The organism is Stenotrophomonas sp. GD03680 (genome assembly GCF_029844625.1).
Taxonomy (GTDB): Bacteria; Pseudomonadota; Gammaproteobacteria; order Xanthomonadales; family Xanthomonadaceae; genus Stenotrophomonas; species Stenotrophomonas maltophilia_P.
In genome coordinates this window covers 1-114,961 of sequence record NZ_JAOCKC010000006.1, presented here as the reverse complement: position 1 = coordinate 114,961, position 114,961 = coordinate 1, and the positions used below count along the sequence as shown (strand labels likewise).

Below are 114,961 nucleotides of genomic sequence, written 5' to 3'. Positions count from 1 at the left end.
CGACCCGCCCTGCAGGCGCTGTACTTGCCCAGCGACGATGAGCCGGCACCGCCACAGGACGTGCTGGCCTTCGCCGCGCAGCTGGGAGGCTTTGCGATGCCACCGGCAATGGCGTGGGACGACCCGGCGCTGAGCCCGGCCCTGCGCCGCTTCTACGAAGGCAGCAAGCGCATCGACAGCCGCGGTACGCGCGAAGCGCTGGGGTGGGCGCCGCAGTTTCCGACGTATCGGGAAGGGCTGACGGATCTTGCCGCTTCGCTCGCCGGGCATGGCCGAGCGTTACCGGATCCGGGCATTCACGGCTGACGTGTAGTGTCGGCGTCGGGCAGCCGGAAGAAGGCACGGGCCGCCGCCGTTGCATGGGCTGCGGTCAGCACGACGTCCTCGCCACGATCACGGGCCAACTCCTCGACGATGTGCGAAAGGAACATCGGTTCGTTGCGGCGATCCTTCGGCATCGGCTTGAGCGTGCGCGGCAGCAGGTACGGCGCATCGGTCTCGATCATCAGGCGATCGGCTGGAATGCTCTTCACCAGCTCGCGCAGGTGCGCCCCGCGACGCTCGTCGCAGAGCCAGCCGGTGATGCCGATGTACCAGTCCTGGTCGAGGTAATCAAACAACTCCTCCCGTTCACCGGTGAAGCAGTGCACCACCGCCGGCCCGAGGCGACCCTCGAAGTTCTTCATCTGCGCCATGAAGTCGGCGTGCGCGTCGCGCTGGTGCAGGAACAGCGGCTTGCCGTTCTCCGCCGCCAGCTGCAGCTGGCGCTCGAACGCACGGTGCTGGGCAGGTCGCGGCGAGAAGTCACGGAAGTAGTCCAGTCCGCACTCGCCGACCGCCACCACTTCCGGGTGGGCATGCAGGGCGCGCATCTCTGCATCGCATTCTTCGGTGTACTCCACCGCATGATGCGGGTGTACGCCGGCCGTCGCATACAGGAATCCCGGATGCTGCTGGGCCAGCTGCAGCGCCAGCGGAGAGTGCTCGCGGCTGGCCCCCGTGACCACCATCTGCACCACCCCGGCCTGGCGGGCACGCTGCAGCACGGCGTCGCGGTCGCGGTCGAAGGAGTCGTGGGTCAGATTGGCGCCGATATCGATCAGGTGCATGGTCATCGCGGAGGAAATGTGCCTGCGCATTGTACCCGCGCCCAGCGTGGCCCCTTATCCTTTGCGCATGAACGCCCCGCACTTCCCCATTTCTCCGCTGCTGCCGCAGATCCAGCAGCATCTGGCCGCACAGCCACGGCTCGTGCTGGAGGCACCACCGGGCGCCGGCAAGACCACCCAGGTACCGCTGGCGCTGCTCGATGCACCGTGGCTGCAGGGCCGCAGGATCATCCTGCTGGAGCCGCGCCGGGTGGCCGCGCGCAGCGCAGCGATGTTCATGGCAAGGCAGCTCGGCGAGGAGGTCGGCGATACCGTCGGCTACCGCATCCGCTTCGAGAACCGGGTGTCCGCGCGCACCCGCATCGAGGTGGTGACCGAAGGCATCCTGACCCGCATGCTGCAGGACGACCCGTTGCTGGAACAGGTGGGCGCGATCCTGTTCGACGAGTTCCATGAGCGCCACCTCAGCGGCGACCTGGGATTGGCACTGGCGCTGGACGTACAGGCACAGCTGCGCCACGACCTGCGGCTGGTGGTCATGTCGGCGACCCTGGATGGCGAGCGGCTGGCACGCTTCCTCGACGCACCCCGCTTGAGCAGCGAGGGCCGCAGCTACCCCGTGACCGTCAGCCACTTCCCGGCGCGTCGCGAAGAATCGCTGGAACTGCAGGTCCGCCGCGCAGTGCAGCAGGCGCTGGTCGAGCACCCGGGCGACGTGCTGGTGTTCCTGCCTGGCCAGCGGGAGATCGCCCGCGTGCAGGCCGGTCTGCAGGAATCGATCGGCGGCAACACCGAGGTCCTGGCACTGCATGGCGAACTGCCGGTGGAACAGCAGGCGCGCGTGCTGCAACCCGCAGATGAGGGCCGCCGCCGCGTGGTGCTGGCCACCAACGTGGCCGAATCCTCGGTGACCCTGCCCGGCGTGCGCGTGGTGATCGACAGCGGCCTGGCACGCGAGCCCCGCTATGACCCGAACAGCGGCTTCACCCGCCTGGACGTGCTGGCCATTGCGCAGGCCTCGGCCGACCAGCGTGCCGGTCGTGCCGGCCGCGTGGCCGAGGGCGTGGCCTGGCGCCTGTGGCCGCAGTCGCAGCGGCTGGAGCCTCAGCGGCGTGCCGAGATCGACCAGGTCGAACTGGCAGGACTGGCGCTGGAGCTGGCGGCGTGGGGCAGCAGCGACCTGCGCTTTCTCGATCCGCCCCCAAGCGGACCGATGGGTGCGGCGCGCGAGCTGCTGCACCGCCTGGGCGCGTTGTCGGAGTCGGGCGCGATCACCGCCTTGGGCCGACGCGTGCTGGCGCTGGGTACCCATCCACGCATGGCCGCGATGCTGCTCGCCGCCCCTGACCCGCACGCACAGGCGCTGGCGGCCGATCTGGCGGCGCTGCTGGAAGCACGCGACCCCCTGCGCCAGGGCGGCGATGCACTGGCGGCACGCTGGCGCGCGCTGGCCGCGTTCCGTGCTGGCCGCGCGCCGGCCGATGCCAGTCGTGGTGGACTGGCTGCCATTGATGCCGCCGCGCGCCAGTGGCGGCGTCGGCTGCGCTGCGATGCCGCGCCCCCTGCCAGCATCGAAGCGCACGCGCTGGGCGATCTGCTGGCGCACGCTTTTCCCGATCGCATCGGCTTCCAGCATCCGGGCGATCCGCTGCGCTACCTGCTCGCCAACGGGCGCAGCGCGCGCCTGCATGAACTGAGCGATCTGCGTGGCGAACCGTGGCTGGTCGCCAGCGAACTGCGTTTCGAGGCCCGCGATGCGCTTCTGCTGCGCGCCGCGCCGGTCGATGAGGACCATCTGCGCAGGATCTACCCGCAGCGCTTCGTCACCACCGACACGGTGCGCTGGGACGGCGAACGGCGTGCGCTGGTCGCACTGCGCGAAACCCGCTTCGATCGCATCGTGCTGGACAGTCGCTCGGCGGGCCGGGTCGACCCGGAACACGCGGCCGGCGCCTTGACCGAGGCTGTTGCCGAGCTCGGCCTGCAGGCACTGCCGTGGACTGAGGCCCTGCGCCAATGGCAGGCACGGGTGGAGTCGCTGCGTCGCTGGATGCCCGAGCTGGAGCTGCCCGACTGCAGCGATGCCACGCTGCTCGCCACCCGCGCGCAGTGGCTGCAGCCTGCGTTTGCCGGCAAGAGCCGCCTCGATGCGCTGGACGAAGCCAGCTTCGCAGAAGCGCTGAAGTCGCCCCTGGCATGGTCACAGCGGCAGCTCGTGGAGCGGCATGCGCCAAGCCGCATCACTGTGCCCTCCGGGCTGGAGCGGCCCATCACCTATGCACTGGACAGCGAGTCCGGCGAACCGCTGCCACCGGTGCTGGCCGTGAAGCTGCAGGAGTTGTTCGGACTGGCAGACACTCCCCGCATCGCCGATGGGCGCGTGCCACTGACCCTGCACCTGCTGTCACCCGGCGGTCGTCCGCTGCAGGTCACCCAGGACCTGCGCAACTTCTGGGAAAACACCTATGCCGAGGTGAAGAAAGAGATGAAGGGCCGCTATCCCCGCCATCCCTGGCCGGACGACCCGTGGACGGCCACCGCCACCCACCGGGCCAAACCACGGGGAACATAGCAATCCTGCCTGATCCTGAATGGAGCGCGTAGAGTCACGCCGTGTGACTGCCCGACTGACATACCGTTTACGGGCAACGCGCCACACTGGACTTCGACCCGAGGCAAAGGACCCCCGCATGAGCAGACTGACCGTGATTACCGACCGCGCCCTGGAGCGCGCCCTGGACCTGGCCCACACCGCGGGCGACGGCCTGAAGAGTGCCGGCGGCAGCCTGCGCCATCTGGGTCCGCAGGCCAGCGACTGGATCAAGACGGGAGCCGCACTGGGCGCAGTGAAGACCGGTGGCAAGGTTGCCACCAAGTTCGCCCGCCGCAATCCGGCAGTGACCATCGCCGCCGCGGCAGTGGGTGTGGGTCTGCTCGGCTATGCCCTGTATCGCAAGCAGCAGAAGAAGAAGGCGGCCAATGGTCAGGTCGTTGATGGCCAGGCGCAGCGCATCAGTGCCCGCGACCGCCGCAACGACACCGTGGTCGACGAGCACAGCGATATCGGCAGCGACGCCTGAGGCAGGCGGCTGCATCCGGGCCGGAGATCGCCTGTGGGTGATCTCCGGCCCGTTTCGTTTCAGCCGATCTGCCGCCACTGTCCGGGGCGCAGATCATCCAGCCGGTAAGGACCCATTGCCACCCGCACCAGGCGCAGGGTGGGCAGGTTCACGGCGGCGGTCATCCGCCGTACCTGGCGGTTGCGCCCTTCGCGGATCGTGATCGCCAGCCAGGTATCGGCAACGGTCTTGCGGAAACGCACGGGCGGATCGCGCGTCCACAGCTCCGGCGCGGGATCGAGCCGTTCGACCTTCGCCGGCAGGGTCGGCCCATCATTGAGGATCACGCCGCTGCGCAGGCGCTGCAGCTGTTCCTCGCCAGGCGTGCCTTCCACCTGCACCCAGTAGGTCTTGTCGGCCTTGTGCTTCGGGTCGGTCAACCTGTGCGCCAAGGGACCGTTGTCGGTCAGCAGCAGCAGGCCTTCGCTGTCATGATCCAGCCGGCCGGCCGCATAGACACGCGGCGGCAGGCCGAACCCCGCCAGGGTCGGGCGCGGCGGGACGCTGCGATCGGTGAACTGGCACAGCACATTGAACGGCTTGTTGAAGGCAATCAGCATCGCAGGCACGGCAGGCGGTGGATGCGGCATTGTCCCATCCCGGCGCTGCCATCGCGATCACGGGCGCCTCAGCCGAAGACCTTCCACTTCAGCAGGAACGAAACAAGCACCAGCGCAATGCCACAGGCCGATGCGATCGCCGCCCGCCGCCGCTGAGACGCCAATGGCGGGCTCGCACGGCGCGCGCGTTCATCCTGCAGGATGCCGATCAACAGCACCGCGAACCCCACCGCGCCCAGCAGGTCATAGGTATTGCCGCCATGGAAGGTGAAGTCGAACAGGCGTACCAGCACCAGTACTGCGATCACGATGTACAGGATCTTCTTCAACCGCTCACTCCTTTGACTGTCGCGCCGGGCCAGGCCCGGCGGATACACGTGTGTCCATTGCCGCTTGCGGCTGCGAGGCTTCGCCTCAGGGCTTGATGAAGCGCAGGGTCATGCGATCGCTTTCGCCGATGGCCTGGTACTTCGCGGCGTCGGCCTTGTCATGCTGGTTGGTCGGCGGCAGGGTCCACACGCCGTTGGGATGATCCTTGGTGTCGCGCGGGTTGGCATTGATCTCGCTGCGCGCATCCAACCTGAAGCCGGCGGCCTCGGCCAAGGCGATCACCTGCTGCTGGCCGACATAACCAGTGTCATCATCGTCGGCCACATCGGCCTTGGCGCGGTGCTCCACCACGCCCAGCACGCCGCCCGGCTTGAGCACGTTGAAGAAGCCTTGGAACATGCCCTGCGCCTGGCCGGCCTTGCGCCAGTTGTGCACGTTGCGGAAGGTCAGCACCACATCGGCCGAGTTGGCCGGTCCGAACACCGGCTTGGCCGGATCGTAGGCGATCACGACTGCTTTGCCGAACTGTGCCGGCGCACCGGCGAACTTCTTTTCCAGGCCATCGCGGCTGCGCTGCTGGTAGTCGCGGCCACGACCTTCTGCCACCGCCATCGGGTCGACCACGGCTGCCACGTACCGGCCCTTGTCATGCAGCAGCGGCGCGAGGATTTCCGAATACCAACCATTGCCCGGAGTGATTTCGATGACGGTCTTCTCCGGTGCCACCGAGAAGAAGGCCAGCGACTGTGCCGGATGACGGTAGCCATCACGCTTGACGTTGGCCGGATCACGGGTCGAAGCCTTCACCGCAGCGTCGATGGCGGGCGATACCTGGATCTGCGCCGGCGCCACCAAGGTCGGCGCAGCGTACGCGGGCACGGCAGCAAGCAGGGCGGAAGCAAGCAACAGGCGGCAACCACGCAGGGACGAAGCAGGCATCATCGGGGCGACTCCAGCGGAATGATGCGGCGAGACTAGCAGTCACCGCGCGCCAGGTGTTCACAAATCGTTAGCCGCGCGCCCGTCGCGGAACACTGTTTTGTGGTCAGCGCCGCAGCGCGGTAACACAACGCGTTCTATTCTGGAGCACTTCCCCCAAGGAGACCGTGCCCATGACGGCAACCCGTGAACTGGGCCGTTCCGGCCTGCATGTACGTCCGCTCGCCTTCGGAGGCAACGTGTTCGGCTGGAGCGCCGACGAGAAGGCCAGCTTCGCCCTGCTCGATGCCTTCGTCGACGCCGGCTTCAACCTGGTCGACACCGCCGACGTGTACTCGGCCTGGGTGCCCGGCAATGTGGGCGGCGAATCGGAAACGCTGATCGGCAGGTGGTTCGCCCGCAGCGGCAAGCGCGAGAAGGTGGTGCTGGCGACCAAGGTCGGCAAATGGGCCGAACGCCCTGGGCTGACCCCGGACAACATCAATGCGGCGGTGGAAGACTCGCTGCGTCGCCTGCAGACCGATGTGATCGATCTGTACCAGGCCCACGAGGATGATGAGTCGACACCGCTGGAAGCCACGCTGGCCGCGTTCGGTCGCCTGATCGAAGCCGGCAAGGTGCGCGCCATCGGTGCCTCCAACTACAGCGCCACCCGCCTGGCCGATGCGCTGAAGGTATCCACCGATTACAAGCTGCCGCGTTACGAAACCCTGCAGCCGGAGTACAACCTCTACGACCGCGCCGGCTACGAGACCGCGCTGGAACCGCTGGTGCAGCGCGAGCAGATCGGCGTGATCGGCTATTACGCACTGGCCAGCGGCTTCCTCAGCGGCAAGTACCGCACGGCAGCCGATGCGGGCAAAAGCCCGGCGCGGGGCGAGAACGTGGTGAAGCGTTATCTCAACCCGCGCGGCCTGCGCATCCTGGAAGCGCTGGATGACGTGGCCAGCAAGCACACTGCCAGCCCGGCACAGATCGCACTGGCATGGCAGATCGCACGGCCGTCGATCACCGCGCCGATCGTCAGCGCCACCAGCGTCGAACAGCTGCACGACCTGCTGGCCGCGGCGAATGTATCGCTGAGCGTGCAGGATGTCGCGCAGCTGGACGCGGCAAGCGCGGAAGGCTGAGATTGGCCGGGGCCGGTCGCCGGCCGGCTCCGGCATCGGGCAGAAGAAAATAATTCAACAAAATGGTTGCGCACGACTAAATCGTGGTTTATCGTGCGCACCTCGTTTCAACACCCGCCTGGATGTTTCCCTTGAACGCGCATTTCTCCGCCATCGCCACACTGCTGCCATGCCTGCGCATGGATGTGCTGGCGCGCGCGTCCGGCAAGGAAGCACTGCCCACAACGGCCTGATACCCGCCCTGCGGAGATCGGCCACCCCGATCTCCGAGGCTTGACGACGCCCTCGGAACGCATGTCCCGGGGGCGTTTTCGTTTGCGTCGGCACAAGGACCCGCGATGCCAGAACTGCACCCCGCGCGGCATTCCGCCGCCCACTGATCGGCCATTACCCGCACGCCGGAGTTTATCTTCGCGCGGGCGGCCGTGCCCGGACATTATCTGCATCGCCTCACAACATTATCGCCCGCCGATAATGTCGATGGCCTGCACCCTCGATTTTCCAACGGTCCCGCTTCAATGGCGGGCTGGTGCGCGCGGCGCTGCCGTAGCGTATGCCGGAGGTCGCGGACATGCCCTCGCCTGGATCGCCTGCTGGTCGCAGGCGCCGGTTCGCCGGCACGCGGTTCGATTCCGCGCGGTTCCCAACTGGATAGCTCAGCCTGGTCAGAGCAACGGATCCTGAGTCCGTCTGTCGTGGGTTCAATTCCCACTCCAAACCACATGACCTGTCACGTCATGACTTGAAGCAACACCCGGGACGCACGTCCCAGCGGCCATCGTCGCCATCCACGGACATCGCCTTCGGGCGGAGAAGTGGAAGCAACGGACCGCACGCCGGGCCCCGGTCCGCCGTCACTGCCCGCCCTGGTCCACCCCGGTGCTGCCTGCCGGCGGCGCCCATGGCGGTACTGCCGGCGCACCGAAGGCTCCGCGCGCGGACCGTCCACCGGTGGCCGCCCTCTTCCGCGGCCTGCACGGGTGTGCAGGCCGCCTCGCCACGACCTGATCGGCCCGGGTCACGGCGACGGATTTCCATCGGGTCGAACCACCAGAGCCATACAAGGAGAGACTCCCATGTTCTGGACCATCAAGGTCGTGATCGGCGACGGCGAGCGCGGCCTGGTGTATCGCAACCGTCGTTTCCAGCAGGTGCTGCTGCCGGGCGTGCACCGCCTGTCGCGGTTCGGCGGCTCGCCGCAGGTGACCGTGCACAACGCATCGAAGGGCAGCGCCTACAACGGCAGCGACCAGGACAGCCTGATCGACGCGCTGGGAGCACAGCTGCACGAACACTTCGTGCTGGCCGATATCGGCGCTGCACAGGTGGGTCTGCTGCTGCGCAATGGCCGTATCGACGATGTCCTGCCGCCCGGCAGCCGCCATCTTTACTGGCGGGGTTCGGTCGACACCGAGGTGCGCGTGATGGCCCTGGGTGACGAACCGCGCGTGCCGGCCGACGTGCAGCAGCGCCTGGGGCAGCTGGGCGTACTGCCGCGCGTGGCGGTGATCAGCACCGTGCCGAGCGAATCGGTCGGCCTGCTGTTCGTCGACGGTACGCTGCGACAGACCCTGGATGCCGGACTGCACGCGTTCTGGAATTTCAACGGCAACGTGTCGGTGGAGCGCGTCGAACTGCGCGCGCGTTCGCTCGACGTGTCCGGCCAGGAGCTGCTCAGCCGCGACAAGGTGACCCTGCGGGTGAACCTGGCCGCGACCGTGCAGGTGGTCGACCCGGTGCGTGCACACCGCACGCTCAGCAACGCCGACGAGTTCATCTACCGGCAGCTGCAGCTCGGCCTGCGCCAGGCGATCGCCACGCGCAGCCTGGATGAGCTGCTGGGCGAGAAGGCGGCGCTGGACGGTGAGATCGCCGCGCACGTGCGGGCCGCGATCGAGGGCCACGGTGTGCAGCTGCTGGGTGTCGGCATCAAGGACGTGATCCTGCCGGGCGAGATGAAGGAGATCCTCAACGGCGTGGTGCTGGCCGAGAAGCAGGCGCAGGCCAGCGTGATCCGCCGCCGCGAGGAGGCCAACGCCACCCGCTCGCAGCTCAATACCGCCAGGCTGATCGAGGACAACCCGGTGCTGATGCGGCTGAAGGAGCTGGAAGCGCTGGAGAAGGTCACCGAGAAGATCGACAAGCTCACCGTGTTCGGCGGCCTGGATGGCGTGCTGAAGCAGCTGGTGACGATGAAGTAGGGGGCTGGGGCGGCGCAGGGACGCGCCGCCGGCCCATCAAGGAGATGGATTGCAACATGGATACTCAACACACCTATCAATGGCTGCATGCCGAGGGCACCACGCCGATCAAGGGCTGGGTGAACGGCGTGCCGCTGGAAGCGCAGGCCCATGAGCAGCTGCGCAACATCGCCGCCATTCCATTCGTCGGGCCCTGGGTGGCCGTGATGCCGGACGTGCACCTGGGAAAGGGCGCGACCGTCGGCTCGGTGATCCCGACCCGCGGGGCGATCATTCCGGCGGCGGTGGGCGTGGACATCGGCTGCGGCATGGCCGCGGTGCGCACGACGCTGCAGGCCAACGACCTGCCCGATGACCTGCGGCAGCTGCGCAACAGCATCGAGCGCAGCATCCCGGTCGGCAACGGTCGCGGTGGCGAGCATCAGCGCATGCCCGACAGCATCCACACGCGGCTGGTGCAGTCCGGCCTGGCCGCTGGCCTGGAGAAGATCAAGGACAGGCATCGCCGGATCCGCACCGACAAGCTCGATCGCCAGCTGGGCACGCTGGGAGGTGGCAACCACTTCATCGAGCTGTGCCTGGATGAAACGGATGCCGTGTGGGTAATGCTGCACAGCGGCTCGCGTGGCACCGGCAACCTGATCGGCACGTACTTCATCGAGCAGGCGCGTCGCGAGCTGGAGCGCCGCGTGCTCGGCTTCCATCTGCCTGACAAGGACCTGGCCTTCTTCATGGAAGGCGAGCCGCTGTTCGACGACTACGTGGAAGCGGTGTCCTGGGCGCAGGACTATGCGCGGCACAATCGCGAGGCGATGATGGCGCGCGTGCTGGCCGAGATGCGGCATCGGCTGCCGCCGTTCCGGCTGGCGGCGATGGCCGTCAACTGCCACCACAACTACGTGCAGAAGGAAACGCACGCCGGGCAGGAACTGCTGGTCACCCGCAAGGGTGCGGTCAGTGCACGCCAGGGCGAGCTGGGCATCATCCCCGGCAGCATGGGCACGCGCAGCTACATCGTGCGTGGCAAGGGCAATGCAGACAGTTTCCACAGCTGCAGCCACGGCGCAGGCCGGGTGATGAGCCGCGGCACGGCACGCGAGCGGATCACCCTGGCCCAGCACCGCGAGGCGACCGCGCATGTGGAATGCCGCAAGGACAGCGGCGTGCTGGATGAATCGCCGGCGGCGTACAAGTCGATCGAAGACGTGATGGCCGCCCAGCTCGACCTGGTGGACGTGGTCCACACACTGCGCCAGGTGCTGTGCGTCAAAGGCTGATGGGGCGGGCCGGGTGTCGTTCAAGAGAGCGGAATCCGGCCCTTTCCATCACCCGATGCTGTCTTCGCTGACCAGCGCGTGATGTACGCCGATCCCGGCACGCACCCCTTCGGCGGCGGCCAGGGTGATATTGCCAACCGTGGTCGCGTCGCCTGCGGCGTACACGTTCGGCACCGAGGTCTGCTTCATCGCGTCCACCTCGATCAGCACGCCGAGCGGGCTTTCGACCAGCGCGCAGCCCAGCTGCTGCACCAGCGGCGTGGCCATCGCCTGGGTAGCCGGAACGAACAGCGCGCGCTGGGCGATGCGGCGGCCATCGGCCAGTTCCACTTCCAGCCAGGTCGGCTGGTCGCCCTGCACGGCAATCACCGGCGAGATCTCGATCTGCACGCCACGCTGCTGCATGGCCGCGCGTTCCTCCTCACTGATCTCCCCCGCCTGGCTGAAGAAGGTGACATTGCCCCAGTCGGCGAACAGCGGTGCCTTGCCGGCCGACATCGGATGGCCGCCGAGCACGCCGATCGCTCCGCCGCCGACTTCGTAGCCATGGCAGTAGGGACAATGCAGCACGGTGCTGCCCCAGCGCTCGGCCAGGCCGGGCAGGTCCGGCAGCTGGTCACTGATGCCACTGGCCAGCAGCAGCTTGCGTGCGGCCAGCACCTGGCCATCCGCGGTGCGGACCTCGACACCGTCGGGGCTGGCGGTGGCGTGCGCGGCCTCGGCATGGATCCAGCGCACGCTGGGATAGTCCAGCAGCTGCTGGCGCGCCGTCTTCAACAGCTCGGCACCACTGATGCCGTCCAGGCCAAGGACGCCATGCGAATGGCTGGCCGCACGGTTGCGGGGCAGGCCGGCGTCGATGACGGTGACCGCGCGGCGTGCGCGGGCCAGGATCAGGCCCGCGGCGATGCCGGCGTAACTGCCGCCGACGATGATCACTTCAGGATTCATGGTGTCCTTCCAGGGAGCGGTGATGGGCGAGGTGGCGCGCGAACTCCACGCCGAGCTGGTCGAGCGTGGTGGACTGCAGGCGGTGTTCCAGCAATCGCTGCGCTTCGCGGGCGCCATCGAGCAGCGCCGAATCGACCAGTTGCTGGATCGGGCAGCCACGACCTGCGCCGCGTGTGCCGATCTGCACCAGCGGCGGTGCGCCGACCGCCAGGTAGATGTCGTGCAGCGTGATGCGGGTCGCATCGCGCGCCAGCTGGCTGCCACCGCCGTGCCCGCGTGTGCTGCGCACCAACCCGGCCTTGCGCATCTGTGCCAGCATCCGGCGGATCACCACCGGATGGGTCGGCAGGCACATGGCCAGCTGTTCGGAGGTGCGCGGCCCCTGCTGGCCCACGAGATGGGCCATCACGTGCAGCGCGTCGGAAAGCGGGTTCGAGGATTTCATGTAACAACAATAGTTACATTTATATCCCCTGTCGAGCGTCCTGTTTCGTTCCATATGGACACATTTGTCCTATGAAACATTTCCTTCACCTCGTTGAACGAAACGATAATGTGATCCTTATCGCACTTCAGAGCACGCGAGATCAGGTCGATACCGCATCGCCCCCCTTCCGAGATCTCGCCCCATGAATGCCTCTCCCCATGCGCCGCGACTGCAGACGAAGCTGCTCGGCGCCGTATCCCTTGGCCTCGCCGTCATCCTGCTGTGTGCCTTGGCCGGCCTGGCGTCGGCCTGGCTGAAGCTGTCTGCCGAGGTGCCTGCCGAAGTCGCCCATGGCCGCGATGCCGAACGCCTGCAGCGCGAGTTCCGTGGCCAGGTGCAGGAATGGAAGAACGTGCTGCTGCGGGGCCACGATCCGGTCCTGCGCCAGCGTCATCTGGATGCATTCGACAGCGAAGGCAGAATCGTCGATGGACTGGCACGCGGGCTGGCCAGCAGCCCCGATTCGCGTACGCGCGAGCTCGCCCTCGCCTTCGCTGGCCTGCATGCGCAGCTGCAGAAGGACTATCACGCTGCCCTGCAGGCGTTTGCTGCGGCCGGCTACGATGCCACTGCCGGCGATACCCTGGTGCGGGGCAAGGACCGCGCGGTGGCCGCATCGCTGGACGCGCTGAGCACGCAGGCCGCCCGGGTGGCCGAGGCCGCGGTGGCCACGCGCGCGCAGCAGGCAAGGCAGATGCTGCTGCTGTGCGCGGTGCTGACCGTGGTCGCCGCTGCGCTGCTGCTGATGGGCCTGGCCTGGTGGCTGCGCCGCGCGGTGGTGCAACCGGTGCTGGCGGTGGAGGCGGCTGCGCGCGCCGTGGCCGCTGGCGACCTGCAGCACGTCGTGCAGGTTCGCAGCCGCGATGAAGTGGGCCGGCTGGCGCAGGCCATGCAGGCCGTGCAGGCCACGGTGGGCGGCGTGCTCGAGGCGCAGGCGGCAATGGCGAAGGCGCATGACGCCGGCTCGATCAGCTATCGCATGGATGCCAGCGCCTTCCCTGGCGCATTCGGAACCATGGTGGCCGACAGCAACGCGCTGGTCGACGCGCACATCCGGGTGAAGATGCGCGCGATCACGATCATGGGCCGCTATGCGGTGGGCGATCTCAGCGAGGACATGGAGCGCCTGCCAGGCGAGAAGGCCGTCATCACCGAAGCGCTGGATACTGCCAAGGCCAACCTTGGCACCATCAACGGCGAGATCCGCCGCCTTGCCGCCGCCGCTGCGGCCGGCGATTTCAGCCAGCGCGGTGACAGCGCGCGCTTCGAGCATGACTTCCGCGCGATGGTGGAGGGCCTGAACCAGCTCATGCACACCACCGAGCAGAATCTCGGCGAGGTCTCAACGATGCTGCGCGCGATTGCCGATGGCCGGCTTGGCGCGCGCATGCACGGCAGCTTCCAGGGCGTGTTCGCCCGCATCGCTGGCGATGCCAACACGACTGCGGCGCAGCTGGCCACCATCGTCACCGACATCAAGCACACTTCGGGCAGCATCCATGCCGCGGCTGCCGAGATCGCCGCCGGCAACAACGACCTGTCGCGCCGCACCGAGCAGCAGGCTGCCAACCTGGAGGAGACGGCAGCATCGATGGAGGAACTGACCTCCACCGTGCGCCAGAACGCCGAGCACGCACGCCAGGCCAACCAGCTTGCGATCGGCGCGCACGAGGTTGCCTCGCAGGGGGGCGAGGTGGTCACGCAGGTGGTGGCGACGATGGGGGCGATCGAGGCCTCTTCGCGGCAGATCGCCGACATCATCAGCGTGATCGATGGCATCGCCTTCCAGACCAACATCCTGGCATTGAACGCAGCGGTGGAGGCTGCGCGTGCCGGTGAGCAGGGCCGGGGCTTCGCCGTGGTGGCCAGTGAGGTGCGTACGCTGGCGCAGCGTTCAGCCAATGCGGCCAAGGAGATCAAGACGCTGATCGATACCTCGGTGGACAAGGTAGCCGATGGCGCACAACGCGTGCGCCAGGCGGGCATGACCATGGCCGAGATCGTCGCCTCGGTGCAGCGCGTGACCGACATCATGGCCGAGATCTCCGCCGCGTCGCAGGAACAGAGTGCAGGCATCGAACAGGTCAACCAGACCGTGGTGCAGATGGACGGCGCGACCCAGCAGAATGCCGCGCTGGTGGAAGAGGCCAGCGCCGCCGCGCGCAGCCTGGAGCAGCAGGCGGACCGGTTGATGGACGCGGTGGATGTGTTCGATCTGTCGCCCCCCGCGGCGAGCGGCGATGCGCTGGCGCGCGCGGCCTGAAGGACTGCATGGACCCTGTGCAGCCGAGCATGGGTCCGGCTCTGCGGAACGCGCAGGTAACGCCGGGCCATGCCCGGCGAGCGCGGCATGCCTCAGCGCAGGTAATCCGACTGCACCATCGCGTCACCGAGATGGTCCAGGAACGAGCTGATCCGCGCCGAGACCGCCGTGTTGCGGTAGTACACGGCGTGGATCGGCTGGTAGACATCCAGCGTCTGTGCAGCCAGTACCGGCACCAGCGTGCCGGCAGCACGGTCGCGTTCGGTGACGAAGTCCGACAGGCAGGTGATGCCCACCCCTTCCACCGCCAACCGGCGCAGGGTCTCGCCGCTGGATACGGCGATGTCCGGCCGTACCAGCAGCTGGCCGTCGGCGTCGCCCGGCACGGGCCAGCGGTTCAGCGATTCGGGTTCATTGAATCCCAGCAGCGTGTGCTGACCCAGCGCCGCCACGCTGGCCGGTTCACCGTGCTCGGCCAGGTAGCCCGGGCTGGCCAGCAGCTGCAGCCGGCAGCGGCCCAGCGAGCGCGCGTGCAGCGTTGAGTCGGCCAGTGGGCCGATGCGGATGGCCACGTCGGTGCGTCGTTCCAGCAGGTCGATGTAGCGTTCGGAACTGTTCAACTCCAGCTGCACCTCCGGGTATCGCGCGCGGTAGCCCGCCACCAGGGGGACGATCACGTGCAGCACGAACGGCATGGCCGCATCCACCCGCAGGCGTCCAGCCGGGCGCTCGCGGCGCGCCGCCATCTGCTCTTCGGCCGACTCCACCGCGTCGATGATCGCCCGTGCATGGCGCAGGTAGGCCTCGCCTTCGGCGGTCAGGTGCAGCCGGCGCGTGGTACGGGTCAGCAGGGTGGTGCCCAGCTTGTCCTCCAGCCGCCCCAGCGCCCGGCTCACCCCGGAAGGGGTCTGACCCAGCTGCTCGGCGGCGGCACTGATCGAACCGCTGTCGATCACGGCCAGAAAGGCCTGCATTTCATCGAGGGTGGTCTTCATGGCGCCATTATTGACCACCAGGCAAGAGTGATTGGCGTGAAGACCGGTTTTTCGGCAAAGGTGGGCCGCGCACACTGCGCGCCTTCCTTCCTCCGGAGCCCGCCATGATCCGCGGCATTCCTCTCGCCCTGCTGGCGCTGACCCTGGGCGCCTTCGCCATCGGCACCACCGAATTCGTCATCGTCGGCCTGATTCCGACCATCGCCGCCGACCTGCAGGTCAGCCTGCCTTCGGCCGGCCTGCTGGTCTCGCTGTACGCCCTGGGCGTAGCCATCGGCGCGCCGGTGCTGACCGCGCTGACCGGCCGCGTGCCGCGCAAGACCCTGCTGGTGGCACTGATGGCGCTGTTCACGCTGGGCAACGTCATCGCCTGGATGGCACCGGGCTACGCCTCGCTGATTGTCGCCCGCATCCTGACCGGCCTCGCCCATGGCGTGTTCTTCTCGATCGGCTCGATCATCGCCACGGCGGTGGTGCCGAAAGAAAAGGCCGCCAGCGCGATCGCGATCATGTTCACCGGGCTGACCGTCGCACTGGTGACCGGCGTGCCGCTGGGCACCTTCATCGGCCAGCACCTGGGCTGGCGCGCGACCTTCCTGGCCGTGGCCAGCCTGGGCGTAATCGCCCTGGTCGGCGCGGCGCTGTTCGTGCCGCGCACTGTGCCGCAGAGCGCGCCCGCCCGCTTCCGCCAGCAGCTGGCCGTGCTGGCCCAGCCGCGCCTGCTGCTGGTCTACGCGATGACGGCACTGGGCTACGGCGGCACGTTCCTGGCCTTCACCTACCTGGCGCCCATCCTGCAGGACGTCACCGGCTTCTCGGCCAACGCGGTCAGCCTGGTACTGCTGGTGTATGGCGTGTCGGTGGCGATCGGCAATCTGTGGGGCGGCCGCATGGCCGACCGCATGGGTCCGGTTCCGGCGCTCAGGCGCATCTTCGCCCTGCTGGCCATGGTCCTGTTGGCGCTCACCTTCACCGCCTACAACACGGTGTTGATGTTGCTGACGGTGCTGGCCCTGGGTGCGGTGGCCTTCGGCAACGTGCCCGGACTGCAGGTCTATGTGGTCAAGCAGGCGCAGCGCCATGCGCCGCAGGCCACCGACGTGGCATCCGGACTGAACATCGCTGCATTCAACATCGGCATCGCCCTGGGCGCATCGCTGGGCGGCCTGGTGGTGGAGAACGTCGGCCTGATGCATACGCCGTGGCTGGGCGCGCTGGTGGTGGTGGGTGCCTATGCATTGACCGTGCTCAGCGGCCGCCTGGACCGTCGGGACGGCATCGACGACCGCGCCGAGGGCACCGCGATCACCGCACACTGATACGACGCCGCTCACTACCGACGCATCTCCACGCCTGCGCAATGCACCGTTGCCGGCATGCATGCAGGCCCTGCCCTACCCTTGTGCGGATCTACCGCGCCCTTCCCCCCATTAGTTGGAGTTCCCCCATGACTGTCCCCGCTTTCGGTCTCGGCACCTTCCGCCTGAAAGGCCAGACTGTGATCGACTCGGTACGCAACGCACTGGACGTCGGTTACCGCGCCATCGATACCGCGCAGATCTACGACAACGAGGCCGAGGTCGGCGAGGCCATCGCCGAATCCGGCGTGCCGCGTGACGAGATCTACCTGACCACCAAGGTCTGGATCACCGAGTTCAAGCGCGATGCGCTGCTGGCCAGCCTGCACGACAGCCTGAAGAAGCTGCGCACCGACCATGTCGACCTGGCGCTGATCCACTGGCCCTCACCGAACGACAAGGTCGACGTGCCGATGGAGGAGTACCTGCCGGCGCTGGCCGAAGCCAGGGCGCAGGGCCTCACCAGGGAGATCGGCATCTCCAACTTCACCATCGCGCAGACGCGCAAGGCAATCGGCATCCTCGGCGCCGACGCCATCGCCACCAATCAGGTCGAGATCCATCCCTACCTGCAGAATCGCCTGCTGGTGAAGTTCCTGCAGGAAAACGGCATCCCTGTCACCGCGTACATGAGCCTGGCCTATGGCGAAGTCATCAAGGATCCGGTGATCCAGGCCATCGCCGGCCGCCACCAGGCCACGCCGGCACAGATCGCACTGGCATGGGCACTGCAGCAGGGCTTTGCGGTGATTCCGTCCTCGACCCGGCGCGAGAACCTGGCCTCCAATCTGGAAGCGGCGGCCATCCGTTTGACCGAGGAGGACATGGCACAGATTGCCAGGCTCGACCGCGGGCATCGGCTGGCCAATCCGGAAGGCATCGCGCCGGCCTGGGACTGAGCCGAAGCCGCCGGGCACGGCCCGGCGCTACCGGACGATGACGATGGGGGCCGCCGGGCGCGCTCCGGCGCTACCGGATCGCCACAGGTAGCGCCGGGCCATGCCCGGCGGGCCCTTCAGTCCTGCAGCAGCCACCCGCGCATCGCCGCACTGACCTCATCCGGCTTCTCCATCGGCGCCAGGTGCCCGCAGTCGGGCACCACCACCAGCTGCGAGTGCGGTACCAGCGCGTGCATCTCATCGCTCACCGCCAATGGCGTGATGCGGTCGTTGGCACCGCACACGATCAGCAGCGGATCGCGATATCCGGCCAGCACATCGTGGCCGTCACGACGTTCCAGCGCGCTCTGCCGCAGGAACACCTCCGCGCCAAGACGCGCCGTCATGTCGCGCACGCGCTGCACCAGTACATAGTCGTCCAGCCGCGAGGCATCGATGTAGCTGCGCATCAGGGCGTCACCGAATCCATGGAACTTCCCGGGCAGGCGCACGCTGGCGCGCTGGCTGCGACGCTGCTCGGCACGCTCCGGCGAATCGGCGTGGATCGAGGTATCGATCAGCGCCAGCCGCAGCACCCGCTCCGGTGCCACGCGCAGGATCTGCTGGGCAACGAAGCCTCCCAGCGAGAACCCGGCCAGCGCGAAGCGTGCAGGTGCCTGCGCCAGCACATCCTCGGCCACCGCCAGCAGGGTCGCGCCGCGGGTCTGGTCGCCCACGCTGCACTCGGCGATATCGGCCAGGTCGGCCAGCTGCGCGCGCCACAGCTCGGCATCGTTGAGCAGGCCGGGGAGCAGCAGCAAGGGGATGCGGTCAGTCATGGCCCGCATTGTCGCAACCGCACGGACGGTATGCCACGATCACTGCTGCATTACGACGCCGCCGATGGGATGACCGGCCGGACCGGAGTGCTGTGCTACCGCACGGCGGTGGTGGAGCGATTGCGTGGGGGACCGCCGGGCACGGCCCGGCGCTACCGATGAGGAACCCTCACGCCACCGGCGGTACCTCGGGAACGTCCACCTGCTGCACCGGCAGGGTCACCACCATCACCGTCGGGTCGTCCGGGTCCAGCCGGGTCTTGAAGCCCAGGCTCTGGCACATCGCCAGCATGGTGCTGTTCTCGCGCAGCACCTGTCCCTCGACCACGTGCAGCCCCAGCCACTTCGCATACTCGATCATGATCGCCATCAGGCGCCAGCCGATGCCATGGCCCTTCAGGTCGGAGCGGATCAGGATGCCGTACTCGCCGCGGTGATAATCCGCATCCGCGTGCAGGCGCACGGCGCCGAGCATCTCGCCGCTGCGCGGTTCGATGGCCACCAGCGCGATCGAGCGCGCATAGTCGAGCTGGGTCAGACGGGCGATGAACTCGTGGCTGAAGTGCTTCACCGACTGGAAGAAGCGCAGGCGCAGATCCTCGTCGCTGACCCGGGCAAAGAACGCGCGGAACAGCGCGTCGTCCTCGGGGCGCACCGGGCGCACGAAGGCGCGACCGCCATCGGACAGCTCGATGGTGCGCTCCCACTCCTTCGGATACGGGAACACCGAGAAGCGCGGATGGCCGCGACCCTTGTGCAGGATGCGCGAAGGCGCGATGGCGACGCGTGCATCGAGAGCGAGAATGCCCTTGCCATCGACCAGCAGCGGATTGATATCCAGCGTGCGCACTTCCGGAATGTCGGCGGCCAGCTGCGCCAGTTTCACCAGCGCCAGGGCCAGTGCGCGCTCATCGGCAGCGGGAACATCGCCATAGGCCTTGAGGATCCGCGACGCACGGGTACGCCCGATCAGCTCGTGGGCCAGGCGCAGATCCAGCGGCGGCAAGGCCAGTGCCTTGTCGTTGATCACCTCCACCGCCGTGCCGCCGCGACCGACCACGATCACCGGGCCGAAGGTCGCGTCATCGGCGATGCCCACGATCAGTTCACGCGCTTTCGGGCGGACGATGGTCGGCTGCACCAGCAGACCGTCGATGCGTGCATCCGGGCGCAGCTGGCGTGCACGCGACAGGATCGCCTTGGCCGCAGCCTGCACCGCCGGCAGCGTCGACAGGTTCAGGCGCACGCCGTCCACTTCGGACTTGTGCGGGATGTCCGGTGACAGGATCTTCAAGGCGACGGTCGCACCCCGCTCCAGCAGCGGCTGCGCCAGATCCATGGCCTCGTGCGCGTCGCGCGCATGCATCACCGGCGCGGAGGGAATGCCATAGGCCTTCAGCAGCTCGTGCGTGGCCAACGGGTCCAGCCACTGCTGGCCGTTGGCCAGCGCGGCCTCGACCAGCGTGCGCGCCGCGGCCGCATCCACGCTGAAGTCCTGCGGCAGGCTCGGCGGGGTTTCCATCAGTGCGTTCTGCGCTTCCCGATAGCGCACCAGATGCTGGAAGCCACGTACCGCTTCGGCTTCGGTGGGATAGGTCGGCACGCGCGCCGCATTGAGCGTGGCGGTGGCCTGGTCATCGTTGCCCAGCCACACGGCGAACACCGGCTTGTCACGATGGTGGCGCGGGCGCAGGCCGAGGGTGCGGGTCAGCGCCTGCGCGGCGTCGGCCGAGGAGGTGAACGCCGTCGGTACGTTGACCACCATCACCGCATCGTTCTCGTTGTCGGCCAGCAGGGCCTCGATGGCCGCGGCATAGCGATCACCATCGGCATCCACCACGATATCCACTGGATTGCTGCGCGACCAGCCCTGCGGCAGCACCGCATCGAGCTTTTCGACCGTGCTGTCGGACAGGTTCGCCAGGGTTCCGCGCAGCGCGGCCAGCTGGTCCACGGCCAGCCGGCCGACGCCGCCCCCATTGCTGAGGATGGCCAGCCGACGGCCCGGGAAGGTACCCAGCCGGCCCAGGGTCTCTGCGGCGGTGAACAGCTCGTCCAGGGCACCCACGCGCAGCAGGCCGGCGCGGTTGAACGCGGCGCCGTAGACATCGTCGGCTCGTGCAAGCGCCTGCACATGGGTATCGCGGCTGCCAGGCTGCACGCGCTCGCTGCGGCCGGACTTCACCACCACCACGGGCTTGGCGCGCGCGGCCGCACGCGCCGCCGACATGAATTTGCGCGCGTCCTTGATCTGTTCGACGTAGAGCAGGATGGCGCGCGTGCGGTAATCGGTGGCGAAATAGTCCAGCAGATCGCCGAAGTCGACGTCCAGCGTATCGCCCAGGGAGACCACGGCGGAGAAACCCACCGAACGCGCCACGCCCCATTCCACCAGCGCCGCGGCAATCGCCGAGGATTCGGATATCAACGCAAGATCGCCAGCCTGCGGGAAGTGTGCGGCGATGCTGGCGTTGAGCCGTGCGTGCGGCGCGATCACACCCAGGCAATGCGGGCCCAGGATGCGCAGACCGTGCCGGCGGGCCACGGCCTCCACCTGCGCCGACAGTGAACCCGGGCCATCCCCCAGATGCGCGGTGAGGATGATCGCCGCCTGCACGCCCCGCTCGGCCGCGGTACGCACCACCTGCGGCACGATGGCGGCTGGCGCGGTGATCACCACGAGATCCGGCACCCAGTCCAGATCCTTCAGCCGCTTCACCGTGCGGATGCCATCGATTTCGGCATGGCGCGGGTTGATCCACGCCACCTTGCCGGGGAAGCCCGTACCGCGCAGGTTGCGCATCACCGCGCGGCCGGCCGAGCGCTCGCGCGGACTGCCGCCGATCACTGCGACCGACTGCGGACGGAACACTGACTGCAGGTGGTAGGTACTCATGCGCCTACGGTACACGCACCCGCGCAACAGGCGCATGATCCAGCGCAACAAAGCAGGCGGGGGATGCGGCGCCCCGCCGCATGCGGGGCGACAGGGCCCTACAGCAGCGTGCCGCGCAGGATCATCGCGGCGATGCTGAAATAGATCACCAGCCCGGTCACGTCGACCAGCGTGGCCACGAACGGGGCGGATGCGCTGGCCGGGTCGAATCCCAGCCGCTTGAGCACGAACGGCAGCATCGAACCCGACAATGACCCGAAGGTGACGATGCCCACCAGCGCCGCACCGATCGTGATCGCCAGCAGCACCCAGTGCTCGCCGTAGTCGTGCAGGCCACCCAGCTGCCAGATGACGATGCGGACGATCGCCAGGGCACCGAGAATGGCACCCAGCACCATGCCGGTCGGAATCTCGCGCAGGGCCACCTTCCACCAGTCGCGCAGGCGCAGCTCGCGCAGCGCCAGGCTGCGGATCAGCAGCGAGGTGGCCTGCGAGCCGGAGTTGCCGCCGGAACTCATGATCAACGGGATGAACAGCGTCAGCACCACCGCGCGTGCCAGTTCGTCCTCGTAGTGCTGCATGGCGCTGGCCGTCAGCATCTCGCCCAGGAACAGCACGCTCAGCCAGCCGGCGCGCTTGCGCAGCATCTCCAGGAAGCCGATCTGCATGTACGGCTTGTCCAGCGCTTCCATGCCGCCGAACTTGTGCGCGTCTTCGGTGGATTCCTCGATCAGCGCATCAAGCACGTCGTCCACGGTGACGATGCCCAGCATCCGCTGGCTGGCATCGACCACCGGAATGGCCAGCAGGTCGTGGCGACGGATCAGCCGCGCCACCTCTTCCTGGTCCATCAACGCGTCCACGGTTACTGGCGGATTGACCTGGGCCACCTCGAGGATCGACTCCTCGGGCAGGCCGGTGATCAGGCGGCGCATGGTCACCACCTGCTGCAGACGCTGGCTGACCGGGTCCAGGACGTAGATCGCGTACACGGTCTCGCGCGTGCGCTCGACCTGGCGGATGTGCTGCAGCGTCTGCGCCACCGTCCAGCTGGCCGGCACGGCGACGTACTCGGTGGTCATCAGCGCACCGGCCGTGTTTGGCGGGTAGCCGAGCAGCGTCTGGATGGCCTGGCGGGCATCGGCGCCCAGCAACGGGATCAGCCGCGCGCGCTCGTCCTCATCCAGTTCGTGAACGATGTCGGTGGCGCGGTCGTCGGCCATCAGCCCGAGCAGCGCAGCGGCCCGCGCCGGTGGCAGCGCGGCCACCAGCTCGCCGCTGCGATGCAGTTCGGGGGCTTCCAGCATCTTCACTGCACGCGGCAGCGGCAGCGCCGCCAGCGTGTCGGCAGCGCGCTGCAGCTCCAGCGTGTTGAGGAACTCCACCGCGTCGGCGGTGTTGTAGTCCGCCAGCGGTGCCGCCAATGCAGCGGCATCGGCCACTGGACGCAGCAATTGCTTCTGGTTCATCGGTTTGCCTTGTGGGGTGCGACCTCGCGCAACGCCAACGCAGGCGAACCGTCCCGATGTCAGGCGGTGGCCATCGCTGGCGTCGAACGAGGTCGACTTCTACTGTCGCTGGACATGGGTTGGGAACTCCGGGATGCGTGTGCCGGCGGCAGGCCGCCAGCGGCGGGCAGTCTGGACCTGCCGGCCGCGCAGGTCAACCCGCAGCGGCCATTGCCGCGCGTGCACGATGCGGCGCGCATAATGTCGCAGCGGCGTCCGCCGCCCCTCTCCTCCCCGCACCCACGTACGGCAGGCCTCTGCGATGACCAGGTATTCCCATGCATAGCGGCGGTCTGGAACTGGCCCTGGTCCTGCTGCTGGCGGCCGTCATCGCGGTGCCGGTGTTCAAGCGCTTCGGCTTCGGCGCGGTACTGGGCTACCTGGCCGCGGGGGTGGTGCTGGGGCCGGATGGGCTGGGCTTCGTGCAGGACGCCGACCGCATCCTCGGTGCGGCCGAGATCGGCGTGGTGATGCTGCTGTTCGTGATCGGGCTGGAACTGTCGCCGGCCCGCCTGAAGGTGATGCGGCGCTCGGTGTTCGGCGCCGGTGCCGCGCAGGTGGCGCTGTCCGGCCTGGTACTGGGCGGTCTGCTGCTGCTGGATCACTTCCAGTGGAAGAGCGCGCTGGTGGTGGGCGTGGCGCTGGCGCTGTCCTCCACTGCCGTGGGCCTGCAGCTGCTGTCCGAGCACAAGGCGATCAACAGCGACCACGGCCGGCTCGGCTTTGCCATCCTGCTGTTCCAGGACCTGATCGCGATCCCGCTGCTGGCGGCCATCCCGCTGCTGGGCGGCGTCAAGAACCAGACGCTGCGTTGGGAGGATGCCGCAGTGGCGCTGGGCGCGCTGGCCGTGGTGATCCTGTGCGGGCGGCCGGTCCTGCGCCGGCTGTTCGGTGTCATCGCCCGTACCCGCAGCCCGGAGGTATTCACCGCCACCGCCCTGCTGGTGGTGCTGGGCACGGCGTGGTTCATGCAGGAGGCCGGCCTGAGCCCCAGCCTGGGTGCGTTCCTGGCCGGCGTGCTGCTGTCCGATTCCGAGTTCCGGCACGAGCTGGAAGCGCAGATCGAGCCGTTCAAGGGCCTGCTGCTGGGCCTGTTCTTCATCGCCGTCGGCATGGGCATCGATCTCGACCGCATCGCCGCCGAGCCGTGGCTGATCGCCGCCGGCGTGGCCATCCTGCTGGTGGTCAAGTTCAGTCTGCTGTATGCCATCGGCCGCATTGCCCGGCTGGGTTCGCGGCAATCGCTGCTGCTGGGCAGCGTGCTGTGGCTGGGCGGCGAGTTCGCCTTCGTGGTGTTCAACGAGGCGCAGCGCGCGCATCTGCTGGGCAACGCCAACCACGACCGGCTGGTGGCCATTGTCGGCCTGTCGATGGCGATCACGCCGCTGCTGATGATCGCCCTGATGCGGCTGCTCGGACAGGAGAAGGTGGCCCCGCGCGCCGCGGCCGACGCCGACAAGGTCGCGCCGGACAACCGGCCGAAAGTCCTGATTGCCGGCATGGGCCGCGTCGGCCAGGTGATCGCGCGCCTGCTGACCGCACAGAAGGTGCCGTTCGTGGCACTGGAAGCGAACCCGGACACGGTGGCCGACCTGCGTCGCTTCGGCAACCAGCTCTACTATGGCGATCCGACGCGCCCGGAGATGCTGCGCGCCGCCGGTGGTGAACATATCGATGTGTTCGTGATCACCGTGGACGACCCGGAGACCAATCTGCGTGCGGTACGGATGGTGCGGCGCCTGTATCCGGAGGCGAAGGTGCTGGCACGTGCGCGCAACCGCCAGCATGCATGGCGACTGATGGACATGTCGGCCGAACCGTTCCGCGAAGTGTTCGCGACCAGCCTGGAAATGAGCGGTCGCGTGCTGACCGCGCTGGGGGTGGCACCCGATGTTGCCCAACGCCATGTGCAGCGCTTCCGCGAACACGACGAACAGCTGCTGCGCGACCAGTACCTGGTGTACGACGACGAGGCGGCCGTGATCCAGACCTCGCGCGATGCCCGCAACGACCTGATGCATCTGTTCGAGGCCGACGCGGAAAGCGACGGCGACACGCAGCGCTGACGGCGCAAGGGCTGCCGAGCATCGTCGGCATTCCGCAGGATCGGGGTCAGAGCCCTTTCCAACGGAAAGGGTTCTGACCCCCGATTCTCAGCCGTTGTCGCGCAGGAACCGGGCCATCGAGGACACGCCCGGTACGCGCGGCTCGAACTCGCCGGCAACGTCGATGAAGCCACGCATCACGGCGATCTCGCGCGGACTGCGGTTCAGGCTGTCCCGCACGTCTGGGTCGGCGCCGGCACGCAGCAGGCGCTGTACCAGCAGCGGCAGGCCGTGCAGCGCCGCCAGGTGCAGCGGGCCGAAACCACGCGGATCGCGCACGTCCAGGCTGACATCCTCTTCCAGCAGACGCTCCACCGCGGCCATCACCACCTGCTCGTCGCAGGCCGTACCCGGCTCGGCGCGCGCTCCCAGCAGCAGCAGCAGCGGTGTGACCGAACCGGCGGCGGCCTGGTCCGGTTCGGCACCGGCCAGCAGCAGCGTGTCCAGCAACGCCAGCAACCGCGGGCGGTCACGTGCGCTGAAGCCGTACAGGGCCGCGCAGTGCAGCGGGCCCAGTTGCTGCGCGTCTCCGGCGTGTACATCGGCACCTGCGGTCAGCAGGCGCGCGACGATGTCCGGCAGGCCCAGCGCGGAGGCCAGCATCAGCACGGTCACTCCCCCCGGCAGCCGGTGTTCGAGCTTGGCACCGGCATCGAGCAGGGCCGACACGATCTCGACCTGGCGCATGCTGACCGCGGCCGACAACGGCGTTGCGCCGCTGGCCGCTGCGTGCTGCGGATCGGCGCCCCGTGCCAGCAGCAGGTCGGTCACCGCCAGGTGGCCGCCGCCGGCTGCACGCAGCAGCGCCGTGCAGCCCTGCGCATCCACGGCATCAACGGCGAACCCCAGATCGATCAGGCGACGCACCGCATCGACATCGCCGGCCATCGCCGCAGAGGGCAGGTCGGCATCGCGCAGGGTACGGCGTGGCAGTGGCCACACCCGCCAGTCCAGCCAGTCGGCCAGATCACGACGACCACTCGACAGCGCCACACCCAGGGGGGTCTGGCCATCAGCGGCGCGTGCCTCCGGCGAGGCGCCGTGCTGTACCAGCAGCTTCAGCGCACCTTCCCGGGCCAGCGCGGTCGCCAGGTGCAGGGCGGTCATGCCATGGCTGTCGCGCGCCTCACGGTCGACACCAGTCTTGAGCAGGGCCTGCTGCAGGCGCAGCCAGCCCAGGCGCACCGCCAACGACAGCGGCGGATCGCCTGCCGGCGATGCGGCGAACGGATCAGCACCCCGCTCCAGCAGTTCCAGCGCCAGCTGTTCCAGTCCGCGGGCCGCCTGATCGTGCTGCGCGCAGGCGGCCAGGAAACGGGCCAGGCCGCCGCGGCCGGCGGGCGACAGGCCATGCTGCAGCATGACCTGCAGCGCCGGCACCGCATCGACGCCGCGCGACAGCAGCGCGAACATCGGCGTGTCGGCGCAGGCATCTCGCACATAGGGGTCGGCACCATGGGCCAGCAGCCAATCCACGGCACGCGGCTCCAGCGCCAGCTCCGGATCCAGCAGCAGGCTGCCCAGCTCCTGCGGCTGGCACAGCCTGGCCAGGGCGGCCATGCCATCGGTGTTGCCGAAGCCCAGTGCTTCACGCAGCAGGGTCAGCGGCGGCCGATCAGGCAGCAGGCCACTGGCGCTGGCGGCCTCACCGCGCTCGGCCAGGCCATCGCTGACCGCCGCAGGCAGCGGATAGGACGGATCAAGCAGCGCGACGATGGCCCAGCGACCGGCTTCGGCCGCGTAGTCGACCGCACGCCGACCGACCGGATCGGCCGCATCGGCGGTGATGCCCAGTTCGACCAGGCGCTTGACCAGCAGGGGCGAAACCGTATCGGCCATGGCCGCCAGCTGCACCGCGTTGCGGCCCTCGCCATCGACGGCCACCAGGTCAGGCTTGTGCGGCAGGAGGTGTTCGATGACGGCGGCGCGACCGGCACGCGCGGCCTCCAGCCACGGCGTGCGACCGAGCGCGTCGCGTGCTTCCAGGTTTGCACCGGCAGCGAGCAGCACACCGATGATTTCAACGTGGCCGGCCAGGGCCGCTTCGTGCAGTGCGCTGCGACGCTGGCGGTCGCGCGCATCCGCACGCGCCTTGTGCTTGAGCAGCAGCTGCACGCCGGCCGGATCATCGTCTTCGGTGGCGGCTGCGGCGAGCAGGACCGGCGTGCCGTCCGCCGGCTCGGTGCGGGCACCGCGTTCGAGCAGGAAGCGGGCCAGGCGCCAGTTGCCTACCTGGCAGGCCACGGCCAGCGGGGACCAGCCCTCGTGGTTGAGTGCATCCACTTCGGCCGCGGCATCGCGCAGCAGCGCGGCAACGCCGGGGTCGGAGCTTCGAGCCGCGTGGTGCAACGGCGTGTTGCCCTCGCTGTCGGTAGCGCGAGAATCGGCGCCATTGGCCAGCAGGGTCATCACGGCTTCGGGGCGACCATGCCAGCTGTCGCGGGTGGCCGCCAGCAGCGGCGTCATGCCCCGGTGCGGCGCGTTCACATCGACCCCGCGGGCAATCAGTTCACGCAGCAGGCGCAGGTCCGGCAACACCGCCGCCAGTACCGCCAGGCTGCGCTGATCACGCCAGTTCGGGTCCGGCAACGCGTGCGGGTCCGCGCCGGCCTGCAGCAGCTGCAGCGCCCGGTCGATGCGACCGTGGCGCGCCGCTTCATGCAGCGCAGGCGTCAGTTCCTGCGGGGCCATCGCCTCCAGCGGCGTGGTCTCGCTGGCAGCGGGGAACAGCGGCGCGTGTGTCGCACCGGCATCGGCCAGCGGGCCCGGGTTCACGCGCAGCGACACCAGTGGCGCCGGTGCGACCCGCTGCAGCAGCAGATGCAGCAACGGCGACCCCAGCAGCACGGTCAACGTGGCGGGCCAGCGCGCGCTTTCCGGCAGCAGCCCTGGCCATGCCGGCAACACCACCAGTGCGGCCAGCGCGATCACCAGCGCGGCCACGACAAGGCCACGCCAGGCGGTGAGGTCACGGCCGGCCAACGCTTGCCAGTGCTGCGCCAGGCTGCCATCCAGCCGCTCGACATCATTCCACAGCGGCCACGTACGCCAGGCCGCCAGCAAACCGGCACTGACCAGCACGCTCAGCCCGAGCACCGCCGCCAGGCTGCCGCTGTCGCGCAGTGCCGCCAGCGGCCAGGCCAGCAGCAGGGCCAGCAGTACCGGCGCGGCGGTCCACAGCGCCAGCAGGGCCGGCAGGTCCTGCTGCGCGATCAACTTCGGCGGCAGTACCGCACGGCTGCGCCGCCACCACGAAATGCCCAGGGCATACGCCGGCTGCGCCAGCGCAGCAAGCACCGCCCCCGGCAGGCCGCCGACGGCGGCACCCAGCGCCAGCAGGGCACCCAGGACGAAGGCGATCGACAGGGCGCGCGGACGGGAAAGCTCAGTCATTGTGGCGCGGCATCATGCTGGTCACCGACGGCGGCACCTGCAGGTAGAACCCGCGTTCGCTCATTTCGCTGCGCACCTTGGCCGGATCGGCCTGGGCGAGGCGGCGCTGCGGCTCCAGGGCCACGTCCAGGACGAAGGTGAGCGTGCCCAGCGACGCCACCAGCGGCGCAGGCAGCGCGCTGAAGTCATCGCGTCGGGGAACGTAGACGAAGGTGTCCGGCTTGAGTTGGCTTTTATAGACGTAGGCGTGCATGTCCACGGGACGATAACCCGGGAAGAGCCCTGATTGTGTCGGAAAGCCGACACCGGGGAAAGCCGTCGGCCGACGATGCCGGCAGGATCGACGGCGTTTCCCCGGCGGGGTTCAGCAATGTGGCGGCGGCGTTCAGCCTCGGCCGCCGCCACACGGATGCTTACTTGACCTTGGCGTAGGTGCCCTTCAGGGCGACGCCGGCCACGAACGTGCCCGCCCAGCACTCGTAGTTGCTCGCGCTCCTGAACTCGTTCTTCTTGTAGTAGCTGACGATGTCGACCACCGCATTGGCGCCACGCGAGCGGGCGCCGTCCTGCAGTGCGCGCAGCGCCGACAGCGCCACCCAGCGGCAGGCTTCGGCATCGCTCTTGTTGGCGGCGTTGGTCTTCCGGTTGGTGACGTCTTCACCCAGACGCTGCTGCACGCTGACCGGCTGACCGGCCAGATAGAAGCGCACGCTGCCATCGATGCCGGCATCGCGGGCGGCCTGCGAGCTGACAAGTTCCTGCAGGGACTGCTCCACTCGGGTGTCACGGGCGGAGGCCGTGGCAGTCACAGCCAGCAGAAGGGTGGCACTGGCGATCATCAGGGTGCGGCGCATCGAAACATCTCCTTGTCCGGGGTGCGTTGGGGGTGGTGCGGATGGGGTGCGGGGGTCATTCGCTCCAGCGGCGGAATACCAGCGAGGTATTGATGCCGCCGAAGGCGAAGTTGTTGCTCATCACGTACTCGGCCTGCAGATCGCGGCCGTGCCCGGTGATGAAGTCCAGCTGGCCGCAGCGCGGATCGACCTCGGCCAGGTTGAGGGTCGGCGCGAACCAGCCGGCACGCATCATCTCGATGCTCAGCCAGGCTTCGAACGCTCCGCACGCGCCGAGCATGTGCCCGACGTAGCTCTTCAGCGAGCTGATCGGCACGCGGCTGCCGAACACCTGCGCGGTGGCCTGTGTCTCGGCGATGTCGCCGTGATCGGTGGCGGTGCCGTGGGCGTTGACGTAGTCGATCCGCGCCGCGTCGAGCCCGGCGTCCTCCAGGGCCAGGCGCATGGCCTGGGCCATGGTGTCGGCGCTGGGCTGGGTGACGTGCTGGCCGTCGCTGTTGGTTCCGTAGCCGACCACCTCGGCAAGGATGGACGCACCGCGTGCGAGGGCGTGCTCCATGTCCTCCAGGATCAGCGTGCAGGCGCCCTCGCCCAGTACCAGGCCGTCGCGGCCTGCATCGAAGGGCCGCGGCGTCGACTGCGGCGCATCGTTGCGCACGCTGGTGGCGAACAGGGTGTCGAACACCGCTGCAGCAGTGGCGTCGAGCTGCTCGGCACCGCCGGCCACCATCACCGTCTGCTTGCCGCTGCGGATGGCTTCATACGCCGCTCCGACGCCCTGGCTGCCTGACGTGCAGGCGCTGGAGGTGGTGTAGACACGCCCGGACAGGCCGAAGAACACGCCGATGTTGACCGGCGCGGTATGGCTCATCATTTTCAGGTACGTGGTGGCACTGATGCCATCGGTGGTGAACTCGTTGAGCATGCGGCCGAACTCGCCGGTCGCTTCGTGGCTGCCGGAGGACGAACCGTAGGCCACGCCGGTGCGGCCGCTGCGCAGCACCGGATGCTCATGCAGGCCGGCCTCGCGCAGGGCCATCTCGGTGGCGCGCACCGACATGATCGCGACCTTGCCCATCGAGCGGGTGGTCTTGCGGTTGTAGTTCGGCGGCAGCGTGAAGTCCTGCGCGGGCGCGGCCAGCTTGGTGTTCAGGCCCGCGTAGACGTCCCATTCCGGCATGGTGCGCACTGCGTTGCGGCAGCTGCGCAGGTGCGCGTGGATGGTGGGCCAGTCGTGGCCAAGCGGACTGATGGCAGCGGCACCGGTCACCACCACGCGACGATCAGCGGCCATCAGAGCATGCCCCCGTTGACCGAGATCACCTGCCGGGTGATGTAGCCGGCCGGCTCGGACAGCAGGAACGCGACCGTTGCGGCCACCTCATCGGGATGCCCCACGCGGCCGGCCGGAATCAGCTTCAGGGCGTGTTCGACCACTTCATCGTTGAGCATTTCGGTCTCGATCAGGCCCGGGGCCACGCAGTTGACGGTGATCTGGCGGCTCGCCAGCTCCAGCGCCAGCGCCTTGGTGGCACCGATGATGCCGGCCTTGGCCGCGCTGTAGTTGACCTGGCCGCGGTTGCCGGCCAGCCCGGACACCGACGACAGGGTGACGATGCGACCGGGCCGGCGCCGCCGCACCATCGGCATGATGAGCGGATGCAGCACGTTGTAGAAGCCGTCCAGGTTGGTGTGGATGACCTGGTCCCAGTCTTCGGACGACAACGCAGGAAATGCGCCGTCGCGGGCGATGCCGGCATTGCACACCACGCCGTAGTACGCGCCGTGCGCCTCGACATCGGCCTCCAATGCGCCGCGTGCTGCATCCCGGTCGGCCACATCGAACGCCAGCACGCGGGCCTGCCGGCCCAGTGCCTGGATTTCGTCCACCACTGCCTGCGCCTCGTCCACGCGGCTGCGGCAGTGCACGGCTACATCGAACCCATCGCGCGCGACGCGCAGCGCGATGGCCCGGCCGATGCCCCGGCTGGCGCCGGTGACCAGCACGCTCCGATTCCCTGTCATGCCTGTCCACTCTCCAGATAGGCCATCGCGTCGGCAGGTTCGTACACCGACACGTTGGCGGTCGCCCATTCTTCGTCGCCTGCCAGGATCCGGCAGGCGAACATCCCCAGTCCATTGTCGCCCAACAGCTCGCAGCGCGCCTGTACGCGAAGGCGGCTGCCCACCGGAAAACCGCTGCGCTGGCTGCCATAACGGCGACTACCCAGCAGGAATCCGAGCTGCGGCCGGTTGCCGGCAGCGCGTGCACGGCAGCCGGCCCAGGCCGCGATGGCCTGCGCCATGTATTCGATGCCGATCCAGGCCGGCACCTGCCCATCCTCGACGAACAGCCCGCTCGCCGGCACGACCAGCTCGGCCTCGATGCCGTCCTCGTCCCAGTGCATGATGCGCTCCAGCAGGCACATGTCCTGCCGGTGGGGCACCACGTCTTCAATGGCATACACCGTATTCATCCGCACTCCAGTGCCAGCACGGCGTTGCTGCCGCCGAAGGCGAACGAGTTGCTCAGCACGCGCCGGGGCGGCTGCGCCAGGCAGGTGGCCGGCGCCACCAGCGGCAGCGGCGGCAGCGCCGGATCAGCGATGCCATCCCACCAGTGCGGTGGCAACTGCTGCCGGCAGTTCTCGGCAAGCACGATCCAGCACAGCGCCGCCTCGATCGCCCCCGACGCACCCAGGGTGTGGCCGGTGAGTGGCTTGGTGGAACTACAGGGAACGTCATTGCCCAGTACCTGCGCCACCGCCAGGCTTTCCATCGCATCGTTGTGGCCGGTGGCAGTGCCGTGCAGGTTCACGTAGTCGACATCGGCGGGCGACCAGCCGGCACGATGCAGCGCCTGCTGCAGGGCGTCGATGGCGCCAAGGGCCTGCGGATCCGGCGCCGACATGTGATGTGCATCGGCGGACTCGCCCCATCCGGCCAGGCATACCGGGCCAGGTTCGCGGGTCAGCAGGAACAGCGCAGCGCCCTCGCCGATGTTGATGCCGGCACGATGCTGCGAGAAGGGATTGCAGCGCACTGCCGAGACCGATTCGAGCGCATTGAAGCCTGCCACGGTGAAGCGGCACAGCGAGTCGGCCCCCCCGGCGATGACCGCATCGACGGTGCCGGCACGCAGCATCCGCGCGGCCGACATCAGCGCCTTGGCACTGGACGAACAGGCAGTGGACAGGGTCCACGCCGGGCCCTGTGCGCCGCTGCGCTGACGCACGAACTGCGCGGTGGTGCCCATTTCCTGCTGTGCGTAATCGAAACCTTCAGGCCAGCAGCCCTGCTCCGCATGAGTCCGCAGTGCCTGCTCCGATTCGCCGATGCCGGAGGTGCTGGTGCCCAGCACCACCGCCACCCGATCAGCGCCATGGCGTGCAATGGCCGCGCTCACCGCAGGCGCGATCTGCGCCAGCGCGACCTCCAGCAATGCATTGTTGCGCCCGCGCAGGGATACCGGCAGGTCTTCCAGCGTCGGCAGTGGCGTGCGCACTTCACCCAGCGCCAGGGTACGCCCCGGCAGCAGGCGGTCGTTGTCGCTCAGGCCGCCCGGAGCATCGGCGAACATCGCCGATGCCACGGCGCCGCGGCCTTCGCCCAGCGCGCAGACCAGGCCGAGGTCGTTCAGGTAGATCGGTGTATTCATCGCGCCTGCCCGGCCATGTCGATCGATTCGATGCGCAGGGCGTAACCCTCGGCACGGTTCTCCAGCTGGACGCTGCCATCGTCCAGGCGCCGCAGCTGCAGCCAGACCGTACCGCTGCGGGACAGGCTGCGCTGGCGGCCGTCATCGCTGACCTCCCAGCCCGCCGGCAATGCCGCAGCGATCGCCGCGGTCGGCCACAACGCGAACTGCAGGTCATCCAGTACGCGTTCGGCACGCACCTGCGGCGGCAACCACGGCGCACGCTGCTGGGTCAGTTGCCGGCCATCCCACTGCAGGCGCACGCCGGTCTGGCCCATGGCCTGCACCGCCAGCCGCACCTGCTGTGCGTCGGCTTCGAGCAGCGCATCGAGATCGCGCTCATGGCTGCCGAACCGGAAATGCAGCTGCTGCTGCAGTGCCAGCGGCGCTGGCAGGCTGGCCGGCGACAGCCGCAGCGGTGGCAGCTGCACCTGCGGGCGTGGCATGCGCCCGGTACAGGCAACCAGCAGCAGGCACAGCAGCACTGCAGCGGAAAGGGCCATCAGGCGCCGCACAGTTCCTCCAGCACGCGCATGCGACGGCCGCTGGGGTCGGCCACGTAGGGGTTGTTGGTGTCCCAGGCGTATCCGGCCAGGATGGAACTGATCATGTCGCGCACGTCCGGCTGCGGGTCGGGGTGGTAGATGATCTTCTGGAAGCCGCCCTGGTACCAGCTTTCGACGAAACGACGGAAGGTTCTCACGCCGGCGCGCAGCGGAACGGAGAACTCGGCCTCCCAGTCCACGGCCTGCCCGGCATAACGGCGCGCCAGGCACTCACTGGCCAGCTGCGCCGATTTGAAGGCAATGGTCACGCCCGAGGAGAACACCGGGTCGAGGAACTCGCCAGCGTTGCCAAGCAGCGCATAGCCCGGGCCCCACAGCGAACGGACATTGGCCGAATAGCCCGTGATGCGGCGTACCGGCAGCACCGCCCATTCGGCATTGGCCAGCAGGCGGGTCAGGTTCGGATCCTCGCCGACGATGGCCTGCAGCTTCTGCAGGTCGTCGCCTTCGTAGCGATCAAAGAACGAGGGCTCGGCCACCACGCCCAGCGAGCAGCAGCCGTTGGAGAACGGGATCGTCCAGTACCAGACGTCGATGTGCTCGGGGTGGGTCGTGATGAGGATCTTGTTGCGGTCGAAGTCCGCTTCGGCCGGAATGTTGTCACGCACGTGGCAGAAGATCGCGCCACGCACCGGGAAGTTGGAGGGTGACTCCAGATCCAGCAGGCGCGGCAGCAACCGCGCGAAGCCGGAGGCGTCGAGGATGAAATCGGCCTCGATGCGGTACTCACTGCCATCGGGACGGCGCACGTTGACGGCAGGCTGCTCGCCCGGCTCGACCGACAGCACCTCGTCGCCGAAACGCAGCGTGGTACCCATCCGCTCGGCGCCCCGCGCCAGCACGTTGTCGAAGTCGGCGCGCTGCACCTGGTAGGTGGTGCCCCAGCCGGGCGAGAACTTCTTCCTGAAGTCGAATGCGGTACGCGCCTGGCCATGCACGAAGGCCGCGCCATTCTTGTGCTGGAAGCCGGCTTCGACCACATCCTGCAACAGGCCTGCCGCTTCGATGTACTCCATGCTCTGCGGCAGCAGGCTTTCACCGATGGAGAAACGCGGGAACTGCTGGCGTTCGATCATCAACACCTGGCGACCCTGCCGGCGCAGCATCGCAGCAGCAACGGAACCGGCCGGTCCGGCGCCGATGATCAGGATTTCGGTGCGTTCGACAGCATCCACAGCAGTACTCATCGGGGCGTCCTTGTTGCTCGATAGAGGGAAAGAAGAGAAGCGGAAGGCGGACTCAGGCCGCCGGCAGATCATGCGGCGGCGGCCGGAACAGCGGCGAGATCAGCCAGACCAGCCCGATACCGAACAGCAGGGTCAGGCCGAACGCGCGCAGCGCCGGAGTCTGCGACAGGCCCAGCAGGCCGAACGACAGCCAGGTACTGGCCGCACCCACGCACACCGCCAGCCATGCACTGGCGTCGCCACGATGCTCGATCAGGAAGATGCCATAGTCGATGCCCATGCCCAGCAGCAGCATCAGCGCCAGCACGTTGAACAGCTGCAGCGGCTGGCCGAACAGGCCCAGCAGGCCCAGGGTCAGCGCACCGGCGATCAGGGTCGGGGCGAACACGCGCCAGGCCTGGCGGCGATAGCGCAGCCACAGCGCGCCGAACACCAGTGCGATGCCGACCAGCAGCAGCCCGCCCATCAGCTTGCGGTAGTGGCCCAGCAGCGTGGAGAAATCGGAGGTTCGGTCCACCCAGCGCACGCCGGGCAGGCCTTCGGCGGCACGTTCCAGCGTGGCCAGAGCATCGGCACGCGACAGGTCATCGACCATCACCACGCTGATCATCTGCCCACCGACCTTGCCCACCCACAGGTGGCGGAACGGCTGCGAGGCTGGCGAGGCCAGGAAGGCGTCGGCGGTGAGCGGCGCTGCGGCAAACTGCGGTCGCTGCAGCGGCTCGCCCACGGCTTCAGACACAGCCGACAGCACGCCGGGCTCCACCTTCGCGGTCAGCGCAGCATCGGCCTGCTGCCGGGCCGGTGATGGCAGCCAGTCACTGATTGCGCGGTAGCCACCAATGCGCTTGTCATCGGCCAGTACGCGCAAGCGTTCGGTCAACGCCTCTTCGCGCTGCAACAGCTGGGCGGCATCGCTGCCCTGCACCAGGTAGAACTGTGCCGGGCTGGGCATGCCCAGCAGCTGGCTCAGGCGGATCTGCTGGGCCATCAGCGCCGGTGGAGACGACTGCAGGCTGCGCAGGTCGTCGTTGCTCTGCAGGCGCGCGATGCCCACCGCGGACAACGCCAGCGCGGCCACCACGAAGATCGCCACCGGGCGCCGGCCGTGCAGGCGCGGGAAACGTTCCAGCGTATTGCCCAGCCAGTGCGAGAAGCGGGTCTGGCGGATCTCGCCACCGTCGAGCCACGGGAACCAGAAGATCACCGTGAGGAACGCTGCTGCCAGGCCCACCAGCGAGAACAGCGCCATCTGGCGAAGGCCCGGGAATGGGGCCAGGCCCAACGCGAGGTAGGCCAGCGCACTGGTCAACAGCGCCAGCCACAGGCCGGGCAGCAGATGCCGCAGCAGCTTCCAGCGACGGTCGGCCGGTTCGGCCTGGCGCGACGCAAACCAGTGGATGCCGTAGTCCTCCGCTACACCCACCAGCGATGCACCGAACACCAGGGTCAGCACATGCACTTTGCCGAACACCAGCACGGTCACCGCCAGCGCCACGCCGCAACCGATCAGCAGCGACGCGGCCACCAGCAGGATCGGCCGCAGCGAACGGAACGCCAGCCACACCAGCAGCAGTACCGCGGCCAGCGAGCCCCAACCGATGGTGTTGATCTCGCGGTTGGCCTGCACCGCAGCGGCTTCGGCGTGCAGCGGCACGCCGGCATGCAGGATTTCCAGCTCAGGCGCTGCGGCCCTGGCCGCCTTCCCGGCACGCTCCAGCAGGCCATCAAGATGGTGCTCGCCATCGAGCTGGAACGCCGAACCCGGCGTATCGAACTGCAGCGCCGCCCAATGCTTGCCCTCGGCTTCAAGCAGGCCATCATCACCCAGCCGCAAGCCCGAACCCTGCGCCTGCTGCTGCCACCACTGCGGCCACAACGACAGCGGATCCTGCCGCCATTCGGTGAGCCGCGGCGCACCCATCGGCCCGTACAGCGCGGCGAGTGCCTGTTCGGCCAGCGCACCGGTTTCCGTGCTCTGCAGCTGGTCACGCTGGGCCGGGGTCAGCAGGCGGTCGCGATACGGCGCGTAGAACGCACGCGCCTCGTCGAACCAGCCTTCAATGGACCCACTGGGCACCAGCAAAGCGCTCTCGGCATCTCCAGCCATGGCCGCAGCGAACGCGGCCTGCGCCCGCTTGGCGGCGGCGCCATCCTGGCTGCCGAGCAGCACCACCACCTGCCGCGAACTGCCATCGGCGATGCGCCGGGTGACATCGCTCAACAGGCGGTCATGTGCATCCTGCGGCAACAGCGCGAGGATGTCGGTATCGATCCGCGACTCCTGGCTCCACAGTCGCCACTGCTGCACGCCCAGTACCAGCAGCAACACCAGCCAGGCGATGCCCAGCCAATGCCACCAACGCCGCAACCGGTCCGGTGCGTTCAACGCCACGGCGTCACTCAAAGCGGCGCGCCTCGTCGGGGTTCAGCGTGGCGGGGGCTTCACTCAACGCGCTGAACTGGATCTGCGTGCGGTCCTTGTTCGCCTCGACGATCTCGACCTGGCGCACATAGCGGTCACCCTGCAGCGTCAGCGACTCGAAGGCCTTGGCCAGCATCGCCGACTTCGGTGTCAAACGCAGGCGCCAGCCCTGCCCTTCACGGCTGGCCGCCACGTTGAACTGGCCGGAGAGTGCCTGCACGTCGCCACTCATCAGCGCGAACATGATCGCATTCACCGAGCGCATCGCCGGCTGCTGCCGTGCATCGAGTTCAACGCGGGTGCTGCCATCGCGCTGGCGGCTGAGGATGCGGTCGGCGGTGACCACCACCTCGGAGGGGAACGGCGTGAGCGTGGTCCAGATCACACCGTGCTGGCGCGCGACCACGAACCGGCCGTGCGAGCGCAGCGGATTCCTGAAGCCACTGACCTGCTTTTCCTGGCTGAACTGGCCACGCAGCACCTCCGGACGCGCCACCGCCTGGGTGATCGCGTCGACGGCAGGATCGGCTGCCTGTACACGCGGTGCGGCCACCAGCAGCAGCGCGCACAGCAGCACGCCTGGAAGACGGGCGAGCATGTTCATGGCGCGGGCACTCCCAGACGTTCCCACAGTACCGGCGGGCATTGGTACAGCATCTCCTTGCTGGCGGCATCCACCGCGACCTGGATGGTCATGGCCCGGGTGGCCACCTGGCCGCTCTCCGCATCCAGAATCTCGTAGTCGATCTTCAGCCGGTTCTCCCATTCGACGATGCGTGCACGCACCAGCAGCCGCTGGTTGAACAGCAGCGGTCGCACGTATTTCACGCGCGCATCGACCACCGGCCACAGGTAGCCCGATGCGAGCATCTGCGGGTAGTCGTAGTCGTGGCGCTGCAGCAGCGCACACCGGGCAATCTCCAGATACTTGAAGTAGTTGCCATGCCAGACCACGTTCATCGGATCGCAGTCGTGGAAGGCGGGGCGCAGCTCGATTTCACAGACCAGGTCATTCACCGGAATACAGTTCCCAACGTTGCGCGCGGATCTCCACCAGCAGCTCCCGCAGTTCGCGATCCAGCGCGCGGTCTTCCTCGACCAGCGCGATGCGCTGCCCCAGGTCCACATACATGTCGGCCAGACTGCCATGCAGCTGCGCGTTCAGGCCAACCCGCTCGCGCAGTGCCAGGCCCTGGCGGGCGGCGATCAGCATCGCCGCCACCACCTGTTCAGTCAGTTCGATCACACGCAGGCAGTCGCGCGCGGCGATGGTGCCCATGCTGACCTTGTCCTGGTTGTGGCATTCGGTCGAGCGCGAGAACACACTGGCCGGAAGGGTCTGCTTCAACGCTTCGGCGGTCCACGCCGAGACGCTGATCTGCAGTGCCTTCAGCCCGTGGTTGATTGCTGCCCGCGGGCCGGTAGCCGCCGACAGATTGGCGGGCAGGCCGTGGTTGTATCGCGCATCCACCACCAGCGCCAGCTGCCGGTCGAGCAGGTCGGCAAGGTTGGCCACGGTGTTCTTCAGCGTGTCCATTGCCAGTGCGATATGGCCGCCGTAGAAGTGGCCGCCGTGCAGGATGCGCTCGCCGTCGGCATCGATCAGCGGGTTGTCGTTGGCGCTGTTCAGCTCGGTTTCGATCAGCTGCCGCAGGAAGGGCAGGCTGTCTTCCAGCACGCCGATCACGTGCGGGGCGCACCGCAGCGAGTAACGATCCTGCAGGCGCTGTTCGTTGCGCGGCGGCCGTTCGCTGTGCAGGTCGCGGCGCAGCCGTGCGGCGATGCGGGCCTGGCCCGGATGCGGCTTGGCCGCGAACAGGGTCTCGTCGAAATGGTGCGCGTTGCCGTCGCTGGCCAGCACGTTGAATGCGGTCAGGCGGGTGGCCAGGCGCGCCAGGTAGTCGGCACGCTGCCAGGCCAGGCAGGCCAGGCCGGTCATCACCGCAGTGCCGTTCATGATCGCAAGGCCTTCCTTCGGCCGCAGCTTCAGCGGGACCATGCCGATGCTCGCCAGTACTCCGGCAGCCGGTTGCACGCGGCCATCGTGCAGGACCTCGCGCTCGCCGCACAGCACCGCCGCCACGTATGACAGCGGCGTCAGGTCACCGCTGGCGCCGACCGATCCCTCCGCCGGGATCATCGGCAGCACGTCATGCCGCAACAGTGTGGCCAGGCCTTCCAGCAGGGCTACGCTGACACCGGACATGCCACGCACCAGCGACGCCAGACGGGCAGCCAGCACTGCGCGGGTCTCGGCCGGGTCCAGGTAACGGCCCAGTCCGCAGCCATGGTAGGTGTACAGGTGGTGCGGCAACTCGGCCACCAGCGCCGGCGGGATGTTCACCGTGCACGAATCGCCGTAGCCGGTCGTCACGCCGTAGATCACCCCGTCCTCGCGCAGCAGGCGGTCGAGAAAATCGGCACCGCGCTGGATGTGGGCACGGAAGGCCGGGGCCTCGCTCAGTGCGGCCTCGCACTGGCGATGGGCCAGCGCCACCACGTCTTCGATGGTCAACGGTGCGTCGCCAAAGCGGCACACGGGTACGGCGTCAGTCGTCATGCGGAGCCTGATCCCAGAAGGGGAAGAAATTGAACCAGTCCAGCGGGGACTGGATGACCTGCAGTTCGAGCCACTGCGCGAAACGCTGCGCCTGCCCTGCCAGCGCCGCGTCCCGCGAGCCACGCGGCAGCACGATGCGATCGGCGAACTGCTCGAAGGCGACCCGGTACCCCTGGCCTTCATGCAGGCAGGCCATGGTGTACACCGGGCAGCCCAGTGCCGCCGCCAGCACGTAGGCACCGATGGGGAACGGGGCACGGTGGCCGAGAAAATCCGCGGTGACGCTGCGTCCACCCTGCACTGGCGTGCGGTCGCCGACGATGGCCACGAAGCCACCGGCAGCCACGCGCTCGGACAGCATCATCGCCGTGGCCGGCCCCATCGCGGTGACCTGCACCAGTTCCACCGTTGCCAGCGGGTCCAACCGCTGCAGCAGGCGATTGAAGCGCTGCGCGTGCGCGGTGTGCACCAGCACGGTGATGCGGAACCCCGGCACCTGTTCGGCCAGCACCTGGCACAACTCCAGGCAGCCGATGTGGGCGGTCAGGATCAGCCCGCCTTCGCGGCGTGCGATCCTGTCCAGCACCAGATCGCGCCGCAGCTGGATGCGCTCGGGCGGATAGCGTCCGCCCAGGCCGAGGATCTTGTCCAGCAGGGTGTCGGCGAACGCGAAGAAATGGCGCAGGCTGTCGCGCCGCGTCGGCTCGCGGCCCAGCGCGCCACTGTGTGCCTGCAAGCGCTGTAGATACTGCAGTGATGCCTGCCGGGCCACACGGTTGCCCAGCCAGTGGCAGAGCACCACCGGCCACACGCACAGGCGGAACGGCCAGCGCCCGAACCACCGATGCACCCAGCACAGGAACAACACGCCGGCCACCGATGTGGATTCACCGATGTCGGCCCAGTGCGGCGCACCTTGGGGGGCGGCCATCTCAGCCCTGCCCCTGCAGGCGGCGCCAGAGCAGGCGCGGTGCGCGCCGGAGCATGCCGAAGAACAGGCGCGCATGCATGCGGCTGATGCGTACGTTGTCGCGCCACACATCGAAATGCGAGACACCGTCTGCCGGATAGGTCACCCGCGTCGCCAGATGTTCCACCGGCACCTGCCGCCAGTACAGCCGCACCATCACTTCGGTATCGAAATCCATGCGCCGGCCGATGGTCTCTTCGCCCATCAGGCGCAGCACCGGAGGCAGTGGATAGACACGGAAACCGCACATGGTGTCGCGCAGATGCAGCGACAGCGTGTTGATCCAGACCCAGACATGCGTTGCGTAGCGACCGTACAGGCGGGCCTTGGGCACACTGGCATCGTAGGCGGGAATGCCGCAGATCACCGCGTCCTGCCGCGCACGCGCGGCCGCGATGAAGCGCGGCAGGTCGCCGGTGTCATGCTGGCCGTCGGCATCGATCTGCAGCACGTGGCTGCAGCCCCGCCTTGCGGCCTCGGCGAAGCCCGCCAGCATCGCCCCACCCTTGCCCTGGTTGACCGGCAGACGCAGCAGATCGACCCCTTCACGCTGTGCCAGCGCCTGCAGCACCGAAGCACATGATGCATGCGAGCCATCGTCCACAAGCAGGCAGGGCAGGCCAGCGCGCTGCACGCCATCGACCACCGCGGCGACAGCATGTTCGTGGTCGTAGACGGGAATCACCACCAGTGGCGCGAACGCGGCACCGGCATCGGCCGGATCACTGCGCATCGGCGAAGACCATCCTGCCACTGGCGTGTACGCCATGCACGGAGGCATAGCGGAAGACCAGCACGTTGCGTGCGGTATCCCAGTCCAGATGCAGCGTCAGCTCGTCACCCGGACGCGCCACATGCTGGAACTTCACCGCATCCATGCGCACGAACCCCTCCGGCATCGCAAAGGCCTGCCGGGCAAAGCGCACCGCCCAGTCCACCTGGGCCACGCCGGGCAGGATCGCGGCCTGCGGGAAATGCCCCTGGAACGGGCGCAGCGCCGGGTCCAGGGTCATGCGCAGGGTAGCGCTGGCCGCCTCGCGCCGATCCCATACCGGCACCGGCATCGACGGCTGGAACAAGGCCACCAGCGCGGCCTGGGTCACCTTGCCCTGCGCATTCACCGGCAGCGTGGGTACCAGCCGCCAGCGGCGCGGACGGGTCACGGCGTCATGGCTCTGTGCCAGGCGCGCGGCCAGCCGCTGGCCCAGCGCGCGGCGCGCGGCGCGCGGCATCATCGGCATCAAGCAGTGCCGCATCGGCCGGCACCACCACGGCCGCCAGCTGCTCGCGCTGGCCGGGCAGCACCAGCACGCGCACGTCATCGACGTCTGCGTCGTCGCGCAACGCACGTTCCAGCGCATCGAGCGAAACGCGGCGCTCTTCGATCTTGACGATGCGGTCGGCGCGGCCGAGCAGGCGGAAGCAACCCTCGGCCAGCGCTTCCACCCGATCCTGCGTGCACCACCAGTCGCGGCTCTGCAGATGGGGTGAAGCCACCGCCAGGCAGCCTCCCTCGATTCTCCACTGCACCCCCGGAAGCGGCTGCCAGGGCGGAAGATCGGTATCCCAGCGACGCCAGGCGATGCCGCCGGTCTCGCTGCTGCCGTAGACCTCGGTCGGTGCGACTGCCATCCATTGCCGCACCTGCCGCGCTGCCTCTTCCGGCAGCGGGCCGCCAGAGGAGAACACAGCGCGCAGGTGGCCCTGCAGGCTGGCCCAATCCAGCTGCGCAGGCAGGCGCTTGAGGTGCGCCGGGGTCGCCACCAGCACCGTCTGCGTGCCCGCCAGCGCAGCGACCAGATCCTCATGGAAGAACCGCCGCGGATGGATCAGGCGACCGGCGGCCAGCGGCCACAGCACGCGGAACAGCAGGCCGTAGATGTGCTGGTGCGACACCGTGCCATGCACCTGCGCGCCTTCCAGCTGTGCGCCGAACGCGGCCTGCAACGCATCGACCTCGCGCGCCAGCTGGTCCAGGCGCTTGTCGATCGCAGTGGGTTCGCCGGTGCTGCCCGACGTGAACACGCACAGCTCGCAGGCATGCTCGTCCAACGCATCCAGCTCGACCTGCGCACCGGCGGCCGCCATCATCAGTGGCCGGTAATCACGGGAAACGTCACCGGCAAAACCGCTCACCTGCGGCTGCAGGGCCTGCAGCGTGGCGGGCAGGTTGTCGGCGGCCAGGAACACCCGCTTGCCGGCGTGCCAGGCACCGAACAGCGCCTCGGCGAACGACACGGCATCATCGAAGTACAGCGCCCAGTCACGGCCGTCAGTGGCGGCAAACGCCGTACGCCAGGCCACTACGCGCTGGCGGAATTGCTGATGGTCGACCACTTCGCCATCGCGGATGCCGACAGCACGCTGCGGCCGCGCATCCCGCAGCAGCCGGTCCAGGGCAATCCACTCAGCCATGGGCGTGCGCCGCCTTCACCCGTCGCCGCACCAGCCATTCGCCTGCGAACAATACGCCCATCATCACGTACGCCAACAATCCGTTGTAGAGCATCCAGACCCGATCCGATGCGTACAGCGCGGTGAGCAGGGCCAGACTGCCGTTGAGAACGAAGAAGCCGCACCACACCTGGGTGACGCGGCGGGTATAGGCCACCGCGAACGGTGGCAGGTCCGGCTCCTGCAGCCGCGCCAGGCGCTCCACCAGCGGCGGCCCGAACCGCAGGCTGATGGCGAACACGCACAGCATCACCACGTTCACCAGCGCCGGGTACAGCTTCAGCGGCAGCGCCTGGTTGAGCACGGTGGCCAGCACCGCCAGCAGTCCGGTACCGGCTGCAGCCGCCCACCACAGCGGCTGGCGCGTGCTCAGGGCACGCAGCAATGCCAGGGTGAACAGCAGCAGTGCCAGCCAGCGCGGCTCGAAGCGGTCCATCGCCAGGTAGACGAGCAGCGGGTAGGCCAGCGAAATCGCCGCCACCACGACCGTACGCGCGCGTGCCAAGGCGGAGCCGCCCGCGCTGCGGTCAGGCTGCTGCCTGGTCCGGCAGCAGCCGGTGCACGACATCCACGATGTCCTGCACGGTGCGCACGGCCTTGAACGCTTCCGGCTGCAGGTTGCGGCCGAGCAGCGGCTTGAGCTGCACGATCAGGTCGACCGCATCGATGCTGTCGATGTCCAGGTCGTCATAGAGACGTGCCTCGGGGGTGATCCGGGCCGGTTCGATCTCGAAGCTGTCGGTCAGGATGTTGACGATGCGTTCGAACAGTTCATTCTTGGTCATGGCAGCTCCTGGCGCCGTTACGACTGGCGGGCGGCGACGAACTCGCCGAGCGCGCGCACGCTGGAGAAATGGCGCCGGGTCTCTTCCGAGTCGGACGACAGGCTCACACCGTACTTCTTCTGCAGCGCCAGGCCCAGTTCCAGAGCGTCGATCGAATCCAGGCCCAGGCCCTCGACGAACAGCGGCGCGGTCGGATCGATGTCCTCCGGCGTGATGTCCTCCAGTGAAAGCGAGGAAATGATCAATTCCTTGATCTCGTGCTCAAGTGCTTGCACGGGTCGAATCTCCAGACAGGTCGAAATAACGAGAAAGGTGCTCGGTGACGCGGCGTGCTGCCAAGGCATCCCCCCTTGGCGCGTCGTCTTCGGCCAGGAATGGCGCGATCGGGATATCTTCGCCGATCTGCAGCCGAACGTGAAAGCGACGTGAGGGCACACGATACCATTTCTGCCCTTTGCTCAGGGTTGGCGGGGTACAGGTGATCCGCACCGGCGTGATGTCCAGCCGGCCGCGGACGGCGATATTGGCGGCCCCACGCTGAAGCCTCGGCGACTGGCCGGGCACGCTGCGGGTCCCTTCCGGGAAGATGACCAGGCTGCCGCCGGCCCGTACCGCGGCCACGCAGTCATCGACCAGGCCGGCCCCGTCGTCATTGGAAATGTAGCCGGCGGCCCGGACCGGGCCCCGCATGAACGGGTTGCGGGCCACCGCCCGTTTGACCACGCAGTCGGCATTGGGCAGCAGCGAGACCAAGCAGACCACGTCGATCAGGGTGGGGTGGTTGGCCAGGACCAGCAGGCCGTCGCGCTGCAGGCGCTCGCGCCCTTCGATCTCATAGGTCATCACCCCGAGCCCGCGCATCAGCCGCAGGTGGCTGGCGAACGCCACCTGCACCACGCGGCGGGCGCGACGGCGGCGGGCCACCGGATCACGCATCAGCAGCAGGATCGGCATCACCACGGCACCCAGCAGCAGGCCGCCGATGCCGAACGCAGCAAAACTCAGGCCGGTGCCCACCACCCGCCAGGCAAGATCGAGGCGGCGCAGCGCCTCAGCCACGGCGGCTCCAGCGCCAGCGCTGGCCATTGGCAACGTGTTCCAGCGCCGGCGCGCCCGCGAGCAGGAAGCGGTGCAGGTCCAACGCGTGCGGCAACAGGCCGGGCGCGGCGGTAACCGGGGCCGGCGCGCCATCCCACTGCAGCGACAGCGTCGGCAGCGCCTGTGTCGGCGCCACCACACGCCAGCACCAAGCGAAGAACGGGTCGGGTTCGTCGGCGAACGTCGCGTAAACTTCGGGCAACGGCGACTCGTAGACCACCACCCGCACTTCGCGGGCGCCATCGGCCAGCAGACCGGCGGCCTCCAGGCAGGCGGCCTCCACCGTCGCCTGGCCGGCAGCCAGCGCCAGATAGTTGCCGCGATGGCCACGAGCGATCGAGTACAGCGCAGCGATCGCGTTATGGACCGACAGGCCGAATCCGGTGGGCGACAGGGGCTGCTCGTTCACCAGCGCCCCGAGCAGGTCCATCGAGCGCGCCACATCACCATGGCGGCTGGCAAACACCAGCGGTACCTGGCTGTCGGCCCCGTGGCCATCCTCGCACCAGCAGGCCGTCTGGATCGCCATCCGCCCCAGCCGCTCGATGCGGCGACGCTGCATCGCGGGCACCTCGGACAGCGCCGGCGTGCCCTCGCCCTGTGGCAGGAAGGGCGCGTCAGCCCAGCTCAGCCACTGGCTGCGCTCGCTCAGGCCAGGTGCCCAGGCAGCCCAGTCGACGATGGAGAATTCGATCATCTAGCGATGGTGCTTCATCAGGAGAACGATGGCACGAGCCATTATGGCGACGCGCGGCGGCCCCCCGTCCCTGCAGCCGTGCGTCCGTCCAGGACGTCGCCGGCTGCCCCCCTGGCGGCCGGAAAGGAGCGCACGCTAGCACGTCCTGCGCAGGGTGTGCAGGTTTCACATTGCACAACACGGGGCCGGCACCTGTGGCCCCGCACGCCATTGCTCAGTGGTAACCGGCTCCGGCCTGCACTTTGCCGCGGAATACCCGGTACGACCACGCCGTATAGCCGAGGATGACCGGCAGCAGAATGACCAGCCCGACCAGGGTGAAGCCGAGCGAGGACGCCGGTGCGGCTGCCTGCCACAACGTCATCGAGGGCGGCAGCAGGTACGGCCACATGCCCAGCACCAGGCCCAGGAAGCCGAGAATGAACAGCGCCAGGCTGAGCAGGAACGGCGGCAGGTCGCGGCGTGGATGCGTGGCGCTGCGCCACAACGCAGCGGCCACCGCCAGGGTCAGCAACGGCACGGGTGACAGCCACCAGAAGTTGCCGTCGCTGAACCAGCGCGCCATCAGCCGCGAGTCCAGGAACGGCAGCCAGCTGCTGACCAGGCCCATCGCTGCGATCACCGCCACCACCAGCGGCCGTGTCAGCTGCCGCGCCAGCGCCTGCACGCGCCCTTCCGTCTTCAGGATCAGCCAGGTGCTGCCCAGCAATGCGTAACCGGCGACCAGCGCCGCGCCGGTGAGCATCGCAAACGGGCTGAACCAGGCAAACGCACCGCCGTGGTAGACCCCGTCCACCAGGGGCAGCCCCTGCACCAGTGCGCCCAGGATCACGCCCTGGGCGAACGTGGCCAGCAGCGAGCCGAGCGCGAACGCCACGCTCCACAGCCTCCGCGAGCGATGCGCCTTGAAGCGGAATTCGAAGGCCACGCCGCGGAACACCAGTGCCACCACCAGCAGCAGCACCGGCAGATACAGCGCCGACAACAGCACTGCATAGGCCTTGGGGAACGCCGCCAGCAGGCCGGCGCCGCCCAGCACCAGCCACGTCTCGTTGCCGTCCCAGATGGGCGCAGCCGTGTTCATCATCAGGTCGAGCTGCTCCTCGTCCTCGGCGAACGGCGCAAGGATGCCGATGCCCAGCACGAACCCGTCCAGCACCACGTACATCAGTACGCCGAAGCCGATCACCGCGAACCACGCCACCGGCAGCCAGGTCACCAGGTCCATGTCAGCGCTCCTCCAGCGGTTCGTCGGCGGCGGACAGCGGCCGTGCCGGGGTGTGGCTGCCGTGGTCCAGCGAGGGCCCCTGGTCGTGGGGCTGCGGTCCATGGCGCAGGATCTTCACCAGGTACCAGATGCCCCAGCCGAAGACGAAGGCGTAGCCGACGACGTAGACCCCCAGCGACAGCGCGGTCATCCATGCGCTCTGCGGGCCGACCGCATCGGCAGTACGCAGCACGCCGTAGACCACCCACGGCTGCCGCCCCATCTCGGTGACGAACCAGCCGGAGAGCAGCGCGATGAAGCCGCTCGGCAACATCCAGTTCCAGCCGCGCAGCAGCCACGGCGAATCCAGCAGCTTCCTCCGCCACAGCTGGAACGCCGACACCCATGCCAGCAGCAGCATCAGCGTGCCCAGTCCAACCATGATGCGGAAGGCGAAGAACACCGGCGTCACCGGTGGCCGTTCACTGGCCGGTACCGAAGTCAGCGGATCGAAGGTGCCGTCCAGCGAATGGGTCAGGATCACGCTGCCCAGCTTCGGAATGGCGACTTCGAAGTCGTTGCGCTCTTCCTTTTCGTTGGGCAGCGCGAATACCACCAGCGGCACGCCCTCGCCTTCGCCGGATTCATGCCAGTGCGCTTCCACCGCCGCGATCTTCATCGGCTGGTGCTTGAGGGTGTTCAGGCCATGCATGTCGCCGACGAAGATCTGCACCGGCACGGTCAGCGCCGCAAACGCCACGGCCGCGATCAGCATGCGCCGGCCCGCCTCCACGTGCGTTCCCCTGCGCAGGTACCACGCACCCACGCCGCCGATCACGAAGCAGGTGGTGATGAACGAGCCCAGCGCCATGTGCGCCAGCCGGTACGGGAACGACGGGTTGAACACCACCTGCCACCAGTCCACCGGATGCACGATGCCATTGACCATCTCGTAGCCGGCCGGAGTGTGCAGCCAGCTGTTGGACGACAGGATCCAGAACGTGGAGAACAGCGTGCCCAGCGCCACCATGCAGGTGGACAGGAAATGCAGGCGCGGCGAAACCCGGCCCCAGCCGAACATCATCACGCCCAGGAAGCTGGCTTCCAGGAAGAACGCGGTCAGCACCTCGTAGGTCAGCAGCGGGCCGATGACGGTACCGGCCACCTCGCTCAGGCGCGGCCAGTGGGTGCCGAACTGGAAGGCCATGACGATGCCGCTGACCACGCCCATGCCGAACGATACGGCGAAGATCTTCTGCCAGAAGAAGTACAGCTCCCGCCAGACCGGGAGACGGGTACGCAGCCAGCGCCATTCGACGAAGGCCAGCCAGCTGGCCGTGCCAATGGTGAAGGCCGGGAACAGCACATGGAAACTGATGACGAATCCGAACTGGATCCGGGACAACAACAACGCGTCCAAGGGACGCCTCCTGCCTGCGACCGGTGGGATACCGGACCACTTTAGGAATATTTCGTTACGCCGGGATGCGACCGGGTGACGCGCTGCTTCACTCTGTCGCAGGGGAAGCCGCCGGGCATGGCCGCGCCCCATGACCTGCCGGCGCCGATCCGCCGGGCATGGCCCGGCGCTACCTGGGGATCAATGGGTAGCGCCGGGCCATGCCCGGCGAGAGCCTCAAGGCCAGAAGTACCAGGCACCGGCCGCCAGCAGCGCGCCCACCAGCAGCACCTGCACCACCACATAGCCCACGCCACTGTCGCGCGACTCACTGGCAATACGCGTCTGCAACGCCTCGCTCACGTCCGGGGTCTGTTCCTGCCGTGCCTGTTCACGCAACGCCTGCGCCAGCGCGCGCTCGTCGGCATCGCGGGGATCGGTCGGTGGATTCACAGCAGTTCTCCGGCGGTGGCATGCCGCGTCAGTTCCTGCTTCAGGAGCAGACGCGCGCGGTGCAGGTGGCTCTTGATGGTACCGCGCGCAAGACCGGTCACCTGCTCGATCTCTGCCAGGTCGAAATCCTCCAGGTAGTGCAGGCAGACGATCAGGCGCTGCGGCGGGCTCAACCGCTCCAGCGCCGCACCCAGCTGGCGGCCGGCCTGCAGCGCTTGGCTGAGTTCGGCCGGGCCCGGTCCCTCGTCACCGATGCCCAGATCCTCCGGTACCTCCACCGCCACCATCCACTGCGCTTCCAGGCGCCGGCGACGCAGGTGCTGCAATGCGGTGGTGTAGGCCACCCGTGAGATCCAGGTCCGCAGCGAGGATTCGAAGCGGAACCGGTGCAGTTGCCGGAACACCGCCAGGAAGGTCTCCTGCAGCAGGTCAGCGACCTGATCGCGGTCACCCACCATGCGCCCGACCACATGCGCGCACGTGCGCTGATGGGCCTGCACCAGCTGCGCGAACGCCGGTTGCGAGCCATCGATGATGGCCCGCACCAGCGCCGCATCATCTTCGATGACCGCGGCCGCCGCGGCGTCCTGCCGGCGGCGGCCGCGCAGGGCGGACAGGGCTTCGCCCAGCAGGCTCATGCGCACCGCTCCCCCGGGGCGTGTGGCATGCCGGCGCTCAGCTCTTGCGCACGGCGGGGCGGGTGAAGTGCCAGGCCAGCAGCTGGCCCAGGCCGGCACTGCCCACCAGGGCGGCGGCGGCGCCAAAGGTGAGGTCGCGAGCGCCCAGGACTTCCAGCAGGCCCATGGCCAGGGCCAGGCACACCAGGCTGATGCCCCAGCGCAGCGCGCCCTGGCGGCGGCGCTCTTCCTCCAGCACGGCCAGGGAGCGGATCACCTCCTCGGGCACGTGCGGTGCGACCAGCTTGCTGCGCGCGCGCGCATCGGCGATGGCGTGGATGGCGTAGGCGATGCAGATGAAGAGGGTGATCGGGATGAGTTCCTGCATGGTCGTGCTCCTGTGCGGTGAATGATGCGGGTTCAGGAGAATGGATGCGCGATGGCGGCCGCCGGTTGCACCGCTTTGCCGATCCCGCTGCCATGACCTGTGGCCCCCTCCTGCGGCGCGAACGGCTGCTACCCTTGCCCGGTTTCCTTTTCTGGTGCCGTCCGCCCATGTCCCGAGTGCTGCCCCTGTCCCTCCTGCTGTCGGCCGTGCTGGCCGCACCGGCCGCCCATGCCGCGCCGACGCCGATCACCATCGAACAGGCCATGGCGGATCCGGACTGGATCGGTCCGCCGGTCGAGAAGGCCTGGTGGTCGTGGAACAGCCAGCAGGTCGAGTACCAGCTCAAGCGCAACGGCAGCCCGGTGCGCGACACCTTCCGCCAGCCCGTGGCCGGTGGTGTTGCGGCCCAGGTGGCAGACGACCAGCGCGGCACCCTGGACGTGGCCGATCCGGTCTACGACCGCACCCGCACCCGCAGCGCCTTCGTCCGCAACGGCGACGTGTTCGTGCGCGACCTGCGCAGCGGCGCGCTGACCCAGCTCACGCGCAGCAACGAGCGCGCCAGCGGGGTGAACTTCGCTGCCGACAACGGCGTGATCTGGCGGGTGGGCCAGAACTGGTTCCACTGGACCGCTGCCGGCGGCGTGCAGCAGGTTGCCAGCCTGAAGGCCGACAAGGACCCCAACAGCGCGCCCAAGGACGACCTGCTGCGCGACCAGCAGCTGCATACCCTGGAAACCCTGCGTCGCGACCGCGAGCAGCGCGAGGCATTGAAGGACCAGGACCAGCGCTGGCGCCAGGCCGACCCGACCCGCGCGCCGGGCCCGGTATACCTGGGCGCCGACGTGGAGATCGCCGACAGCGTGCTGTCGCCGGACCTGGGCCACCTGATCGTGGTGACCACGCCGAAGGACTTCGACGAGGGCCGCACCAGCAAGATGCCGCTGTACGTGACCGAATCCGGTTACGAGGAAACCGAGGACACCCGCACCCGCGTCGGTCGCAATGGCAACGAGCCGCACACCCTGTGGTACGTGGACGTGCGCAGCGGCAAGGCGCAGAAGCTGTCGCTGTCCGGCCTGCCGGGCATCGCCACCGACCCGCTGGCCGACCTGCGCCGCAAGGCCGGCAAGGAGGCGCTGAAGGGCGAACGCAGCGTGCAGGTGATGAGCGACTTCATGGGCGGCGGCATGCGCTGGAGCGCCGATGGCCAGCAGGCGGCGGTGATGCTGCGCGCCAACGACAACAAGGACCGCTGGATCGTCAGCATCGGCAGCAACGGCCGCGTGCAGAACCGCCACCGGCTGACCGACAACGCGTGGATCAACTGGGGCTTCAACGATTTCGGCTGGATGGCCGATGGCCGCACGCTGTGGCTGCTGTCCGAGGAATCGGGCTTCTCGCACCTGTACACCCAGGCCGGCACTGCCCGGCCGCAGGCGCTGACCAGCGGCAAGTGGGAGACCTCCGCGCCCGTGCTGTCGGCCGACGGCAAGGGCTTCTACTTCCTGTGCAACCAGCAGGCCCCGCACGATTACGAAGTCTGCGCGGTCGACACCGGCAGCCGTCAGGTCCGCGAGCTGACCAGCCTCAACGGCGTGGAAGACTTCTCGCTGTCGCCGGATGGCCAGCAGCTGCTGGTGCGCTACTCCGGTGCCTACCTGCCACCGCAGCTGGCGGTGCTGCCCAGCGCGGGCGGCCAGGCCCGCGTGCTGACCGATACCCGCAGCGCCGACTTCAAGGCGCGCCAGTGGATCCAGCCGAAGCTGGTGGCGGTACCGTCCAGGCATGGCGCCGGCGTGGTCTGGGCCAAGTACTACGAACCCGAGCACAAGGAACCGGGCAGGAAGTACCCGATCGTGATGTTCGTGCACGGTGCCGGCTACCTGCAGAACGTGCACCAGCGCTACCCGGCCTACTTCCGCGAGCAGATGTTCCACAACCTGCTGGTGCAGAAGGGCTACATCGTGCTGGACATGGACTACCGCGGCAGCGAGGGCTACGGCCGCGACTGGCGCACGGCCGTCTACCGCAACATGGGCCACCCGGAACTGGAAGACTACAAGGACGGCCTGGACTGGCTGGTGGACACCCAGCAGGGCGACCGTGACCACGCCGGCATCTACGGTGGCTCCTACGGCGGCTTCATGACCTTCATGGCGCTGTTCCGCGCACCGGGCACCTTCAAGGCCGGTGCCGCGCTGCGCCCGGTGGTGGACTGGCACAACTACAACCACGCCTATACCAGCAACATCCTCAACACGCCGGACATCGATCCGGAGGCGTACCGTGTGTCCTCGCCGATCGAGTACGCGCAGAACCTGCAGGACAACCTGCTGATCGCGCACGGCATGATGGATGACAACGTGTTCTTCCAGGACTCGGTGAACCTGACCCAGCGCCTGATCGAGCTGCACAAGGACAACTGGTCGATCGCCCCGTACCCGCTGGAGCGCCACGGCTACGTCCGCGCCGACTCCTGGCTGGACCAGTACAAGCGCATCCTCAAGCTGTTCGAGCAGAACCTGAAGTGAGCAGTGCCGCGGCCACGATCCACATCGTGGCCGCGGTCATCGTCGACGACCACGGCCGGGCGCTGGTGGTACGCAAGCACGGCGCCGACCGCTTCATCCAGCCCGGAGGCAAGCCCGAACCGGGCGAAACGCCACTGCAGACGCTGGCCCGCGAACTGGACGAGGAGCTGGGTGTGCGCCTGCTCGCCGACCCTGCCGTGGCGCTGGGCCATTTCCAGGACTGGGCGGTGAACGAGCCTGGTCATCGCGTACAGGCCGAGGCCTGGTGGGTGCAGGTACAGGGCACGCCGCAGGCACGCGCGGAAATCGCCGAGCTGGCGTGGGTGCCGCTGCGCCCGCCCCATGGCCTGCGCTTGGCACCCTTGAGCGAACACCATATCCTGCCGGCCGTTGCCACCCGGGTGGCGACCCGCTGAAGACGCCACTGCAGCCAAGGACATCGGATGTCGCTTCAACCGCCCCGGCACCGCCCTGCCATGCCGCTCAACCCGGAGGATTTCGTGCGGCCGCTCGGCCTGGCGTCGCTGCTGATCTGCGCAGCGTTCGTGGTGGCCATGGCGATTCAGGCGCTGGTGGTCTGGCAGCTGTCCGACGGCCCGTTCTGGCGGTGGATGCTGCTGTCGGCCACTGAACAGCAGTTCCCGCCAAGCCTGCTGTGGATACTGCGCAAACCGGTGGACGCTACCCTGTGGCTGATGCTGTCAGCGATCCCCGCCGTGCTTTCCAGCTGGGGATTCGCCCGGCGACGTCGCTGGGGCCTGTGGAGCTACGTGGCATTGCTGTGGCTCTCGGCCCTGGCAAACTTCGCCGTCGCCGGGTGGCTGGACAGCGTCGTCGCCGACGTCATCGGGCGTATCGTCGATCCAGGCACGCTGCGCGAAGCGCGAACCCAGCACATCCTCATGTCGCTGACCTTGTTCGGCGGCGCCTTCGCCCTGCTCGTCGCGCAGGGCTGGCTGGCCTGGCGCCTGCTGCGGCCGGATATCCGCTCCTGCTTCCACTGACCTGCCCTCACCCGCGGCGTGCGGCAGGCCCTGCGGTAAAGTACGCGTCATGAACGAATTCGAGCGCGTGCGCGCCTACCTGACCGACCTGCAGGACCGCATCTGTGCGGCGATCGAAGCGGCCGACGGCCAGGCCCGCTTCCAGGAAGACCTGTGGCAGCGCGCTGAAGGCGGGGGTGGCCGTACCCGCGTGCTGCGCGACGGCGCGGTGTTCGAACAGGCCGGAATCGGCTTCTCGGATGTCTCCGGCAGCCGCTTGCCGCCGTCGGCCTCGGCCAACCGCCCGGAGCTGGCCGGCGCCTCCTGGCGCGCCACCGGCGTATCGCTGGTGTTCCACCCGCTCAACCCCTATGTGCCCACCACCCATGCCAACGTGCGCTTCTTCCAGGCGCAGCGCGACGGCGAAGTGGTGGCCAGCTGGTTCGGGGGTGGTTTCGATCTGACCCCCTTCTATCCCTTCGACGAGGACGTGCGCCATTGGCACCAGGTCGCCCACGACCTGTGCGCGCCGTTCGGTGAAGAGCGCTACAGCGCGCACAAGCGCTGGTGCGACGAGTACTTCTTCCTGCGCCACCGCAACGAAACGCGCGGCATCGGCGGCCTGTTCTTCGACGATCTGCACGGCGATTTCGAACGCGACTTCGATTACCTGCGGGCGGTCGGCGACGGCTTCCTCGACGCCTATCTGCCGATCGTGCAGCAGCGCAAGAACATCGCCCATGGCGAGCGCGAGCGCGAATTCCAGCTGTACCGGCGGGGCCGCTATGTGGAGTTCAACCTGGTCTACGACCGCGGCACGCTGTTCGGCCTGCAGAGCGGCGGCCGCAGCGAAAGCATCCTGATGAGCCTGCCGCCGCGGGTGCGCTGGGAATACGGCTTCACCCCCGAGGCCGGCAGCCCGGAAGCGCGGCTGGCCGATTACCTGGTCCCTCGCGACTGGCTCTAAGGCACCTCGCGGGGCGGCGTGGCCGTCCCCGCACGCACGCCACCGGCCCTACGCGTCCGTGTGCCGGGCGATGATCGTGATGTGGCCGGTGGTTTCCAGCAGCGCCACCTGCACATCATCGATGCGCAGGCAGCCCTGCTGGCGCATGGCGGCATCGAAATCGGCCCGGCTGATCAGTTCGCGGCGCAGAACATCCCGCAACAGGGTGCCGTCACGGGCGATCACCACCGGTTCCCCCTCGATCAGGCGCTCCAGGCGGCGGTTGCGGGTGGTCACCCAGCCCACGCCGTAGTTGAGCAGGATCAGGGTCGCGGCGAGCAGCAGGCCACCGCCCAGGGACGTGTCCTGGCCCAGCAGCGCGTTCTGCACCGCGTTGCCCAGCAGCACGATCAGCAGCACGTCGAACGGGGTGATCTGCCCCAGCGCGCGCTTGTCGCTGAGGCGCACCAGGCCCAGCACGACGGTGTAGACCACCACCGCGCGCAGGATGAACTCCCACCACGGCATCGCCAGTGCGAACAGATCGTGCATTGCGGGCTCCCCTGCTGGGCGGTGGCCCAGCCTAGCAGCCGGCAGCCTGCCGGCGGCGCAAATAAAAAGCCCCGCTGACCAGGGGGAGGTCAACGGGGCCGGGGAACGGGCACTTGGGGAGGAGTCCCCGTTCCGAGATCTGCTCCAGGGGATGGGAGAGATCCACAACAGGCATTGCGCCTGTCGAGAGCTATAGAACCACTCCGAACACTAACGGTTCGTGAAGGGAGCCAATTTAATGAACCGCAATGGGGCGAGTATTCATGGCCGAGTCAGAAACTGTGGCCAGATGAACAAATTCACGTCGTTTCAGGCCCGAAAGCGACTCAGTGTGCCTCGTCCCAGTTGTTACCTACGCCGGTGTCGACCACCAGAGGAACGCGCAACTGTGCCGATTGCGACATGCGCTGCACCACATTTTCCCGCAGCTCCTCGACAAACGCAGTCTCGGTTTCGAACACCAGTTCATCGTGCACCTGCAGGATCATCCGCGCCGGGGCCCCGCTGTCGCGCAGCCAGCGGTCAACATCCACCATCGCGCGCTTGATGATGTCGGCAGCGGTGCCCTGCATCGGCGCGTTGATCGCCGCGCGTTCAGCACCGGCACGCAGGCCCTGGTTGCGTGCATGGATATCGTTCAGATACAGGCGGCGGCCGAACAGCGTCTCCACATAGCCCTGGTCACGGGCCTGCTGGCGCATCCGCTCCATGAAGTCACGCACGCCCGGGTAACGGCTGAAGTACAACGCCACATAATCCTGCGCCTGGCCACGGTCGATGCCCAGGTTGCGGGCCAGGCCGAAGGCGCTCATGCCGTACATCAGGCCGAAATTGATCGCCTTGGCCGCGCGGCGCTCGTTCGGCGTCACCTCGTCCAGGGTGCGGCCGAACACTTCTGCGGCGGTGGCGCGGTGCACGTCGGCGCCCTGCTCGAAGGCGCGCACCAGGCCCGGGTCTTCGGACAGGTGGGCCATGATCCGCAGTTCGATCTGTGAATAGTCGGCGGCCAGCAACTGGCAGCCTTCCGGTGCGACGAAGGCGCGGCGGATGCGGCGGCCATCTTCGGTGCGGATCGGGATGTTCTGCAGGTTCGGGTCGGAGGAGGACAGGCGGCCGGTGGCAGCGCCGGACTGGTGGTAGCTGGTGTGCACCCTGCCGGTATCCGGGTTGACCATCTCCGGCAGCTTGTCGGTATAGGTGCTGCGCAGCTTGGCCAGGCCACGGTAATCGAGGATCACCCGCGGCAGCTCATGCTGGTCGGCGATCGCCTCCAGCGCCTCTTCATTGGTGCTGGGCTGGCCCTTCGGGGTCTTCACCACCGCCGGCAGCTTCAGCTCGTCGAACAGCACGGCCTGCAGCTGCTTCGGCGAATCCAGGTTGAAACTGCGCCCGGCCAGCTCGGTGGCCTTCTGCTGCGCGGCCAGCATGCGCGAAGACAGGTCCTGGCTCTGCCGGCGCAGCTCGTCGGCATCGATGCGCACACCGTTGGCCTCGATGCTGGCCAGTACCGGCACCAGGGGCATCTCGATGTCGCGGTACACGCTGTCCAGGGCCGGTTCGGCCAGCAGCTGCGGTTGCAGCGCGCGGTGCAGGCGCAGGGTGATGTCGGCGTCCTCGGCCGCATAGCGGCTGGCCTCGTCGATGCCCACCTGCGAGAACGGAATCTGCTTGGCGCCCTTGCCGGCCACGTCCTCGAACTTGATGGTGGTGTAGCCCAGGTAACGCAGGGCCAGCGAATCCATGTCGTGGCGGGTGGCGGTGGAATTGAGCACGAAGCTCTCAAGCATGGTGTCGTCGTGGTAACCCTGCACCTCGACACCGTGGCGCCGCAGCACATGCAGGTCGTACTTGCCGTGCTGGCCCAGCTTCTTCCTTGCCGGGTCCTGCAGTACCGGGCGCAACGCGTCCAGCACCTGCTGCAGCGGCAGCTGCGCCGGTGCGCCGGGGTAGTCATGGCCCACCGGGATGTAGGCCGCCCTGCCCGGCTCGACCGCCAGGCTGACACCGACCAGGCGCGCGCGCATCGCATCCAGCGCGTCGGTCTCGGTATCGAAGCTGATCAGGTCGGCCTGCTGCAGCCGCTCCACCCAGGCCTGCAGCTGTCCGCTGGTAAGCACGGTCTCGTATTCACCTGGCGCGGCCAGTGCCGGATCCAGCGTGCCCTCGGCCGGTGCCTCCGCACTGCCACGGGCGAAGCCGGCCGCCGTGCCACGCAGGCTCGGTGCCGCCTCGCTGGCCACGGCCGGTGCCGGCAGCGGCGCCCCCAGTTCCTTCAGGGCCTGGGTGAACCCGTAGCGCGTGTACAGCTCGGTCAGCGCCGGCACGTCCTGTTCGCGCAGCGCCAGCGTGGTCGGGGTGGCCTCCAGCGCGACGTCGGTGCGGATCGTCACCAGTTCGCGGTTCAGCGGCAGGCGCTCCAGCGCCGCACGCAGGTTCTCGCCGATCTTGCCCTTCATGGACGGCGCGGCGGCCATCACGCCCTCCAGGTGCTGGTACTCCGCCAGCCACTTGGCGGCGGTCTTCGGCCCGCACTTCTCCACGCCCGGCACGTTGTCGACGCTGTCGCCCATCAGCGCCAGCAGGTCGACGATCTGGTCGGCGCGCACACCGAACTTCTCCATCACCGCCGCGTCCGAATCCATGCGGCTGCCGGTCATGGTGTTGACCAGTTCGATGCCCGGCCGCACCAGCTGGGCGAAGTCCTTGTCGCCGGTGGAGATCGTCACCTTCAGGTCCTGCGCCTGGCCCTGCAGGGCCAGCGTGCCGATCACATCGTCGGCTTCCACGCCCGGAACGCGCAGGATGCTGATGCCCAGCGCTTCGACGATGCGGCACATCGGCTCGACCTGGCTGCGCAGCTCGTCGGGCATCGGGGGACGGTTGGCCTTGTACTGGTCGTACAGGTCATCACGGAAGGTCTTGCCGGGCGCATCGACGACGAACGCGACGTAGGCCGGCCGCTCCTTCAGCGTCGAGCGCAGCATGTTGACCACGCCGAACAGCGCGCCGGTGGGCTCGCCCTGTGCATTGGACAGGGGCGGCAGCGCGTGGAACGCGCGGTACAGGTAACTGGACCCGTCGATCAGGACTAATCTGCTCATGCAGCGATTCTACGCGCCTGTCCCTGCACAGCGGCGACACGGCGCATGCCCGACGATGGGGCATAATCGAATCTCTTTCCAGGCAAAGGACCACCGCCCATGAAGACTCTGATGCTGGCCTCCCTGCTCCTGCTTGCCGGCTGCGCCAGCATGGGTGGCGCCGGGGCGCCCCCGGTCGACGTCAAGGGCGCCGAGGTCTCCAGCCGCACCATGAGCAACGGCGACACCATCGAGGAGTACCGCGTGGCCGGGCAGCTGCGCATGGTCAAGGTGACGCCGTCGCGGGGTGCCCCGTTCTACATGTACGACAAGAACGGCGATGGCCGCATGGACACCGACAAGGACGGCGTCTCGCCGGTGTACTGGAAGCTCTACAGCTGGTGATGTGACAGGGGTCGGATCCCTTTCCGCAGGATCCGACCCCGGCGAGCCCGGCTGCATAAAAGATGACGCCGGCGCGCATCCTGCGGCCGGCGTCGGTGTCCCCTCCCCGGGAACACGTGCCTCAGCGGATGACCAGCACCGGAAGCGTGCTGCGTGCCAGCACCTCGGCGGTCTGGCTGCCCAGCAGTACGCGGGTCACGCCACGACGGCCATGCGAGGTCATCACGATCAGGTCGCTGTTGCGCTCGGCAGCGGTCTCGATGATGCCGTCGGCCGCGTAGCGGTCCAGTACGTGCACCGGGTTGGCGGTAATGCCCTGTTCGGCGGCCTTGGCCAGCGCCGGCTGCAGCACCTTCTGCGCGCCTTCCTCGCGGTCGGCCTTGTACTCGGGGCTGTTCATGTAGCCCACGCTCCAGCCCATGGCGTCGTACATGCCGACAGCCCACGGCTCGGAAACGGTGACGATATCGACCTCGGCGTTGAGGTCCTTGGCCAGCTCCAGGCCCTTGGCCAGGCCCTTGTCGGCCAGCTCGGACCCGTCGGTGGCGATCAGGATGCGCGTGTACATGGTGGGGCTCCGTGGCAATCCGCCGGATGGGAACGCCACCATTGCACACCCGATGTGCACGTGGCGCTTTGAGCAGGATCAATTGCGTCCGCCGACGGCAGACGGCAAGCTGCACCTGCCACCCCGGCGCGTCGACGGAAGACACCCCATGCAGGATCGCAAGCCCGCTCGCTGGACCGCCCCCAGAATCATCCTGTGGAGCCTCATTGCAGCCTTCGTGCTGTTCTACGGCGGCTATCACCTGGGCAAGGATCTGGCCCTGCGTGACAACGCCCGCCAGGCAGCGGGCCGGTAACACGCTGCTGCAGCGCCGGCCCATGCCGGCGCCACATGGCCTGCCCTCAGGCGATCTGCACCACGCGTGCGTTCTGGCACAGCGGGTAGCTGGCCACGAACCCGGCGATCGCATCACGCATCGCCTCGAACGACTGGCCGTACATGTACAGCGCGGTCTCGGTCGGGCCCTGCCACCAGCTGCAGATCTCACCCAGGCCATCGATGCGTTCGGACAGCTGTTCGAACACATGGTTGGAATCGCATTGTTCGTAGACCTCGTCCGGCAGGTTCTGGCCATCCAGATAGATGCCCAGGCCTTCGGTGACGCCGAAACCGCGGTCGCCGTCCCCGGCGCCCTGCACCTTCGATCCCTTCGGCGCGCCCAGCTGCTCCAGCAGATCGATCAACTTCGGCACACCCGCCGCGTCATGAAGCGCCACCTCGATGTCGCCGTACTCGACCTCGCCGTCATCGGAGAGGGCGGTCCCGCCGCCGGTGATTTCGCCCACTTCGGCGGCCTGCAGCAGCGCGTCGAGCGGATCCTCGAACAGCTCGTGGCGATGCTCAGGCTGCAGCCTGGCGTTCAAGGTCACGGTGACATGCAGCGTGGGCTCGGTCATGGGGGCATTCCTGGAAGAGATGCCACCTATTGTAGAGCCGAGCCCATGCTCGGCTGCTTCTGGTGGGAAAAGCAGCCGAGCATGGGCTCGGCTCTACAGGTATCCCAGCGCCCCCTCGACGGGAATCAGATCACCGTCAGGTTGGCGTAGGCCATCACCAGCCACTTGCTGCCGGCGTCGGCGAACTCGACCTGCACGCGGGCGTGGGCGCCGTTGCCTTCGTAATCGGTCACCATGCCTTCGCCGAACTTGGGATGGCTGACCAGCGCGCCGAGCTTGATCGGCGGCAGCTCGATGGCGGCATGCCCCATCACCCGGCTGCTGCCCAGCGACGCGGGACGCGAGACCTGCACCTTCGGCCGCACTTCATGCAGCAGCCCGCGTGGAATCTCACGCAGGAATCGCGAAGGCAGGCTGTAGTTGTCCTGGCCATGGATGCGGCGTGATTCGGCGTAGCACAGCACCAGCTTCTGCCGCGCCCGGGTGATGCCCACATACGCCAAGCGCCGCTCTTCCTCCAGCCGGCCGCTTTCTTCCAGCGAACGCGCGCTCGGGAACAGGCCATCCTCCATGCCGGCCAGGAACACCAGGGGGAATTCCAGGCCCTTCGCCGAATGCAGGGTCATCAGCTGCACGCCATCCTCGCCGGCCTGCGCCTGGCCCTCGCCGGCCTCCAGCGCAGCGTAGGCCAGGAACGCCACCAGCTCGTCCATGTCCTCGCCCACTTCCTCGATGTCATCGGCCCGCCGCACGAAGCGCGAGGCGACCGAGACCAGTTCGTCGAGGTTGTCGGTGCGCGATTCGGAGTCGAGCGAATTGCGGCTTTCCTTGCTCCAGTGCTCACGCAGCTGCGAGCGCGAGAGCACGTGGTCCACGCGCTCGGCCAGGGTCATGTCCCGGGTCTGCGCCTGCAGTTCGTTGACCAGCACCAGGAAGCCCGCCAGTGCGTTGCGCGCACGCGCGGCCAGCGCATTGCCCTGGGTGACCAGCATGGTGGCTTCCCACAGCGAAATGCCCTGCGCTCGTGCTTCGCGCCGCACTTCGTCGAGAGTGCGTTCACCGATGCCGCGGGTCGGCGTGTTCACCGCGCGCTCGAAGGCGGCATCGTCATTGCGGTTGGAGAGCAGGCGCAGGTAGGCCAGCGCGTCCTTGATCTCGGCGCGTTCGAAGAAGCGCATGCCGCCGTACACGCGGTACGGCACCTGCTCGCTCAGCAGGGCTTCTTCCAGCGCACGCGACTGCGCATTGCTGCGGTAGAGCACGGCCACTTCGGTGTAGCTGCCACCATCGCGCACCCACTGGCGGGCACGTTCGACGATGTAGCGGGCCTCGTCCATCTCGTTGTACGCCGCGTACAGGTCGATCGGCTCGCCGTCACCGCTGTCGGTCCACAGCTGCTTGCCGATGCGATCGGGGTTGTGCGCGATCACCGCGTTGGCAGCACCGAGGATGTTGGCCGTGGAGCGGTAGTTCTGTTCCAGGCGGATGGTCTGCGCGCCCGGGAAATCACGCAGGAAGCCCTGCACGTTCTCCACCTTGGCACCGCGCCAGCCGTAGATGGCCTGGTCGTCGTCGCCGACCACGAACACATGACCGGACTCCCCGGCCAGCACGCGCACGAAGGCGTACTGGATGGCATTGGTGTCCTGGAACTCGTCCACCAGGATCTCGCGGAAGCGGGCGCGGTAGTGCGCCAGCAGGCCGGGATTGTCACGCAGCAGCTCATGCGCGCGCAGCAGCAGTTCGGCGAAGTCGACCAGGCCGGCACGGTCGCAGCGCGCCTGGTACTCGATGTAGGCCTGGCGCATGGTTTCCAGCCACGCATCGTGCGGCTCGGGCTGGATGTGCTGCGGGCGGCGGCCTTCATCCTTCTGTTCGTTGATCCACCACGCGATCTGCTTGGGCGGATGCTTGCCGTCGTCGATCTCCAGTGCCTGCACCACGCGCTTGACCAGCCGCAGCTGGTCGTCCGAATCCATCACCTGGAAACCTTCGGGCAGCTTCGCGTCCTGCCAGTGCAGGCGCAGCAGGCGGTTGGCCAGGCCGTGGAAGGTACCGATCCACATGCCACGGCTGCCATGCGGCAGCTGTGCGTCAATGCGGTGGCGCATCTCGCCGGCGGCCTTGTTGGTGAAGGTCACCGCAAAGATGCCATGGGTCGGCACGCGTTCGACTTCATGCAGCCAGGCGATGCGGTGGGTAAGTACGCGGGTCTTGCCGGAACCGGCACCGGCCAGCACCAGGTGGTGGCCGGGGGGAGCGGAGACGGCTTCGCGCTGGGCCGGGTTCAGGCCATCAAGCAGGTGGGAGACATCCATGCCCCCATTTTACGGCATCGCCGTCGCGGCTCCTGCGACCACCTGGGTGGCCAGTGCCTGCGCCTGCTGGCGCAGTTCAGGCACCGCCAGGCTTTCCCACAGGCTGCCGATGCGCAGGCTGCCAAGTACGCCCAGCCGCGCCTGCGGCTGGCCGCCGGCGCTGCGCACGCGGTCGCCGGGCACCGTGCTGTCCAGGCCCAGCCCATGCGGCCCGGGACGGGCCAGGCCATCGGCCTGAAGCTGCTGCAGCAACGGATTGCGCAACGCGGTGGCGCGGGTCTCCACACCGGTGGCGTTGATCACACCACCGATCGTCCACTGCTGCGGGTGTCCGGCCGCATCGTGGCCCGACAGCTGCAGCGCATCGCCCTCACGCCAGACCCGATCCAGGCGTGCGCGATGCACGCGCAGCTGACCGCTGGCCTGCAATGCGCGCAACTGTGCATCGACCTCTTCGGCGATGCGATGGCGATGTACATCCCAGTAGCGCACCACATGGCGCAGGAACCGCCGCTGGTCGGCCTCGTCGAGGCTGCACCACAGCGCCTGTCCATGCGGACGGAGGCGGTCCATCACGCCCTGCCAGGGCAGGCCATCCGCCTCGGCCCGGCGCACCTGCCGGCGCAGCGTGCGCAGGCGCTGGCGCAGCGTCATCGGCAGCAGGGGGGCAGGGTCGAAATCCGGCAGGCCCGCGTGCGCGTGCGGCAGCGGCAGCAGGCCGTGACGGGAAATCACATGCAGCGGGCCGGTGTGACCGGCCGCGACCAGCGCCAGCACCGTATCAGCCATGCTCAGACCGGAACCGACGATGGCCAGCGCGTGCGCGCCTGCCAACGCGCGCACGCCGTCGTAGTCCCAGGCTTCGACCACGGTGTCGGCAGGCAGTCCATCGGCACCGGCCACCGGCAGCGGACGCATGCTGTTGCCGGTGGCGAGCACCCCCTGCGCGGCGTGCCATATGTGGCCATCGCCCAGCTGCAGGCGGTAACCGGAGTCATCCGGAGCGAGGCCCCACACCGGCTGCGCGATCACCTGCAGCTGCGCCGGGCTGGCCGCAACCGCCTCATGCAGACGCTGCTGCAGGTACGCGGCGAAATGATGGCGGCCGACATAACGCTCGCCCAGCACCTCGCGCGTCTCGCCCGGGTAGGCGTTGACGGCCATCAGGTAATCGAGGAAGTCAGCCGGCTGCTCGGCGAACGCACTCATTTTCGCCGCCGGCACATTCAGCAGGTGCTCCGGCCACGGCGTGGCATAGGCGATGCCCTGGGCCAGCTGCGAGGCGGGTTCGAAGATGGCCAGCGCCAGTGGCGACCGGGCCTGGCGCAGCACCTGGATCGCCACCAGCACCCCGGCCGCACCACCACCGATGATCGCCAGGTCCAGTTCGCCATTACACGGTGAATCAGTCATGTGCCGATTGTAGGCCATCGGCCATGACGGGCCGGAGTGCCGCCGCGTGCGCAATGATCGAATCCGCTCGATTTCCGGCGCGCCGGTTCACATCAACGCGTCGGCCAGGCGTGCGATGCCTTCGCGGCTGCGGCGCCAGGCAGGACGCTTGCGCCACTGCTGCAGATCGAGCTGGCGCGACTGGCGCAGGTAATCGTCTTCAATGGCACACAGCTGCGTCACCAGCACGCGGTCGTAGCAGACCAGACCGATCTCGGCATTCAGCGCGAACGAGCGGATATCCATGTTGATCGAGCCGAGCACCGCGATGTCTTCATCCACGCTCATGTGCTTGGCGTGCAGGAACTGCGGCTCGTACAGGGCAATGCGCACGCCACAGCGCAGCAGCTCGTCGTAGTAGGCCTCCTGCGCCCAGGCGGTCAGCCGCTGGTTGTTGCTGGCCGACAGGATCAGCTGCACCTGCACCCCGGACAGCGCGGCGATGCGCAGCGCGCTCAGGGTCGCTTCGTCCGGCACGAAGTACGGGGTGACCATCACCAGCCGCCGGCGGGCCAGATGGATCAGTGCGGCGACGGCATCACGCGCGTTGCTGTACGGATAGGCCGGCCCGCTGGGCAGCAGCTGGGTGGCAACATCGTCGCTGCACTCGGGTACGTCGGCAATGACGTCCAGGCGCTGGCCGGTCTCGATGTACCAGTCGCTGGCGAACACGGCTTCCAGGTGTGCCACCGCCGGGCCGCGCACACGCGCCACCAGCTCGCGGTTGGGATGGCCTGGCACGAACTCCGGCCGTGCCAGGTTCTGCGAACCGATGTAGCCCACTTCGTTGTCGATCACCGCAATCTTGCGATGGTTGCGCAGGTCCATGCGGCCGCTGCGGCGCCAGCGCAGCCCGCCGGGCAGCATCGCCCGCACTTCGATATCGCGCGCCTGCAGGCGCTTGCGGTAGGCGCGCAGGCCGCGCTTGGCGCCCACCGCGTCCAGCAGCACCCTGCACTGCACGCCGCGGGCGGCGGCACGCTGCAGCGCCTCGACGATGGCCTCGCCCACCGAATCGTCGAACATCAGGTAGTACAGCAGGTGCACGCGGTCTTCGGCCTGGTCGATGTCGGCGATGAGCGTGTGCAGCGATTCGTCGTAATCGGTGAGCAGATCGACGGCGTTGCCGTGTACCGGCATGAAATCGCCCTGTCGCTGCACCAGCGGCACGATTTCCGCACTGGCCGTATCCGGTTCCGGCTTCCAGCGCAGGCGGCGCTGCAGCGCCTGCTCTTCGCGGATGACCTGCGAGGCCTCGGCCTGGCGGCGGATGCGCTCGCGCGACAGCCACGGGTGGCCGAACAGCAGATACAGCGGCAGGCCCAGCAGCGGCACGAAACCGACCAGCAGCAGCCAGCTGCGGGCCGCGCCCGGCGTGGTGCGGGTCGGAATCCAGCACAGCGCGACCAGCCGGATCAGCCAGTCGATCAGCAGCAGATACGATCCCAGCAACCACTCAACCAGCATCGCGTCGTCCGTCGGCAGGTGATGGGCCATTCTGCCCAGCAGGGTGTGTAGAGTCGAGCTTGCTCGACTGCCTCAGCGCAGCCGGGCACGGGCTCGGCTCTACAAGGGAGGGCGGGCTTCAATGCCGCACCGGCACCTCGCTCAGCTGGCGAACCGATTCGGCGTGGCGGCGGCCGTTGAGCGCCATGCAGGCAATGGCCTGCGCCGCCCGCTCCAGCTGTGCATCCGGCAGCGGCGAGGAGATACCCTTGCTCAGCGCCAGATGGTGGTCGCACAGCAGCAGCGCCATGCCTTCGATGCCTTCCAGCATGCGCTGCAGGCGCAGCCAGCCCAGTTCCAGGTCCTGCCGGTGTGATGGGGTGTTCATGCAGCCTCCTTCAACGGATCTGGCCACCGGTGAAGGTGGCGGACGATGCGTGGTTGCAATACCGGGGAACAAGCAACGGGAACAAACCGGCGGGCACACGGCCCCCACGCACCGCCCGCCAGAAGGCAGAGCGGGTCGCCAGCCGCTGCAAAAGCAGGGGCAGCGGCTGGCGAATTTACCGTTACTCGATTCCTCGGGATTGCAAGCCCGGCCGCTGCAGATGCAGCGGCTTGCCATCATGGACACAGCGAAGCCAGTGATTCCAATTGATTTGGATCGCGCGAACTGCCGGAACCGGTAGGAAGAATCACTTATCGCATTCGGCCCATGATTCCGCGCATTGCGCCATAGGCGACAGCCTGCGCAGGGAGTACGGCAGGGCCGACCAACGGTCGGCACCCACCAGACCAGACGACAGGCATGAAAAAACCCGCCACAAGGGCGGGTTTCTTCGCGGGGACCAGCAATCCGTGCGGATTACTTGATCTTGCCTTCCTTGTACAGGACGTGCTTGCGCACGACCGGATCGTACTTCAGGAATTCCATCTTCCCCGGGGTGTTCTTCTTGTTCTTGTCCGTGGTGTAGAAGTGGCCGGTACCGGCCGAGGAAATCATACGGACCTTATCGCGCTTGCCTGCCATGATGCTTTACTCCTCAGACCTTTTCGCCGCGCGCACGCAGCTCAGCCAGAACGGAATCGATGCCGTTCTTGTCGATGGTGCGCAGTGCATGCGCGGAAACACGAAGCTTGACCCAGCGGTTCTCGCTGGCCACCCAGAAACGGCGCTCGTGCAGATTCGGCAGGAAACGACGACGGGTCTTGTTGTTGGCGTGCGAGACGTTGTTACCCGTCTGCACTCGCTTGCCGGAAACCTGGCATACGCGGGACATTGCGCACCTCGATAGTAGTTGTTGTCAGCCCGTAGCCCGGGAGACGGCGGCCTCGGTGGTTGCCCACCACACGTCAAGAGAATCAAAGGGTTACGCTGGCGTTGGGCGGCCGGGGACGTGCTCCCGGGGGCGCCGCCCGGCACGAAACCGGACACAGCGAGCCGCGCATTATGCATGCAATCAAGGCCTTGCGCAAGGTACCCACAGGAGCGGCCGGGCGTGGGCTCGGCCCTGCGGGTCCATCACCCCAGCGCTTCCACCACCCAGTCGATGAATACCCGCAGGCGCTGGCTCATGTGCCGGTTCGGCGCAAACATGATGTGCATCGGCATCGACGGCAGCTGCCAGGCCTGCAGCAGCGGCAGCAGTTCACCGCGTGCCACGTGCGGCTCGGCCATGTAGCTGGGCAGGGCGACCACGCCCAGCCCGGCCAGGCCGGCGGCGAGATAGGCATTGCCGTCATCGAAGCCGACCGTATGGCGGCCCTGCACCTGGACGGTCTCATCGCCGCGCCGCGCGGCGAAGACCCGCGCCCGCCCGCTGCGTGGGCTGAGCAGCCCAACCATGTGGTGCTGCGGTCCCTCCAGCGCGCGCGGATGCTCCGGCAGACCAAAGCGCTGCACGTAGTCCGGGCTGGCGTGGAAGCCGATCGGCAGCTCGCCCAGCGGCCGTGCCACCAGGGCCGGGTCGGCCGGGGTGCCGCCACGGATCACGCAGTCGACGTTGTCAGCGATGACGTCGACCTCGCGGTCGCTGACGCCGATGTCCAGCTGGATCTCGGGGTAGCGCGCCTGGAAGTCCGGCAGTGCCGGCACCAGCCGCAGCCGCGCATAGGGCCCGGGCACGTCGATGCGCAGGCGGCCGCGCGGCTGCACGGCGGCATCGCCCAGGCCACCCTCGACCTCTTCCAGCTCGGCCAGCAGGCGGGCAATGCGGGGGTAGTAGGCCGCACCATCGGCGGTGACGCTGACCCGCCGCGTGGTGCGGTTGAGCAGGCGCAGACGCAGGTGCGCTTCCAGCTGCTGCACCAGCTGGGTCACCGTGGTGCGACTGATCTGCAGGGTCGTCGCGGCACGGGTGAAGCTGCCGGTCTCCACCACACGGGCAAAGGCGCGCATGGCCTCGAAGCGGTCCATCGGCGATCCGATTGTTCGGGTTGTGCGATCAATCTAGTCCGATCATCGCGGTATATCCAGACAACAATCGCGAGCAGGATGGCGGTTCTTCCCATCAGGCCCTTCCCATGTCACACCGCGATGTCGTTTTCCCCGTTGGCCGCCAGGCCCTGTATGACCGCAACCGCTACTCTCCGGCGATCCGGTCCAATGGCTTCCTGTTCGTCTCCGGGCAGGTCGGCAGCCGCGAGGATGGCTCGCCCGAACCGGACTTCGAGGCGCAGGTCCGTCGCGCCTTCGACAATCTCAATGCCGTGCTGGCCGCCGCAGGCTGCACGTTCGATGACGTGATCGACGTGACCGTGTTCCTGGTCGATCCGGAGAAAAACTTCGAGAAGGCCTGGGCGATCGTGCCCGAGTACTGGGGCGAGGCGCCGCACCCCACCCTGACCGGTATCGGCGTGACCTGGCTGTACGGCTTCCAGTTCGAGATCAAGGTGATCGCGAAGCTGCCGTGACCCGGGTAGTGCCGGCCGCTGGCCGGCAATGCGATGGGATCAGAGCCCTTTCCAGAGAAAAGGGATCTGACCCCAGCGGCGAAAAGCGTGTCGACCAAGGTCGACACCTACCAGAGCACATGTGCGCGACGCACCCGAACGGCGGGTTGGGTCAGAGCCCTTTCCGGAGGAAAGGGATCCGACCCCGCGCCCGCCCAGCTGAACGGGAGATTCCGACGAATTCCCGAAGTGGCCATTGATATTGTATCCGGCGAAAACCGCTTGCTAGCCTCCCCTCCATGCGCCGGATCGCCCGCCACCTACGCTCGTACCTGCTGATGCTGCTGATGGCGGCATTCGTGGTCGTGCCGGTGGCCGACGCGCTGGCGTGCGCGGTGGAACCGCATGCCAGCGTGGCGCATGTGGAGCCGGCGGCCGATGACACCGCAGGCGACAGTGACAGCAAGCACACCGGTGCCTGCACGCATAACCACTGCCACCATTCCACCTCCAGCCTGCCGGCGAACACCTTCGCCGCCTTCGATGCGCCGCTGCCGGCGCGCTGGATGACGGCCGGCGATGCGACGGCCTACGCCGTCGCCCAGGATGAACTGACGCGTCCCCCCCGGGCGTGAGCTGAGCGCGTCCCGCTGCTGCGGGCTCCCGTTTCACTCACAACCGGAATCCCCCTATGTCGATCCTGACACCACGGTCGCCGCGTGCGGCCGGGCTGGTCGTCGCCGTGTTGCTGGGCCTGGCCCCGGCGGCATCGGTGATGGCGCAAGCTGCTCCTTCCTACGACACCCTGCTTGAACGCCTGGACCAGCTGCCCGGCGCCCGTGTGGGCTCGGCGCTGGCCGAGGCTGCCGACGCCCGTGCCGACCAGGCCCGTGCGCTGCCCAATCCTTCCCTTTCCTGGTCGGCCGAGAATGCGTGGGGCACCGGCTCCTACGGCGGCATGGGCAAGGCCGACAGTGTGCTCAGCCTGTCCCAGCCGCTGGAGGTCTGGGGCCAGCGCGGCGCGCGCGTACGTGCCGCCCGTGCCGAGGCCCAGGCCGCCAATCTGCGTGGCGCGCAAAGCCGCAGTGATGTTGCCGGCCAGCTGGCCGCGGCCTACGCACAGGCAGAGAGCGCATTGCGCCGTTATGCCCTGGCCGAAGAAGCGCTGGCCCTGACCCGCGACGATGCCAACGCCGTCAATGCCATGGTCAGGCAAGGGCGTGAACCGCAACTGCGTGCGGTGCAGGCGCAGAGCGAGGTGGCCAATGCCAGCGCCGCGCTGGACGAGGCGCAGGCCTTCCGCGACGCCGCGTTGGCGCGCCTGGCCGGCGCCGCGCTGCTGGACTCGCCGGTGCAGTCGATCGACAGCAGCCTGCTCGACCGCGCACCTCCGCTGCCACGCGGCGCCACCGATGCCGCACTCGCGGTGCGTATCGCCGAAGCCGAAGCCGATGCGGCCGGCCGGCTGGTGGACGTCGAGCGCAAGCGGGCGCTGCCCGACCTGAGCCTGACCGCCGGACAGACCCGCTTCCGCGAAGGCGGCGAACGCGCTTACACGCTCGGCGTCAGCCTGACCGTGCCGTTGTTCGACCGCAACCGGGGCGGCATCCGTGCCGCCAGTGCCGACCAGCGCGCGGCCGAAGCCCGCCTGGACCAGCAACGCCGCGACAGCGAGGCCGGACGGCTGTCGGCCATTGCCGGGCTGAAGGCTGCCAGCAGCCGCACCCGCGCCGCCGATGAAAGCGTGGTGGCGGCCGAGGAAGCCTATCGGCTGGCCCGCGTCGGCTTCGATGCCGGACGCATCTCGCAGCTGGAACTGCGCAGCACGCGCAGCGCGCTCATTGCCGCCCGCGGCACCGCGGTGGATGCACGCCTGTCGCGCGTCGCCGCGGAAATCGATCTTGCCCGCCTCGAGGGGCGCGCACCCTTTATGGAGGCCCCATGACACTGTCCCGTTCCTTTCCCCTGCTTGGCGGCGTCGTGCTGGCCGTTCTCCTCGCCGGCTGCGCCGGCAACGCACAGACACCGGAAACAGCCGATGCCACTGCAGCCACAGCCGGCAGCGATGACGGCCACGGCCACGCAGCCGACAGCCCGGACGCCAAGGCCGAGGCTACCAAGGCACCGGCCGACGCCGACGAAGGCGTGGTGCAGCTGACGCCGGAACAGATCAAGGCGTCCGGTATCGAAGTGGTGGCCGTCGGACGCGGTGGTGGCGGCTCCACCCGCCTGTCGGGCCGTGTCGAACCATCGGTGGGCGCACGTGCCTCGGTGGCGTCCACCGTGAGCGGTCGCGTCGAACGTGTGCTGGTGGCACCAGGCACAGCGGTGAAGCAGAACCAGGCCCTGGCGATCGTGGTCAGCGGCGAAGCCGCCGTGTTCCGCGCCAACGCTCTGGCCGCATCGGCTGAAGCCGAGGCAGCACGCCTGGCCTACGGCCGCGACAAGGCGCTGGTCGAACAGGGCGTGGTCGCCCGCCAGGAGCTGGAAGCATCGCGCGCCCGTTCGCTGGCCGCACAGGCGCAGGCGACTGCCGCACAGGCGCAGGCCGCGGCCAACGGTGCGCCCGATGCCAGTGGCCGCGTGCGCATCACCAGCCCGGTGACCGGCATCGTCGGCAACGTCCAGGTCACTCCAGGCGGCGTGGTCGCCGCAGGCAGCGCGGTGGCCGATGTCGCCGATCCGGCGATGAACGAACTGGTGTTCACCGCACCGCCTGCGCTGGCCGCGCAGGTCACCCCGGGAATGACGCTGGACGTCACGGTGCCGGGCGGCAGCTTCACCGCCACGGTCACCGGCTCTGCGGCCGACGTGCGCCAGCAGGGCGGCGTGGCGGTCATCCGCGCGACGCCGGTGGAGGCGGCCTTGCCGCCGGCCGGTTCGCCGGTCTCGGCCAGGGTGGTCACCGAAGGCCGGGACGGTGCACTGAGCGTGCCAGCCGATGCCGTGCAGAACGTCGACGGCAGCAGCGCCGTGTTCGTCGCCGTGGAAGGCGGTTTCAAGGCACAGCCGGTGCTGGCCGGCCGTCGTGCCGGTGATCGCATCGAGATCCTCGGTGGACTGAGCGGCAACGAGCGCATCGTCGGCACCAATGCCTTCCTGCTCAAGGCCGAACTGGCCAAGGGCGAAGCCGAGCACGGCCACTGAGGAGGCGACCATGTTCAAGCTCATCATTGAATCAGCGGTGCGCTTCCGCTGGCTGGTGGTGTTCCTGGCGGCGCTGATCGCGGCCTGGGGCCTGTTCCAGCTGGGCAAGCTGCCGATCGACGCCGTGCCGGACATCACCAACCGCCAGGTACAGATCAACACGGTGGCACCTGCGCTGACACCGGAACAGATCGAGCGGCAGGTGACCTACCCGCTGGAAACCGCGCTGGCCGGCATTCCCGGCCTGACCACCACCCGTTCGCTGTCGCGCAACGGCTTCTCCCAGGTCACCGCGATCTTCACCGACGCGACCGACATCTACTTCGCCCGCCAGCAGGTGGCCGAGCGCATGCGTGAAGCAGCGGAAGATCTGCCCGATGGCGCGTCGCCGCTGCTGTCGCCGGTCACCACCGGCCTGGGCGAGGTGCTGATGTGGACGGTGGACTTCACCCCGTTCGATCCCACCCGGCTGGCCAGACCGGGGGATGCGGGCTGGCAGGCCGGCGAGGTCTACCGGACGCCGGAGGGCAGCCTGCTGCGCACGCCGGAAGAACGCGCCACCTACCTGCGTACGGTGCAGGACTGGATCATCGCACCGCAGATGCGCTCCAGCCCGGGATTGGCCGGCGTCGATACGGTCGGCGGGTACGTGAAGGAGTACGGCGTGCACCCGGACACTGCCAGGCTGGCTGCGCATGGCCTGGGCCTGGCCGACCTGGTCACGGCACTGCAGCGCGCCAACGTGCAGGCGGGTGCCGGTTTCGTGCAGCGTGCCGGCGAAGGCCTGGTGGTACGTGCGGACGGCCTGGCACTGACCACTGATGATCTGGCGCAGGCCCCCGTTGCGACCCGCAACGGCGTGGTGGTGCGCGTGGCCGACGTGGCCGATGTCGATCTCAGCCGTGCACCGCGCCTGGGCGCGGCCAGCCGCAATGGTCACGAGGCTGTGCTCGGTACCGCCCTGATGATCGCCGGTGGCAACAGCCGCACCGTCGCGCAGGCGGCAGCGGCGCGCCTGGAGCAGGTCAACAGGTCGTTGCCGGCCGACATCGTGGCCGTGCCGGTGCTGGACCGCAGCGTGCTGGTGAACTCCACCATCAGAACCGTGGCAAAGAACCTCACCGAAGGTGCGCTGCTGGTTGTGGTGGTGCTGTTCCTGCTGCTGGGCAACCTGCGCGCGGCAACCATCACCGCGCTGGTGATTCCGCTGTCGTTCCTGTTCGCCGTGATCGGCATGAACCGCTTCGGCATCAGCGGCAACCTGATGAGCCTGGGTGCGCTGGATTTCGGCATCCTGGTGGACGGTGCAGTGATCGTGATCGAGTCAACGCTGTTGATGCTGGGCCAGCGCCGCGCCGAACTGGGCCGTGCGCTGACCGCGATGGAACGTCTGCGCGTGGCGGCGGAGTCGGCGCGGAAGATGGCGCGTCCAGCGGCGTTCGGCCAGTTGATCATCCTGCTGGTGTTTGCGCCGATCCTGACCCTGGAAGGCGTGGAAGGAAAAACGTTTCATCCGATGGCCGCCACGTTCATGCTGGCTCTGGTGGGTGCCTTCCTGTTCTCCTTCACCTTCGTGCCGGCCATGGCTGCGCTGCTGGTGCGCGAGCCGAAGCTGAAGGAAAGCGGGGCGCACGCCGATGACGGCGAACACGAAACACGCCTGATCCGCGTGCTGCGCGCACGCATCGAACCGGTGATCCGCAAGGCGGTGGACCACCCGCGCTCGGTGCTGGCCGGCGCGGTGATGATGGTGGTGGTGGGCATCGGTTCGTTCTCGCTGCTGGGCCGCGAATTCATGCCGACGCTGGATGAGGGCAATGTGGCGATGCAGGCGTTGCGCGTACCGTCGACCTCGCTGGAGCAGTCGCTGGCGATGCAGCTGGCGCTGGAAAAGGCGATTGCCGGGCAACCGGAAGTGGAAACCGTGTTTTCGCGCACCGGTACCGCTGAAGCCGCGATCGACCCGATGCCAACCAACATCTCCGACAGCGTGATCGTGCTGAAGCCGCGCAAGGAGTGGCCCGATCCGACGCTGGACAAGGAGGCGCTGGTGGCGCGCTTCGAGGCGCTGGCCGGGCAGCAGCTGGGCAACAGCTTCGAGTTCAGCCAGCCGATCGAGCTGCGCTTCAACGAGCTGATCTCCGGCGTGCGCACCGACCTGGCGGTGATGATCTTCGGCGATGACTTCAGCCAGCTGCAGAAGGTGGCCGACCAGGTCGCGTTGAAGCTGCGTGCGGTGGACGGTGCGGCTGACGTGCGGGTGGAGCAGATTTCCGGCCTGCCGACCCTGAACGTGAAGATCGACCATGTCGCCGCCGCGCAGTACGGGCTGACCGCTGCGGACGTAAGCGATGCACTGGCCACCGGCATCGGTGGCACGGCGGCCGGCAAGATCTTCGAGGGCGACCGACGCTTCGACGTGGTGGTGCGGCTGGACGATGCCGCGCGCAACGATCCGGACCAGCTGTCATCGCTGCCGATTGCCACACCGGCCGGACGGGTCATCCCGCTGTCCTCGGTGGCCCGCATCACGGTCAGCGAGGGACCGAACCAGATCAGCCGCAACAATGGCAGCCGCCGGGTGGTGGTGCAGGCCAATGTGCGCGGCCGCGACCTGGGCGGCTTCGTCGGCGAAGCGCAGGCAGCGGTGGCCGACGTGGCGCTGCCGCCGGGCGCCTATCTCACCTGGGGTGGCCAGTTCGAGAACCTGCAGCGCGCGGAAAAGCGCCTGGCAACGGTGGTGCCGGTCGTGTTCCTGCTGATCGGCAGCCTGCTGTTCATGGCCCTGCGCAGTGGCAAGGAAGCCGTGCTGGTGTTCAGCTGCGTGCCGCTGGCGCTGGTCGGCGGCATTCTCGCCCTGCTGCTGCGTGGCATGCCCTTCTCGGTATCGGCTGCGGTCGGCTTCATCGCCGTGTCCGGCGTGGCCACGCTGAACGGCCTGGTGTTGATGCAGGCCATCCGCGAGCGGCTCGATGCCGGTGACCTGCCCCTGCAGGCGGCAATCAACGGTGCCGCCAGCCGGATCCGCGCGGTGCTGACCACGGCACTGGTGGCGATCGTCGGCTTCATTCCGATGGCGATCGCCAGTGGCTCCGGTGCGGAGGTGCAGAAACCGCTGGCGACGGTGGTGATCGGTGGCCTGATCACGGCGACCGCGCTGACCCTGCTGGTGCTGCCGACCTTCGCTGCGCGCGTGGCCAGGCCTCGGCCGGCCAACGTGGCCGGCACGTCGCACTGAGGCCCTTCTGGCCCGGCAGGGATGTACCTGCCGGGTCGATCACCTGCAAGGAGACGTTGCATGACCACACCGCAGGACCGCACCCGCCACCTGGTCCAGGCCGGCGCCTTCCTGATCGAACTGGCCGACAACGCCGGGCTGCCGATGGATATCCGGGCCGAAGCGCATCGCCTGCTGCGTCACTACCCTACGGTCAGCGAGATCCGGATGATGGCGCAGCTGGAGAACAATACGGCGATCTTCAAGGTGCCGTTGATCGCCGACGCCTTCGAGCGCGAATGGGTGGATCGCTACACGCGCGGTGCGCATCGATGAAGACGCGGCGGGGCCGGGGTTCCTGGAGGAAACCCGGCCCCGTCTGCCGCGCTTCGCGCTCGCCGGGCGTGGCCCGGCGCTACCACCGCGCATTCTGGTAGCGCCGGGCCATGCCCGGCGGCATTTCGGATCAGGCCTGCTTGCGCTGCGCGATATAGGCCTGGATCTGCTGTTCCAGTACCGGCAGCGGCACCGACCCCTGCTTGAGCACGGCGTCATGGAAACCCTTGACGTCGAACTTGTCGCCCAGCTCCTTCTCGGCCTGCGCGCGCAGGCGCACGATGGCGATCTCGCCGAGCTTGTAGCTCAACGCCTGGCCCGGCCAGGAGATGTAGCGATCCACTTCGGTGGTCACTTCGTGCTCGCTCAGCGCGGTATGGTCACGCAGGTAGGCGATGGCCTGTTCCCGGGTCCAGCCCTTGCTGTGCAACCCGGTATCGATCACCAGGCGTGCCGCGCGCCACATCTCGTAGGTGAGGCGACCGAAATCCTCGTAGGGCGTTTCATAGATGCCCATCTCCACGCCCAGCTTCTCGCTGTACAGGCCCCAGCCTTCGCCGTAGGCGGAGATGTAGGCGTTGCGGCGGAACTCGGGCTGTTCGCCCTGTTCGGCGGCGAGCGCGCCCTGCAGGGCATGACCGGGATCGGACTCGTGCAGGGTCAGCGCTGGCAGGTTGTACAGCGGCCGCGCCGGCAGGTTGTAGGTGTTGAGCCAATAGGTGCCCATGCCACCGCGGCCTGCGGTCCAGAACGGCGCGATGTCCGGCGGCACCGGCACGATGGTGAAGCGCGCGCGCGGCAGTGTCATGTACTTGCCGATGACACCATCGATGCGCTTGGAGATCCACGCCGCCCGATACAGCAGCTCGTTCGGGGTCTTGGCGTAGAACTGCGGATCGGTGCGCAGGAAGGTCAGGAATTCGCCGAAACTGCCCTTGAAGCCGACCTGCTGGATGATGTCGTTCATCTCCTTCTGGATGCGCGCGACTTCGCCCAGGCCGATGCGATGGATCTCATCCGGCGACAGGTCCAGCGTGGTGTATTCGTGGATCTGCTGCCTGTAGAACGCCTTGCCCTCCGGCATCGCTTCGGCCGCCAGGGTGGTACGCGCCTGCGGGACGTACTCATTGACGAAGAAGGTACGCAGCTGCTGGAAGGCCGGCACCACCTTGCCGCTGATCGCCGCACGGGCCTGCGCCTGCAGCTGCGCCTGCTCGGCCGCCGGAATGCTGGCCGGCAGCTTCTTGAACGGCGCGTACAGCGGCGACTCGGTGGGGTCCTTCAGCTCGGCGACGGTGGCGATGGAGACCTCGCGCCCGTCAAGCACCGCGCGGGGCACGCTGAAACCCCGCTTGAGTCCGGCGCGCATGTTCTCGGTCTGCTGGTCGAAATAGCGCGGCACATCGTCCAGGCGTGCGATGTAGTTACGGAAGTCCTGCGCGGTCTTCATCTCGCGCCGGGCCATGAACGAGAGATTGGACCAGAACGAGGAATCGGAGTTGAACGGCATCTCGTAGGCCCGCAGACGCACCTCCTCGGCGAGGTTGAACACCTGGTCGCGGTAGATCGCGTAGTTCACCTGGTTGTCGGCGCTGAGTGTCTTCGGGTCGATCTTCTTCAGCTCGGCCAGGGTCTGGTCCCAGACCTTCAGGCGCGCCTGCTGCGCGGCCGCGCCCACATCGGGCAGCCGCGTGGCGTTGGCCGGCGCGTCGCCATCCTCGCTGGCTTCACCGCCCCCGGCCTGGCGCCACTTCCATTCCTTTTCGTACAGCGCGCGGAAGGCGGCATCGGCCGCCGATTCGGTGGTCGCAGGGGCGGACGCCGCGAGCGCGGGCGGAGCCGCCACGACGGCAGCCGGAGCGGACAGGGCGATGAGCAGGGCAACGGCAAGACGGGTTTTCACGAGCACAGGTTCCCGGGAAGGCAGACGCCGATCATGGCACCGCCGGACAGCCGGGGCATGGTTCAAAAGTCCTGCCTGCGCTGCAGGACCGGTAGCGCGGAGAACGGACACCTCCGCCGGGCATGGCCCGGCGCTACCGGCGTTCGATCCCGCCCAGGTGCCGCCTCAACGGTTGGATCGGTAGCGCGGGGCCATGCCCCGCGAGCGCGCAGCGCGGAGAACGGACACCTCTCCGGCGCTGCCTCAATGGCTGGCTTTGTCCCGCTTCCAGCCGCGATGGCGGATGTCCAGGTGCAGGCTGTACAGCGCGGTGAACGCCGGGAACAGGTTCTGCAGCACACCTACCGAATCCTGCTTGGCCGAGAACAGGAAGTAGCTCAGCGTCATCAGGCTGCCGATCACGCTCATGTACCAGAACAGGCGCGGGATGACCGGCTTGCCGGCACGCCGGGAGGCGATGAACTGGACCAGCCAGCGGCCGCCGAACATCAGTGCGCCGGTATAGCCGATCAGCTTCCAGCCTGTCACATGCAGGCCGGTCCAGAACAGCCAGGTCAGCGGCTGGTCGAGCCAGTGCAGCGCCATCATCGTTCTTCCACCGCCGTACGCCTGCTGCGGGTGATCAGCCAGGCAACGCCCCGCAGGTCGCGGATGCCGACCAGCGCACGGCCGAGGTTGTTGTACTTGGAGACGCCAGCGGTACGGTGGCGATGGTTGACCGGCACGCTGGTGGTCTTCCAACCGGCACGCTGCATCAGCGCCGGCAGATAGCGGTGCATGTGGTCGAAATACGGCAGGTCGAGGAAGGCTTCGCGCTCGAACAGCTTGATGCCGCAGCCGGTGTCGGGCGTATCGTCGCGCAGCATGCGCGCCCGGATGCGGTTGGCCCAGCGACTGGCCCAGCGCTTGCTGCCGCTGTCCTGGCGGTTGACGCGCCAGCCGGCAAACAGCTTCACCTGCCCGTCGGCAGCATCGCGGGCCGCCAGCAGCTTGGGGATGTCGGCCGGATCGTTCTGGCCATCACCATCCAGGGTGGCGATCCACGGCGCACGGGCATGCTTGACGCCGGTGCGCACCGCTGTGCTCTGCCCGCTCTGCTCGACGTGGTGCAGCACCCGCAGCTCCGGCGTGGTGGCTTTCAGGCCCTGCAGCACCGCCAGGCTGTCATCGCGGGAGTGATCGTCGACATAGACGATCTCGAACGGCAACCGGCCCCGCAGTGCCGCGACGATTTCGGCGATCAGGGGCGCGACATTGTCGCGCTCGTTGAATACGGGGACGACAACGGAAAGCTCGGGTTGGCTCATGGGTCACTCGGCCAAGAGGGGACAAAGACCGCGCATTCTCCGAAGCCGAGGTTATCCGAAGATGAATCCGGCTGTGTGAGGATTGCTCCTCAGGCGCGATCGCCGAAATACTCGCGGCACCACTGGACGACGGGCGGCAGCCCCTGCTCGATCGGGGTCACCGCATCGAAGCCGAATGCGTCATGTGCGCGGCGGGTGTCGGCCATCGTGCGGACCATGTCGCCCGGCTGCATCGGCTTGTAGACCTTCTGCGCAGGGCGGCCGGCGGCCTGCTCGATGACGCTGATGAAGCGCTCCAGCTCGACCGGCGTATGGTTGCCGAGGTTGAATACCCGATGCGGTACCGGACCGTCGGCCGGGTGCGCGAGCGCGCCGAGGATACCCGACACGATGTCGGAGACATGTGTGAAATCGCGCTGCATGCGCCCCTGGTTGAACACCTCGATCGGGCGCCCGGCCAGGACGGCACGCGAAAACAGCAGCGGCGCCATGTCCGGCCGTCCCCACGCGCCGTACACGGTGAAGAAGCGCAGGCCGGTGGCACGCAGGCCATACAGCTGCGCGTAGGTGTGCGCCATCAGCTCGTTGGCAGCCTTGGTGGCCGCGTACAGCGAGCGCGGCTGGTCCACGCGCTGGTCCTCGGAGAACGGCGGCGTGGCCGAATCGCCGTACACCGAACTGCTGGAGGCGTAGACCAGATGCTGCACGCCGCGGTGGCGGCACAGTTCCAGGGTATTGACGAAGCCGACCAGGTTGCTGTCGACGTAGGCCTGCGGATTCTCCAGCGAGTAGCGCACCCCGGCCTGCGCGGCCAGGTGGATCACTGCCGCCGGCTGCACCTCATCGAACAGCGCAGCCAGGCCCTGCTGGTCGGTCAGGTCCAGGGTGCGCAGGTCCAGCGTGGGGCACAGCGCGGCCACGCGGTCCCGCTTGATCTGCGGGTCGTAGTAGTCGTTGAAGTTGTCCAGGCCCACCACCGGCTGGCCCGCCTCCAGCAGCGCGCGGGCGGTGTAGGCACCGATGAAGCCGGCAGCGCCGGTGAGCAGGATGGTCATTGCAGGTCTCTGTCCACGTGCCGAGCGACTCAGCCCTGGCGGGTCCGCAGCTTTTCCAGCACGCCGTCGAGGGTATCCAGATCGGTGTAGTGGATGATCAGCTTGCCCTTGCCGCCGCGACCGTGGCTGATCGCCACCTTGGTCCCCAGCGACTCGGACAGTTCGGTTTCCAGCGAGGCGATGTCGGCCTGCTGCACCTTCGGCGCGGCCGCCGGGCGGTTGCTCGGCACCTTGCCGGCGGCGAAGGCCTGCGCGCGGCGCTCCACTTCACGCACCGACCAGCCTTCATCGGCCGCTTCCTGCGCCAGCTTGCCGGCCAGTTCCGGGGCCAGGGTCAGCAGCGCGCGGGCGTGGCCCATTTCCAGGCGGCGGGTTTCCAGCAGCAGGCGGATGGCCACCGGCAGTTCCAGCAGGCGCAGCAGGTTGGACACCGCCGCGCGCGAGCGGCCGACGGCCTCGGCCGCCTCGGCATGGGTCAGGGTGAACTCGCTGATCAGGCGCTGCAGCGCCTCGGCTTCTTCCAGCGGATTGAGGTCTTCGCGCTGGATGTTCTCGATCAGCGCCATCGCGATGACGGTGCGGTCTTCCAGTTCGCGCACCACCACCGGCACTTCGTCCAGACCGGCCAGCTGCGAGGCGCGCCAGCGGCGTTCGCCGGCGACGATCTCGAAGTTGCCCGCCGGCAGCTGACGCACCAGGATCGGCTGGATCACGCCCTGCGACCGGATCGAGTCCGCCAGTTCGGACAGCTTGCCCTCGTCCATTTCGCGACGCGGCTGGTACTTGCCCGGCTGCAGCTGGCCGACCGGCAGCTTGCGCAGCACCTCACCCGGCAACGGTTCGATCACCGCGGTGGTGGCCTGCACCTGGCTGACCGCTCCCTTCGGACCGAGCAGCGCATCCAGGCCACGGCCGAGGCCTCGCTTCTTGGCTGCCGGCTTGCTGCTGGTCATCAGACGGTCTCCACGGCCTTGGTGGCCTTGTTGCGTTCGTTGTTGCGACGGATGATCTCGCCGGCCAGGCCCAGGTAAGCCACGCCGCCGCGCGAGGCGCGGTCGTAGCCGACGATGCTCTGGCCGTGGCTGGGCGCTTCAGCCAGGCGCACGTTGCGTGGCACGATGGTACGGAACACGCGGTCGCCGAAGTGTTCGGTCAGTTCGGCCGATACGGCGTTGGCCAGGTTGTTGCGCACATCGAACATGGTACGCAGCACGCCCTCGATCTCCAGCGCCGGGTTCAGGCTGGCGCGCAGCGCCTCGATGGTTTCCACCAGAGCACTCAGACCTTCCAGCGCGTAGTACTCGCACTGCATCGGCACGATCACCGAATCGGCGGCGGCCAGTGCGTTGAGCGTCAGCAGTGAAAGCGCCGGCGGGCAGTCGATCAGGATGTAGTCATACTCGTCGCGGATCGGCGCCAGCGCGCGCTTCAGGCGCTGCTCGCGCTCGCCCTGCGCCATCAGCTGGATTTCGGCTGCGGTCAGGTCGATGTTGCCGGGCAGCAGGTCGTAGCCTTCCGCGGTCTGCACACGCACGTCGGCGGCGGTGTTCTCGCCCAGCAGCAGGTCGCAGGTGGACGCCGCCAGCTCACGCTTGTCCACACCACTGCCCATGGTCGCGTTGCCCTGCGAATCCAGGTCGACCAACAGCACGCGCTTGGGTGCGTTGGCCAGGGAAGCGGCCAGGTTGACGGCGGTCGTGGTCTTGCCGACGCCACCCTTCTGGTTGGCGATGGCGATGATGCGGGCCATGCGGGTGTGCCTCGTCGACGGATGCTGGGACCGGTCATTATGCGTACAACCGGGCCCGGGCGGAAATCGTGGATCGCCAACCCCTTGTCGCGCAAAGGGTTGGCGGCGGGATCAGGGGCCTGTAACGGTGACCAGGTGGCGCTCGCCCGCCAGGCCGGGCACGCTCAACGGGGCCACGTCGCGCACCTGCCAGCCTGCCGGCAGTGCGGCGATCTCTTCATGCGGGTAGACGCCCTTCATCGCCAGCAGCACACCGCCAGGACGCAACAGGTGGCCACCGACGCGGATGATGCCGGCCAGCGTGTCCATCGCACGGGCGGTCAACTGGTCGTAGTGGCCGGCCTCGTCCAGCGCTTCGGCGCGCGACTCGGCCACGCGGGCATTGCCCAGGCCGAGCTGGCGCACGGCCTCGCGCATGAAGCGGGCCTTCTTGCCGTTGCTCTCGACCAGGGTGACCTGCAGACCCGGGCAGGCGATCGCCAGCGGGATGCCGGGCAGGCCAGGACCGGTACCCAGGTCGGCCAGGCGGCCATCGGCCACGAACGGCTGCATGGCCAGCGAATCGAGCAGGTGACGGGTGACCATCTCCTGCGGGTCGCGGATGGCGGTGAGGTTGTAGGTGCCGTTCCAGCGGTGCAGCAGGCCCAGGTAGCGCAGCAGCGGCGGCGCCAGTGCGGCGTCCAGGCCCATGCCGGCCAGGCCCTGCTCCAGCGTGGCGGTCACGCCGGCGGGGAGTTCGTGTTCGCTCATGCCGCCATTATCGCCCGTTTCCCGGGCTGATTCGCCGCTTCATTGCGGATACCAGGCCAATGCGGCACGGAACTGGCCGCTGGCCTGCCATTCGTGCAGATGCCACTGCCGGGCATCACCCAGCGCAGGGTCGCACCAGCGCAGGTGCAGGGCGCCGTCGACACCTGGCGCCAGCTGCAGGCGATGCAGGCCGAACGAAATGCCCTGCCCGTGTGCCTTCAGCAGCGCCTCCTTGGCGCACCAGACACGGAAGAACCAGTGTTCGCGTTCCGTGGCGTCCAGGCCCTGCAGCCAGGCCACCTCTTCCGGATGGAAGAAACGCTGCACGATCTCCAGCAGGCGTGGGCGCGGGCGCAGCAGTTCCAGGTCCACGCCGAGCCGTACACCTTCACCCAGCGCCACCAGCAGCACGTCGCCACTGTGGCTCCAGCCCGTGCCGTGGTCGGCCAGCGCACCGGTCAGCTCGGGTCGGCCCTTTTCGTCGCGGAGCAGCGGCAGTGCCTCCGGCGCGAGATCCAGCGCCTGTGCCAGCACCTGCCGGGCCTGCGGCTCACCGCGCTGGCCCGGCACATGTGGCCGCCGCCAGACCGTCACGGGCCCGAAGCGCCAGGGGCCATCCAGGGTGGCTGGCAAGCTCATCCGCACGCAACCGTCACGCGATTGCACGACGGGTTCACAGCCATGCGCGTCAACTGGTCACGGTTTTCCACCGGAGGTTCGATCATGGGCATCATCATCTGGCTGATCGTCGGCGGCATCGTGGGCTGGCTGGCAAGCATCATCATGAAGCGCGATGCGCAGCAGGGCATCATTCTCAACATCGTGGTCGGCATCGTCGGCGCGCTGATTTCCGGCTGGCTGTTCGGCGGCGGCATCAACGAAGCGATCACCATCCGCACCTTCCTGTTCTCGCTGATCGGTGCGGTGATCCTGCTGGCGATCGTCAACCTGTTCACCCGCAAGAGCATACGTTGATCCGACGGGCAGCGCCGGGCATGGCCCGGCGACTGCCACCGACCGCTGCGCTCGCCGGGCACGGCCCGGCGCTACCTCACCCCAACTGCACCCATGCCGGCGCGTGGTCGCTGGGGCGCTCCCAGGTACGTGGCTCGCGGTCGATGCCGGACGCCACGGCGCCGCCCTTGAGCGCATCGGAGACCAGGGTGAGGTCGATGCGCAGGCCCAGATTGCGGCGGAAGCCCGCCGCGCGGTAATCCCACCAGCTGAACGTGCCGGCTTCCTCGTTGTGCAGCCGGAAACCGTCGTGCAGGCCCAGCTGCAGCAGCTTGTTCAGCGCGCCGCGCTCGGCGGTGGAGGTGAGGATGTGGTTCTCGTTCCACACCTCCGGATCATGCACGTCGCGGGCGTCCGGGGCGATGTTGAAGTCACCCAGCACGACCAGCTTCGGGTGCCGCTGCAGTTCCTCGCCGATCCAGGCGTGCACGGCCTCCAGCCAGCGCAGCTTGTACGCATACTTGTCGGTGCCGACGTCCTGGCCGTTGACCACATACAGGTTGATCACCCGCAGGTCGCCAAAGGTGCCGGCGATGACGCGCTTCTGCTCGTCCTCGAAACCCGGAATGCCGATCTGCACGTCCTGCGCCGGCTCGCGTGACAGCAGTGCCACGCCGTTGTAGGTCTTCTGGCCGGCGAATACGCTGCGGTAGCCGGCGCCGATCAACGCCGCATCCGGGAACTTGTGGTCCTCCAGCTTGGTTTCCTGGATACCGACGATGTCCGGGCCGAACTCCTTGAGCCACTGCTCCAGGTGCGGCAGGCGGACATTGAGCGAATTGACATTCCACGAGGCGATCTTCATGGGGGCATTCTACCCGGGCCTGCTTTGGTAGGCGCCAACCTTGGTTGGCACCTACCAGTAGAGCCAGGCCATGCGTGGCTTCACCGCAGCAGCAGCTTCAACATCCCCGCAATCTTCGAATACGGCGGCCGCAGCCTGTCGCTGGCCGCCCAGCGCGACTGCCACAGCACCGGCAACCGCTTGCTCATCGCATCGAACCCGGCGCGGCCGTGGTACGCGCCCATGCCGCTGGCGCCCACCCCGCCGAACGGCAGGCCATCGGCGGCGAAGTGCAGCAGCGTGTCGTTGACCGTCACTCCCCCGGCCACCACGCTGGCAAGAATGCGCTCCACGGTGGCGCGGTCGTGGCTGAAGGGATACAGCGCCAGCGGCCGGTCGCGGGAGACAACGTCGACCAGCGCGGCATCCAGATCCGGGTAGGCGCGCACCGGCAGGATCGGCCCGAAGATCTCCTCGCGCATCAGGTCCAGATCGTCCGGCGGATCCAGTACCACGGTCGGTACCAGCAGGCGCTCGCGGCCGGCGCGAGCCTCATCCACGTGCGCCAGCGGAATCACCGGCACCCCGCGTCCGCGCGCCTGCGCCAGATAGCCCTGCAGGCGCTGGTACTGGCCTTCGTTGATGATGCGCGTGTAGTCGCCGGCCTCGCTGAAATCGCCGTAGCGTTCGCGCACCTGCTGCTGCAGCGCCTGCACGAACTCGCGCTGACGCGCGGTATCGATCAGCACGTAATCCGGCGCGATGCAGGTCTGGCCCGCGTTGAACCACTTGCCGGTGGCCAGCCGTGCGGCGGCTTTGTCCAGCGGGAAATCACGGCAGACGATGGCCGGCGACTTGCCGCCCAGTTCCAAGGTAACCGGTACCAGATGCTCGGCTGCCGCTGCCATCACCTTGCGGCCCACGGCCGTCGAGCCGGTGAACAACAGATGGTCCAGCGGCAAAGAGGAGACCGCTGCGGCTACGTCCGCCCCACCCTGCACCACCGCCACCCGATCGGGCGGGAACACACTGGCCAGCAGGTCGGCCAGGAACGCGCTGGTGCGCGGGGTATGTTCGGACGGCTTCAGCAACACATGGTTGCCGGCAGCGATGGCGGTGGCCAGTGGCACCAATGCCAGCGTAACCGGGTAGTTCCACGGCGAGATCACCCCGACCACGCCCAACGGCGTCGGCCGCAGCTGCGCGCGCGCCGGCCACAACTTCCATCCCGCCGATGCCCGCTGCGGCTTCGACCAGCGCCGCAGGTGGCGCCGCAGGTGGTCGATGGCCGACAGCACGCTCATGCCATCGGCCAGTTTCGATTCAACGTGGGCGCGATGGCCGAAGTCCTCGGCGATGGCCTGGGCCATTTCATCCAGACGCGGCTTCAGCGCCTCGCGCAGGCGGCGCAGGTCGGCTTCGCGCTGATCCAGCGACGGGCGCTGCGACTGCCAGGCGCTGCGCAGGGTGTGCAGGAGGTCGGGGAGGTCGGCTGGGGCGGTGGTCGTCATGGGCCGACTATACGGGGTGCGGCACTGTCCGACGGAGTCAGATACCTTTCGCGCGCGAAAGAGATCTGACCCTGGGCGCGAGATGGCGGGTGGCTTCGGATGCTTTTCAACCACGATTACGGCATTGAACGCTGTCTTTTCGCGTCTGCGGAGTTTTGTGCCGCGCGCTGCGCGGTCGCCGAGCATGGCTCGGCGCTACAAGGCAACGAAAAGGCCGTGGTCTGCACCACGGCCTCTCCTTCATCCGGTGAACATCATTCCTACTTGGTGATATCCACGTCCTTGGTTTCACGCAGGAACAGGCCACCGATCACCACCGACATCAGCGCGATCGCGATCGGATACCACAGGCCGTAGTACAGATTGCCGGTACCGGCCACCAGCGCGAAGGAGATCGCCGGCAGGAAGCCACCGAACCAGCCGTTGCCGATGTGATACGGCAGCGACATCGAGGTGTAGCGGATGCGGGTCGGGAACAGCTCGACCAGGTAGGCGGCGATCGGGCCGTAGACCATGGTCACGTACAGCACCAGCAGCCACAGCATGAAGATCGTGCCCGCAATGTTGATGCGCGCGCTGTCCGCCTTGGCCGGGTAGCCGGCGGTGGTCAGGGCGGTCTTCAGTTCGGCACCGAACGCGTCGGCCTTGGCCTTGCCTTCGTCCTTGCTCAGTCCCGCCGCTTCATACGAGGTGACGCTGGCGCTGCCGACGTTGACGATCGCCAGCGAACCCGCCGCTGCCGGCTGCACGTCGTACGGCACGCCCGCCTTGGTCAACGCGGCGGTGGCCACGTCACAGGAGCTGGTGAACTTGCGCAGGCCGACCGGATCGAACTGGAACGAGCAGGTGGACGGATCGGCCACGACCAGGGCCGGCGAGCTGCTGCGGGCCTCTTCGATGGCCGGGTTGGCGAAGTGGGTCAGGCCCTTGAAGATCGGGATGTAAGTCACGGCAGCCAGCAGGCAGCCGGCGAGGATGATCTTCTTGCGGCCGATACGGTCGGACAGCCAGCCGAAGAAGATGAAGAACGGCACACCCAGCGCCAGTGCGGCTGCGATCAGCAGGTAGGAGGTGGTGGCGTCGACCTTCAGCATGCTGCTGAGGAAGAACAGCGCATAGAACTGGCCGCCGTACCAGACCACGGCCTGGCCGGCCGCTGCGCCGAGCAGGACCAGCAGCATCAGCTTCAGGTTGCCGTCCTTCAGGCTGTCACGGAACGGCGTCTTGGAGCCCTTGCCTTCCGACTTCATCTGCTGGAACAGCGGCGACTCACTCAGCTGCAGGCGGATCCACACCGAGATGCCCAGCAGCACGATGGACACCAGGAACGGAATGCGCCAGCCCCAGGCTTCGAATGCTTCATTGCCCAGGAAGTAGCGGCAGGCCAGGATGATCAGCAGCGACATGAACAGGCCCAGCGTGGCGGTGCACTGGATGAAGCTGGTGTACAGGCCACGCTTGTCGTCCGGGGCATGCTCGGCCACGTAGGTCGCCGCGCCGCCGTATTCGCCACCCATCGCCAGGCCCTGGGCCAGACGCAGGATGATCAGGATCACCGGCGCGGCAAAGCCGATCGACGCGTAGTTGGGCAGCACACCGACCAGGAAGGTCGAGATGCCCATGATCAGGATGGTGACCAGGAAGGTGTACTTGCGGCCGATGCGGTCGCCGAGGCTGCCGAAGAAGGCCGCGCCGAACGGTCGCACGAAGAAGCCGGCGGCGAACGCCAGCAGGGCGAAGATCATGCCCGTGGTTTCATTGACTCCGCTGAAGAACTGCTTGGCGATGATGGCGGCGAGCGAGCCGTACAGGAAGAAGTCATACCACTCGAAGACCGTACCCAGGCTCGAAGCGAAGATGACTTTCTTGTGGCCCTTGGTTAGGGTGCCCGCGGGATTGTGCGCGGTGCTGGGTGTGCTGGACATGAGACGCTTCCCCTCCGAAGCAATCGTTGTTGGTAGGTGCCGACGGTGGGTCGGCACTCAGTATCGGTAGCGGCCGACCTGGGTCGGCGCGCCGTCAGAAGCTGTACTTCGTGGTGAACTGCAGCCGGGTGATGTCACCCTTGTTGCCGTTCTCGATCTCGCGGCGGCCATACATCAGCTCGGCGCCGACATCGACCTTGGGCAGCGGTGAGTAGAAGATGTTGCCGCGGATGCTCTGCACGCTCTTGGTGACCAGCGGGCCCAGCACGCTGTCGTTGTCGTAGTCGCTGCGCGCATAGATCAGGTTGGTGCGCAGCTTCGGCGAGAACGCATGGCGCCAGCCCACGTAGCCGGCCAGAACGCCGGTCGGATTGAGCTCGTCGCGGGCGATGTCATAGGCCGAGTCGGCGGTGATGCCCAGGCCGATGTAACGCGCGATGCCCTCGCCTCCGGTGAACTGGTAATGCAGCGAATCGCTGTCGCCCATCACCCACTTGCCGCCCAGGGTCAGGCCGCCGGCAACCTTGTCGGCCTTGGCGCCGGTGGTCTGGTTGTCGACCTTCAGCTGGCGGACGATGCCGCCGACGCCGAAGGTGCCCCAGTCGCCCTTCCAGCCGTAACGCATCGTCAGATCAGGCAGACTGCCGCGATCGGAGTTGGCGCTGGCGTTGGTCCAGGCACCCGTGACCGGATTGCGGGTACCGGTAAGCGTGGTGGTTTCCGGGTTTTCCAGGGCAACGCTGAAGCCGCCGCTGGTGTAACGCACCTGTGCCTGGCGTACGAAGATCACACCGTCGGTCGGGCCGACGAAGTCGACCGCTTCCGGCAATGCGGCCGCGTCCATGAAGTTGGACCAGGTCTGGCCGGCGAGCCAGTTGTTCCAGTACATGTAGGCATGGCGCAGGGTGACACCGTAGGTGTTGGTGGCGGTCTGGTTGCCGAGCGAGTTGCCGAAGAAGTCCATCTCGAAGAACGCGCCGGCCTTGTTGCCGGACTCGCTCACGTTGTCGATGCCCAGGTTGAAGCGCGAGAACTTTGCGTGGGCGTTGTAGTCGGTGCCCGAACGCCTGCCGTTTCCGCCGGCGCCTTCCACCGGGGTCTGGCCCGGCAGATACAGCGAACGGCCGGTGGCATCGTCGGCCAGCTGGCCGTCACTGGTCTGGGTCGCCAGGAAGTCAGCCTTGATGAAGCCACCGATCTTGACCGTGGTACCCGGTGCGGCACCCGGAGTGATGGTGGTGACCTGGATCGGCTGCTTGCCGGCCGGCACCGCCGGCTTCTGCTCGGACTGCACGGTGCGGACTTCGGTCACCGCCTGCTGGGTCTGGGCGATCTGGGTCTGCTGCTGTTGCTGCGAAGACAGCAGCAGCTGGACCTGGCGCTCCAGTTCGGCGACGCGTGATTCGAGTGCTTTTTCTTTGGCGGTCTCTGCGAACGCCATGCCCGGTGCGACCAGGGCGACCAGCAGGCAGGCCGCCAAAGGTGTGCGCACGGCTTTCAACGTACGGTGGCTCATGTTGCCCTCTCTCCCAAGTGGCAAGGTGATGCCGCGCGTGGGGCACGGTCGAGCCGAGACTGCGGGGCACATGCGCGCACCGGCTATTCGCCATTGGTCGAAGCCGGGCCCGCAGGGCGCCCACTTTCGACCATGGTCTAAGCACAGTGGTGACGCGGCCGGGGGTGGATGGGGCAAACTGAGGGGGATCGGTCGTTGCGATGCTGCGACCGCACATACAAAGTCAACGTGCAAGTGAGGGTGCCATGGCTGATATCTACCCCGTCGATCCGCAGTTCGCCGCCAAGGCACGCATCGACAAGACGTCCTACCAACAGCAGTACCAGGCTTCTGTGACCGACCCGGAGGGTTTCTGGGGCAAGGCCGCCGAGCGCCTGCAATGGATGCGCACGCCGACGAAGATCAAGAACGTCAGCTACGACCTGGCCGACTTCCACATCAAGTGGTTCGAGGACGGCGAGCTCAACGCCAGCGTCAACTGCCTTGACCGCCAGCTGGACAGCCGTGGCGACAAGACCGCCCTGCTGTTCGAGCCGGACAGCCCGGACGCACCGGCCCAGCACGTGACCTATCGCGAGCTGTACGAGCGCACCTGCCGGCTCGGCAATGCGCTGCGCAACCTGGGCGTCGGCAAGGGTGACCGGGTCACCATCTACCTGCCGATGATCGTCGATGCTGCCGTGGCCATGCTGGCCTGCGCGCGCATCGGTGCGATCCACTCGGTGGTGTTCGGTGGCTTCGCGCCGAACTCGATCGCCGATCGTGTCAGCGACTGCCAGAGCAAGCTCATCATCACCGCCGACGAGGGCCTGCGCGGTGGCCGCAAGGTTCCGCTGAAGGCCAACGTCGATGCAGCGCTGAAACTGCCGGGCACCAACACCGTGGAGACCGTGCTGGTGGTGCGCCACACCGGCGGCGCGGTGGACATGCAGGCCCCGCGCGACCGCTGGTTCCATGACGTCGTGGACAGCCAGCCCTCCACCTGCGAGCCGGAGCGCATGAACGCCGAGGATCCGCTGTTCATCCTCTACACGTCCGGTTCCACCGGCAAGCCGAAGGGCGTGCTCCACACCACCGGCGGTTATCTGCTGTACGCGGCATACACCCACGAAGCGGTGTTCGACCTGCGCGAGGACGACATCTACTGGTGCACCGCCGACGTCGGCTGGGTCACCGGCCACAGCTACATCGTGTACGGCCCGCTGGCCAACGGCGCGACCTCGCTGATGTTCGAGGGCGTGCCGAACTACCCGGACACCTCGCGTTTCTGGAACGTCATCGACAAGCACAAGGTGTCGATCTTCTACACCGCCCCGACCGCCATCCGTGCACTGATGCGCGAAGGCGAGGAGCCGGTGAAGAAGACCTCGCGCGCCTCGCTGCGCCTGCTCGGTAGCGTCGGCGAGCCGATCAATCCCGAGGCCTGGCGCTGGTACTACGAGGTGGTCGGCGACAGCCGCTGCCCGATCGTCGATACCTGGTGGCAGACCGAGACCGGCGGCATCCTGATCTCGCCGCTGGCCGGTGCGATGGACCTCAAGCCGGGGTCGGCCACCCTGCCCTTCTTCGGCGTACAGCCGGCGCTGGTGAATGCCGATGGCGAGATCCAGGACGGCCCGACCGAAGGCAATCTGATCATCCGTGATTCCTGGCCGGGCCAGATGCGCACGGTGTACGGCGACCACCAGCGCTTCATCGACACCTATTTCCGCACGTATCCGGGCAGCTACTTCACCGGCGACGGTTGCCGCCGCGACGAAGACGGCTACTACTGGATCACCGGCCGCGTGGACGATGTGATCAACGTGTCCGGCCACCGCATCGGCACCGCCGAGGTCGAAAGCGCGCTGGTCTCGCACCCGAAGGTGGCAGAAGCCGCCGTCGTCGGCTTCCCGCACGACGTGAAGGGCCAGGGCATCTATGCCTACGTCACCCTGGTGGCCGAGGAAGCGCCGAGCGAAGAGCTGCACAAGGAGCTGATCGCATGGGTGCGCAAGGAAATCGGGCCGATCGCCACCCCGGACCATCTGCAGTGGGCACCGGGCCTGCCCAAGACCCGCTCGGGCAAGATCATGCGCCGCATCCTGCGCAAGATTGCTGAAAACGCGCCGGACCAGCTCGGCGACACCTCGACCCTGGCCGATCCGTCGGTGGTGGCGTCACTGGTGGACGAACGCAAGGTACGCTGACGTACGACCCGGGGTCGGACCCCTTTCCGCAGGGAAAGGGCTCTGACCCCAGGGGCCTGGCCCCCGAACAGTTTCCCCACGGTTCCCCCCGACCATGACCACCCTCCTGATTGCAGATGACCACCCGCTGTTCCGCGAAGCCCTGCGTGGGGCCGTACAGCGGGTCATCCCCGGCGTGCAGCTGTTCGAGGCTGACAGCGTGGAAGCGCTGTATGCGCTGGCCGACCAGCACAACGATGCCGACCTGGTCCTGATGGACCTCAACATGCCGGGTGCACAGGGTTTCAACGCACTGGTGCACATGCGCTCGCTGCATCCTCACCTGCCGGTGGTGGTCGTCTCCGCGCGGGAGGAGGCCACGGTGATGCGCCGTGCGCTCGATCACGGTGCGCTGGGCTTCATTCCCAAGTCCGCCGACTCGGACACCATCGGTCATGCGCTGGGCACCATCCTCGACGGCGAGACGTGGGCCCCGCCGGAGGCACACAACGTGCCACCCACCGAGCGCGAGGAACGCGAGGTCGGCCAGCGCCTGCGCGAGCTGACGCCGCAGCAGTTCCGCGTGCTGCAGATGCTGGGCGCCGGCCGTCTGAACAAGCAGATCGCCTACGACCTCAACGTCTCCGAAGCGACGATCAAGGCACATGTGACCGCGATCCTGCGCAAGCTGGGCGTGACCAACCGCACCCAGGCGGTGCTGATGGCCGGCAAGCTGGCCATCGACGACGACGCGATCGTGCTGCCGCCGGAAGAAGACTGATCGCGGCGTACTGCGGTGCCGTGCACGGGGTCTTGTGATGCCCTCGTAGAGCCGAGCCCACGCTCGGCTGCTTCATACGCCAGCCGAGCACGGGCTCGGCTCTACAGGTAGCCCCTGCTCAGCCCACGCCGCGCAGGTGTTCGTACAGGATCGTCGCGCCGATGATCACCAGGATCGCGCCGCCAATGATCTCGGCACGCTTGCCAACCATGCTGCCCAGCACGCGGCCGAGCATGATGCCGACGGTGACCATTGTGAGCGTGCACAGGCCGATGACCGCCGCCATCACGCCGATATGGACATCCATGAACGCCAAGCCGATACCCACCGCCATCGCATCGATGCTGGTGGCGAATCCCGTCAGCGCCAGCTTCCAGAAGCCGTGGTGCTGCGAGGGGTCTTCATCTTCTTCACCCTCATCCGGACGCAGACCGTTGTAGATCATGTGGATGCCCAGCGCGCCGAGCAGGCCGAAGGCGATCCAATGATCGAAGGCTTCGACGTACTGCAGGGCGGCACGGCCGAGCAACCAGCCGATGATGGGCGTGATCGCCTCGATGACGCCGAAGATGATGCCGGCACGCAGTGCATCGCGGAACACCGGCTTGCGCATCGCCGCACCCTTGCCGATCGCCGCGGCGAAGGCATCGGTGGACATGGCAAAGCCGATCAGGAGGATCGAAATGGGGGACATGTGTGGCTGCTGAGGTCGGGCTAGGACGGACGCACGGCCTGCGCTCGCGCCCAACCTGACGTTGCGCGCGCGGGCCGCTGGTCTCGCCAACCATCATGGTTGTCCACGCCACGGCGCACTGGCCGAGTATGTTGACGTGGACGATTCCTGCGTAGGAATCCGGCTACTCCCCAAGGGGACGCGAAGCTTAGCATCGCGATTCGCGCCTGGCACATTTCTGGTGAAACGCGCAGGCAGGGCTGGTTTGTATAGCGATGGCTATATCAGCGCCGGGCTGCGCGCGGAGCCGAGCATGGGCTCGGCTCTACAGAGAGGCTGCGCAAGTGGATTCTTGTGGAGCCGAGCCAATGCTCGGCTGCTGTTCGTCCGGGCCACGGAACACCGTGCCGCGCGCAGGAGCCGAGCATAGGCCCGGCTCTACAGTTGCCATCAGGCTTCGTTGCTGCCGGCGTCGCGCAGCGCGCCGAGGAAGGCGCGCAGCGAGGCCGGCTTGATCGGCTTGGTCAGCACCCGATAACCCCGCTCGCGCGCCATCCGCTTCAGCTCATCGCGACCATCGGCAGTGAGCAGGGCACCGGGCAGCGGATATCCTGCCGCCTCGCGCAGTGCCACCAGCGCGTCCAGGCCATCCATGCGGTCATGCAGGTGGTAATCCACCAGCATCACCTGCGGGCGCTCGGCAATCTTTTCCAGCGCCTGATCGACGGTGGCGGCGGTGATCACCTGCACCTGCCAGCGACCCAGCAGCGCACGCATGCCGTCGAGGATTTCCTCGTCATTGTCCACGCACAGCACGCGCAGGCCGGCCAGCGAATCGCTGCGCACCGGCGTGGCGGCCACCTGGACCGCCGTGGCAGGCTCGGTGTAGCCCGGCAGAGGCGCCACGCGCGGCAGGATGATCGAGAACATCGACCCGCTGCCGACGCGGCTGCGTGCGTTGAGCCGATGGTCCAGCAGGCGCGAGATGCGCTGGCAGATCGACAGGCCCAGGCCCAGGCCCTGCTCGCCCCAGTCGAAGGGCTGCTGGTAGCGATGGAACTCATCGAAGATCTGCCGCATGTGATGCTCCGGGATGCCGGGGCCGGTATCCCACACCTGCAGTTCCACTTCCTCGCCCCGGTGGCGCACGGCCAGCACGATGCGGCCCTGCCGTGTATAGCGCAGCGCGTTGGCCAGGAAGTTCTGCAGCACACGCCGCAGCAGGCGCCGGTCGCTGCGCACCCATGCCGGGCGCGCGAACAGATCCAGGCGCAGGCCACGGCCGGCGGCAACCGGCGTGTACTGTGCGGCCAGCTCGCGCATCAGCGCGCTGACGTCGAACTCGCCGATGACCGGATGCAACCCACCTGCATCCAGCCGCGATACGTCCAGCAGGCCATCCAGCAGCTCCTCGGCCGCGCGCAGCGAGGCATCCACGCGCTCGGCCAGATGCTTCTGCTCGTCGCTCACATGAACGCTGTCACGCAGCGCCGAAGCGAACAGGCGCGCCGCATTGAGCGGCTGCAGCACGTCATGGCTGATCGCGGCCAGGAAGCGGGTCTTCGACTGCTGGGCGGCTTCAGCTTCGTGGGAGCGCTCGGCGACGCGCTGTTCCAGCGTTTCATTGGCTTCCAGCAGCGCCTTCTCGGCGTGCTTGTAATCGGTGATGTCGTTGTAGCTGGTCACATAGCCGCCGCCAGGCAAGGCCTGGCCACGCATCTCGATCACCTTGCCATCGCTGCGCGTGCGCTCGAACACGTGCGGTGAACCGGCGCGCATGTAGCCGATGCGGCGGTTGATCTGCACCTCGATGTCGCCCTCGCCCAGCTCGCCCCGTTCGGCGTTGTAGCGGATCAGGTCGGCCACCGGGCGGCCCACGTACAGCATGCCGTCGGGGTAGCCGAACATGTCCTGGTAGCGGCGGTTCCACGCCGTCAGGCGCATGTCCGGATCGACCACGCTGACACCTGCACTGATGTTTTCCAGCGTGGTGGACAGGATCTCGCGGTTGAAGCGCAGTTCCTGTCCGGCTTCGTCCAACACCGCCACCACCTCACCCAGGTCCATGCCGGAGCCGCGCAGCAGGCTGGTCAGCAGCAGGCGCGCGGAGGCGGCACCGATCGACGCGGCCAGCAGGCGCTCGGTGAACTGCACCCAGGGCCGGTCGGCCGGCGCGGAAGACTGCAGTTCGCGGCCCAGCGACTGCGCCTGCTCGAAGAACGAACGCCGCGCATGACGCTCGCCCACCACGCGCGAGGCCAGCGCCAGCAGGTCGCCCACATGCACGTGGCCGGGCCAACCGCCGGCGACCGAGGGGCGCTCGGCGTACGGATCGAGGAAGGGCGCAGCACGCAGTCGCTCGTCCACCCCCGGCCGCCAGCGTGCGGACACCAGCATCATCGTTGCTGCATTGACCAGCAACGACCAGAAGGTACCGTGGGTCAGCGGATCCCAGCCGGTCATGCCGAACAGCTGCTGCGGGCGCAGCCATTCGATGCCGAACGGGCCCTGCTGGACCCAGCCGGCGTCGACCCATCCCGCCATGGTCATCGCCGGCAGCAACAGGGTATAGAGCCAGGTGGCGAAGCCGAGCAGCATGCCGGTTTCCACGCCGCGGCGGCTGGCGCCACGCCAGTACAGGCCGCCGATCAGGCCCGGTGCGAACTGCGCTACCGCGGCGAACGCCATCAGGCCGTAGGACGCCAGGGTGCTGTCGTTGCTGCTGCTGCGGTAGTAGCTGTACGCCATCAACGCGAGCAGCAGGATCGCCAGGCGGCGGATCCACAGCACGCGTGAAGCCACGTCGGCTGCTTCCTGGTGATCGCCACTGCGGCGCAGCAGCACCGGCATCACCAGATCATTGCTGACCATGGTGGCCAGCGCGATGGATGAGACGATGACCATGCCGGTGGCGGCAGAGAAGCCCCCCACATAGGCGACCAGCGCCAGCGCGTTGCGGCCCTCGGCCAGCGGCAGCGCCAGCACCATCGCATCGTCGGCGACGCTGCCGCCGGTGCCGAACAACGTGACGCCCGCGGTGGCGATGGGCAGCACCATCGCCGAGATCAGCACCAGGTAACCACCGAACATCCAGCGTGCACGGCGCACGTCGCGTACATCGCCACATTCGACCACCGCGACATGGAACTGGCGCGGCAGGCAGACGATGGCGAGGAAACTGAGCAGGGTCTGCGAAATGAATCCCACCGGCGGCAATCCGGTGAACAGCGTATGCACCGACTCGACCACCGCATCGGTGCGGTCGGTCAGCCACACATAGGCGAATACGCCAACGGCGAGCATCGCCAGCAGCTTGATCACCGATTCCAGGGCGATCGCCAGCATCATGCCGTGGTGATGCTCGGTGGCATCCACCTGGCGCGTGCCGAACAGCGTGGCGAACAGGGCCATCAGCAGGGCGACATACAGTGCGGGATCGCTGAAGAAGCCGGTCGGGCCGGTGTTGCCGGTCAGCACCTGCAGGCTCATCGCCACCGCTTTGTACTGCAGGGCCAGGTAGGGAACGATGCCGATCAGGGCGATGATCGCCACCAGCGCGGCCAGGCGCCGCGAGCGGCCGAAGCGCGAGGAGATGAAATCGGCGATGGACACCACGTTCTGGCTGCGGGCGATCAGGGCCAGGCGCTCGATGATGCGCCAGCCGAACAGCAGCAGCAGCAGCGGCCCGATGTAGATCGGCAGGTAGCCGATACCGTTGCGCACGGCGGTGCCCACCGCGCCATAGAAGGTCCAGGACGAGCAGTACACGGCCAGCGCCAGGCTGTAGACCACCGGCCGCAGCCAGGGCCGGTCTGGGTACATCGGCCGACGGTCGCCCCACCATGCCACGCCGAACAGCAGTGCGGCATAGGCAACCGAGACCAGCAGCAGGATCCAGCTGGAGACCACGCGCGCGTTTCCGTCAGAGGAACCCGCAGTGTAGGCCAGAGGCGGCCAGACGTACGGGCTCGTTGGGGGCAACACCCCCCCACCGGCGTGGGGGGCTTACGCGGTGCGGGCCACGACCGGGGTCGTGGCCGGCGACTTACTGGGCCGGAACGCCCATTTCCTTCAACAGTTCCGGCGCCGGGTAGACCTTGGCCAACAGCCAGCGCAGATAGCGCATGTCCACGTGCACGGCGCGCTTGTAGCGCGGATCGAACCACCAGCTGGCACTGACCGATTCCCAGTTGCTGTCGAAGTTCAGGCCAATCAGTTCACCCTTGGCATTGAGCACGGGCGATCCCGAGTTGCCGCCGGTGGTATCGAGGTTGGTCAGGAAGTTGACGGTCTGTGTCTTCAGGGCCGGATCGGCCGTGCTGCCGAAATCACCCTTGGCGATGGCGGCCAGCAGCGGAGCCGGCGCATCGAAGGGATAGGCGTTGGTGTTCTTCTCGATGATACCGGCCACCGTGGTCACCGGCGAGTAGGTCACGCCGTCACGCGGGTGCAGTGCCTCGACCTTGCCGTAGCTGATGCGCAGGGTACGGTTGGCATCCGGGTACACCGCGCGGCCCTGCTTGGCACGCCAGGCGAACAGCGCCTGCATGTAGGCCGGGCGCAGGCGCAGCTGCTCGCCTTCGCGGGTCTTGCTCTCGTTCTCGATGCGCAGCTGCGCCGCCACCAGCGGCGCGGCCACTGCGATCAGCGGATCGGGTGCCAGGGCCTTGCCTTCGCGCGCAGCGGCGAAGCGCGAGAGACGCTGCGCCTCGTCGCCCAGCCGGGTGCTGGCGTAAAGCGTGTCCAGCGCCTGCGCCAGCTGCGCCGGGGTGCGGCCGAAGGCGGCATCGAACTCGGCCACGCGCTGCGCGTCCGGCAACTGCTGGTATCGCGTAAGCAGGGTGGTCAGCAGCGCCTTTTCGACCTCCGCTGCATACCGACGCTGCACCTGCTTGAGTACGCCCTCGATCATCGCCTGGTCGCGCTGCTGGTAACCGCTTTCGCGCTGTGCATCCGGCTTGGCCGACTCGATGCGCAGGCGTTCCAGCAGCAGCGCCGAGCGCAGCAGCTGGCTCTGGTTGGCCATCTGCTCCAGCAGCAGGTCGCGCTCACCCACCGCCGCACCCTGCGAGAGATTGGCCAGCAACGCCTGGATGTCACTCCGGTACCGGCGGTCGGTGGCCGCCAGCATGGCCGACTCGTCGGCAGCGCGCTGCGCCTTGGCATCGCTGCGCAGCAGGCCTTCCAGCTCACCGGCGGCGCGCTTGCGGTTGTTCTTCAGCGACTGCAGCTGCGAAGCGTAACGGGTACGCGCCTGCGCGTCCTTGGCAGTTGCCACCTCGATGGTGTCGATCATCTGCTGGAACACCGATACCCGGCGCGGCAACACCGCATCGACCTGGCTGGCGAACTCGGCCGCGGTGCGGTGGCGGTAGGTGATGCCCGGGTAACCGGCCAGCATCGCGTAATCGCCCTCCTTCGGACCTTCAACGGACATCTTCAGGTGCGCCGGTGGCTGATACGGCACGTTGTCCTTGCTGTACGCGGCCGGCTTGCCATCCTTGCCGACATAGGCACGCAGCAGAGTGAAATCGCCGGTATGGCGCGGCCACATGAAATTGTCGATCTCGTCGCCATAGTTGCCGATCGCACGCGGCGGCGCGTAGACCAGGCGCACATCGCTCAGTTCCAGCTGGGCAATGCGGTAGAAATCGGTGCCGTAGTACATGTTGGCTACCGAGCAGCGCACGCTGCCGTTCTTCTCGCACTCCGCCACGATCTGCTTGCTGGCCGCATCGACCGCATCGAAGTACGCACGGCCGGTTTTGCCACGGGCATTGGCCAGCACCTGATCGGTCACCTTGTCGAAGCCGACGGTGACCAGCACACGGAAGTCCGGATTGGCCGGCCGCTCGTCGGCGCGCCCCTGGGCGATGAAGCCGTTGTCGATCAGGTTGTGCTCGGGCGAACTGTTGTACTGGATCACGCCCATCGCCACATGGTGGTTGGTCAACAGCAGTCCGTCGGCGGAAACGAACGAACCGGTGCCGCCTCCGGCCCGCACCACGGCGCTCAGCGGTGGTGCGGTGACGTTGGCCAGGTCGGCCGGATCGCCCATGAAGCCCGCTGCGCGCAGCGGCTTGGCCAGCTCCGGCAGCTGGGTCGGCATCCACATGCCTTCATCGGCATGGGCGCCCGCAGCGAGGGTGAGGCCCAGGGCCAGGGCGGCAGGAAGGGTTTTGCGTGGCGACATGAGGCGATCCGGTACGACAGAACAGCCCGGGACCATAGCCGCTGGGGCCGGCAGGGGCAACGGCCGATGGTTGGGGGCCGGGCGCGGCCCGGCGCTACCGGTCGATGGCGGCGGGTTACTTCTCCCGCCGCCAGTTGATCGAGCCGCGGTTTTCCACCGTGCTCGACTCCACTTCCACGTCGAAACCGCGGCGCAGCAGATACTTCAGGGTGATCACCGAACCGGCGCCGACCAGCGATACGCCATAGCCCACATACAGCTTGGGCGAGATGTACTTGCCCACGCCGATCACCGATCCGCCCAGCGCGCGCGATTGGCTCACGCCTGCATCGTCCAAGCCCAGCTTGGCCCCCAGCTGCGACGCCAGCAGGCCGCTGCCGGCCGACAGTGCGGCCGAGGCTGCATTGACCTGCTGGGCCTGGTCGCTGCTGGCACCGGTGAGGCTGCGGCCCAGCACCAGATAGGCCAGCGCTTCGGACTGCGACATCGCCGGGTCGGACCACACGTCCGCACGCGGCTGCTGTGCACGGCCGGTCACGTCGATGCCAGCGGTGACATCACCGATCCGGCGCTCGGCGCGGATGTTGATGCGCGGGTCGGATACGGCGTTGTAGTTCCAGTTGAGGTTGCCGCGGGTGATGGTCAGGTCCTGGCCATAGGCCTTGTAGCGGCCACTGACCTCCAGCCCGCCATTGGCGGTCATCTCGCGACCGGGCTTGGCCCAGACCTGCATCTTGCCGGTCAGCGCGCCCTTCAGGCCGAAGCCGGTCATCTTCACCTTGTCGCCCAGGCTGACGGTCAGGTCCATGTCCAGCGGCGAGGTGCGCGATTCCTCCGGATCGGCCGGGTCCAGCACCACCACGTCCTCGGAAACCGACGTCCCGCGATCCAGCCGCTCAAGATCGATGTCCGCCTCCGGCACATGCACGGTGCCACGCAGCTCCATCGCGGCCTTGGCCAGGGTGAAGTCCAGATTGGGGTTGGCGACGATGCGCAGTTCGCTGGTATTGGACAGCAGCACGTTCTCGCCGTGGATCTTCAGTTGCAGCGGCTGCGCATCACCGAACCAGGACAGGCCGCCATCGACATACAGCGTGCCCTGGCCCGAGTTGGCCTGCGCGGTGATCTTGGCCGAGCCGTCGGGCTGGGCGACGAAGCTGCCCTTGCCCTGGTCGAACGTCAGCCCCAGCGCGGGGAATTCGCCCTTGAAATTGCTCAGCTGCGCGTCGCCGCCCAGCGATGGCTGGCCACGGGTACCGCGCAGGCTCACGTGGCCCTCGATCAGGCCGGTCGGGCGCACGATGTCCGGCGAGAACAGCTCCAGCCAGTACAGCCGCGACATGTTGAGGTAGAGCTCACCGTTCAACGGCGCGCTGGCTTCCCAGCCGGTCTGCATCCTGGCATCGACGAAGCCGTTGCCCTGGAAGCCCATGCCCAGATAGCCCTTGATGCTGGCCGGGGTCATGTCCAGCCTCAGCGAGAACTGGTCATAACGCACCAGTTCGCCCCGGGTGCTGTCGCCACCGACGTTGCGGTTCTCGCCCAGGCGCACCCCGCCCTCCAGCGAACGCACTTCGACGTGTCCTTCCCACGCATTGCCGCGCGGCCGGATCTGCGCATCCAGACCGAGCTCGCCGCGCAGGTAGATGCGACGTCCGGACTGCGGCGGCAGCCACGGCTGCACCAGTGCCAGCGGCAACGCATCGCCGCGCACCACCAGGCCCTCGCGCGGCCAGTTCGCCTGCGCACAGAGCGCCCCGCTGCTGGCGGCAGCCAGGCAGGCCTCGGCCAGCGTGTAGCTGCCATTGTTGATGGCGAAGGCGGCCGGCGCGCGCAGCGCCCAGGCATCGCCCTTCACCGGTGCGATACGCAGCGAAGCCAGTTCGCCCCGCCATTGCTGGCCCTGCTGGCGCACGCTGCCCTGCAGGTCGATCGCGCCCAGTTCGTTGCGGGTCTGTGCCGCCAGGCGCAGGTTCGACACGCTGCCCTGCGCATCGATGTTCAACCGTTCCAGCAGCATGCCGGCGTTGACCTGCTGTCCCTGCACGGCCAGCGTGCCGCTGTCGCCGCGCCACGGCAGCCGCCCCTTGATGCTCAGGCTCTCGGCGCCATAGCCATCCCAGTTGAGGTTGTTGCCGACCAGGTCCGCGGTGATGTCCGGTGCGTCACGCGGGCCGGTCACCTGTACCTGCCCGCGCAGGCCGCCATCGGCGCCAGGCAGCAGGTCGCTCAGCTGCAGCGGTTCGAAACGTGCGTCGATGTCCAGGCGGTCGCCCACCTTGCCCGAGGCGGTGACCCGGCTGCTGCCGACGGCCAGCTTCAGCTCGCCCTGGCCCTGTTCGCCCTGCAGCGCGAACTTGCCCTGCGCATCAAGGTTGCGCTGACGCAGCACGCCCTTCAGCGACGGCAGATCGACCGTGGCTTCCAGCGTGCCGGCAGTACCCGGCGGGGCATTTGCCGGCGGCGGCAGCTGGCGGCCCTTGGACGCCAAATTGCCCGACAGCCGGCCATTCCATCCAGGCACGAAATAGCCCGGATCGAAGTCCTTCAATGTGGCCTTGGCATCCCAGTCCAGCTGCGGTGCCCATGCCACCTGGCCCTCCACCTGCAACTGCCCGCCGGGCGTCTGCGCCTGCAGCTCGCGGATCGAGGCCGCCTGGTCGTTGCCGCGTACGTCGAAGCGCAGCTGCGCCTTCTGCTGCTCACGCTCCACGTCGGCACGACCGATCGCAGCCCATGCCTTCAACGTCCCTGCCAGGCCGAAGCGGGCTTCCTTCAGTGTCACCGGTACGGGCGGACCACCGGCGGTGTTCGGATCCTCCGCCGGCACCCAGGTCAGATCATGGGCGATGACCGAGAAATCGAGTTTCTGCTGGTCTTCCTGGCTGAAATCAGCGGTACCTTCCAGGCGTGCCTCGCCCCCCAGTCCCTTCACCACCAGCGGCGAGACCTTCAGCACCTGGTCCTGCAGCGAGATGACCGAGGGCGCCAGCTCCAGCGCCTGCTCGCCCTGCTTCACCGTGCCGCGCAGCTGGGCGTTGCCGCCCTTGCCGGTGGCGCTGAAATCCAGCGCGAGTGGCGCGATGGCCGAACCCGCGAGCGCTGGCGACAGCAGAGCCGGGTCCAGTTCGTCGCTGCGCACGGTCGCGCTCCAGCTCGGATCGGTCCGCCCGTCAAACACCAGCATCGCATGCAGCGGTTTGGGCGCGCGCCCGGCCACGGCCACTTCCATGTGCGCCAGATTGCCCCGTGCAACCAGGCCGAGCGTGGCGGCCGTGCGCCCACGCGGCGCCGGCAGCACCGCGGTGACGGTCACGTCGGTGTCGTAGTCCTTGGCCGGGATGTAGCGGCCCTGGGCGGTGAAGTTGCCCATATCGCTGTCCACGACCAGCGCGCGCGCCTGGAATTCGCCGTTGGCGATTTCCACGCCGCCGCGCACGCGGCTGATGTCGATCACCGGTTCACCGGTCTGGGTCACCCGGAAACCGTCGATGGCGATGGCGTCGGCCTGGATGGCCAGCGGCATCTCGATCTGCGGCAGCGAGTCCGGCCACGACGGCAGCTTGAACGGCTCCTCGCTCTTGGCCAGGTTCAGCGAGGCATTGGTCAGTTCCAGCCTGTCGAGCAGCAGTTTGCGGCCCAGCAGCGGGCGCAGGTCCGGCTCCAGGTACGCGCGCTCGGCATGGAAGTGGATGTCGTCATAGCGGAAGTCGACGTTGTAGAGCGTCAGCGGGCCGGCCACCGGTCCGTCCACCTTGTCCCAGGTGAAGCTGGCACCCACCGGCAGGCGCGCGACCACCTGCGCCAGCAGCACGTCACGGCCGGCCACGGTCTGCAGCAGCCAGTACAGCAGCAGCAGGCCGAGCAGGACCAGGCCCAGCACGCCCACGCCGGACCATGCCCAGAAGCGGCGGCGGCGATAGAAGCGCACGCGCGGCGGCGGTGTTCCCGGGGTCTGTGCGGGCGTGCTCACAGGTCCGCTCCGATGTTCAGATACAGCTGGAACTGCGAATCCGGGTTGTTCAGGCCGTGGGCCACGTCGATGCGCACCGGGCCCACCGGCGACTTCCAGCGCACGCCGAAGCCCACACCGGTATGCAGGTCGATGGTGTTGTCGAAGGCACTGCCGGTGTCGACGAACACCGCCGCACCCCAGGGGCCACCGTTGAAGTAGTGCTCGTACTCGGCCGAGCCGATCACCAGGTTCTTGGCACCCAGCGCGTACTTGTCCGGCGCGGGCGTGCGCGGGCCCACCTCGCGGTAGGCATAGCCACGGATGCTGCGGTCACCGCCAGCGAAGTAGCGCAGGCTGGGTGGCATCGCCACCAGATCGCTGGTCCAGGTGGTGCCCCCCTCGCCACGCAGGATCAGGCGATTGCTTTCGCCCACCGGAACGTACCAGCGAAGCACGGCATTGGCCTGCACGAAGCTGGTATCGGAGCCGGCGCCTTCAACGCCCGCGCGCACGGTGGCCGTGCCGCTGATGCCTTTGCGCGGGAACATCTGATCATCGACATTGACGTAGTCGGCCACCAGCTGCGGATAGACCAGCGTGGAGGTGTTGTAGACCGCGTCGGTGAACTCGGTACCCGATGCATAGCGCCAGCGCTCGCGCAGCGCGTTGACCGACGCGATCGCGGTCCAGTATTCGTTGATCTCGCCGCTGCGGCTGGCGATCAGCTTGAAGTTGCGCAGGTCGATGTAGTCGGTCTGCTCGTCGTAGGCGCTGGCGGCGAAGGTATACCAGCCATCAAGCCAGGCGAACGCGGGAATCCGGTAGCTGGTCACCAGGCTCTTGCGCTTCTGCGCATAGTCCAGCTGGGTGTTCATCTTGTGGCCGCGGTTGTTGAGGAACCGCCGCTCGACACCGCCGCGTACACCGGGACCACTCTCGCTGCCGTAGCTCAGGCCCGCGGTGTAGATCGTGCGCTTGGCACGGGTCAGCTTGACGTCGACCGGCACCTCACCATTGTCGTCGGCCTGGTCCGGCCGCGGCTGGATGTCGATCACGCTGAAGTAGTCGAGCTTGGTCAGCGACTCGCGCAGCCGGTCCAGCTTGCCTTCGTGGTAGTAGCTGCCCTGTTCCCAGTACACCAGCGGATCGAACAGCTTGTCGACGAAGTAATCCTGCTCGAACCGGACCGGGCCCATGTTGTAGCGGCGGCCGCTGTCCCAGGTCAGGTCGATGTCCGCGGCGTTGTCGGCGCGGGTGATCTGTACCTGGCGCTGGGTGTAATCGGCATCGAAGTAGCCACGCTCGGCCAGGCGGCGGGTGATGGTGATCTTGCTGGCTTCGTACTGGGTATGTTCGAAACGCTGGCCCTTGCGCGGCTTGAAGGCGGTCAGGTCATCCTGCAGGTACTGGTCGTACATGGCCGGGCCGGTGATGTCGATATGCTCGCGCCGCACCGTCACCGGCGTGCCCTTGTCGACGTGGATCAGCACCTGCACATGCTCGTCCTGGCGCGGCGCCTCCACCGTGATCACCGGGTTGTAGTACCCGAACGGCTCCAACGCCTGCCGGGTCTGCCGCTCGGCCTGTGACAGCAGGTACTCCAGCCGCGATTCACCCTGCTCCTTGCCGATCGTGTCGTACAGCGTGAGCGATTCCTGGATGTTCTCGATGATCGCGGCGTCGTCGCCCTTGTCCAATCCCTTGATGTCCACCTTGTCGATGGTGCCGCGCGCGTGGGCCACGGGGGTGGCGACCAGCGACAGGACCATCAGCGGCAGGGCGTATTTCTTTGGCTGCATGCGGCACAGCATACCGACCCAACGTGACGATGCGAAATGCATCACGTCTTCAGGCATCGGTTGTTAAGTGGCGGTCAAAATACGCGCTGCCGACATCATCCGCATGACGTCGGTAGCGCCGGGCCATGCCCGGCGGCTTCTTCCGGCACCACACCGCGCGCTCGCCGGGCGTAGCCCGGCGCGACCACTCAGCTCGACAGATGCTCGATCGCGGCGACCTTGCCCAGTCGCTCGCCCAGCAGGGTCAGCAGCGCCAGGCGATTGCCGCGCAGTGCGGGGTCTTCGGCATTGACCATCACACCATCGAAGAATGCATCGACCTGCGGGCGCAGGCGGGCCAGGCGGGCCAGCACGGCCACGTAGTCCTTCTGATGCAGGCTGGCGCCCGTGTCGTCGATGGCGGCGGTGACGGCTTCGGCCAGCGCGCGCTCGGCCTCCTCCTGCAGCAGCGACGGGTCGATCTGGCCCGGAATGTCGCCTTCAGCCTTACGGAGGATGTTGCGGATGCGCTTGTTCGCGGCGGCCAGGGCCTCGGCCTCGGGCAGCGCTGCAAACGTGCCGATCGCGTCGAGGCGGCGATCGAAGTCGTACAGCGACGCCGGCTTCAGTTCGGCAACCGCGTTGAAGTGGGTGGCCGGCACGCCCTTGTCGGCGTAATAGCCCTTCAGGCGATCCAGGATGAAGTCGTACAGCTCACCCACATCGGCCTGCACGCCACGCGCAGCCAGGCCCTGGTTGGCGCTGGCCAGCAGCGCGCGCAGGTCCAGCTCGAAGCCACTCTCGATGATCGTACGGGCCAGGCCCAGTGCGTTGCGGCGCAGGGCAAAGGGATCCTTGTTGCCGGTCGGCTTCAGGCCCGCCGCGAACCCGCCGGCCAGTGTGTCCACACGCTCGGCGATGGCCAGCACCTTGCCCAGCGGCGACAGCGCGATGTCATCGCCACCGAAGCGCGGCTGGTACGCCTCGTCGAGGGCCAGCGCCACGTCCGGCGATTCTCCGCCCGCCACCGCGTAATGGCGGCCGGCGATGCCCTGCAGTTCCGGGAACTCGTTGACCATGCGCGACTGCAGGTCGTTCTTGGCCAGCTCCGCGCTGCGGCGGGCCTGCACCGGATCGGCACCCACCTGCACGGCAACCGCTTCGGCCAGCGCCGCCACGCGCGCGACCTTGTCCGCCACGCTGCCCAGCTTGGCCTGGTAGGTCACGGTCTTCAGGCCCTCGCCCATCGCGGCCAGCCCCTGCTTCAGGTCTTCATCGAAGAAGAACTTGGCATCGGCGAAGCGCGGGCGGATCACGCGTTCGTAGCCCTTGGCCACTTCGGCCACATCCTTCGACTCGATGTTGGCGATGCCGATGAACCTCTCGGTCAGCGTGCCCGCGTCATCCAGCACCGGGAAGAACTTCTGGTTGATCTCCATCGTTTCGATCAACGCTTCCTGCGGCACGGCCAGGAAGGCGCGCTCGAAGCTGCACAGCACTGCCGAGGGCCACTCGACCAGGTTCACCACCTGCTCCAGGTTGTCCTCGGTGATGCGCGCACTGCCGCCAGCCTTGCCGGCGGCGGCTTCGACCTCGGCGACGATGCGCGCGCGGCGCTCGGCCGGGTCGACCAGCACATGGGCCGCGCGCAGCGATTCGACGTAGTCCTGCGGCTGGGTCAGCCACACGGTCTTGTCATGGTGGAAGCGATGGCCACGGCTCATGCGGTCGGCCGTGAGGCCGAACAACTCGGCCGCGACCACGTCCTTGCCGTGCAGCAGCACCAGCCAATGCACCGGCCGCGCGAAGCCCCACGGGTGGTCGCCCCAGCGCATCGGCTTGGGGATCGGCATGGCGGCGATGGCCTCGCGCAGGATCTCAGGCAGCAGATCGGCGGTGCTCGCGCCCGGCGTCACCGCGCGATGCACGAAACGCTCGCCCTTGTTGTCGGTGGTCTTCTCCAGCGCGGTCCAGTCGATGCCGGCCTTGGCGGCGAAGCCCTGCAACGCCTTGGTCGGCTGGCCTTCTGCATCCAGCGCGATGTTCAGGTACGGGCCCAGCACTTCGCTGTGCTGCTCCGGCTGTTCCAGGCCGACGCCCGGCAGCAGCACGGCCAACCGGCGCGGGGTGGACAGCGGGCGTGCATCGCCCGTGTCCAGTGCAATGCCGCGCTTGCGCAGGCCTTCGACAACACCGTCGAAAAACGCCTGGGCCAGGCCCGGCAGCGCCTTGACCGGCAACTCCTCGGTGCCCAGTTCGATCAGCAGGGGGGACAATTGGCTCATCGGTTCGATCCTGTGGTGGGGGGCGCAGCGCGCAACGCGTCCGGCGCCCCGGGGGTGATGAAAAGCAGGGTGGGAGAGCGGCCGTCAGGCTTTCTTCGCGCCCGGGAAGCCCAGCTTCTCGCGCTGCTCGTAGTAGGCCCGGGCCACCGCCTGGGCCAGCGCACGCACGCGCAGGATGTAGCGTTGGCGTTCGGTCACGCTGATGGCGCGGCGCGCATCCAGCAGGTTGAACGTGTGGCTGGCCTTCATCACCTGCTCGTAGGCCGGCAGCGGCAGGCCCACTTCGACCAGCTTCTGCGCCTCGCGCTCGCAGGCGTCGAAGCGGTGGAACATTTCTTCCACGTCGGCATGCTCGAAGTTGTAGGTGCTCTGCTCCACCTCGTTCTGGTGATAGACGTCACCGTAGGTCACCGGCTGTCCGTCCGGCCCGTAGGTCCACACCAGGTCGTAGACGTTGTCGCAGTTCTGCAGGTACATGCACAGGCGCTCGAGACCGTAGGTGATCTCGCCCAGCACCGGGCGGCACTCCAGGCCACCGGCCTGCTGGAAGTAGGTGAACTGGGTCACTTCCATGCCGTTGAGCCAGACCTCCCAGCCCAGGCCCCAGGCACCCAGGGTCGGCGACTCCCAGTTGTCCTCGACGAAGCGCAGGTCGTGCACCAGCGGGTCGATGCCCAGCGCCTGCAGCGAATCCAGGTACAGCTGCTGGATGTTGTCCGGCGCCGGCTTCATCGCCACCTGGTACTGGTAATAGCGCTGCAGGCGGTTCGGGTTCTCGCCGTAACGGCCGTCGGTGGGACGGCGCGAGGGCTGCACGTAGGCCGCGTTCCAGCCTTCCGGACCGATCGCACGCAGGAAGGTCGCCGGGTGGAACGTACCGGCGCCCACCTCCAGGTCGAGCGGCTGGATGAGCACGCAGCCCTGCTGGGCCCAGAACTGGTTCAGGGTCTGGATCAGGCCCTGGAAGGTGATCGGAACGGTCGGGGTCGCGGACATGCGGACGATTCTTGGCCGGCAAGGGGGTGCGCTAGTATAACGGCCGACCTGCGGGGCATTCCGTACCCGGGAGGAGCAGGCAGATGGAACATCGGCTGCCGGCGGGCACGCCCGGCGAGCCCGGCGCGGTACCGCTGCCGTGGGGCCGCCTGCTGTTCGAACAGGTCTCGGCCGCACTGCTGGCCGATGGCCTGGTGGCCGGGCAGGACCGCGAGCGCGTGCGGTTTTCCGCGCAGGGCGCCCGCAACGCCAGTGAAGTCCATCCGCTGGTACTGCTGTCCAACCTCAAGCTTGCCGCCAGCGATGGCGGCGAACTCACCCTGGAACGCCTCACCGAGTGGCTGGCGCGACGCACCGGCACCCGCTACCTGCGCATCGACCCGACCCGCGTCGATGTGGCGGCGGTCACGGCCCTGGTTTCGCACGCCTATGCGCGCCGCCATCGCTTCCTGCCACTGGCGGTGGACGCCGAACGCGTGCTGGTGGCCACCAGCGAACCGCTGGTACAGGAATGGCGCCGCGACCTGCAGCACCTGACCCGCCGCCGCATCGAGCTGGCCGTGGTCAATCCGCTGGACCTGCACCGCTACACCATGGAGTTCTACGGCGTCACGCGCTCGGTGCGTGGCGCGCGCGGCGACGTGCGCGGCGAGGTGAACACCGCCCTGCCCAGCTTCGAGCAGCTGGTCGAGCTCGGCCGCACCGGCGACGTCAATGCCGACGACCAGCACATCGTGCACATCGTCGACTGGCTGCTGCAGTACGCCTATGAGCAGCGTGCGTCGGACATCCACCTGGAACCGCGCCGCGACATGGGCCGCATGCGGTTCCGCATCGATGGCGTGCTGCACAAGGTGTTCGAGGTGCCACCGGCGGTGATGACCGCCGTGGTCAGCCGCATCAAGGTGCTGGGCCGCATGGACCTGGCCGAGCGTCGCCGGCCGCAGGATGGCCGCATCAAGACCCGGTCACCGGGCGGGCGCGAGGTGGAAATGCGCCTGTCGACCATGCCCACAGCGTTCGGCGAGAAGTGCGTGATGCGCATCTTCGACCCGGATGCGGCGTTCAAGAGCATCGACCAGCTGGGTTTCAGCCCGCAGGAGGCTGCCGGCTGGAACGCCCTGGTCGAGCGTCCGCACGGCATCGTGCTGGTGACCGGCCCGACCGGCTCCGGCAAGACCACCACCCTGTACTCCACGCTCAAGCGCCTGGCCACCCCGGACGTGAACGTGTGCACGGTGGAGGATCCGATCGAGATGATCGCGCCGGAGTTCAACCAGATGCAGGTGCAGACCAACATCGACCTGGACTTCGCCAGCGGCGTACGCACCCTGCTGCGGCAGGATCCGGACATCATCATGATCGGCGAGATCCGCGACCTGGAAACCGCGCAGATGGCGGTACAGGCGTCGCTGACGGGCCATCTGGTGCTGTCCACCCTGCACACCAACGACGCCCCCTCGGCCATCACCCGCCTGCTCGACCTGGGCGTGCCGCATTACCTGCTGGCCTCCACCGTCAACGGCATCCTCGCCCAGCGCCTGGTGCGCACCCTGTGCCCGCACTGCAAGCAGCCGCATACGCTCGGTGCCGCCGATTGGGCGGTACTGGCTGATAGCCATGCCGCATATCCAGATGCCGCCACGCCCTGTCGGCCGGTCGGTTGCCTGGAGTGCCGGCGCACCGGTTTCCTCGGCCGCATCGGCCTGTATGAGTTGCTGCCATTGGGTTCGCGGCTCCGCGCGCAGATCCGCGCCGACATGGATCTGGCCGGTTTCAGCCGTGCCGCCCGTGCCGAGGGCCTGCGAACCCTGCGCCAGGCGGGGCTTGAAAAGGTGGCGCAGGGGCTGACTACAATCGAGGAAGTCCTGTCTGTCCTGCCGCCCCCGGATGAACCCAGCGCCCTTCCTGATTCTTGAAACCGGCCGTCCAGTGCCCTCGCTGCGTCGTTATGGGCGTTTCCCGCACTGGATCCGCGTCGCCGCCGGCCTGGAAGAACACGAGACGGTGGTGGTCGATGTCGAACACGGCGGCGTCCTGCCCGACCCGCGCGCGTTCGCCGGAGTGATGGTGACCGGCTCGGCCGCTTTCGTCACCGACCACGCCGACTGGAGCGAGCGCAGCGCGGCGTGGCTGCGGCAGGCCGCCCACGATGACGTGCCGGTGTTCGGCATCTGCTACGGGCACCAGCTGCTGGCGCATGCGCTGGGCGGCGAAGTGGCCTACAACCCCGCCGGACGCGAGTCGGGCACCATCGAACTGGAGCTGCAGCCGCAGGCAGCACAGGACCCCCTGTTCCAGGGGCTGCCACAGCATTTCGCGGCGCACGCCACCCATCTGCAGACCGTACTGCGTGCCCCCGAGGGGGCCGCCGTGCTGGCACGCTCGCCGCAGGATGGCTGCCATGCCTTCCGCTGGGGCCGGCAGGCGTGGGGCGTGCAGTTCCATCCCGAGTTCGCCACCCACCACATGCGCGGCTACGTGCGTGCGCGGGCCGACTGCATCGGCCGCCATGGTGGCTGCGCCCGCAGCATCGAGCGCGCGGTCAGCGCCGCCCCCCTGGCCCGGCAGCTGCTGCGCCGTTTCGTCCGCCAGGCACGGCAGTCTTCAGCCCAGCCGGCGGCAAAACAGGGATAATCGGCGGCGCGGGTACTGCCCGCTCCCCTTCTGTCCTCTCCGGATGTCCATGAAAGAGATTCGCAAGCTGCCGGCCTCGGCGGGCGCCCAGTGGTTGCTGGATACGTTCTCCCTGTACCGGCGTGCACCGCTGCAGCTGGCGCGGATCGGCCTGACCTGGATGCTGGTCAGCTGGGTGGTCACCCTGCTGTCCACCCTGGTGCCCGGCGCGCTCGGTCTGGCCGTGCAGCTGATGACCCTGGCCGTCTCGCCGATCATGTTCGGCGGCATGCTGTACGCCATGGGCGAGATCGACGACGGCCGGCCCGGCCTGGTCACCCACCTGCTGCAGCCGATCCGTGACCACCGCGTCAGCCACCTGCTGGTGCCGCTGGCGATCCAGGTGCTGGTGGTCCTGCTGCTGGGCGTGCTGCTGTACCTGATGATCGGTCGCGAAGGCTTCGCTGCCTTCAGCGACGTCATGGCACGGATGGAGGAGATCGCCCGCAGCAACCAGCAGGTCAGCCCCGAAGCCGCTGCCGAACTGGTCGCCCAGCTGCCGGCCACGCGCATCGCACTGTGGATGCTGCTGGTGTTCGTGACCGCCATCGCCCTGACCCTGGCGATGTTCACCCAGCCAGCGCTGGTGGTGTTCGACAAGCAGAGCGGCATGCACGCGCTGCGCCTGAGCCTGCAGGGCTGCATCGAGAACATCGCGGCGATGGCCGTGTTCGCCGTGCTCGGCGTGATCGCCGCCTTCTGCGGCTACATCCTGTTCGTGATCGTGATCCAGATCGCGATGCTGCTGGGGGGGCAGATGGTTGCCGTATTCATCGCCCAGCTGCTGCTGACCACCGTGGTGATGCCGCTGTACGTCGGCGCGGTGTATGCCGCCTGGAAGCAGATGTTCGTGCACCGTGGCAGCCGTGGCGCTCCGCCGGTTCCGGCCACGCCGCCGGTAAACGACGTCTTCCACGCCTGAGCACGCCCAACGGTAGCGCCGGGCCATGCCCGGCGGGCTCTCCCAGGCCGGGCCATGCCCGGCGCTGCCAGATCACGCGGCGGGCTTCTTCACCACCGAGGACGGCACCAGCCATCGCGCGGCATGGATGCCCAGTTCGTACAGCAGGCACATCGGGATCGCCAGCATCAGCTGCGAGACCACGTCCGGCGGCGTCAGCACGGCCGCCACCACGAAGATGCCCACGATCGCGTAGCCGCGGCCTTCCTTGAACTGCTGCGGCGTCACCCATCCCAGCAGCACCAGGATCACCATCGCCACCGGCAGCTCGAAGCTGCCACCGAAGGCGAAGAAGATCGCCAGCACGAAATCCAGGTAAGCGTTGGCATCCGGAGTGATCGCGATGACATCCGGGCTGAAGGTGGTGAGGAAGTGGAACACCGCCGGCAACACCAGGAAGTACGCGAAGGCGCAACCGGTGTAGAACAGCAGCACCGACGACACCAGCAGCGGCACCGCCAGACGCTTCTCGCGGGCATACAGTCCCGGCGCGACGAAGGCCCACAGCTGGTACAGCAGCCACGGCACCGCCACGAACAGCGCGACGAAGAAGGTCAGCTTCAACGGAGCGAAGAAGGCGCCGGCCGGGTTGGTGGCGATCATCGTCTGGCCGTTCGGCAGCTGCGAGACCAGCGGTTCGGCCAGCGCGTTGTACAACTTCTGGGTAAAGGGCAGCAGTGCCAGCAGCACCACGCCCAGGCCCAGCAGCGCACGCACCAGGCGGCCGCGAAGCTCCACCAGATGCTCAACCAGCGAGCTCTCGCCGAAATCCTGTTCGCTCATCGGCCGCGCTCCTCGCTCTGCGACGCTGGCACCGGACGGGTGTCGTCTACATCCGCTGCGGATGCAGCGGACGCCCCGCCGGCATCGGCCGCAGTGCCGTCGCCCATGGACGCGGGAGGTGCAGCCTGCTGTGCCTGGCTGACATGCGGCGGCAGGTCCGCCGGCGCCGGTGCCCGCGTCTCCTGCGCCAGCGCATCACCCTGCTGCTGTGCCTGCGCGGCTTCGCGACGGATCGCCTCGCCGCTGGCACGCAACTGGTTCTCGGTGTCCTGCATGCCCTGCCGCACGTCCTGCATCTGCCGCTTGATCTCTTCGGCCTGCAGTTCGCGCTCCAGTTCCTGTTTCACCGAGTCCCACTGATTGCGGGCACGACGGACCCACAGGCCGGCAAAACGGGCCGCCTTGGGCAGACGCTCGGGACCGAGCACCACCAGGGCGACCACCGCAATGACCAGCAGTTCGCTGAAGCCGATATCAAACACCGCGACCGCTCCGGATCAGCGTGCGTTGCGGTCGTGCTCGTCCTGCGCGGTGCGCGAGGCGTCCTGGCTGCGCGTCTCATCGCCCAGCTGCGCGTTCGGCTTGTCCTCGTCGCGCATGCCCTTCTTGAATTCCTTGACCGCCGAACCGAGGTCCTTGGCGCCGCTGGTCAGACGCTTGGTGCCGAACACCAGCAGGACGATGGCCAGCACGACCAACCAATGCCAGATGCTGAAACTGCCCATAAAGACGCTCGTTACGTTAGTGATCAGGCTGTCGAGCATAGCGCACCGGCCGTTAGCCGGCGCGCGTGACGAAAGTCAGTTCCCGCCCAGCGTCTCCGTGCGGATTTCGCCTTCATTGACCGGCTGGAAGCCCTGCTGCTGTGGCGGCGGGTTCTGCGGCACGTTCTGCAGGGGCGCGGTGGTGGCTTCCGCCGGGACCGCCGGGGCTGCCTGAACAGGCGGCGGTGCGACCGTCGGCGCCGGAGCCGGACGCGAGGCCGTGCCACCATTGCCACCGCGGTTGTTGCGCGCGGCATAGGTCGCCTCCTCCAGGCGATCACGGAAGGCGACCACATCCATCGACGGCGCACCTGCTGCCCGGCCCTCGAAGATCATCCGCGGCGTGGTGTTGCTGCCATAGGCGTCAAGGTTGGCGGCATCGTCGATCTGCAGCACCGCACCGTCCAGGGCGACGCCGGCGAACAGGCCACGCGCACGCGACCACGACCAGATTTCGGCCTTGAGCTGGCCGTCGGTGGCCGCGGCCGCATTGCGGCCGACCGGACCGGCCGCCACACCGGCATCGGCGCCCAGGGTGAACTTGCCGTTGACCAGGTTGTCCAGGCTGCGGTCGTTGCGGAACACCAGCACCACGTCCGACGACTGCACGCCGGCCTGGAAGCCAATGCTGCCGCCGGTGAGCTTGACGAAGACCGGGTTGGACCAGGCGCCGTTCGGCATGCGGACCGACATCAGGCCATGGCCACGGCGGCCACCAATGACCAGGCCTGCCTTGATCGTGTCGGGAATGACGATGACCGCGCGGCCTTCGTCGAGCAATTTGTCCGGAATCCCCTGTTCAGGGATTTCCTGGATTTCAGCCAGCACACGCACCGCGTTGCGGGCGCGCTGGTCTTCCTGCGGCCCGGCCATGGCCTGGCTGGACAGCAGGCTGGCGGCGATCAGCAGGGCTTGGATCGGGCGACGCATGGCAGGCTCCAGAAGTCAGTCCATAGGAAGATATAGCAAGTGACTGAAATTAGTAGTGTTGTGATGAATCGGCAATGAGCGTCATCGGTCCCGCATCGGAGATGACTATGCCTGCGATGCAGATCCTGCATCCCGATACAGCGGCAGATCGGCGACAATGAGCCCCATGCTCGACGCACCCGATACCGCCGTGCTGGCGGTCAACCTAGGCACGCCCGAGACGCCGACGGCCCCCGCCGTACGCCGTTACCTGGCTGAGTTCCTGTCCGACCCGCGCGTGGTGTCGATTCCGGCGCTGCTGTGGCAGCCGCTGCTGCGCGGCCTGATCCTGCCATTGCGCAGCGGCCGCTCGGCCGCCAAGTACGCCCAGGTCTGGCTGCCCGAGGGCTCGCCGCTGATGGTCCATACCCGGCGGCTGGCGCAGGCCATGCAAGCTCTGCTGCCGACCCTGCGCGTGCGCCATGCGATGCGCTATGGCGAACCCGCATTGACCGCGGAACTGGACCGGCTGGCGGCGGAAGGCGTGCGGCGCATCGTCGTGCTGCCGCTCTATCCCCAGTATTCGACCACCACCACCGCATCGGTGGAGGATCGTGTCGATGCCTGGCAGCGCAGGAATCCGGGCATCACGGTCAGCCTGGTACAGGACTACTCGGTCGACCCGGACTGGGTCGCAGCCGTGGCAGCCTCCATCCAGCGCTACTGGCAGGCGCATGGCCGTGGCCAGATGTTGATGTTCTCCTTCCACGGCATTCCACAGCGCCTGGCCGATGGCGGTGATCCCTATCCGCAGCGCTGCGAGGCCAGTGCGCAGGCGATCGCCAATGCGCTGGGCCTGGAACGGAGCGAGTGGCAGCTCGGCTACCAGTCGCGTTTCGGGCGCGAGCGCTGGTTGCAGCCGTATGCCGAACCCAGCCTGTGGGCGCTGGCCGAGGCCGGCGTGAAGCAGATCGACGTGGTCTGTCCCGGCTTTGCCACCGACTGTCTGGAAACGCTGGAAGAAGTCGAGATGGGATTCACTGAAACCCTCGCCGAACGCGGCGCACGGATGCGTTACATCCCCTGCCTCAACGATGGATCCGAGCACGCGCGTGCCTTGGCACGGCTGGCCGTGGCCTCGCTGGCATGAGCCTGCAGGGGTTCGAACTCGAGGTCGGCGGCGCGCGCGTGGCCGGCCTGCGCAATCACGGGGAGGGCCCGCGTGTGCTGGCCCTGCATGGGTGGTTGGATAACGCCGCCAGCTTCGTGCCACTCGCGCCGCATCTGCCCCATCTGGATCTGGTGGCCATCGACCTGCCTGGCCATGGCCACAGCGCCCATCTCCCGGCCGGCGGCAGCTACACCACCGCTGCCGCGATCTGCCACGTGCTTGACGTGGCCGACGCGCTGGGCTGGGAGCGCTTCAGCCTGCTCGGCCATTCGATGGGTGCGGGCATCGCCAGCCTGACGGCGGCGGTCAGTGACCGCATTGAACGCCTGGTCGCCATCGAAGCGCTGGGTGGCCTGCGGGGACCGGAAGAGGACACCGCGCATCGGCTGCGTGAGCATGTGACTGCCACGCGCGCGCTATCGCGCAAGCAGCTTAGGGTCTTTCCCGATCTTGCCGCGCCGATCCGCGCGCGGATGATGACCAACCAGCTCAGTGAAGGCTGCGCGCGCCTGCTGGTCGAGCGCGGGGTCGAACCCGTAGAGGGCGGCTATCGCTGGTGCAGCGATCCGCGCCTGATGCTGCCCACCGCCATCCGGCTCAGCGAGGGCCAGATCGACAACCTGCTGCAGGCCATCGCCTGCCCTACGCAGGTGATCTACGCGACTCCCGCGCAGTCGTACTATCCCGAGCCGATGCGCAGCGAGCGACTGCAGCACCTGCGCGACGGGCGCCTGGCCGTGTTTCCGGGCAACCATCACCTGCATATGGAAGCGCCCGCCCAGATCGCGGCAGTGATCCAGCCGTTCCTGGGACACGGCAGCGCCGGCTGAAACATCGGCTGCTGAAACGCATAAAGAAAAACCCCGTTGCGTGAGCAGCGGGGTTT

101 protein-coding genes, 1 tRNA gene and 1 riboswitch (1 of these 103 cut by a window edge) are annotated in these 114,961 nt (G+C 67.9%); of the genes, 31 read left to right on the top strand and 71 right to left on the bottom strand.

The window, feature by feature from the left end:
* Positions 1-306: the end of an epimerase gene (locus N5J29_RS10145; protein ID WP_065174293.1), read on the top strand. Its footprint begins 627 nt before the window's first position; only the last 306 of its 933 coding nucleotides appear in the window; its start codon lies off the left edge, out of view; its stop codon occupies positions 304-306.
* On the opposite strand, the gene N5J29_RS10140 is transcribed toward N5J29_RS10145, so the two are convergent.
* A complete protein-coding gene (locus tag N5J29_RS10140; RefSeq protein ID WP_065174512.1) occupies positions 297-1,109 on the bottom strand; it encodes a TatD family hydrolase in 813 nt (270 codons plus the stop codon). The genes N5J29_RS10145 and N5J29_RS10140 overlap by 10 nt on opposite strands.
* Positions 1,110-1,176: 67 nt before the next feature.
* Here N5J29_RS10140 and hrpB point away from each other — a divergent pair, with 67 nt between their 5' ends.
* Both hrpB and N5J29_RS10130 read left to right on the top strand, forming a co-directional pair.
* A complete protein-coding gene (gene hrpB, locus N5J29_RS10135) occupies positions 1,177-3,681 on the top strand; it encodes an ATP-dependent helicase HrpB (protein WP_164150477.1) in 2,505 nt (834 codons plus the stop codon).
* 118 nt (positions 3,682-3,799) lie between these two features.
* A complete protein-coding gene (locus tag N5J29_RS10130; protein ID WP_065174291.1) occupies positions 3,800-4,189 on the top strand; it encodes a hypothetical protein in 390 nt (129 codons plus the stop codon).
* Positions 4,190-4,248: 59 nt separating this feature from the next.
* On the opposite strand, the gene N5J29_RS10125 is transcribed toward N5J29_RS10130, so the two are convergent.
* The 3 genes from N5J29_RS10125 to N5J29_RS10115 form a co-directional block, all read right to left on the bottom strand.
* Positions 4,249-4,788 (bottom strand): pseudouridine synthase, encoded by a 540-nt coding sequence (locus N5J29_RS10125; RefSeq protein ID WP_065174511.1) that lies wholly within the window; start codon positions 4,786-4,788, stop codon positions 4,249-4,251.
* A gap of 68 nt (positions 4,789-4,856) precedes the next feature.
* Positions 4,857-5,117, bottom strand: coding sequence for a hypothetical protein (locus N5J29_RS10120; protein ID WP_065174290.1), 261 nt, complete (start codon positions 5,115-5,117; stop codon positions 4,857-4,859).
* 85 nt (positions 5,118-5,202) lie between these two features.
* Complete coding sequence (locus tag N5J29_RS10115; RefSeq protein ID WP_065174289.1) at positions 5,203-6,060, bottom strand: class I SAM-dependent methyltransferase; 858 nt, start codon at positions 6,058-6,060, stop codon at positions 5,203-5,205.
* 170 nt (positions 6,061-6,230) lie between these two features.
* Between N5J29_RS10115 and N5J29_RS10110 the strand changes: the two genes are divergently transcribed.
* The 4 genes from N5J29_RS10110 (at position 6,231) to N5J29_RS10095 (ending at position 10,665) form a co-directional block, all read left to right on the top strand.
* A complete protein-coding gene (locus tag N5J29_RS10110; RefSeq protein ID WP_053518125.1) occupies positions 6,231-7,187 on the top strand; it encodes an aldo/keto reductase in 957 nt (318 codons plus the stop codon).
* Positions 7,188-7,834: 647 nt separating this feature from the next.
* Positions 7,835-7,908 (top strand) — tRNA-Gln (locus N5J29_RS10105).
* Positions 7,909-8,263: 355 nt separating this feature from the next.
* Positions 8,264-9,388 (top strand): slipin family protein, encoded by a 1,125-nt coding sequence (locus N5J29_RS10100; RefSeq protein WP_164150475.1) that lies wholly within the window; start codon positions 8,264-8,266, stop codon positions 9,386-9,388.
* A gap of 56 nt (positions 9,389-9,444) precedes the next feature.
* Complete coding sequence (locus tag N5J29_RS10095) at positions 9,445-10,665, top strand: RtcB family protein (protein ID WP_164150472.1); 1,221 nt, start codon at positions 9,445-9,447, stop codon at positions 10,663-10,665.
* A gap of 48 nt (positions 10,666-10,713) precedes the next feature.
* Here the strand turns inward: N5J29_RS10095 and N5J29_RS10090 are convergent, their stop codons facing one another.
* A complete protein-coding gene (locus N5J29_RS10090) occupies positions 10,714-11,616 on the bottom strand; it encodes an NAD(P)/FAD-dependent oxidoreductase (protein ID WP_164150470.1) in 903 nt (300 codons plus the stop codon).
* Complete coding sequence (locus tag N5J29_RS10085) at positions 11,606-12,061, bottom strand: Rrf2 family transcriptional regulator (protein WP_164150468.1); 456 nt, start codon at positions 12,059-12,061, stop codon at positions 11,606-11,608. The genes N5J29_RS10090 and N5J29_RS10085 overlap by 11 nt, the downstream gene beginning before the upstream one ends.
* Positions 12,062-12,245: 184 nt before the next feature.
* Between N5J29_RS10085 and N5J29_RS10080 the strand changes: the two genes are divergently transcribed.
* Positions 12,246-14,366 carry a methyl-accepting chemotaxis protein gene (locus tag N5J29_RS10080; protein ID WP_164150466.1) on the top strand — a complete coding sequence of 707 codons (2,121 nt, stop codon included), beginning with the start codon at positions 12,246-12,248 and terminating at the stop codon, positions 14,364-14,366.
* 92 nt (positions 14,367-14,458) lie between these two features.
* Here the strand turns inward: N5J29_RS10080 and N5J29_RS10075 are convergent, their stop codons facing one another.
* The gene (locus tag N5J29_RS10075; protein ID WP_053518115.1) at positions 14,459-15,361 is read right to left on the bottom strand and encodes a LysR family transcriptional regulator; all 903 of its coding nucleotides are present in this window, start codon (positions 15,359-15,361) and stop codon (positions 14,459-14,461) included.
* A gap of 104 nt (positions 15,362-15,465) precedes the next feature.
* On the opposite strand from N5J29_RS10075, the gene N5J29_RS10070 reads away from it, so the two are divergent.
* Positions 15,466-16,680 (top strand): MFS transporter, encoded by a 1,215-nt coding sequence (locus tag N5J29_RS10070; RefSeq protein WP_164150464.1) that lies wholly within the window; start codon positions 15,466-15,468, stop codon positions 16,678-16,680.
* 128 nt (positions 16,681-16,808) lie between these two features.
* Complete coding sequence (gene dkgB, locus N5J29_RS10065) at positions 16,809-17,618, top strand: 2,5-didehydrogluconate reductase DkgB (protein WP_164150462.1); 810 nt, start codon at positions 16,809-16,811, stop codon at positions 17,616-17,618.
* Between the two features lie 116 nt (positions 17,619-17,734).
* On the opposite strand, the gene N5J29_RS10060 is transcribed toward dkgB, so the two are convergent.
* The 3 genes from N5J29_RS10060 to mgtE all read right to left on the bottom strand — a co-directional run bounded on the left by N5J29_RS10060 (position 17,735) and on the right by mgtE (position 22,801).
* On the bottom strand, positions 17,735-18,436 hold the full coding sequence (locus tag N5J29_RS10060) for an alpha/beta hydrolase (RefSeq protein WP_164150460.1): 702 nt from the start codon (positions 18,434-18,436) through the stop codon (positions 17,735-17,737).
* A gap of 169 nt (positions 18,437-18,605) precedes the next feature.
* Positions 18,606-21,332: a bifunctional acetate--CoA ligase family protein/GNAT family N-acetyltransferase gene (locus tag N5J29_RS10055; protein WP_164150458.1), complete on the bottom strand. Its 2,727-nt coding sequence runs from the start codon at positions 21,330-21,332 to the stop codon at positions 18,606-18,608.
* 98 nt (positions 21,333-21,430) lie between these two features.
* Positions 21,431-22,801, bottom strand: coding sequence for a magnesium transporter (gene mgtE / locus N5J29_RS10050; RefSeq protein WP_128989953.1), 1,371 nt, complete (start codon positions 22,799-22,801; stop codon positions 21,431-21,433).
* Positions 22,802-23,118: 317 nt separating this feature from the next.
* Between mgtE and N5J29_RS10045 the strand changes: the two genes are divergently transcribed.
* Positions 23,119-24,906: a monovalent cation:proton antiporter-2 (CPA2) family protein gene (locus tag N5J29_RS10045; RefSeq protein ID WP_065181433.1), complete on the top strand. Its 1,788-nt coding sequence runs from the start codon at positions 23,119-23,121 to the stop codon at positions 24,904-24,906.
* Positions 24,907-24,993: 87 nt separating this feature from the next.
* Here N5J29_RS10045 and N5J29_RS10040 read toward each other — a convergent pair whose 3' ends face one another.
* The 27 genes from N5J29_RS10040 to N5J29_RS09910 form a co-directional block, all read right to left on the bottom strand.
* The gene (locus tag N5J29_RS10040) at positions 24,994-28,338 is read right to left on the bottom strand and encodes an ankyrin repeat domain-containing protein (RefSeq protein WP_128989955.1); all 3,345 of its coding nucleotides are present in this window, start codon (positions 28,336-28,338) and stop codon (positions 24,994-24,996) included.
* The gene (locus tag N5J29_RS10035; RefSeq protein ID WP_053518100.1) at positions 28,331-28,591 is read right to left on the bottom strand and encodes a YcgL domain-containing protein; all 261 of its coding nucleotides are present in this window, start codon (positions 28,589-28,591) and stop codon (positions 28,331-28,333) included. The genes N5J29_RS10040 and N5J29_RS10035 overlap by 8 nt, the downstream gene beginning before the upstream one ends.
* A gap of 160 nt (positions 28,592-28,751) precedes the next feature.
* The gene (locus tag N5J29_RS10030) at positions 28,752-29,192 is read right to left on the bottom strand and encodes a hypothetical protein (RefSeq protein ID WP_053518098.1); all 441 of its coding nucleotides are present in this window, start codon (positions 29,190-29,192) and stop codon (positions 28,752-28,754) included.
* A gap of 55 nt (positions 29,193-29,247) precedes the next feature.
* Positions 29,248-30,486 (bottom strand): beta-ketoacyl-ACP synthase, encoded by a 1,239-nt coding sequence (locus N5J29_RS10025; RefSeq protein WP_065174278.1) that lies wholly within the window; start codon positions 30,484-30,486, stop codon positions 29,248-29,250.
* Positions 30,486-31,217 (bottom strand): 3-ketoacyl-ACP reductase FabG2, encoded by a 732-nt coding sequence (locus N5J29_RS10020; RefSeq protein WP_053518094.1) that lies wholly within the window; start codon positions 31,215-31,217, stop codon positions 30,486-30,488. The genes N5J29_RS10025 and N5J29_RS10020 overlap by 1 nt, the downstream gene beginning before the upstream one ends.
* Positions 31,214-31,669, bottom strand: coding sequence for a hotdog family protein (locus N5J29_RS10015; protein WP_053518092.1), 456 nt, complete (start codon positions 31,667-31,669; stop codon positions 31,214-31,216). Before N5J29_RS10015 ends, N5J29_RS10020 begins: the two co-directional genes overlap by 4 nt.
* The gene (locus tag N5J29_RS10010) at positions 31,666-32,850 is read right to left on the bottom strand and encodes a beta-ketoacyl-[acyl-carrier-protein] synthase family protein (protein WP_164150456.1); all 1,185 of its coding nucleotides are present in this window, start codon (positions 32,848-32,850) and stop codon (positions 31,666-31,668) included. Before N5J29_RS10010 ends, N5J29_RS10015 begins: the two co-directional genes overlap by 4 nt.
* On the bottom strand, positions 32,847-33,404 hold the full coding sequence (locus N5J29_RS10005; RefSeq protein WP_164150454.1) for a DUF3261 domain-containing protein: 558 nt from the start codon (positions 33,402-33,404) through the stop codon (positions 32,847-32,849). The genes N5J29_RS10010 and N5J29_RS10005 overlap by 4 nt, the downstream gene beginning before the upstream one ends.
* Complete coding sequence (locus N5J29_RS10000; RefSeq protein WP_197572489.1) at positions 33,392-34,642, bottom strand: NAD(P)/FAD-dependent oxidoreductase; 1,251 nt, start codon at positions 34,640-34,642, stop codon at positions 33,392-33,394. The genes N5J29_RS10005 and N5J29_RS10000 overlap by 13 nt, the downstream gene beginning before the upstream one ends.
* 52 nt (positions 34,643-34,694) lie before the next feature.
* Complete coding sequence (locus N5J29_RS09995; protein WP_164150450.1) at positions 34,695-37,049, bottom strand: MMPL family transporter; 2,355 nt, start codon at positions 37,047-37,049, stop codon at positions 34,695-34,697.
* A complete protein-coding gene (locus N5J29_RS09990) occupies positions 37,042-37,671 on the bottom strand; it encodes an outer membrane lipoprotein carrier protein LolA (protein ID WP_065174273.1) in 630 nt (209 codons plus the stop codon). Before N5J29_RS09990 ends, N5J29_RS09995 begins: the two co-directional genes overlap by 8 nt.
* Positions 37,668-38,090: an acyl-CoA thioesterase gene (locus tag N5J29_RS09985; protein ID WP_053518130.1), complete on the bottom strand. Its 423-nt coding sequence runs from the start codon at positions 38,088-38,090 to the stop codon at positions 37,668-37,670. Before N5J29_RS09985 ends, N5J29_RS09990 begins: the two co-directional genes overlap by 4 nt.
* On the bottom strand, positions 38,077-39,627 hold the full coding sequence (locus N5J29_RS09980; RefSeq protein ID WP_065181425.1) for an aromatic amino acid ammonia-lyase: 1,551 nt from the start codon (positions 39,625-39,627) through the stop codon (positions 38,077-38,079). Before N5J29_RS09980 ends, N5J29_RS09985 begins: the two co-directional genes overlap by 14 nt.
* A complete protein-coding gene (locus N5J29_RS09975) occupies positions 39,617-40,558 on the bottom strand; it encodes an acyltransferase (RefSeq protein WP_053518078.1) in 942 nt (313 codons plus the stop codon). The genes N5J29_RS09980 and N5J29_RS09975 overlap by 11 nt, the downstream gene beginning before the upstream one ends.
* 1 nt (position 40,559) lies before the next feature.
* Positions 40,560-41,330, bottom strand: a complete 771-nt coding sequence (locus N5J29_RS09970) for a glycosyltransferase family 2 protein (protein WP_053518077.1) — start codon at positions 41,328-41,330, stop codon at positions 40,560-40,562.
* On the bottom strand, positions 41,320-41,829 hold the full coding sequence (locus N5J29_RS09965; RefSeq protein WP_239519736.1) for a hypothetical protein: 510 nt from the start codon (positions 41,827-41,829) through the stop codon (positions 41,320-41,322). The genes N5J29_RS09970 and N5J29_RS09965 overlap by 11 nt, the downstream gene beginning before the upstream one ends.
* A complete protein-coding gene (locus N5J29_RS09960) occupies positions 41,765-43,012 on the bottom strand; it encodes an AMP-binding protein (protein ID WP_239519735.1) in 1,248 nt (415 codons plus the stop codon). Before N5J29_RS09960 ends, N5J29_RS09965 begins: the two co-directional genes overlap by 65 nt.
* Positions 43,005-43,556 (bottom strand): hypothetical protein, encoded by a 552-nt coding sequence (locus N5J29_RS09955; protein WP_164150448.1) that lies wholly within the window; start codon positions 43,554-43,556, stop codon positions 43,005-43,007. Before N5J29_RS09955 ends, N5J29_RS09960 begins: the two co-directional genes overlap by 8 nt.
* 22 nt (positions 43,557-43,578) lie before the next feature.
* Entirely contained in the window at positions 43,579-43,836 is a 258-nt protein-coding gene (locus N5J29_RS09950; protein WP_053518073.1) for an acyl carrier protein, read from the bottom strand.
* Positions 43,837-43,853: 17 nt separating this feature from the next.
* A complete protein-coding gene (locus tag N5J29_RS09945; RefSeq protein ID WP_053518072.1) occupies positions 43,854-44,111 on the bottom strand; it encodes a phosphopantetheine-binding protein in 258 nt (85 codons plus the stop codon).
* Complete coding sequence (locus tag N5J29_RS09940; RefSeq protein WP_065181617.1) at positions 44,098-44,895, bottom strand: lysophospholipid acyltransferase family protein; 798 nt, start codon at positions 44,893-44,895, stop codon at positions 44,098-44,100. The genes N5J29_RS09945 and N5J29_RS09940 overlap by 14 nt, the downstream gene beginning before the upstream one ends.
* Positions 44,888-45,631, bottom strand: a complete 744-nt coding sequence (locus tag N5J29_RS09935) for a beta-ketoacyl synthase chain length factor (RefSeq protein WP_164150446.1) — start codon at positions 45,629-45,631, stop codon at positions 44,888-44,890. The genes N5J29_RS09940 and N5J29_RS09935 overlap by 8 nt, the downstream gene beginning before the upstream one ends.
* Before the next feature lie 214 nt (positions 45,632-45,845).
* Positions 45,846-46,859 (bottom strand): cytochrome d ubiquinol oxidase subunit II, encoded by a 1,014-nt coding sequence (gene cydB, locus N5J29_RS09930; RefSeq protein ID WP_065174269.1) that lies wholly within the window; start codon positions 46,857-46,859, stop codon positions 45,846-45,848.
* A gap of 1 nt (position 46,860) precedes the next feature.
* Positions 46,861-48,258, bottom strand: coding sequence for a cytochrome ubiquinol oxidase subunit I (locus N5J29_RS09925; RefSeq protein ID WP_053518068.1), 1,398 nt, complete (start codon positions 48,256-48,258; stop codon positions 46,861-46,863).
* Between the two features lie 216 nt (positions 48,259-48,474).
* Positions 48,475-48,690, bottom strand: coding sequence for a hypothetical protein (locus tag N5J29_RS09920; protein WP_053519921.1), 216 nt, complete (start codon positions 48,688-48,690; stop codon positions 48,475-48,477).
* Positions 48,687-49,328 (bottom strand): sigma-70 family RNA polymerase sigma factor, encoded by a 642-nt coding sequence (locus tag N5J29_RS09915; protein WP_164150444.1) that lies wholly within the window; start codon positions 49,326-49,328, stop codon positions 48,687-48,689. The genes N5J29_RS09920 and N5J29_RS09915 overlap by 4 nt, the downstream gene beginning before the upstream one ends.
* A 37-nt stretch (positions 49,329-49,365) precedes the next feature.
* Positions 49,366-49,695, bottom strand: a complete 330-nt coding sequence (locus N5J29_RS09910) for a hypothetical protein (protein WP_053519923.1) — start codon at positions 49,693-49,695, stop codon at positions 49,366-49,368.
* A 167-nt stretch (positions 49,696-49,862) separates the two neighbouring features.
* Between N5J29_RS09910 and N5J29_RS09905 the strand changes: the two genes are divergently transcribed.
* From N5J29_RS09905 to hemF, 4 genes are read left to right on the top strand one after another with little or no spacing between them, the layout of a single operon-like run.
* Positions 49,863-52,229 (top strand): S9 family peptidase, encoded by a 2,367-nt coding sequence (locus N5J29_RS09905; protein ID WP_164150442.1) that lies wholly within the window; start codon positions 49,863-49,865, stop codon positions 52,227-52,229.
* Positions 52,226-52,645, top strand: a complete 420-nt coding sequence (locus tag N5J29_RS09900; RefSeq protein ID WP_164150441.1) for an NUDIX domain-containing protein — start codon at positions 52,226-52,228, stop codon at positions 52,643-52,645. Before N5J29_RS09905 ends, N5J29_RS09900 begins: the two co-directional genes overlap by 4 nt.
* Before the next feature lie 27 nt (positions 52,646-52,672).
* Complete coding sequence (locus N5J29_RS09895) at positions 52,673-53,233, top strand: hypothetical protein (RefSeq protein WP_065174265.1); 561 nt, start codon at positions 52,673-52,675, stop codon at positions 53,231-53,233.
* A gap of 49 nt (positions 53,234-53,282) precedes the next feature.
* Entirely contained in the window at positions 53,283-54,179 is an 897-nt protein-coding gene (hemF, locus tag N5J29_RS09890) for an oxygen-dependent coproporphyrinogen oxidase (protein WP_164150439.1), read from the top strand.
* A gap of 48 nt (positions 54,180-54,227) precedes the next feature.
* Here hemF and N5J29_RS09885 read toward each other — a convergent pair whose 3' ends face one another.
* Positions 54,228-54,710, bottom strand: a complete 483-nt coding sequence (locus N5J29_RS09885) for a YetF domain-containing protein (RefSeq protein WP_164150437.1) — start codon at positions 54,708-54,710, stop codon at positions 54,228-54,230.
* Between the two features lie 326 nt (positions 54,711-55,036).
* Positions 55,037-57,811, bottom strand: a complete 2,775-nt coding sequence (polA, locus tag N5J29_RS09880) for a DNA polymerase I (protein WP_164150435.1) — start codon at positions 57,809-57,811, stop codon at positions 55,037-55,039.
* A gap of 99 nt (positions 57,812-57,910) precedes the next feature.
* Here polA and N5J29_RS09875 point away from each other — a divergent pair, with 99 nt between their 5' ends.
* On the top strand, positions 57,911-58,195 hold the full coding sequence (locus N5J29_RS09875; RefSeq protein WP_053519930.1) for a DUF2782 domain-containing protein: 285 nt from the start codon (positions 57,911-57,913) through the stop codon (positions 58,193-58,195).
* Positions 58,196-58,316: 121 nt separating this feature from the next.
* Here the strand turns inward: N5J29_RS09875 and N5J29_RS09870 are convergent, their stop codons facing one another.
* Complete coding sequence (locus tag N5J29_RS09870) at positions 58,317-58,763, bottom strand: universal stress protein (RefSeq protein WP_053519931.1); 447 nt, start codon at positions 58,761-58,763, stop codon at positions 58,317-58,319.
* On the opposite strand from N5J29_RS09870, the gene N5J29_RS09865 reads away from it, so the two are divergent.
* Positions 58,762-59,058 (top strand): hypothetical protein, encoded by a 297-nt coding sequence (locus N5J29_RS09865; protein WP_204313613.1) that lies wholly within the window; start codon positions 58,762-58,764, stop codon positions 59,056-59,058. The genes N5J29_RS09870 and N5J29_RS09865 overlap by 2 nt on opposite strands.
* A gap of 46 nt (positions 59,059-59,104) precedes the next feature.
* Here the strand turns inward: N5J29_RS09865 and N5J29_RS09860 are convergent, their stop codons facing one another.
* From N5J29_RS09860 to N5J29_RS09825, 8 genes are all read right to left on the bottom strand, one after another.
* On the bottom strand, positions 59,105-59,659 hold the full coding sequence (locus N5J29_RS09860) for a hypothetical protein (protein ID WP_049433087.1): 555 nt from the start codon (positions 59,657-59,659) through the stop codon (positions 59,105-59,107).
* Positions 59,660-59,784: 125 nt separating this feature from the next.
* Positions 59,785-61,977: a DNA helicase II gene (gene uvrD / locus N5J29_RS09855; protein ID WP_164150433.1), complete on the bottom strand. Its 2,193-nt coding sequence runs from the start codon at positions 61,975-61,977 to the stop codon at positions 59,785-59,787.
* 9 nt (positions 61,978-61,986) lie between these two features.
* Positions 61,987-63,408: an FAD/NAD(P)-binding protein gene (locus N5J29_RS09850; protein WP_164150432.1), complete on the bottom strand. Its 1,422-nt coding sequence runs from the start codon at positions 63,406-63,408 to the stop codon at positions 61,987-61,989.
* A gap of 69 nt (positions 63,409-63,477) precedes the next feature.
* Positions 63,478-64,896 carry a cardiolipin synthase gene (gene cls, locus N5J29_RS09845; RefSeq protein WP_053519935.1) on the bottom strand — a complete coding sequence of 473 codons (1,419 nt, stop codon included), beginning with the start codon at positions 64,894-64,896 and terminating at the stop codon, positions 63,478-63,480.
* Positions 64,897-65,014: 118 nt separating this feature from the next.
* On the bottom strand, positions 65,015-65,263 hold the full coding sequence (locus tag N5J29_RS09840; RefSeq protein WP_128987629.1) for a hypothetical protein: 249 nt from the start codon (positions 65,261-65,263) through the stop codon (positions 65,015-65,017).
* A 477-nt stretch (positions 65,264-65,740) separates the two neighbouring features.
* Complete coding sequence (gene rpmG, locus N5J29_RS09835; protein ID WP_169411268.1) at positions 65,741-65,908, bottom strand: 50S ribosomal protein L33; 168 nt, start codon at positions 65,906-65,908, stop codon at positions 65,741-65,743.
* Positions 65,909-65,918: 10 nt separating this feature from the next.
* Positions 65,919-66,155, bottom strand: coding sequence for a 50S ribosomal protein L28 (rpmB, locus tag N5J29_RS09830; RefSeq protein ID WP_005411638.1), 237 nt, complete (start codon positions 66,153-66,155; stop codon positions 65,919-65,921).
* A gap of 242 nt (positions 66,156-66,397) precedes the next feature.
* Positions 66,398-67,291 carry a LysR family transcriptional regulator gene (locus N5J29_RS09825; RefSeq protein WP_053517725.1) on the bottom strand — a complete coding sequence of 298 codons (894 nt, stop codon included), beginning with the start codon at positions 67,289-67,291 and terminating at the stop codon, positions 66,398-66,400.
* 107 nt (positions 67,292-67,398) lie between these two features.
* Here N5J29_RS09825 and N5J29_RS09820 point away from each other — a divergent pair, with 107 nt between their 5' ends.
* The 6 genes from N5J29_RS09820 to N5J29_RS09795 all read left to right on the top strand — a co-directional run bounded on the left by N5J29_RS09820 (position 67,399) and on the right by N5J29_RS09795 (position 74,467).
* Complete coding sequence (locus N5J29_RS09820) at positions 67,399-67,788, top strand: RidA family protein (protein ID WP_053517723.1); 390 nt, start codon at positions 67,399-67,401, stop codon at positions 67,786-67,788.
* Positions 67,789-68,066: 278 nt separating this feature from the next.
* Positions 68,067-68,402 carry a hypothetical protein gene (locus tag N5J29_RS09815; protein ID WP_065174260.1) on the top strand — a complete coding sequence of 112 codons (336 nt, stop codon included), beginning with the start codon at positions 68,067-68,069 and terminating at the stop codon, positions 68,400-68,402.
* Positions 68,403-68,458: 56 nt separating this feature from the next.
* Complete coding sequence (locus tag N5J29_RS09810; RefSeq protein WP_065174259.1) at positions 68,459-69,712, top strand: TolC family protein; 1,254 nt, start codon at positions 68,459-68,461, stop codon at positions 69,710-69,712.
* Entirely contained in the window at positions 69,709-70,914 is a 1,206-nt protein-coding gene (locus tag N5J29_RS09805; RefSeq protein WP_164150430.1) for an efflux RND transporter periplasmic adaptor subunit, read from the top strand. Before N5J29_RS09810 ends, N5J29_RS09805 begins: the two co-directional genes overlap by 4 nt.
* Positions 70,915-70,924: 10 nt before the next feature.
* A complete protein-coding gene (locus N5J29_RS09800; protein WP_164150428.1) occupies positions 70,925-74,152 on the top strand; it encodes a CusA/CzcA family heavy metal efflux RND transporter in 3,228 nt (1,075 codons plus the stop codon).
* A 60-nt stretch (positions 74,153-74,212) separates the two neighbouring features.
* Positions 74,213-74,467, top strand: coding sequence for a BPSL0761 family protein (locus N5J29_RS09795; protein ID WP_128987622.1), 255 nt, complete (start codon positions 74,213-74,215; stop codon positions 74,465-74,467).
* Positions 74,468-74,597: 130 nt separating this feature from the next.
* On the opposite strand, the gene N5J29_RS09790 is transcribed toward N5J29_RS09795, so the two are convergent.
* The 8 genes from N5J29_RS09790 to N5J29_RS09755 all read right to left on the bottom strand — a co-directional run bounded on the left by N5J29_RS09790 (position 74,598) and on the right by N5J29_RS09755 (position 81,871).
* Positions 74,598-76,370 (bottom strand): DUF885 family protein, encoded by a 1,773-nt coding sequence (locus N5J29_RS09790; RefSeq protein ID WP_164150427.1) that lies wholly within the window; start codon positions 76,368-76,370, stop codon positions 74,598-74,600.
* Between the two features lie 243 nt (positions 76,371-76,613).
* Positions 76,614-76,955 (bottom strand): lipid-A-disaccharide synthase N-terminal domain-containing protein, encoded by a 342-nt coding sequence (locus N5J29_RS09785; RefSeq protein ID WP_053517717.1) that lies wholly within the window; start codon positions 76,953-76,955, stop codon positions 76,614-76,616.
* On the bottom strand, positions 76,955-77,677 hold the full coding sequence (locus N5J29_RS09780) for a glycosyltransferase family 2 protein (protein WP_065174256.1): 723 nt from the start codon (positions 77,675-77,677) through the stop codon (positions 76,955-76,957). The genes N5J29_RS09785 and N5J29_RS09780 overlap by 1 nt, the downstream gene beginning before the upstream one ends.
* 89 nt (positions 77,678-77,766) lie before the next feature.
* Entirely contained in the window at positions 77,767-78,732 is a 966-nt protein-coding gene (locus N5J29_RS09775) for an NAD-dependent epimerase/dehydratase family protein (RefSeq protein WP_164150425.1), read from the bottom strand.
* A 29-nt stretch (positions 78,733-78,761) separates the two neighbouring features.
* Positions 78,762-79,685 carry a ParB/RepB/Spo0J family partition protein gene (locus tag N5J29_RS09770; RefSeq protein WP_065174254.1) on the bottom strand — a complete coding sequence of 308 codons (924 nt, stop codon included), beginning with the start codon at positions 79,683-79,685 and terminating at the stop codon, positions 78,762-78,764.
* A complete protein-coding gene (locus tag N5J29_RS09765) occupies positions 79,685-80,482 on the bottom strand; it encodes a ParA family protein (RefSeq protein WP_053517712.1) in 798 nt (265 codons plus the stop codon). The genes N5J29_RS09770 and N5J29_RS09765 overlap by 1 nt, the downstream gene beginning before the upstream one ends.
* A 111-nt stretch (positions 80,483-80,593) precedes the next feature.
* Positions 80,594-81,232, bottom strand: coding sequence for a 16S rRNA (guanine(527)-N(7))-methyltransferase RsmG (gene rsmG, locus N5J29_RS09760; RefSeq protein ID WP_053517711.1), 639 nt, complete (start codon positions 81,230-81,232; stop codon positions 80,594-80,596).
* A gap of 39 nt (positions 81,233-81,271) precedes the next feature.
* Complete coding sequence (locus tag N5J29_RS09755; protein ID WP_164150423.1) at positions 81,272-81,871, bottom strand: 4'-phosphopantetheinyl transferase superfamily protein; 600 nt, start codon at positions 81,869-81,871, stop codon at positions 81,272-81,274.
* An 84-nt stretch (positions 81,872-81,955) separates the two neighbouring features.
* On the opposite strand from N5J29_RS09755, the gene N5J29_RS09750 reads away from it, so the two are divergent.
* On the top strand, positions 81,956-82,207 hold the full coding sequence (locus N5J29_RS09750) for a GlsB/YeaQ/YmgE family stress response membrane protein (RefSeq protein WP_005411656.1): 252 nt from the start codon (positions 81,956-81,958) through the stop codon (positions 82,205-82,207).
* A gap of 76 nt (positions 82,208-82,283) precedes the next feature.
* Here the strand turns inward: N5J29_RS09750 and xth are convergent, their stop codons facing one another.
* From xth to N5J29_RS09730, 4 genes are all read right to left on the bottom strand, one after another.
* Positions 82,284-83,051, bottom strand: coding sequence for an exodeoxyribonuclease III (xth, locus tag N5J29_RS09745; RefSeq protein ID WP_065174252.1), 768 nt, complete (start codon positions 83,049-83,051; stop codon positions 82,284-82,286).
* An 80-nt stretch (positions 83,052-83,131) separates the two neighbouring features.
* On the bottom strand, positions 83,132-84,541 hold the full coding sequence (locus N5J29_RS09740) for a coniferyl aldehyde dehydrogenase (protein WP_164150422.1): 1,410 nt from the start codon (positions 84,539-84,541) through the stop codon (positions 83,132-83,134).
* Positions 84,542-84,801: 260 nt separating this feature from the next.
* The gene (locus N5J29_RS09735; protein WP_164150419.1) at positions 84,802-86,466 is read right to left on the bottom strand and encodes an MFS transporter; all 1,665 of its coding nucleotides are present in this window, start codon (positions 86,464-86,466) and stop codon (positions 84,802-84,804) included.
* A 94-nt stretch (positions 86,467-86,560) separates the two neighbouring features.
* Positions 86,561-87,982, bottom strand: coding sequence for a DcaP family trimeric outer membrane transporter (locus tag N5J29_RS09730; protein WP_053517699.1), 1,422 nt, complete (start codon positions 87,980-87,982; stop codon positions 86,561-86,563).
* 245 nt (positions 87,983-88,227) lie between these two features.
* Here N5J29_RS09730 and acs point away from each other — a divergent pair, with 245 nt between their 5' ends.
* Both acs and N5J29_RS09720 read left to right on the top strand, forming a co-directional pair.
* Positions 88,228-90,171 (top strand): acetate--CoA ligase, encoded by a 1,944-nt coding sequence (gene acs / locus N5J29_RS09725; protein ID WP_065181408.1) that lies wholly within the window; start codon positions 88,228-88,230, stop codon positions 90,169-90,171.
* 94 nt (positions 90,172-90,265) lie between these two features.
* Entirely contained in the window at positions 90,266-90,931 is a 666-nt protein-coding gene (locus N5J29_RS09720) for a response regulator transcription factor (protein WP_005411662.1), read from the top strand.
* A 118-nt stretch (positions 90,932-91,049) separates the two neighbouring features.
* Here the strand turns inward: N5J29_RS09720 and N5J29_RS09715 are convergent, their stop codons facing one another.
* The 7 genes from N5J29_RS09715 to glyQ form a co-directional block, all read right to left on the bottom strand.
* Complete coding sequence (locus N5J29_RS09715; RefSeq protein WP_053517695.1) at positions 91,050-91,625, bottom strand: manganese efflux pump MntP family protein; 576 nt, start codon at positions 91,623-91,625, stop codon at positions 91,050-91,052.
* A gap of 88 nt (positions 91,626-91,713) precedes the next feature.
* A riboswitch (yybP-ykoY riboswitch) is annotated at positions 91,714-91,803 on the bottom strand.
* Between the two features lie 251 nt (positions 91,804-92,054).
* Positions 92,055-95,513, bottom strand: coding sequence for a PAS domain-containing hybrid sensor histidine kinase/response regulator (locus N5J29_RS09710; protein ID WP_053517694.1), 3,459 nt, complete (start codon positions 95,511-95,513; stop codon positions 92,055-92,057).
* A 136-nt stretch (positions 95,514-95,649) separates the two neighbouring features.
* On the bottom strand, positions 95,650-97,797 hold the full coding sequence (locus tag N5J29_RS09705; RefSeq protein ID WP_164150417.1) for a S46 family peptidase: 2,148 nt from the start codon (positions 97,795-97,797) through the stop codon (positions 95,650-95,652).
* 115 nt (positions 97,798-97,912) lie between these two features.
* Entirely contained in the window at positions 97,913-101,770 is a 3,858-nt protein-coding gene (locus N5J29_RS09700; protein ID WP_164150416.1) for a translocation/assembly module TamB domain-containing protein, read from the bottom strand.
* Positions 101,767-103,563 (bottom strand): autotransporter assembly complex family protein, encoded by a 1,797-nt coding sequence (locus tag N5J29_RS09695; RefSeq protein ID WP_164150413.1) that lies wholly within the window; start codon positions 103,561-103,563, stop codon positions 101,767-101,769. Before N5J29_RS09695 ends, N5J29_RS09700 begins: the two co-directional genes overlap by 4 nt.
* Positions 103,564-103,739: 176 nt before the next feature.
* Complete coding sequence (gene glyS, locus N5J29_RS09690) at positions 103,740-105,815, bottom strand: glycine--tRNA ligase subunit beta (protein WP_164150411.1); 2,076 nt, start codon at positions 105,813-105,815, stop codon at positions 103,740-103,742.
* An 84-nt stretch (positions 105,816-105,899) separates the two neighbouring features.
* Positions 105,900-106,811: a glycine--tRNA ligase subunit alpha gene (gene glyQ / locus N5J29_RS09685; RefSeq protein WP_053517689.1), complete on the bottom strand. Its 912-nt coding sequence runs from the start codon at positions 106,809-106,811 to the stop codon at positions 105,900-105,902.
* An 83-nt stretch (positions 106,812-106,894) separates the two neighbouring features.
* On the opposite strand from glyQ, the gene N5J29_RS09680 reads away from it, so the two are divergent.
* From N5J29_RS09680 to N5J29_RS09670, 3 genes are read left to right on the top strand one after another with little or no spacing between them, the layout of a single operon-like run.
* Positions 106,895-108,730: a GspE/PulE family protein gene (locus tag N5J29_RS09680; RefSeq protein ID WP_111187173.1), complete on the top strand. Its 1,836-nt coding sequence runs from the start codon at positions 106,895-106,897 to the stop codon at positions 108,728-108,730.
* Positions 108,702-109,448, top strand: a complete 747-nt coding sequence (locus N5J29_RS09675) for a glutamine amidotransferase (RefSeq protein WP_053517686.1) — start codon at positions 108,702-108,704, stop codon at positions 109,446-109,448. The genes N5J29_RS09680 and N5J29_RS09675 overlap by 29 nt, the downstream gene beginning before the upstream one ends.
* A gap of 49 nt (positions 109,449-109,497) precedes the next feature.
* Positions 109,498-110,409 carry a BPSS1780 family membrane protein gene (locus tag N5J29_RS09670; protein WP_164150408.1) on the top strand — a complete coding sequence of 304 codons (912 nt, stop codon included), beginning with the start codon at positions 109,498-109,500 and terminating at the stop codon, positions 110,407-110,409.
* A 72-nt stretch (positions 110,410-110,481) separates the two neighbouring features.
* Here N5J29_RS09670 and tatC read toward each other — a convergent pair whose 3' ends face one another.
* The 4 genes from tatC to N5J29_RS09650 all read right to left on the bottom strand — a co-directional run bounded on the left by tatC (position 110,482) and on the right by N5J29_RS09650 (position 112,925).
* On the bottom strand, positions 110,482-111,231 hold the full coding sequence (gene tatC / locus N5J29_RS09665) for a twin-arginine translocase subunit TatC (protein ID WP_010482410.1): 750 nt from the start codon (positions 111,229-111,231) through the stop codon (positions 110,482-110,484).
* Positions 111,228-111,713: a Sec-independent protein translocase protein TatB gene (gene tatB / locus N5J29_RS09660; RefSeq protein WP_065181400.1), complete on the bottom strand. Its 486-nt coding sequence runs from the start codon at positions 111,711-111,713 to the stop codon at positions 111,228-111,230. The genes tatC and tatB overlap by 4 nt, the downstream gene beginning before the upstream one ends.
* Before the next feature lie 15 nt (positions 111,714-111,728).
* Positions 111,729-111,956: a Sec-independent protein translocase subunit TatA gene (gene tatA / locus N5J29_RS09655; RefSeq protein ID WP_053517682.1), complete on the bottom strand. Its 228-nt coding sequence runs from the start codon at positions 111,954-111,956 to the stop codon at positions 111,729-111,731.
* 75 nt (positions 111,957-112,031) lie between these two features.
* The gene (locus tag N5J29_RS09650; RefSeq protein WP_053517681.1) at positions 112,032-112,925 is read right to left on the bottom strand and encodes a YSC84-related protein; all 894 of its coding nucleotides are present in this window, start codon (positions 112,923-112,925) and stop codon (positions 112,032-112,034) included.
* Between the two features lie 166 nt (positions 112,926-113,091).
* On the opposite strand from N5J29_RS09650, the gene hemH reads away from it, so the two are divergent.
* Positions 113,092-114,054, top strand: coding sequence for a ferrochelatase (gene hemH / locus N5J29_RS09645; protein ID WP_164150559.1), 963 nt, complete (start codon positions 113,092-113,094; stop codon positions 114,052-114,054).
* Positions 114,051-114,905, top strand: a complete 855-nt coding sequence (locus N5J29_RS09640; RefSeq protein WP_164150406.1) for an alpha/beta hydrolase — start codon at positions 114,051-114,053, stop codon at positions 114,903-114,905. Before hemH ends, N5J29_RS09640 begins: the two co-directional genes overlap by 4 nt.
* Positions 114,906-114,961 lie beyond the last annotated feature (56 nt).

Bases quoted from the DNA above. Each gene is read 5' to 3' on its own strand.
- N5J29_RS10140 (WP_065174512.1), bottom strand. From the start codon at position 1,109: ATGCACCTGATCGATATCGGCGCCAATCTGACCCACGACTCCTTCGAC.
- hrpB (WP_164150477.1), top strand. From the start codon at position 1,177: ATGAACGCCCCGCACTTCCCCATTTCTCCGCTGCTGCCGCAGATCCAG.
- N5J29_RS10130 (WP_065174291.1), top strand. From the start codon at position 3,800: ATGAGCAGACTGACCGTGATTACCGACCGCGCCCTGGAGCGCGCCCTG.
- N5J29_RS10125 (WP_065174511.1), bottom strand. From the start codon at position 4,788: ATGCTGATTGCCTTCAACAAGCCGTTCAATGTGCTGTGCCAGTTCACC.
- N5J29_RS10115 (WP_065174289.1), bottom strand. From the start codon at position 6,060: ATGATGCCTGCTTCGTCCCTGCGTGGTTGCCGCCTGTTGCTTGCTTCC.
- N5J29_RS10110 (WP_053518125.1), top strand. From the start codon at position 6,231: ATGACGGCAACCCGTGAACTGGGCCGTTCCGGCCTGCATGTACGTCCG.
- N5J29_RS10100 (WP_164150475.1), top strand. From the start codon at position 8,264: ATGTTCTGGACCATCAAGGTCGTGATCGGCGACGGCGAGCGCGGCCTG.
- N5J29_RS10095 (WP_164150472.1), top strand. From the start codon at position 9,445: ATGGATACTCAACACACCTATCAATGGCTGCATGCCGAGGGCACCACG.
- N5J29_RS10090 (WP_164150470.1), bottom strand. From the start codon at position 11,616: ATGAATCCTGAAGTGATCATCGTCGGCGGCAGTTACGCCGGCATCGCC.
- N5J29_RS10085 (WP_164150468.1), bottom strand. From the start codon at position 12,061: ATGAAATCCTCGAACCCGCTTTCCGACGCGCTGCACGTGATGGCCCAT.
- N5J29_RS10080 (WP_164150466.1), top strand. From the start codon at position 12,246: ATGAATGCCTCTCCCCATGCGCCGCGACTGCAGACGAAGCTGCTCGGC.
- N5J29_RS10075 (WP_053518115.1), bottom strand. From the start codon at position 15,361: ATGAAGACCACCCTCGATGAAATGCAGGCCTTTCTGGCCGTGATCGAC.
- N5J29_RS10070 (WP_164150464.1), top strand. From the start codon at position 15,466: ATGATCCGCGGCATTCCTCTCGCCCTGCTGGCGCTGACCCTGGGCGCC.
- dkgB (WP_164150462.1), top strand. From the start codon at position 16,809: ATGACTGTCCCCGCTTTCGGTCTCGGCACCTTCCGCCTGAAAGGCCAG.
- N5J29_RS10060 (WP_164150460.1), bottom strand. From the start codon at position 18,436: ATGACTGACCGCATCCCCTTGCTGCTGCTCCCCGGCCTGCTCAACGAT.
- N5J29_RS10055 (WP_164150458.1), bottom strand. From the start codon at position 21,332: ATGAGTACCTACCACCTGCAGTCAGTGTTCCGTCCGCAGTCGGTCGCA.
- mgtE (WP_128989953.1), bottom strand. From the start codon at position 22,801: ATGAACCAGAAGCAATTGCTGCGTCCAGTGGCCGATGCCGCTGCATTG.
- N5J29_RS10045 (WP_065181433.1), top strand. From the start codon at position 23,119: ATGCATAGCGGCGGTCTGGAACTGGCCCTGGTCCTGCTGCTGGCGGCC.
- N5J29_RS10040 (WP_128989955.1), bottom strand. From the start codon at position 28,338: ATGACTGAGCTTTCCCGTCCGCGCGCCCTGTCGATCGCCTTCGTCCTG.
- N5J29_RS10035 (WP_053518100.1), bottom strand. From the start codon at position 28,591: ATGCACGCCTACGTCTATAAAAGCCAACTCAAGCCGGACACCTTCGTC.
- N5J29_RS10030 (WP_053518098.1), bottom strand. From the start codon at position 29,192: ATGCGCCGCACCCTGATGATCGCCAGTGCCACCCTTCTGCTGGCTGTG.
- N5J29_RS10025 (WP_065174278.1), bottom strand. From the start codon at position 30,486: ATGGCCGCTGATCGTCGCGTGGTGGTGACCGGTGCCGCTGCCATCAGT.
- N5J29_RS10020 (WP_053518094.1), bottom strand. From the start codon at position 31,217: ATGACAGGGAATCGGAGCGTGCTGGTCACCGGCGCCAGCCGGGGCATC.
- N5J29_RS10015 (WP_053518092.1), bottom strand. From the start codon at position 31,669: ATGAATACGGTGTATGCCATTGAAGACGTGGTGCCCCACCGGCAGGAC.
- N5J29_RS10010 (WP_164150456.1), bottom strand. From the start codon at position 32,850: ATGAATACACCGATCTACCTGAACGACCTCGGCCTGGTCTGCGCGCTG.
- N5J29_RS10000 (WP_197572489.1), bottom strand. From the start codon at position 34,642: ATGAGTACTGCTGTGGATGCTGTCGAACGCACCGAAATCCTGATCATC.
- N5J29_RS09990 (WP_065174273.1), bottom strand. From the start codon at position 37,671: ATGAACATGCTCGCCCGTCTTCCAGGCGTGCTGCTGTGCGCGCTGCTG.
- N5J29_RS09980 (WP_065181425.1), bottom strand. From the start codon at position 39,627: ATGACGACTGACGCCGTACCCGTGTGCCGCTTTGGCGACGCACCGTTG.
- N5J29_RS09975 (WP_053518078.1), bottom strand. From the start codon at position 40,558: ATGGCCGCCCCCCAAGGTGCGCCGCACTGGGCCGACATCGGTGAATCC.
- N5J29_RS09970 (WP_053518077.1), bottom strand. From the start codon at position 41,330: ATGCGCAGTGATCCGGCCGATGCCGGTGCCGCGTTCGCGCCACTGGTG.
- N5J29_RS09965 (WP_239519736.1), bottom strand. From the start codon at position 41,829: ATGCCGCGCGCCGCGCGCCGCGCGCTGGGCCAGCGGCTGGCCGCGCGC.
- N5J29_RS09960 (WP_239519735.1), bottom strand. From the start codon at position 43,012: ATGGCTGAGTGGATTGCCCTGGACCGGCTGCTGCGGGATGCGCGGCCG.
- N5J29_RS09950 (WP_053518073.1), bottom strand. From the start codon at position 43,836: ATGACCAAGAATGAACTGTTCGAACGCATCGTCAACATCCTGACCGAC.
- N5J29_RS09935 (WP_164150446.1), bottom strand. From the start codon at position 45,631: ATGATCGAATTCTCCATCGTCGACTGGGCTGCCTGGGCACCTGGCCTG.
- cydB (WP_065174269.1), bottom strand. From the start codon at position 46,859: ATGGACCTGGTGACCTGGCTGCCGGTGGCGTGGTTCGCGGTGATCGGC.
- N5J29_RS09915 (WP_164150444.1), bottom strand. From the start codon at position 49,328: ATGAGCCTGCTGGGCGAAGCCCTGTCCGCCCTGCGCGGCCGCCGCCGG.
- N5J29_RS09910 (WP_053519923.1), bottom strand. From the start codon at position 49,695: ATGCAGGAACTCATCCCGATCACCCTCTTCATCTGCATCGCCTACGCC.
- N5J29_RS09905 (WP_164150442.1), top strand. From the start codon at position 49,863: ATGTCCCGAGTGCTGCCCCTGTCCCTCCTGCTGTCGGCCGTGCTGGCC.
- N5J29_RS09895 (WP_065174265.1), top strand. From the start codon at position 52,673: ATGTCGCTTCAACCGCCCCGGCACCGCCCTGCCATGCCGCTCAACCCG.
- hemF (WP_164150439.1), top strand. From the start codon at position 53,283: ATGAACGAATTCGAGCGCGTGCGCGCCTACCTGACCGACCTGCAGGAC.
- N5J29_RS09885 (WP_164150437.1), bottom strand. From the start codon at position 54,710: ATGCACGATCTGTTCGCACTGGCGATGCCGTGGTGGGAGTTCATCCTG.
- polA (WP_164150435.1), bottom strand. From the start codon at position 57,811: ATGAGCAGATTAGTCCTGATCGACGGGTCCAGTTACCTGTACCGCGCG.
- N5J29_RS09875 (WP_053519930.1), top strand. From the start codon at position 57,911: ATGAAGACTCTGATGCTGGCCTCCCTGCTCCTGCTTGCCGGCTGCGCC.
- N5J29_RS09865 (WP_204313613.1), top strand. From the start codon at position 58,762: ATGGTGGGGCTCCGTGGCAATCCGCCGGATGGGAACGCCACCATTGCA.
- N5J29_RS09870 (WP_053519931.1), bottom strand. From the start codon at position 58,763: ATGTACACGCGCATCCTGATCGCCACCGACGGGTCCGAGCTGGCCGAC.
- N5J29_RS09860 (WP_049433087.1), bottom strand. From the start codon at position 59,659: ATGACCGAGCCCACGCTGCATGTCACCGTGACCTTGAACGCCAGGCTG.
- uvrD (WP_164150433.1), bottom strand. From the start codon at position 61,977: ATGGATGTCTCCCACCTGCTTGATGGCCTGAACCCGGCCCAGCGCGAA.
- N5J29_RS09850 (WP_164150432.1), bottom strand. From the start codon at position 63,408: ATGGCCTACAATCGGCACATGACTGATTCACCGTGTAATGGCGAACTG.
- cls (WP_053519935.1), bottom strand. From the start codon at position 64,896: ATGCTGGTTGAGTGGTTGCTGGGATCGTATCTGCTGCTGATCGACTGG.
- N5J29_RS09840 (WP_128987629.1), bottom strand. From the start codon at position 65,263: ATGAACACCCCATCACACCGGCAGGACCTGGAACTGGGCTGGCTGCGC.
- rpmB (WP_005411638.1), bottom strand. From the start codon at position 66,155: ATGTCCCGCGTATGCCAGGTTTCCGGCAAGCGAGTGCAGACGGGTAAC.
- N5J29_RS09825 (WP_053517725.1), bottom strand. From the start codon at position 67,291: ATGGACCGCTTCGAGGCCATGCGCGCCTTTGCCCGTGTGGTGGAGACC.
- N5J29_RS09820 (WP_053517723.1), top strand. From the start codon at position 67,399: ATGTCACACCGCGATGTCGTTTTCCCCGTTGGCCGCCAGGCCCTGTAT.
- N5J29_RS09815 (WP_065174260.1), top strand. From the start codon at position 68,067: ATGCGCCGGATCGCCCGCCACCTACGCTCGTACCTGCTGATGCTGCTG.
- N5J29_RS09810 (WP_065174259.1), top strand. From the start codon at position 68,459: ATGTCGATCCTGACACCACGGTCGCCGCGTGCGGCCGGGCTGGTCGTC.
- N5J29_RS09805 (WP_164150430.1), top strand. From the start codon at position 69,709: ATGACACTGTCCCGTTCCTTTCCCCTGCTTGGCGGCGTCGTGCTGGCC.
- N5J29_RS09800 (WP_164150428.1), top strand. From the start codon at position 70,925: ATGTTCAAGCTCATCATTGAATCAGCGGTGCGCTTCCGCTGGCTGGTG.
- N5J29_RS09795 (WP_128987622.1), top strand. From the start codon at position 74,213: ATGACCACACCGCAGGACCGCACCCGCCACCTGGTCCAGGCCGGCGCC.
- N5J29_RS09785 (WP_053517717.1), bottom strand. From the start codon at position 76,955: ATGGCGCTGCACTGGCTCGACCAGCCGCTGACCTGGCTGTTCTGGACC.
- N5J29_RS09780 (WP_065174256.1), bottom strand. From the start codon at position 77,677: ATGAGCCAACCCGAGCTTTCCGTTGTCGTCCCCGTATTCAACGAGCGC.
- N5J29_RS09775 (WP_164150425.1), bottom strand. From the start codon at position 78,732: ATGACCATCCTGCTCACCGGCGCTGCCGGCTTCATCGGTGCCTACACC.
- N5J29_RS09770 (WP_065174254.1), bottom strand. From the start codon at position 79,685: ATGACCAGCAGCAAGCCGGCAGCCAAGAAGCGAGGCCTCGGCCGTGGC.
- N5J29_RS09765 (WP_053517712.1), bottom strand. From the start codon at position 80,482: ATGGCCCGCATCATCGCCATCGCCAACCAGAAGGGTGGCGTCGGCAAG.
- rsmG (WP_053517711.1), bottom strand. From the start codon at position 81,232: ATGAGCGAACACGAACTCCCCGCCGGCGTGACCGCCACGCTGGAGCAG.
- N5J29_RS09755 (WP_164150423.1), bottom strand. From the start codon at position 81,871: ATGAGCTTGCCAGCCACCCTGGATGGCCCCTGGCGCTTCGGGCCCGTG.
- N5J29_RS09750 (WP_005411656.1), top strand. From the start codon at position 81,956: ATGGGCATCATCATCTGGCTGATCGTCGGCGGCATCGTGGGCTGGCTG.
- xth (WP_065174252.1), bottom strand. From the start codon at position 83,051: ATGAAGATCGCCTCGTGGAATGTCAATTCGCTCAATGTCCGCCTGCCG.
- N5J29_RS09740 (WP_164150422.1), bottom strand. From the start codon at position 84,541: ATGACGACCACCGCCCCAGCCGACCTCCCCGACCTCCTGCACACCCTG.
- N5J29_RS09735 (WP_164150419.1), bottom strand. From the start codon at position 86,466: ATGTCCAGCACACCCAGCACCGCGCACAATCCCGCGGGCACCCTAACC.
- N5J29_RS09730 (WP_053517699.1), bottom strand. From the start codon at position 87,982: ATGAGCCACCGTACGTTGAAAGCCGTGCGCACACCTTTGGCGGCCTGC.
- acs (WP_065181408.1), top strand. From the start codon at position 88,228: ATGGCTGATATCTACCCCGTCGATCCGCAGTTCGCCGCCAAGGCACGC.
- N5J29_RS09720 (WP_005411662.1), top strand. From the start codon at position 90,266: ATGACCACCCTCCTGATTGCAGATGACCACCCGCTGTTCCGCGAAGCC.
- N5J29_RS09715 (WP_053517695.1), bottom strand. From the start codon at position 91,625: ATGTCCCCCATTTCGATCCTCCTGATCGGCTTTGCCATGTCCACCGAT.
- N5J29_RS09705 (WP_164150417.1), bottom strand. From the start codon at position 97,797: ATGTCGCCACGCAAAACCCTTCCTGCCGCCCTGGCCCTGGGCCTCACC.
- N5J29_RS09695 (WP_164150413.1), bottom strand. From the start codon at position 103,563: ATGCTGTGCCGCATGCAGCCAAAGAAATACGCCCTGCCGCTGATGGTC.
- glyS (WP_164150411.1), bottom strand. From the start codon at position 105,815: ATGAGCCAATTGTCCCCCCTGCTGATCGAACTGGGCACCGAGGAGTTG.
- glyQ (WP_053517689.1), bottom strand. From the start codon at position 106,811: ATGTCCGCGACCCCGACCGTTCCGATCACCTTCCAGGGCCTGATCCAG.
- N5J29_RS09680 (WP_111187173.1), top strand. From the start codon at position 106,895: ATGGAACATCGGCTGCCGGCGGGCACGCCCGGCGAGCCCGGCGCGGTA.
- N5J29_RS09675 (WP_053517686.1), top strand. From the start codon at position 108,702: ATGAACCCAGCGCCCTTCCTGATTCTTGAAACCGGCCGTCCAGTGCCC.
- N5J29_RS09670 (WP_164150408.1), top strand. From the start codon at position 109,498: ATGAAAGAGATTCGCAAGCTGCCGGCCTCGGCGGGCGCCCAGTGGTTG.
- tatC (WP_010482410.1), bottom strand. From the start codon at position 111,231: ATGAGCGAACAGGATTTCGGCGAGAGCTCGCTGGTTGAGCATCTGGTG.
- tatA (WP_053517682.1), bottom strand. From the start codon at position 111,956: ATGGGCAGTTTCAGCATCTGGCATTGGTTGGTCGTGCTGGCCATCGTC.
- N5J29_RS09650 (WP_053517681.1), bottom strand. From the start codon at position 112,925: ATGCGTCGCCCGATCCAAGCCCTGCTGATCGCCGCCAGCCTGCTGTCC.
- hemH (WP_164150559.1), top strand. From the start codon at position 113,092: ATGCTCGACGCACCCGATACCGCCGTGCTGGCGGTCAACCTAGGCACG.
- N5J29_RS09640 (WP_164150406.1), top strand. From the start codon at position 114,051: ATGAGCCTGCAGGGGTTCGAACTCGAGGTCGGCGGCGCGCGCGTGGCC.